The following is a 115,343-nucleotide window of genomic DNA, read 5'->3' as shown; positions in this document are numbered from 1 at the left end:
ATCATATTTCTTTTCGCGATCTGCACGAATCCCAACTTCGTTCGCAATCATGTCAAAACGTTTTGCATCAAGTCCAGCAAATAAGCTGTCCCATTGTGTTTCTTTAAATACTGGTTTCACGCCAAGGCGCTTTGCTACTTCTTCTGCAATCTCAACATCAAACCCTGTTAACTTTCCACTTTCATCATGGAATGTGAACGGCGGATATGTACCTTCTGTTCCAATAACAAGCTCTCCGCTCTTTTTAATTTGATCTAACGCATCTTTGCTAGGTCCTTGAGCTGTATCTTTTGTTTGTTTTCCGCAACCTGCTACAACTCCCACAACCAATAATGCAAGTACGAAAAATGAAAGTAATTTTTTCACGATGACAATCCTCCAAGTATTCTGATAGGAATTTAAGAACTATAATGATTGTATTCAATCTTACAACATTTTTCAATCAAAATGTTCTACATTAGTGTATCCTTTTCATACAAAATCAAACAAACCCATGAATTATATACACATAAAACTTTATTCAGGAAAGATTTTCAAACAAAACAACTGCTTCTACTTTTCGATACGATCTAATTTCAGTGGCCCGGCTCCTCTTGTGTCGAACGTCATCGAAAGGTCTTTATATCCTGTCAAAGCGCCGATAAACGTATCACTTCCGCCGATATCTTTGCGGACACGTAAAAAAGAACTTGCCACCCTGGCAAGTTCCTCAAGAATCTAATACACAATATCCAATCATTCCGCATAATAACAAAAAGAAAGCAATGTTAAAGGTAACCGATAATTCCTCCATTTGTATTCCCCCTTTATCCCGCTATTCGCGGGCAATAATCCCCACAACCTATATTCAAAGAAAAACAAAGGCGATGGAGATAACTGCCCGTAAACGCCCGATTGGTGAGAGCTTTCCATCAGTGGGGAAACCCTCCCACTGATGGAAGTTTCACTTTACTTCAAAATATCATATAGACAAAGGAAGAATACGGCCTACTTGTAAACATTGTTTTAAAATTTTCTGAACATTCTATGAACGTTACGCACTTTGACTACCTGCTATTTGCGTTTTATACATTTCATAATAACGGCCTTTCTTTGCCATCAACTCTTCATGTGAACCTTTCTCAAGGATCGTTCCGCGGTCCAATACAATAATTTGATCGGCACTTTTAATCGTTGATAACCGGTGCGCAATAATAAATGTGGTTCGCCCTTTTTTCACGACTTCGAGCGCCTGTTGAATCATTGCTTCTGTTTCTGTATCAATACTGGATGTTGCTTCATCCAAAATTAAAATCGCTGGATCAAATGCAAGTGCGCGTGCGAAGGAAATAAGTTGCCGCTCACCTGTTGAAAGCGTACTTCCTTTTTCAGTTACTTCTTCCCCGATGTTGTTTGCAAAACGTTCCGCTCCAACATCACGCAGCGCCTTCACAATCTGTTCCTTCGAAATTCGTTCTTGCTCTAAACTCACATTTGAAGCAACAGTTCCTGTAAATAGGAATGGATCTTGCAGTACAATTCCCATGTGCTCACGAAGTGCTTGTTTTGAGATGTCCTTTATATCATATCCATCAATCGTGATGTTCCCTTTTTGAAATTCGTAAAACTGAAAGAGTACATTCATAATCGAGCTTTTTCCTGATCCGGTATGACCAACTAACGCAATCGTTTCTCCTTGCTTCGCTTCAAAGGAAATGTTTCGCAGAACTTCATCTTTCCCGTTATAGGAAAACGAAACGTTATTAAAACGAACATTTCCTCGTAAACGCGGAACATGCTCTTCCTGCACTGCTTCTCCCTTTTCATCTAACAATTCAAACACACGCTCTGCCGCCACGCGCGCTTGCTCTAAATTTGCTAACTGATTCACCATGTTTGTAATTGGTGAAAATAATCGTGTTAAATAATCAACAAACGCGTATAGCACACCTAATGAAATCATCCCTGCTGCACTTAATGATGCGCCGCCAAAATGCCAAATCACACCTGTAAACGCAATATTGCGGAGCACCCCTACTAAGTTATGAGAAGTCGCTGCATTTAAACTTAAAATTTTATTTTGATACATATAATACTCTTCATTTAGCTGTTCAAATTCCTGTTTTACAGCACGTTCTTGACGAAACGCTTGAATAACAGGCATTCCTTGAATGGATTCATTGACCGTTCCATTAATATCCGATAACCGTGAGCGCATTTTATGATTGTACACAGATGCATACTTTCGGTAAAAAATAGCCCACACACATAAAATTGGAATAAGGATTAAACACATGAGCGCAAGCTTTACATCTAATAAGAACAAAGCAATAAATATACCAATGATGTAAATAAAACTAGAAAAGAATGTCGATAGTACTGTTACATATAGCTCTCGAATCGCCTCCGTATCATTTGTCACACGAGAAACGATTTTCCCGGCCGGCAAATGATCAAAGTAACGAATCGGCAATGTTTGAATGTGAGAAAACACATCTTCTCGCATAATTTGAATAATTTTATTCGCTGCTTTTTGTAAATAAAATTGTTTTCCGTATGCAAAGAGGGATACAACAAGTAAAAGAGCTAAATATCCGCTGCCAAGTAAGAATAGCCGTTTTATTTCTGGTTGATAAAACGAGAAAATTTCCTCCCCTGTAAGCTTAGTCCCCTTATATACTTGCACCGCTTTCCCTTTCTGAATTGTAATCATATTCCCCTTGACAGAACGCGTTCCTTCAAGGGAAACTTTGTTAGGAATAAAATAGTAGTCGCGGCCAATTTGAACAATGCGAACCTCTTTTCCTTTCTGTTCTCCTGCTTTAAACCGATCGCTTCGCTTATACCAAGCACCGTTATAAAAAACAGTATCGTCTCCTTTTATCGTTTCGTGCCAAGGCTTTTCAATCCCTACGATATGTTCATCAATCATCGTTTTCGCAACAAACGGACCAGCTAATTCAGCAATAACAAAAATAAATAACATCGCTAAAGCTATCCCAATCGTTGCTTTTACTTTCATTGCATATTGAAATAATCGTTTTCCAACGCTCATATTTTCACCTCACCTTCAACGATTTCCCCTTGTTGCCTTTCAAATTGCTCTGTATACCAACCACCCTTTTGAATCAGCATGTTATGCGTTCCTTCTTCAATGATTTCACCATCATCCAACACGAGAATCCAGTCAGCATGCTCCGTAGCAGACAGACGATGCGTCGTAATAATCGTCGTTTTCCCACTGCGTTCTTTCCGGATATTTTCAATAATCGCCGCTTCCGTTCTTGCATCAACAGCTGATAACGAATCGTCTAAAATTAAAATTCCTGGATTTTGGATCACTGCTCGTGCAATCGAAATACGTTGTTTTTGCCCGCCAGATAGTGATACACCTTTTTCTCCAACAAGTGTTTCTAATCCATCCGGCAAAAATTCCAAATCCTTCTTGAAAGCAGCGATTTCAATGGCCTTTTGCAACTCTGCTTCACTTGCTTTCGGGTTTCCAAATAAAATATTTTCCCGTGCTGTTTTCGAAAAAAGAATGTGTTCTTGCGGAACATATCCAATCCAACTTAATACATTATCAATGTGTATATTTTGCAGCGATACACCGGATACTGTAATTTCACCTGTTCCTAGTGGATACTGGCGAAGAAGCTGCCGAACGAGCGTTGTTTTGCCACTTCCCGTTTTCCCAACAATCCCAAGTGTTTCCCCTCTATTTAACGAGAACGAAACGTTTTTCAAATTTAATTTAGAGGATGTTGGATACGAAAAGGATACATCTTCAAAATCAATGCAGTCTGGCTGATGTACACGTGATGGTTTCTTTACATTTTTTACGTCTTGCTTATATGCTAACGTTTCATTTACACGATCAAGTGAAGCATTCCCGCGCTGCATAACGTTTATCAGCTCACCAATCGCAAACATCGGCCAAATCATCATACCAAGGTACACGTTAAACGATACAAGTTCCCCAATCGTTACCTCATTTTTAAATACTAAAAACGCTCCGTACACAAGGCCAATTAAATAACTCATCCCAACAAGCATCTTTATTGTTGGTTGAAACAGTGAATCAATTTTTGCGACTTTCATATTCTTTGCATACACATCTGTTGTTAACGTATTAAATCGCTTCTCATCTTCTCTTTCCTGTACATAAGCGCGAATGACACGTACACCTGCAATCGACTCCAGCACTTTATCGTTCATATCTCCAAATGCATCTTGTGCAACTGTAAAGCGCTCGTGTAATCTCTTTCCATAAGCACTCACTGCATACGCCATAATCGGAAGCGGCAATAAAGCAGCGAATGTTAACTTCCAACTAATCGAAAAACCCATCATAAGCACAATTGTGAGCATATATAAACTCGAATCAACGAGCGTTAAAATACCAAATCCAGCTGTCATGGCAATTGCTTTTAAATCATTCGTTGCCCTTGCCATTAAATCACCTGTACGATTTCTTTGATAGAAAGTTGGCGTCATCTTCAGCAAATGCCCCATAAATTTGGAACGCATCGTTTTTTCAAGCACAAATGCACCGCCGAATAATTGGTATTGCCATACATAAGAAAGCACGTAGCCAACAGCTGTTGCTCCAAGCAACATCCACACATAATTCATAATTCCCGCGTTTGTTAAACTCCCGGCTTTTATATCATCAATCGCCAATCCAAGAAGTTTTGGCGGAATAATCTCGACCACATTGACAATAAGTAAACAACCAATGGCAATGCTATACCTTTTCCAATGCGTTTTAAAAAACCATGTTAATTTTTGTAATACAGAAAACAATATAACCTCTCCCTTCCTGTTGTTGTTTAAACATTGACTCATTATCCACTATCCAGCGTCTCCGTTTTTACCATTCGCACCTCATACTTTTCCATCGTCATTCCTTCCTTTCTCCATTTCATTTATTATTGAAACTATACAAATGTATAGGAACAATCTAAAAAAGAGACAAAAAAAGGCATACCGTCGCTTTGACGATATGCGAAAAACGCATAAAAGCGCACGTCACGACACACGCAACGTACGCTTCCCTTTTCAACTAAAAAGAAGCGTTATTTGTCCGTAGAGGTTGCGTGATGATATTTATTGTTTTCATTGCGTAAAACACCTAAGCCAGTCATATATACGATTACAATCATCACGCACACCTCCTTTTTCTTTTATTTTCCATTTTTAATTGTATAATTTTAAAGACTTTTCTGTCAATTGTTTTTTTATTTTTATGGAAACATAATTATTAAGCAAAAAACGTCCCAGGAATCGCTTTTAAAACTATTTTATTTAGATTTTTTTCAAACCTCATACAATCACCATATACCTCACTCTCATAAAACTCTTGAATCTATGACATGTGAGAAAGTAACATTACTAAATTTAATATAAAGGTGAGTAAAAAATAGTTTCTAACACTATATTTCACACACACTTCCTCTCTACCTTTTTCATATATATATATTAACTTCTGATAGAGAGGTGGTGGTCACATGGCATTCACATTCTCATCAACATTAAACGGCTTAGTAGAAGGCGACAAAATCCGCGTTTTCTCAGCTGGGCGTCAAATTGATGGTGTAGGTGTTTTCATCCGCGTAGAAAATAACTTTTTAATCTGGGTTGACAATAATGCTAATATAAACATTACAAGTTTAGATACAATTAGCGTTGCTAAAGTTTCCTAATCACTCATAAAGTGTTCTAACTCCTGTCACCAAAAAGCAAAGTCTATTTCAAAAAGAGTTATTTAAACCTCTTTTTGAATAGACTCTTTTTTTATAATCTGTTTTACACTTTTTATATGACTAATGGTTAGATCATAATCAACGTTAATCCAATATAACCATTCGTTAGTACACTCAATAAAAATCCCCTCTGTACGTGTCTCCCCATCAAATATTTCTATCTTATCTCCTAATGAAAAAAGAGGAGGCAATGCACTCTTTTCTGTTTTTTTACTTAAACTCTTTTGTATATTATGGAGTAGTCTCATACATCGTTCTAAAGAAGCTGCAAGCTCTTCATTTTGCTTTTTTAACTCCTCTATTGGATCTGTCTTCTGGCATACAGGAATTTCCTTCCCACATATAAAGCAGTTTCTCTTAAACCAGCTCTCCATCCGCTATCCCTCTTTACCTCACTACTTATGGGCAGTAAAACTTCCACTAAATTTTTAAGGAAATAAAGCTACCCGTAGTTCAACTAGCCATTAGTGAGGGATGAAAAAACCTCAGTAATAGCAGCTTCGTTTTATCCCTCATTTTATATACATATTATATGATGTGAAGCCTTAAGTTGTTTCATTATCTTAAACATACCCTATTCTCATAATAATCTGATTATGTTTATTTGCATTGACGAATAAAAAACCATTTGTTACCCTTTATTATGTTAACTTTATACATAAATCCTCATTCGTATCTCGGTGAGGTAGAGGTTGCAATTATTAATAGTATGATTTGGAAGATGTGTGGCATCGCTGAACAAATCAGAAAGGAATAGTTGCCGAAGCAAGAAGCATCCACAGCGCTTTCTTGCTGGGCCTGCATTGAATAAGTGCAGGACTGTCACAGGCTTTTTGCTTGTGGAGAGCTATCGAGAGGTATGTCCGCGGGTTTCTTAATAAGATTGAAAAGCGCGTGAATATATACGCGTTTTTTTGTTTTGTTTGGAACTTCAAACACATACATATCTCCTCGCTTGACTTGGTTATACTAATTTTGGAGGTAGTTTCTATGCAGCAAAAAAAATGGGGCTTTTGGGTACTTACTGCATTTGTAGTTGGGAATATGGTTGGGGCAGGTATTTTTATGATTCCAAGTACATTAGCACAAACAGCCAGCCCTCTTGGTGTTACATTAGCTTGGTTAACAACAGGATTTGGCGTATTAATGCTAGCTCTTGTTTTCGGTAATTTAGCAATTCGTCGTCCTGATTTAACAACAGGTCCGCAAAGTCATGCTTACGCGCTCTTTTCTTCACAAAAAACAAAAAAAATGGCGGGTTTTAGCATCGTATGGGGCTACTGGGTTGCAAACTGGGCAAGCAACGTAGCCATCATTACATCATTTGCTGGCTATTTATCACTCTTTTTCCCAATTATGAAAGATACTCACGTATTGTTTTCAGTTGGAACTTTCAACATTGAAGTTGGAAAATTGATTACGTTCTCCATTTGCACCATTTTATTATGGGGTACCCATATGATTTTGGCAAATGGCGTAAATGGTGCCGGTAAATTAAACTTTTTAGCAACAACAGCGAAAGTAACAGGATTCCTTCTCTTCATCATTGTTACATTGTTTGCCTTCGAAGCTTCTAAACTTGGACAATGGTATACGCCAATCGTTGATAAAGAAGGTATTTCACACGGACTGCTATCGCAAATAAACTTAGCAGCCCTAACAACACTTTGGGCCTTCATTGGTGTTGAGTCGGCTGTGTTATTATCAAACCGTGCTGTTTCACCAAAAACAGTAAAACGTGCAACTGTTACCGGCTTACTACTAACAGTTGGTATCTATTTAGGAATTACCATCTTAACAATGGGTGTTCTTCATATAGATAAACTACAAGCATCTGAACGACCATTAGCGGATGCGTTAACTGCAGTAATGGGTCATAACGGCGGAAAATTAATGGCGCTGCTTGCACTTACTTCTTTATTTGGATCCATTCTTGGTTGGGTTTTATTAAGCTCAGAAGTACCGTATCAAGCAGCAAAAGAAGGATTCTTTCCATCCTTCTTCACAAAAACGAATAAAAAAGGAAGCCCGATTCATTCGCTTCGTTTAACAAATATTATGTCGCAAGTGTTCCTATTCTCAACACTATCCGGGTCAATTGCCCAGGCGTATACATTTGTTATTACCGTTTCAACACTTGCCTATTTAATCCCATACCTTGTTTCTCCAATCTTCCAGCTTAAGCTTGTTATCACAGGTGAAACATACGAAAATCAAAAGGGTTCTCGTATGGTGGATGGAATCATTGCTGCGATTGCTCTTATTTATGCATTATGGGTTATTAAAACTGGCTCTTCTGATATGAAAACATTCCTGCTTGGCATTGGATTATTTTTAGTTGGATTTGCTTTCTATCCATTAATGAAACGTGACGAGAAAAAAGATAAACAAAACGAGCAAGTTGCCTAGCTAAAGGTAACTTGCTTTTTTATCTTATTAACGGGTAGCAAGAGAAACACTACCCTGCTTATAATAAAACAAAGGAGTGATCTCAGTGACAATCGAAACACTTTGGAATGACCGTTTTCAGCAACATCTACAAAAAATCACGATGTACTTTGCGCGTATTGCAAGCGGGCTTATCTATAGCTTCCTTCTACTTCTTTGTGTAGGCGGCTATTATTATGCAAAATTTCTTCGTTCATTTCCATCTGAGTCTGTTGCATTAACCATTGTGACGGTTTTACTTACAATTGCACTCACTCGTTCTCCAATTCGTACATTTTTACAAAAACCAGATATCCTATATCTATTGCCAATAGAAGAAAAACTCGCATATTATTTTAAACGCTCTCTTTTGTACAGTTATATCATTCAGCTCTTTCCATTATTATGCGTAGTACTCATCATTACACCTCTCGCGCAGCAATCGTTACATACAACTCCTGCTTTTTTATGCGGAGCCTTTGTCATTCTTGCTTTTATAAAGTGGTGGAATATGTATTTGCATTGGACATATAGAGGAACCGAATCTATTTCACACTGGTTGCTTATCAGGATATTCTGTAATGCAGCCATTACATATACAATGTTTCAATTCACTTCCATTATGATTGTAGGAAGTATACTACTTTTCATAACGCTCTTATTTTTATATACGATTAATAAACGAAAACGGCACATTCATTGGGAATATTTAATAGAGCAAGAAGAAAAAATGGATATGCGCTTTTATCAGTTTATTCATTTCTTTACAGATGTGCCGCAAATAAAACAGCAAGTAAAACAAAGAAAATGGCTGACTGTTTGGATTGAAAGACTACTGTATCAAAAGCGATCTCCTTTTTTATATTTGTATAGTTTATCCTTTTTGCGCGCGAACGGTTACCTTGGCATCTACATACGATTGACTGTAGTAGGATGCATTGTTTTATACTACAGTCCTACGTTCATCGGAAAAGGAATCATTGCGTTATGTATCCTATACATAACCGCTTTACAACTTCGCGCCCTTTGGAATTATTTTTCGGGAAATAGTATTGTAGCATTATATCCAGTTTCACTTAAAGAACGAAAACGCGCTTTTATTACGCTTGTATTTCTAGTAACGATCGTGCAGCTAACGTTCTTTTCAATTATGGTTCTACTTAGTACTGGTTATCTCTTATTTACGTTATTACTACTAGTTGGAAGTATACTGTTTATTCATTTGATTGTTCTAAAAAAAGCAAAAACATATATTTCTACTTCATAAGTCAAATGATTTACGAAATTCCCCATTCTTATTTAAATCAGCTATATGGCTACTATCGCAAGACTGCGCATAGTAGTCTTTTTCTATTTTTCTAGGCACCAATTCCATAAAACCTTCATATAGATAAGAACAAATTGATCCCCCAAGGGAATGGGAAGAGAAAAGTTCAGTGGGAGATGGAGGCTCACTAACTGATAAAGTGAAACTACCATCAGTGGACAGTTTTTTCATCTCCCACTGATGGAAAGCTCTCACCAATCGGGCGCATGCCAGCAGTTATCCCTCACCTATCTTCCTCGCTTCTCCCTGAATCTTGAGGCGGGGGTCTTACTGCCCGCGAATAGCGAGATAAAATTTCCACTTTATTCTTTGGAGGTTTTCCTATGCATTGGTTATCCATTTTACTTATCGGAATCGGAGCAAACTTAGATAATTTAGGGATTGGTTTATCTCTTGGAATGAAAAAAGTGCACATTACAGCAATGGCTAATCTCTTTATTGCTATTATTTCTATGTTTGCGGTATATCTTTCCGTTGTAGCCGGTTCATTCATTTCGCAATATATATCTAAAGATGCCGCAAATATAAGCGGTAGCATTCTTCTTATTAGTCTAGGTGCATGGACTATCTTATCAGAATATCTATCACGTCCTTCTCCTGTGCTTCAAAATCCAGAGCAAGCAGACAAAGATGAGAATAATACAATTTCTTGGAAAGAATCTTTTTACTTAGGAATTATTTTATCTCTCAATTGCATTACGATGGGTTTTGGTGGTGGAATGAGTGGACTTTCCCCAATTTGGACTGCAGTATCTGTTGGATTCTTTTCATTTATTTCCATCATGATTGGTTCGCATTCTGGATATAAGCTGTCACAAACATTCATTGGCAAATACTCAAATGTTTTATCCGGCCTTTTACTCATTGTAATTGGTGCATATGAATTTTTTACATGACCAGAAATTCTATATTGGACTTATCATAAAAAGAATCCATTTTGGTCAAAATGGATTCTTTTTATGATAAACATTACCGAAGGGGCTTTATTTTCTGTCGAAGCGCCGATATATTGGATTAAACTTACTTAGTAGCAGTAGTTGGTGTGGATTTGAAATAAAGTCACGATGTTTATAAGAAAGACGCGAATTTTTGAATAAAGTTGCGGCGTTTTAAAAAAAGATGCGATGCTTTATCTCTTCAATTAAAGAATTCTAAATGTGTTTTAATCAAACTTTTTTCAAACTGGATTTGTTTTATTTTCTGTAGAATAAAGATCTGTAAGCTGTTTTTAATTAAACTTTATTTCAAAGCAACAGCAATACAAGTAAGGGGGCCACCAGCAAATCAGAAAAACCCCACGCTAAGCAAAAAAATATAATAAGCCGTCCATATGGACAGCTCATTTACATAATTCTCGATATCGGAAGTAAATCAATATGGTTTATTTAACATAAGCGTGTTAGCTTAAATTGTTTACGGATGGTCTCTTGTCTGTCTATACAAATCAAGAATATAATCCCTCTCATTTTCTGCCCCATCTTCTGCCTCTTCATCATCAAGTTCGAGATTATCAATCCATTGGTAATAGTGTCCCAATTCGTGGGCAAATGTACCAAGGATAGCAGCAAGTGCATTATCTTGCCCATTTTCCTCTAATAATTCTAAATAGTCACCAGTAGCTATTCTTATATATGGTTCTTCACTTTTGTTAAAAGGACCAAAAAATGTACCCGATACCAATTCTTTATCAACCTGACTTTTAATTTGATAATCTTTTTTTAGATAAACAACAACTCGAATAGGAAATTCGAATTCTTCCCGTAGCCACTTTCCAAACTCTAAACAGGCTCGTCTTACTTCAGGATGGACTCCTTGTTCACATCGGATCCGTAATCCACTTCTAGGGGACTTATCAGACATACACTTTTCCCACCTTTGTTAACCATAAGTTCATGATTTAATTTATTAATAATGATTAAATTCGTACTCCAAATAGAGAAATCCTATTGTATATGATATTCATAGAGAGTTAACATAACGCATCATTATCAGAAGTTCTTTCATTCCTAAAATCCCTTTCTATCAAGGTTTTTTCCTATTTTCCGACAATATGAAATATGCAGGATTTTATGCGTACTTGATATGATAAGGTTTATTTGTCATTTCTCTTCAAACGATACATTACGTCTGCATAGAATTCTGCATACTTTTAGCGTTGTTAAAACTATTTATTTTTATGTCAAAAGTTACTTAGCGTATTTTTTTCGAAATGCTGGCGGAACCCCATATCCATTAACTTAAGAAAAATAAATGCCCCCAAAACGAAAAATGAGCTGACTTCTCAGAGTAAATACCTGTAGAGAAAGAAAATTTTCATTTAGGGGGATATTAAAACCTTAGGTTGATGGGCATGTGGCGGAACCCCAAGTAGAAAACGATTAAATTTTTTCATAAAATCCAAACTTAAATTTACTAGATAAGAATCCATTTTGATTAATTTTTTTCAAAATAGATTCTTATTATTTATCATAAAATACGGGTTTGTGAGGTATTTTTGAACAAACTTTATTTAAAAGCAACAGTTGGAAGCAAGGAGTAAACGTTCGTATCATATGCAATATTATTTTGATACATATAATTTCGAAGAACACCTTCTTTTTGAAAACCTAATTTTCCCAATAATATATTAGATGCTTTATTTTCTGTAAAAACAACTGCCCCAATACGAGTTAAATCCAGCTCATGAAATCCATATGATATAACTTTTGAAACTGCTTCAGTGGCATACCCTTTCCCCCAGTGTTCAGGTAAAAGTGCATAAGCGATTTCAGCTCTCTTATGTTCAGAAGACCAGTCATGAAATCCAATCGTTCCAATAATCCCTTCTGTTTCTTTTCTTTCAATTCCCCATTTAATTCCTCGTTTTTCTTTGTAGTTATCTGAAAAATCCCTAATTATATTTTTCACCTGTTCTAGATCTGTTAATGGATTTTGCCCATAGTAACGTAATACATCCTCATTCGAAAAGCAATTCAATACCCCTTGTGCATCATCTTCTATTAGCTCTCTCAAGATTAGTTTTTCTGTTTCTAAAATAGGAAACATTCTCCCACTCCCCTTTTATCCATTAAGTCTTCCCATTAAAATAGTATTATAGTAATTCCCATCCGATAAAACTTTGTCATTTTTCAATATCCCTTCTACTTCAAAACCATATCTTTCATAAAGACTTTTCGCTTTATCATTCGTTTCAAGAACATTCAAAGTGATTTTCTTAATTCCATGTAAGTCGGCCCAATTAACAGATTCTTTTAAGAGGTTCTTTCCAATGCCATATCCCCAGTATTCTTGTAATACGCAGACGCCAAACTCTACTTTATGAGATGTTCTTTTCAATTTGTTCCCTTCACACCTTGAAAAACCTACAATTCTTCCATTCACTTCGGCTACTAAAAATAGATTACTAACACTGTCTGTATCCTCTTTAATGATCTTTTTAAAACCAGCTTCATCTATGTACGCTTCGCCTTTCTCTCTATCTAAGTTTTCTGTTTCGCCATCTATTTGTAATCGTACTTCAGATAAATTTTTTGCATCTTCTTCCATTGCAGACCTAATCATATAACGTATATTACGACTATAAAATTCTTTTGGACTAATCTTCATTACAATTACCTCCTATCCTAACTATTTAACTCTTTTTAAGAAAGCTACTTGTCTCCAAAGCAAGCAGCTTTCTCACTATACTTACCCTATCTTCTCTACCTTCTTCTCTTGACGATGATACATATCGACTGCTTTCTTAAATAAGAGAATGCTGCTTATCCCTATTAAACAGAACAATATACTCATTCCCCAAGAGGCAACGATTGAACCAATCATAATGCCCAGCGTTCCGACCATCTTCGCAATTTGAAACACCATCCCGTTAATGGCCATATACGAACTTCTCGCATCATCACGAGCCATATCTGCCCGAATGGATTGGCTCACTGGAACATACATCATCTCTCCAATTGTTTGGAACAAACCTGCTAGTAATAGAATCCATAAACTATTACTTGCTCCAAATAGCGTAAATCCAATTGTATATATAAATAAACCTGTATAAAGTACTTTCCGGTCCTGAAAGTGATTCATGATTTTCACAACAAGAGCTGAAAATAAAACAACTAATACTGTATTCTCAGTAGAGATCCAGCTTAGCATCCGAATCCCAGTTAAATCAAAGTGATTCCCATTCCATAGTGAAAATGTTATCGTTTCAAATTCTTTCTGCAGACGAACTCCAATATAGTTATTAATTTGAAACTCTAGTGATAATGCGCATATGCTTGCCAAACACAATACGATAAATGCTCGATCTTTCACGACAACTCGATAGTTATTTACCATATCTTTTAATACGTTTTTCTTTTCTGCTTTCTTTTGAACTACATATACTTCTTCCATATAAACTGTAATTAAATACAGTGTTAATAATGCAATGCCTGTTAGCAGCATAAATAATTGGAATCGGTAGTGTTCAAAAAGAAGTCCTCCGAAAATTGCACCAATGGCGATAGATAAATTAATTGCCCAGTAATTAATGCTGTACATCATTTTTCGGTTTTCCGGTGTACTTACATCAATTAACATTGCTTCTGTCGCTGGGTTCATCACCCCAGAACCGATGCTGTTTATAAGTAAAAAGACAAACGTGAGCCAAGCTGAATCTATATAATCTGAGTTCACAACACCCATGCAAGCAATAGAGACTACTTGAATCACCTGTCCAATAATCATGACCTTTTTCCGTCCTAATGTATCGGCAATATAGCCTCCATATAAGCCAACGATAAGTGATGCAATTACATTTAATAACAATAAGAACCCTGCTAATACTGCTCCTAATTTTACGGAAAAATAAATCGCCATAAACGGAAAAATCATCGTTCCTACCGTACGAGTTAAAAAGGATGTAATAATTCTAATTTTAATGTTGCGATGCATAGACCAAAACCCCATCTGTTTCCCCCTCCTTCTGTTTCTTCATTTTACTTTGAAAAAGTGGAAGAAAAAGGTTAAAATATTCTGAAGAGTTTCCCCTTTTAGAAAAAGGAGATGTATAACATGAAAATTATGGACCACTATATTCGGCTAAGACTTTCCTTTCCAAATGAACAACATATTCAAAATAGTCTCCAAGAATTGGCTGCCATTCTATTTTGCAGTACAAAAAATGTGAAGATTTTACTAAAAAAAATGAGTGAAGAAAAACTGATTGAATGGATACCAGGAAGAGGCCGTGGAAATAAAACGGAAATTCACTTTCTTCATACATTTGTAGAAGCGATTTTACCGCATGTTGAAGAACTTTTAAAAAATGAGAAGTTAACAGAAGTATTTCTTTTACTCAAAGAACCGCTGCCTTTCTTACTTAAAGAAAAAATAGAAGAACGATTAAATACTTATTTTGGATATACAACTTCAGATGATCTGTATGATGTGCTAAAAATTCCATATAACCGAAAATTACTCCCTATTGATCCAGCTTTTGCTGCTGTGACAACAGAAAGTCATCTTATTAGCCAAGTCGTTGATACATTAGTGAGATATAACGAAAAAACAGACGAAATCGAGCCACACTTGGCACATACTTGGGAAGTAAGCGATGATCAACTTATGTGGACATTCTACCTACGTAAAGGTGTTCGCTTTCATCACGGAAAAACATTATCAGGAAAAGATGTAATCTTCTCCTTCGAAAGATTGCAAGCCGTTCGCTCTCCTTTTGACTGGTTAACAGAGGAAATTGCAAAAATAGAAAATCCATCTCCCTTGCAAGTTATCTTTCATTTACGAAAACCAAATCACTTTTTTCTACATTACGTAAGCTCTGTGCAATTATCCATTTTACCGCATGATGTAATGATCCAAAATCACCAGTATATTGGCACAGGTCCCTTTAAAATAAAAAGCCTTACCGAAGACAATATTATTTTAGAAGCATTTCCAGATTATTTTAAAGAGCGGGCACTCCTTGATCAGATTGAATTTTGGTTTATTCCAGAGCGGTCAAAAATACGAACAAATTACGAATTACCGAACATGGGATGTGAAGAAGAAAAAGCGGTGGAAACAGAAGAAATCGGCTGTATATACGCAGCGTTTAATTTTCAAAAAGACGGTCCGCAGCATGATATTTACTTCCGAAAAGCATGGGCAGAAATAATGGACCCTACATCATTAATTCAATACCTCGGCGGGAAACGTACGATGCCAGCTTATAGCTTCTTTCCTGATAAGAGCCGAACAATGTATAAAGAAACCTCTTTGCATAAAGCGAAAGAATACTTACAACAAAGTACGTACAACGGAGAAAGCGTACACATTTACTTCTTTGCATTTAAAGATAGCGAGCAAGATGCAATTTGGTTACAAAAACGTTGCGAACCACTTGGCATACGTTTACAGCTGCACCCATTTCCAATTACCGATTACTTTAACGAAGATATTACAAAACAAGCTGATATCATTTTAACAGGAGAAGTTCTCGACGCCAATCTTGAAATGGCCTTCTTACATATCTTTAAAAATAAAAGCTGCTTTGTTCATCGCTTTAGACACCCGCATCTTCAAAAACAAATTGATGAACTGCTTGATCTATTTGTAGCAGAGCCAAATAAAGAAAAACGATATGACTCAATATCTAAAATCGAAAAACTTCTTAGCGACCAGTACCTCCTTGTCTTTTACTACCATGTCTTAAAAAGAAGAAGTTTCCCATCTGCACTACAAAATGTCACCATTGATTCTTTCGGATGGACAGACTTTGCAAAACTGTGGATTCGTCCTCATACACAATAGGCGGAGCTAAACAGCTCCGCCATCTTTTTCGCTCTGCAGAGGCAATACAGTAGAATACTTAATTTCTCGCAGTGCTAAACTCGTTTGAATTCTCGTAATACCGAGCATATTTAATTTACGAATAAAACGTTCCAGCTCACTTCGATCTCGGTGCACAACTTTTAAAATATAATCATACTCCCCCGTTAAACAATGACATTCTAATACTTCTGGCATTTCGTGCATAGCCTTCTCTAACACTTCTAACTTCTCCGCTTGATGAATATTTGTACTCACAAAAATAAAGCATAATAAACCAAATCCCAATTTCTCCTGATTTAAAATTGCTACTTGCTGATTAATAAACCCTTCACTTTCTAATCGTTTCACCCGTGCATGTGTAGCTGGCGGTGAAAGATTAACGCGGCGTGCAACCTCAGCGTTACTCAGCTGTCCTTCTTGTTGCAGCACATCTAAAATTTGTATATCCAGATCATCTAAACCCTTACGAACTGCATGTTCCATTTCTAATCTCCCTTTTCATCACAAACGATTCTTCACCAAAATACATTACAACCGCACCTAAAATGAATAAAATTCTGCAAATTATCACAATAACTTTACATTATTTCGAATTTTATTAATTATACAAAACAACATATATGACAAACAAGAAAAATGCTACAATTTACATAGTTTAAAGTATATATATTCAACCACCGTGCACAGTGGCTGTCTTTCATCAAACGGGCAATGCGCAAGCCCTACTTTCTTGTAAAGGAGCTAACTCATATTATGCCTTATGTTATTTTATTACTCATCACAAGCTTATTGTGGGGCGGAAATTTTGTAGTGGGAAAATCTCTTGTCGGGCACGCTTCTCCTATGACACTGACTACTCTTCGATGGATTATTGCAGTCATTTGTCTTTTCCCAATTGTATGGTGGAAAGAAAAGAAAATTTTCCCGCCGAAAGATGCACTTCTCCCTTTATTTCTTATGGGGGTTACTGGCGTTGTTTTCTTTAACATTTTTCAGTTTTGGGCATTAGAGCATACATCAGCAACAAATGTTGGTCTTATTTCTACATTAAATACGATTTCTATTGCTGTCTGTTCAGCTCTATTTTTAAAAGAAAAAATTAATATATTTCAAATTGCATCTATGATTGTCTCATTTTTTGGCGTTACGCTTGTTCTTTCAAAAGGAAAAATAGATACCTTGTTTTCCTTACATTTTAATATAGGTGATTTATGGATGATGGCCGCGGTATGTGTATGGGGAATCTATTCAGTTTGCAGTAGATGGGCAACGAAAAAGACGACACCAATGATGTCCACTTTATATTCTGGTATCTTTGGTATCATCATACTAGTTCCCTTTAACATCTCTCATTTTACCATTTCAAATATGAACGCTTCTTTCTTAGGATCGATTATGTATACAGGCGTTATCTCAACTGTTTTATGTATGGTTTTTTGGAATATCGGTGTCCAAAAATTAGGTGCGACTACTTCCGGTATTTTCTTAAATTTCAATCCTATTTTCACTGCCATTTTAGCGTTTCTATTATTAGGTGAACAAATGACGTGGATTCAGGTGGTAGGAAGTATGATTGTTATTGCAGGATGTTATTTATTCTCACACTTTAAATCTCATGCGATTTCTAAACAAGAATATACAACTCCGCAACATACAAGCACTCCTCTAGCACGGAGTAACTAAATATCGAGTTTGATAAATCAATCCCGCCGCTTCCTTTTAGAATGAAGCTACGGGATTTCTAATTATATAGAACCCGCATCTAATCTCGTTTACTTATGAAATCTTTGTAAGCGGCAATTTTATGTTCAAGCATCTCATCCGCAGCTTTTAACGTTCTGATTTGTTCCTTAATAGAGCGTTTATGTTCTTCTAAAAGGTTTAATCGCTCTGTTGTTGTATGATCTCCTTCTAAAACTAATGAAGCATACTTCTTTATTTTCGCGATGGGCATTTGTGTTTCTTTTAACTTGATCACAAATTGCAGCCATTTCATATGTGAGTCGTTATATCGTCTGTCTCCACTGGCATCACGAACGGGAATTATAATTTTTTCCTTTTCATAATACCGTAATGTATGTGTGCTTATCCCTAACATTTTAGCCACTTCACCAATAGTGTGCATAAGAAACCTCCACATTAATTTCCTCTTGACTTAGAGTTCACTCTAATCAGTATAATCAGCTCATAGTTCTTTCAAAATAAAATTAATTAAATAAAATTCAGGAGGAATTTATATGAAATATACAGTTATTACAGGTGCCAGTTCAGGAATTGGATATGAAACGGCTCTTGCTTTTGCGGCTCGCGGAAAAAACTTAATCCTAGCAGCACGCAGAACAGAGGAATTGGAAAAATTAAAATCAAAAGTGGCTGACATTAACGCAAATCTGGATGTTGTCATTCGAACTGTTGATCTATCTGTTACTGCAAATGTTTATGAATTCTACGAAAGTCTTCAGGATTATCAGATTGAGACCTGGATCAACAATGCTGGGTTTGGAAACTTTGCTTCCGTTGGGGAACAAAATTTAAATAAAATTGAAAAAATGCTTCACTTGAATATTGAAGCCTTAACTATTCTGTCCTCTCTTTATGTACGTGACTATGCAGATGTTGAAGGAACGCAACTCATCAATATTTCTTCTGGAGGAGGATACGTGATTGTTGCCGATGCTGTGACCTATTGTGCGACAAAGTTCTATGTAAGTGCCTTTACAGAAGGGCTAGCTCAAGAATTGAAAGAAAAAAGAGCAGCCATGCAAGCAAAAGTCTTGGCTCCTGCTGCAACTGAAACGGAATTTGCTAAACGTTCTTTGGATGCAGATGAATTCCAATATGAAGGTGTAATTCCTAAATTTCATACTGCAAAAGAAATGGCTGGATTTATGTTAGATCTTTATGATAGCGAGAAGGTAGTTGGAATTGTGGATGGAGAAACGTATGACTTCGAATTAAGAGATCCAATTTATCCGTATGTGACACGGACAAGAAAATAGTTTTTAAAAATCACCGATTTCCGGTACGTTAAGATGTAGCTTTAAAATAAAGTTTGATTAATTTGATGCTAATAACCTTAATAAAAGAGAAAATATAAAGAGCATGTTATTGAAAAAAGATTGTTCAAAGCATGCTCTTATTTAATGTAATTAGGAATTTTCTTTATAAAAAAGTTTGATCATTTTCAGTTTTAATTGTTCCACAATGGCGCCCATTTACTGAAGAATAACGACCTTATATTGGCCGTTGGTATTGTTGAAGAACAAAAAAGATAAAGATAGAGCTACCTAAAAGGAACAACTACTCTTCAACCTTCACACTGTTTAATAACAACGCCTCAATAAATGATAATTTATTATTAATATCCTCTATAATTTTTGGATCTGCTCATTAATATTTACCTTACTTAATCCTCCGTGGTAACAAACCACGGATTCAATATCTAGGTCTAAATATTTCTTCAAAGACTGTCGAGCAGCCTTTATATCCAAAGTGGTTGGAACATGAATCCCCTCCAGTGTTCCGTTTACACTATACATCGAATCCCCAGCAACAAGCGTTTTACTTTGCTTCAAATATAAACTGATATGGCCAGGAGTATGCCCTGGAGTATGGATAATAAGAATCCCGCCACAATACGGCAGTTCTTGACCATCAATCAAGGTATCATCCACTTTTCCCTTCGGTGGATTCTCTATATGTCCATCTTTCAAAAGAGGTAAATCCCCCTGGATATAAGGCTTATCTAGTTCGTGAGCATAAACTTTAATATTACTTCCACAATTCTGCAATATTTCAGGAAGACTGCCTATATGATCTATATCCTGATGCGTCAAAATCACGACTTTTAGTTTATCAAACGACACTCCTAACTTATCCATTGCTACATGTAAATCTTCAATTTGTCCAGGGAATCCAGTGTCTATTAAAACAGCCATTTCCTGATCCCATAAAAGGATTGGATGAATAATATTCCCATGAAATTCAAGGTGCAGCATCTCTACTCCGTTAGAAATTTCCATAACTTTAGTCTCCTTTATAATTAGATTTTATTGCTGTCAAAGAATGGGTTTGATTACACAAGAAGATTGGAAAAATAAAGCTAACCTTGTACTTAAAGTACTATTTTTACTTAGTTCATTAATTATGCATTATTGTACTAACCATCTTCGTTATTTGAATAGCTTAAAGCTTCGATTTATTTTTAATAAACCCTTTTTCTATTCAAAAAATAGCCTGACTGCTGAACAAGAAAAATCCTGTATTAAAATACAGGATTTTTGATCAATCTTTTTTTAAAATTATCAAACTTTCTTATAAACGATCAGGCTTTTTTATAAATGACCGAACTTTAATTCAAATCCACATAAGAAGCTGGTGATTCTTAATAGGAGTAATGACAGGGTGCTGTCATTACCCCTATTACACTCTCACACAAAATACTTCTTCAACATAGGCGGCGTAATAATTGTCGTCAAAATAACAACAATTACAATCGACGTAAAATTTTCTTTCGCTAACAAATTCGAAGCCAATCCGTTAGAAGCAATAATAAGCGCCACTTCTCCTCTTGACACCATTCCCGCTCCAATACTAATAGAAGACCTTAAATCAAATCCTGTTAATCTCGCCCCGAGTCCTGAACCGACTAATTTTGTTAATATAGCAATAATGGTCATAATGATAATGAACCATATTTGGTTTCCTAATCCTTGAAAGGTAATTTCCATACCAATACTAACGAAAAAGACCGGGACGAAAATCGCATACGCAATTGGCTCAATTTTATGTTCTACTTCATGCTTATACGAAGTTTGTGAAATTGCGATTCCAGCTGCGAATGCCCCAATAATTCCGGCAATCCCCATGATTTCACTGTAATAAGCAAATGAAAAACAAATAATGAGTGCTGCACTAATTAACGACTCTGAAACACGAAGTGGTGACAATATTTTCATAATGAAAGGAACACCTTTCCAGCCAATAAAAAAAATAGTAACAAAAAAGATGACTTTCTTCGCGATTACAAGCGTTACACTCACATCTTGTGAACCGAGAAAACTCATCACAAATGCTAACAATATAACAACAATAACATCATCAAATACAGCTGCTCCTAAAATCGTTGTACTTTCCCTCGTATTCATTTTCCCAAGATCTCGCAATGTTTGAACGGAAATACTAACAGACGTAGCGCAAAGAAGTAATCCTAAAAAAATCGCATGTGCCTGCGTCATTCCAAATAAAAGGCCTGCAACATATCCTCCAATAAACGGAAAGATAATTCCTCCCATTGCCACCGCAAAAGACGATGTAAGATTGCGGTTTAATTCCTCTAAATCTGTTTCAAGCCCCGCCATAAACATAAGAAGCAATACACCAATTGCACTTAATTCATCAATAAGCTCAGAACTATTAATAATGCCAAACATAGCTGGGCCAATAACAATTCCGATAATTAATTTTCCTAATACAGCTGGTTGTCCAAGACGAACACTAATATCACCAGCTAGTTTCGTGCAAAGTAAAATAACGGCAAGTTCAAAATAAAATAACATAATATCTGCTCCTACATAAAAATGCATTAATTTCTTACAATAGTGTTTACTTAAATATGTCGTTTTATTTGTTATACTTTCCGTTGACGAAATATTCTGAATTATGATAAATTTATTAGTAAAATTACATATTTATCCTAAAAATACCGTGCAACTGCACCATTCTCCATTTTATTTATACATAATACTATTTCTACTCTCTACTTAGTGCTCGAAGGGGCTACGTTCAAACTTAGCGGTTGTATCCACTTATCCCATTCTAACGGGAGTAAGACCCCCACTGATGGTTAGTTGAACTTTATGGAGAGGAGATTCAAATTTGAAAACACTTTTACGAAAGAAACCCCTTACGACTGAAGCACCACGTCAACTCAATCGAACATTAAGTGCCCTTGATTTAACTTTTTTAGGAATTGGAGCTGTTATCGGAACAGGTATTTTTGTTTTAACCGGTATTGTTGCTGCAAAGCACGCTGGTCCTGGTATTATGCTATCCTTTCTACTCGCTGCCTTTACGTGTGCATGCGTCGCTTTTTGCTATGCTGAGTTTTCATCTTCTATCCCAATTTCAGGAAGCGTTTATACATATGCTTATATGACGGTTGGGGAAATTGTTGCTTTCATCGTCGGCTGGTGTTTAATGCTTGAATATTTGCTCGCAGTTGCTGCCGTTGCCGTCGGTTGGTCTGGTTATTTACAATCCCTACTGCTCGGATTTGGGATCAAACTCCCAGCTATAATCGCCTCTGCCCCCGGTCTAGGAAAAGGAGGCATCATTGATTTACCAGCTGTCCTCATTATACTTTTTATTACCGCATTATTAAGTAGAGGGGTGCGTGAAAGTGCCCGCATGAATAACATCATGGTATTAATTAAATTGGCTGTCATCATTGCTTTTATTGTTGCTGGCGCAAAATATGTAAAACCGGAAAACTGGACACCATTTCTGCCATTTGGTTATGACGGGATTATTACAGGGGCTGCAACTGTATTCTTCGCTTTTTTAGGCTTCGATGCTATTGCAACTGCTGCCGAAGAAACAAAGAAACCACAGCGCGACTTACCAATTGGGATTATTGGTTCTCTTCTTATTTGTACCGTACTATATATAATTGTTTCCTTTGTATTAACAGGTATGGTTCCTTACACACAATTAGACGTATCAGATCCAGTTGCTTATGCCTTGAGGTTTGTCGGTGAAGATACGATCGCTAGTTTACTAGCAGTAGGAGCAATGACCGGAATGACAACTGTTATTCTCGTCGTTATGTATGGACAAGTACGTGTCTCATATGCAATGAGCCGCGATGGATTATTGCCAAAAGCTTTATCTCGCGTAAATGAAAAATTCAAAATCCCTTTAGTAAACACATGGATTATGGGTAGCGCCGCTGCTGCACTTGCTGGCTTATTAGATTTACATTTGCTTGCAAATCTTGTAAGCATCGGTACATTAACAGCATTCACGTTCGTTTGCATTGCGGTACTTATTTTACGAAAAACACATCCAAACTTACCTAGAGCATTCCGAGTGCCATTCGTTCCTGTTTTACCAATCGTTGCAATTTGCTGTTGTCTATACTTAATGTTTAGTCTTTCAAAAGAAACATGGATTGGCTTTGGTATATGGTTAACAATTGGTTTATGTGTATACTTTTTCTATTCGAAACGAAATAGTAATCTACTTATTGCCAAAACACATGATGAAAAAAAAGAAGCGTAAAAAAAGAAAGCTCGCTGTTTCTAGCGAGCTTTCTTTTATGTTCTAAGACTGTTCAATTTACGTAATCAATCACCGGTTAGAAGGTGTACTTTATTTTTGTTTTTCCTTCCTCTTTTTCCAAGTTTCAATACTATCAAAGAAAAAGTTAATAAACAATGTTCCTAGTCCCGCTAATAAAAAAGTGATTAAAAAAAGAACCCACAGACTTTTCTCTTGCAAATATTTATATCCGACTAGGAGCACAACAATAATCCATGTATATTCAAGAATTCTTTTTATGGTTTTTTTTGACATATAATCTGCTCCTTACATACATTATCTATTCTATTGTAACATACTCTCTTCTTCTTTAAAGACCGGTCATGCACGCAGTTATATCCCCAGTCCCTTTTCCTATCAATATTCTGTTCTACTTTTTTTCTTAACCATTTTGGAAATAACTATTCCAATAATAAAAACAAAAACAACTCCTAATATAGGCAACATATACTGATCTACCATAGCACCAGCCTTATGCCAATGCGGGCCAAGCTTCATTCCAACATAAATATAAAGAGTAGTTACCGGTACCATCGCAACAAATGTGTAGATTGCAAACTGCCAAATATTCATTTTCGCCATCCCGCATGGAACCGAAATAAGCGTACGTACACCTGGGATAAACCGCCCAGTAAATGCTACCACAGGGCCATATTTTGCAAAGAAATCATCCGCTTTTTGAATTTGTTCTTCTTTAATGAAAAAATACTTCCCATATTTGAGTAATAGCGGGCGGCCTCCGTAATATCCTATGGCATACAATGTTAATGGTCCTGTTGTTCCTCCAATCGTTCCCGCTAAAACCGCAATCCAAAAATTCATATCACCTTCATATACCCAATATCCAACGAGTGGTAATACAATCTCAGCAGGAACAAATTCAAACGTTAAAGCAAAAATAACTCCAAAATATGAGAATTGCTTTAAGTAATTAATAAAATCTAAAATAAGCTGTTCCATCTATCTTTCTCCTACTCTACTAATCCATATTTATCCTGCAAATGAACAGGCGCCATCTTGACAATGCGCTGTAAAATAAACAGAATCACCGCTACATCATCTAGCACACCAAAAAACAATAAAAAGTCTGGAATGATATCGAATGGAAACATAACATATCCACATAAGAATAAGATAGAAAGTACCTTTTTCTTAAATTCCACATCCTTTGATGTAAAGAATTCACATAAAAACGGAATAAATTTACGAACTTGGAAGATTAGACGTATTCTTTTCCACAACTTTCTCATATTCCTTCTCCTCTCTCGGTCTCCTATTACGGCATACAAAAAGGACCCTTACCAAAATGGTAAAGGTCCTAAAAAAGACAATAAGGGGCCCTTACCACGTCTGGTAAAGGTCTCACTAACAACATATTGTTGCTAATAAAGCCGAGGGTTTCTCCCTGTAATGACGACTTTATTATTGAAGTTACTCCCCTTTATATACGTAATTTTATATGGTCATCTTAAAAGTTTTAATAGAAAATGTCAATACTTTCTATCACTGTATTAGTTGATTAACCTAAAACTTTGATGAAAGCCTTTATGTATAAGAAGCCCTCATGGCTAGCATAATATATATATTCATTTTCTTTACATGACAATAATCGTATATAAAGGAGGATATTCTTGTGCATACAATTTGGAAAGGCTCTCTCTCACTTGGGTTATTAAAAATCGGGATTAAATTGTATAGTGCAGTAGAAGAAAAAGATGTTAAGTTACTACACCTTCACAAAGAGTGTCTTACCCCTATTAAATACAAAAAGATTGCTCCCGATTGTTCAGATGAAGAAGTAGAAGAAGCAGAAATTGTGAAAGCTTACGAATACGAACCTCATAAATATATTATTTTAGAAGAACAAGAATTAAATGATTTGAAAAAAGCACATGAATTACGAGCAATCAACATTCTTTCATTTGTTCAAAAGGATGAAGTAGATTCTATTTTTTTCGATCGTTCTTATTTTATTGGTCCTACTCCAGGTTCAGAAAAGGCATATTTATTATTAAAAGAAGCTCTTGAACGAACAAATAAGTTAGGGCTTGTCCATATTTCCCTTCGTCAAAAACAACATTTAGCAATCATCCGTAATTTTCATCAAGGTTTAATGCTGCAAACCATTCACTATTCGGATGAAATACGAAAAGTGGAAAGTATTCCAAATTTGCCGAAACATGAAGAAACACCTTTGCAAAAGCAAGAGCTCATTGCTGCAATGAATCTCATTCATCACCTTACAACTCCCTTTACACCAGAAGAATATACAGATGAATATAGAGAAGCCCTCCTTGACCTCATTGAAGAAAAAGTAGAACATCACGAAAAAACCGAAACCATTTTCCAATCTAAAAATATTGTAGATATCATGGCAACATTAAATGCTAGTATTGAACAAACAAAACAACTATCTAAGCAAAAAAGTAAAACTAACAAACGAAAAGCAAAATAAGGTGAAACTTCCATCAATGGAGGACTTCATTTTACACTGATGGAAATTTCACTATCCAGAAGTAGCGCAATAAATCAGCTTTTCGTACTTCTAAAAAGGAGTACAATTAGGAATCTCTATCCCTGAAGATTGTGCAAGTTTTAACAGGTAATAACACTCTTCCCTTGCCATATGATCTGCCATTCTCGCCGAAAACGAACTTAACACTTGTTCCGATAACTCTAGTTCTTCTAATTCATGAAGAAAACGTGAAAATAAAGTAATCTCTAACGAGACATCTTTTGTAAATTTCTTTAAGGCTGGAAAAGATGTTAATTCTGACCGTAAATAACCAGTCATTTCAACCGCTTTTATATAAAATTGCTCAAAATGCTTTTCGTACGCTTGGCTTTTTTCTTTTAAACGCTTCTCAACAAGGTCTAGTTCACCAGAAATGGACCCTGCATGACCAGCTGCATCTATTAACCATACGAGATGATAATGTAATTCGTGAAAAAGAGGAGGCACTTTACCTTCCATCAAGTTTTTAAGTACTGTTATGTATTCTTCTACTTCATTCACCATATGATTAAGAAATGTAGGAGTAAGATGAATGACGATTTTCCCTTCCAATTGCTTACGTAAAATATGCAATTTAAAATTTCTAATTGCATTCGCAGCTTCATCCGCCTCTTTTGCAAATGAAATGAGGTTGGCAGTCTGAAGTTTTGTTAACAACTCACCAAATTTTTGCTCAAAATACATTGCCTTTTGAATTTCTTCCTTTTCCTTTGGGGCTAAACCATCTACCAAAAAGTGTGCGTGATCTTCCAAAACTCTTAACCAAAATTTATGCTCGAATAAGGCACTTTCTTCATAAGCTCGATCCACCATATTCTCCCCCCCTCACAGCAAACATTCCCTATTATATATATTCATAAAGCTTTTTCGTATGTGTACTCGAGGCAGAAAAAAGCCCTAGAAGATGTTAAGCTAAATTTTCACTCTTTAATTGTGATTGCAGCTGAATCATATGTTGGTCTGGATCATAAACAGATAGTACTTTTTTCCCCTCTACGTAATCTTCCATTTCTGTATACGTTACATGGTAGTAATCTAACTTTTTAAGTAGATTTTCCACCTCACACAATTGCATATTCACTTCTATTTTTGGAAAAATCCCTTCCTTATTCACCGATTGTTTTCTTTTATTTACAATACAACAAATTCGCACAGATCCAACATCATACCATACCCCTGGCAAGTCTAATTGAGGACGCTGTCTACTCGGCTTAAAACCTAATATCCCTTCATAAAAATATAATGTTTTCTTCAAATCTCTTACCTCTAATAAAACAGAATGTACAACCTTGTCCACAATCCAGCCCCCTTTCTTACCTATTAGTTGTTGTATATGAGTCATAAATAGTAATTATGTTCGAATACAATACATAATATCAGTGTTTCATATAGGAGGTGTGCATATTGGATAAATCTGTGAAATCGTATGTACCATTTCACGGTCCTAATGACCCATGTCCACCAATAGGAAAAAAATACTACTTTACTCCGCCGCATTTGTATATGGGATTCCAACCACCAAATTTACCGCAATTCCCGCCAAATGAAGCATTAAAAAAAGGAACTTTGTGGCCTGCCTTATATGATTATTATGAAAATCCGTATAAGAAAGGACGGTGAAATAAATCGTGGCTCAGCAAATGCCAGATGAATTTTATAAATGGATGGAAGAACTGCAGGAACTCGATTTTGTATTAGTAGAGCTCACTTTGTATTTAGATACCCATCCTGATGATGTTGCATCAATTAATCAATTTAATGATTTTTCCTATAAACGTAGATTGCAAAAACAACAAATTGAAGAAAAATATGGTCCTCTTCAACAATATGGAAATAGTTATTCAAAAGCACCTTGGGAATGGAATAAAGGACCTTGGCCATGGCAAATGTAAAGGAGCAAACATATGTGGATATATGAAAAAAAATTGCAATATCCCGTAAAAGTAAGTACCTGTAATCCAAAACTTGCGAAATTTTTAATTGAACAATACGGCGGTGCCGATGGCGAATTAGCTGCCGCATTACGCTACTTAAATCAACGCTACACCATTCCGGACAAAGTCGTTGGTTTATTAACAGACATTGGAACAGAAGAATTTGCACACCTCGAAATGATTGCGACAATGGTATATAAATTAACAAAAGATGCAACACCTGAGCAAATGAAAGAAGCCGGCCTTGACGCTCACTATGCCGATCATGATAGTGCCATTTTCTATCACAATGCCGCAGGCGCTCCTTTTACAGCAACATACATACAAGCAAAGGGCGATCCAATTGCAGATTTATACGAAGATATAGCTGCGGAAGAAAAAGCCCGGGCAACATATCAATGGCTCATTAATATGTCTGACGATCCTGATATAAATGATGGATTACGTTTTCTACGAGAACGTGAGATTGTTCACTCCCTACGCTTTCGAGAAGCAGTCGAAATTTTAAAAGAGGAACGAGATCGACAAATTTATTTTTAAAATGTATTAAAAAACAAAGTGACCTCAATTATTAGGTCACTTTGTTTCATTATAAACTCTACCAAGAACACTAAATAAATTTTTTGCGATTTCTTGCGATTAAAACAAAAACTTGTTCGTGGCTAATTCCACAAAAATCGAAAGAACATCCACGTTTACGACCTCAAATATTTCTTTTCCCCTTTCAGAATATAGAGAATATATTTCATCCATTTCTACAATCCCCCATCATGTCTGCTAATTTTCGGAGAGAATAACCTTTCAACAAATAGGGCCTTAAATCCCCTTCTTTCCTCAGAATGATTATTCAACTTAGTGAGTCAATTATTAATTTTTTAAAAATTAACTGTTGCTTTCTAGTCATCAGACCATTAAAATAAAAACATCAATTCGACAAATTATTTGAATTTTCGACAAAAACCATCTAGGAGGATTTTTATAGAATGCGTACAACTTTAAAACCATCCCAAATTCTCTCCATTAGCTTATTGCTATTTGCGATTTTCTTTGGTGCTGGTAATATGATTTTTCCGCCCCTGCTCGGTCTTTCGTCTGGAAAGAATATGTGGGTGTCTATTTCAGGATTTGTGATTACCGACGTTGGTTTATCACTATTAGCAATTGTCGCTGTTGCATTAGCAGGCGGTAGCTTTGGAAAACTTGCAAGCCGTGTTCATCCAAAATTCGCAACGATTTTTTCCATCATTATTTACCTTTCTATCGGTCCGCTTTTCGTTATCCCGCGTACAGGCTCTGTTTCATACGAAATCGGAATTGCACCGCTTTTTCAAACTCACTGGTATTCAATGTTGCTCTTTACGGGGATTTTCTTTACGATTGTATACTTCTTATCATTAAATCCTTCCAAGTTAGTGGATCACATTGGAAAAATTTTAACACCTATTTTACTTATTATTATTGCCGTAATGGCAACAAAAGCGATTCTTTCACCAGCAGGTTCTTTTGCTGCTCCTATTGGTGACTACAAAGAGATGCCATTTTTCAAAGGATTCTTAGAAGGATTTTTAACATTAGATGCGATTGGAGCCCTTGTATTATCTACCATTGTAGTGAATGCGATTCGTCAAAATGGGGTAAATGATAAAAAAGCAATTACTAAATATACGATTATATGCGGAAGTATTGCAGCTTTGTTCTTAACGATCGTTTATTTCTTATTAGGTTATATAGGAGCATCAAACGCACAGCTCGGCCAATTCGAAAACGGTGGGCAATTATTAGCAGCTGTTATGTACCATTTATTTGGGACAAGCGGTAACATATTATTAAGCTTAGCAATTATTTTCGCTTGCTTAACAACAGCAATTGGTGTTGTTAGTGCATTTGCCAACTATTTTTCGAACGTTTTAACAAATGTATCATACAAAAAACTTGTATTGTGGGTTTGTGTATTTAGCTTTGTTGTTTCTAACTTAGGATTAAGCTTATTAATTAAAATTACATTGCCGGTATTACTTATTCTTTATCCAATTACCATTATCTTAATTTTCGTATCGTTTATTGACAAATATACGAAGAGAAAACCTAGTGTATATATTGGAGCAATGATTGCAGCTTTTATTATAAGTTGTATTCAGGCACTTGATAACATCGGGATGATGCCAGCTGCTATTACATCTATTGCAAATACAATTCCATTTTATGAATTAGGAGTTGGCTGGATTGTTCCAGCGATTATCGGTGGTATTATCGGCTATTTTGTACCACAAACAACAACGCAAGTTTCAACAAATGAATAAGCATCCTTTGAGGGACTTCCTCCCTCACGGATGCTTATTTTTTTATCCAGCTATTTGCGGGCAGTACCCCATCGCTATCAAGTTAATATTTTGGAGTATCCCCAAAACGGAAATTTAATCTCTTCATATTTGGCCATGAAGATTCAGTTTATTTTTTTCGTCTTGGGGAACAATGAATGTCTTAAGTTGATGGGAATGTGGCTGTACCTCTATATAAAAAATCCCGCACATCAAACTGTAAAGATTAAGCAATTTTAAATATAAATAGAAACTCAAATCAAAAATAAATACTAAAAACAATTTCAATCCATAAATTTCTATTACTATATCTTTCTGCTTTCCTTTTCTTGTTTATGTTTATCAGCTAAATATCTAGCATAGTGAATTAAGTTTCTAGCTACATCTAATTCAAGATTAAATATATTAGGTACACCTGGTCTCCAGTTCACCTCAAACAACCACAATTTGTGGTCCTTATCAATTCCAACATCAATTCCTAATTCATCAAATAATACATCCTCATACAAAGAATTAAAATGGTTAGAAAAGCTTATCGCAAATCGCTCTAAATACCTTTGAATATTGTACCAATCGTTATCAAACTCTGTTTTTAAAAAAACATCTAAATAAGTACTATAACCACCGCTAGCCATATTTGATACAATACTTCCTAATCGGCCTATTCTCGGGTATATCGAAGTAATAACCCAATCGCCTTCTCCATTTCTTTGAACATGCAATCGAAAATCATAAACATGACCAGATTTAATTTGACTTGAAATGAACCGTTGAACTATATAACCTTGTTCTTGAACTTTATGAGATACAAAACTTAGTAATTGTTTTTCATTAATAGATAAAACTTGCTCTGACTCATTAATATTGTAATACTTACCATGTTTTTCAATAAAAACAATCCCCTTACCTTGATGTCCTGAAGTTGGTTTAATAAGAACTTTTTCATAGCGATTAATCATGTCAAAAAACTTATTAGTATCAGTTAATTCATAAAAAGGAATAAGGTATTGCTCAAATTTTTCTGCTTTTTTTATTCTGTCATATACACTTAATTTATCTCCAATTGAATGACTTGTGAACGGAATCCTATCGTATAGATAATCATAAATTTGCTGATTTTTATCACTAACGTAAACACTTGCATTATAAATAACATCAGGAAAAGAGAATTCTTGTTCAATCCACTTACCATTTTCATAAATTTTACCTAAAATCTTTTCAGTTATTATATTTACTTTCCCTAAAGTAAAATAAAAAAAATTTACACCTTCGGCTTTTGCTACAGCAGCATAAGCATATGTTTTCTTTACCATATTCGGATCTTTCCGATGATGAAGCATACCAATTGTAGTCATATTAGTTCCTCTTCCCCTCTTTGCAAAGATCTTTTTCAAAACAAGTATCAAATTCATTATATATATATTCATGTTATTCCTTATTTAACCATTTTTAGAAAAATCAAGAACAAGCTTGACCTCATTTTAATATTCTACCTATATAAATAATAAATCTGCGATTTTATAAAATGATTAAGGTTAAGGTGATATGAGATGGATACTATTGTTTTTATTGAAACAAATAAATCTGGATCAAGTAGGGAAGCAATCAAAGCAGCGGAAAAACTTAATTTCTTTACTGTTTTATTAACCAACAAAAAAAAATTTATTGAGGAACGCAGTACATTCCCTGATGTACATCAGATGACTTTTACTGATATAAACGATTATGATAATATAATTACAACAATCGAAAAATTGGAAATAACAGGAAAAGACATAAAAGGAATCTTTAGTTTTATTGATCCTTTTGTTTCTGTAGCTGCACGCTTATCAGAAAAATTCTGCTCAAATATTGTATCTACTCAAGCAATCTATCAAATGGAAGATAAAGTATTAACTCGTAATGTACTTAAAAATTTACCAATCTCACTCAACTATTTAATTTACAAACCAACAGAATCATTATCATCTTTTATTGAAAAAACTAAAAAGATGGAATTTCCTCTTATTGTAAAGTCTCCTAAATCAACGGGATCAAAAGATGTATTATTAGTAAAAGATAAAGATCAATTAATTTCATCTATGCAAAGTCTTTTAAAAAAACTACCTAATGAAGAAATTTTACTTGAAGAATATGTAGATGGGCCTCAATACTTAGTCGAAGTTTTAGTTCGAAATGAAAAAGTTCATATTATAGCAATAATTGAACAAGAAATTACACTTTTTGAACGCTTTATTGTTACTGGTTATTCTTTACTAGGACAGGTAAACAAGAAACTATATAATAGTCTTTTCAATGCCATTAATTCTATTATTCAGGCTTTTAATATGAAAAATGGAGCTTGTCATCTAGAACTCCGGAGAATAAATGATATTTGGAAATTAATTGAGATAAATCCCAGAATATCAGGTGGAGCAATGAATGACATGATTGAAATTGGACATGGAATCAACTTAGTACAAGAAACTATTCAGTTAATGTTAGGAAATAAACCTTTGCTAAATAAAAAACATTATAAATATGTGTACACTCATTACCTAACAGTTAAATCTAAAGGAAAACTAATTCAAGTTACAGGGAAAGATCGTAGTTCTAAATATCCTGGTGTAGAGAAGGTTTATATAAAACCTAAAAAAGGAACTGTCCTAAAACCACCTAGATCAATGGGACATCGATATGCATACGTTTTAGCAGCATCCAATATTAAAACAGAAGCTAAAAAAATAGCTTTAGAAGCTGCTAAAGAAATTTCTTTTCAGATTGAAATAATAGATACAATTGACTAAAAATCAGGGATCATAACACATCAAAAATCATTCTATATCTACTCTTTTTATATTACTATTTTAATATGTTCAAATAGTAATAATATCACCAGTCAATCTATCTAGAAATCCCAAAAGATCCCTTCAATTTTTCTAAAGAGACTTTTCGTTCACATAATCAGTAAATTAATTTTTAAACAAACCAAAAAAACCTTTCCGTTTTTGTTTCTGTATATCTCTAATATTTTCAAGCAATAACTGATTTCGTTTCTCTAACTTTTTCTCTATAAGGGGGACCACCACACATTCATCAACTTAAGGATTTAGACTATTTTTGAAGTTAAAAGCACGTTACTATTCTCTTATGTTAATGAGAAAGGGTGACGTGCTTTTTATGAATATACACCAAAAACAAGAGTTATCTTTATTTACCGAAGAGTTATATCGACATATGTCTTCCGCTACACTTAATCAATTAGCTATAGAAGCAGGCGGAATGAAACGAAAACACAAGTGCCACGGGCAGTAATCCCCACTGATGGAAGTTTCACTTTACCTTAAAATCTTTTATACTATATGTGCTTTGTTATTTTACGAAAGTATTTCGTTGTACCAGAACGAGATACTTTCTTTTTATTTTCCATTTTTATTTGCTAATTCAAAAACTTGATGAACATCTTTATCGCCACGACCAGATAAGTTTACAATAATCGTTTGCTCTTTAGATAAAGTAGGCGCAAGTTTCATCGCATACGCTACAGCATGTGAACTTTCAAGTGCAGGAATGATGCCCTCTACTTTTGATAACGTATGAAATGCTGCTAATGCCTCATCATCTGTAATGGATACATATTGTGCGCGGCCTGTGTCTTTATAATAACTATGTTCAGGACCAACTCCTTGGTAGTCTAAACCAGCTGCAATTGAATGCGCCTCAGCAATGTCACCATTCTCATCTTTCATCATATAACATTTAAAACCGTGAATAATTCCTGGTTCTCCTGCTGTTAATGGTGCAGCATGCAAGCCTGTTTCAATTCCTTTTCCTCCTGGTTCAACACCAACCATTTTCACTTCTGTATCATTATAAAATGGTGCAAATAAACCGATGGCATTACTACCTCCGCCTACACAAGCAACGATATACTCCGGAAGACGATTTTCTTTTTCAAGATGCTGTTGTTTCGCCTCGTATCCAATTACAGATTGAAAATGACGAACAATTGTTGGATACGGATGTGGACCTAATGCAGAACCTAATAAATAAAATGTATTTTCATAATGAGTTGCATAATCTACTAAAGCAGCATCTACAGCTTCTTTTAACGTACGTCCTCCTTCTTGTACAGCAACCACTTTAGCGCCCAGTAATTCCATGCGAAATACATTTAATGCTTGGCGCTCTGTATCTAAACCACCCATATAAACCGTACAATCTATTCCAAACATCGCGCATGCTGTTGCTGTTGCAACTCCATGTTGCCCTGCTCCTGTTTCAGCAATAACTCTCTTCGCTCCCATGCGTTTTGCCAATAATATTTGGCCAATTACGTTATTAATTTTATGTGCACCTGTATGATTTAAATCTTCACGTTTCAAATAAATTTTGGCACCATTTAATTGCTCACTTAAGCGCTTCGCATAATATAACGGATTCGGACGACCTACATACTCTTTTAAATAATATTGAAATTCCTTCATAAACTCTGGGTCATCTTTGTACATATCAAATGTCTCTTCTAAATGCTTTAATGCTTGCTGTAATGATTCTGGTACAAAACTTCCTCCATATTCTCCAAAGAAACCTTCTTTCGCCTGTAATAATTCCATCTTTTATCCTTCCTTTCAAAGTAAAAACGATGAGAATTTGAGCAATTTCGAGCAAATAAAAAAGCCCTCTACATACCTAATTGGTATGTAGAGGGCGATATATTACGATACCGTGGTGCCACCTCTATTGATCTTCTATCCTACTAGAATAAAAGAATCCACTTTTATTGGATACGGAATGTCACATTCGATATCCTCATCCTTGTAACGGCGGAACCCGGGTCGCATACTCCAAATGTTTCAACGTACCTCTCGTAAGTCCATTCCCTATGATCTGTCGTACTGGTTCACACCAATCCCAGCTCTCTGCAACGCTTCAATTATAGGTACTCCTCTTACTCATCGATTTTTACTATTTAGATTTGATTTTGATTATATATAGCTTGTAATGCATTGTCAACTAAAACAGAATGACAAGAATCTACATTATTTTAAAATAACAATAGTGCTCGCAATTCGAATACAGCTGGTAAGATAATTTATTATTTTATAACGCTGTTTTCTTAAAGATTGTTGTTTTTAGCAAATGTTTTATAACAATAGTACAATTGAAATAAATGGTAATCATTGTAGCACCCAACCATTTGTGACTACTAATGAAATAGGAGGCAGATTATGAAAGAGAACGAATTGTATGCTTATCATATTGTTACTAGAAAAAAAATGAGTCTTGGACAGATAATTAACTTTGGCAAGAGCCAAAACAATACCTTATATCGTTTCTTCTTTGAGAGAGAACAATTGAATTCAAAAGGCGAAGACTTTATTCAAATTTTTCAAGGTCATTATACAAATGAAGGCTTGAACTTGAATAAAGAGGATTCCGAGGTAGCTATTAAGTATATAGACCAAACAATCAGAGCTATTAGAGAAGTGATAGTAGAAATGATTAGACTGCAAGAATATCCTGAATATCCTTCAAGATTGTCTTGCTTATACGCTGCGAAAAGCTATGAAGACGCATTGAAATGGAAAGAGTTATTTGACTCTTACAATCGTAAAGTTTTGCAGATTGTTAAACTACGAGTTATCGGGAATTCTTTTGAGGGAGATGGAAACCTTTTACCAAAGGAAGATGGAATTCCTTTCTCTCAAAAAATTGAACAAGCTAGAGAATATTGGAAGGGTAATGTAAAAAACGAGCTTCCTGAGCTATTGATTAACGGAAAAATTGAAGTGGTAGAAATTATTAATGATTTCTCATAAGCCACTTCTAAAGATAAGCCAGTAAATTATCTTGAAGACAAATTAAAATATAAAAGCCTTAAATCCTTCCCACAATGTGAGAGTTCCTTTATTTACCTTTAATTCCGAAGTATATAAAATTTCATAAAATTCTTGACAACTGAATTTTCTTTCTATATATTAATCCATAATATTAACAAAACATCTTATAAGACAGATAGAATAAACACAATGATTAGGAGTAGTAGAAGAATTCTCATGATGTGCAGAGAGCTGTGGGGTGGTGGAACACAGTCACATGAAACTTCGAACTCGCCTAGGAGTGGAAAGGCTGAACAAAGTAAGATATGTTAGGCTTTTACGGTTGATTTACGTTATAAAATTTAGCATGAATAATGTGCAAAAAGCTGGATTTCCCTGTATGTGAGGAAGTCAATAAGAGTGGTACCGCGGTAGGTTTTAGGCCCATCGTCTCTTCAAGGAGATGATGGGCCTTTTTATATATTTACAACATAGAAAGGAAGGGAAAATCATATGACAAATAAACAAGAAAGTTTAACACGCACGATAACAGCACGCCATATTATGATGATGGCCCTAGGCGGAACTATAGGAGCCGGACTGTTTAAAGGAAGTAGTACAGCTATCGATATGGCAGGGCCATCGGTAATTATTGCCTATTTATTTGGAGGAATAATCCTAATGTTTGTCATGAAGGGCATGGCTCACATGGCATTAGAAAATCGACAAGCTAGAACATTTCGAGATCTAATTCAACCCGTTCTAGGTAAATATGCAGGATATTTTTTAGATTGGATTTATTGGAAAATGTGGGTGCTAAATATAGCTGCAGAATCATTAGTAGCAGCTACATTCCTTCAATATTGGTTTCCAAATATACAAATTTGGGTTTTAGCTTTCATCGTTTCTATCGCTGTTACTATGGTGAATTTATTTTCAGTAAAACTATTCGCAGAAACAGAATATTGGCTTGCCTTATTAAAAATTACTGTAATTGTATTATTTATCATATTTGGTTTTATCGTACTATTCGTTCCATTTCAAACTCATACTGCAATAGGATTTTCTAATCTATCATCACACGGTGGATTTTTTCCAAACGGTATGCATGGATTAATTTCAGCTATGCTAGTCGTAATATATTCATATGGTGGTGCCGAAATGATAGGTGTCACTTTAGCGGAAACCAAAAATCCAGAAAAAGCTATACCAAAAGCTGTAAGAGGAACATTAATTCGAATTATTTCTTTTTACATTTTACCTTTTTTTATCATAGTCAGTTTGATTCCATGGAATCAAGTAAATGGGGTTCCAGAGAGTCCGTTTGTAATGGTATTTAAAGCTATAGGAATTCCATATGCGGATCACGTTATGAATGCAATTATACTATTAGCCATTATCTCTTCCATGAATGCTGGATTATACGCGTCTTCACGTATCGTATATACACAAGCACAAGATGGACAACTTCCAAAAATATTTACAAAGTTGTCTCCAAAAAAAGTCCCTATTTATGCAATCCTAGCTTGTACATCTTCTTTATATGTAGGAGTGCTTATCTCTTTATTTGCCGGAAGCAAAACGTTTAACTATTTAATGGGGTCTCTTGCGTATACAGTATTATGCATTTGGATTATTATTACGCTAGCGTATTTGAAAATTCGCGTGCAACAATGGAAGCAAAATACCTATTCAGCTCGCTATTTTCCTTATACAACATTCGTATCTCTTTTGATTTTAATTTCCATATTAGTAAGTGTAGTTGCTACTACTTCTATAATGGTGACAATTATTACATTTGGTATTTATTTATTGATTACCTTGATTTATTTCAAAGCTTCTTCTCGTTTCACCATGAAACAAGCTGCTTAATGGAGTGGATGTTCCCCGTCAAGGAGCAAAATTCTATTTCATGTTCAAATTAGAATTTTAATTGAGCTCATAGAAACTGAGAAAAAGAAATTTAGAAGGAGATTCATGCATCCGAAAACAGAACATACGTTTCATTTTATTTCAATCATATTAGTTATCAGCAATTTGTTCAAATTTCAAATGGCTCCTGTGGTATCGAATCCAGAGGTGGGAGTCTTACTTCCCTAAAGTAGCTGGATAAACTCACGAATAGAGAGAAAACATGCAAAAGCAGCTGGATTCATCCAGCTGCTTTTTTCACTTTCTACAAATAGCCTTCCTCATCAACAACACAGTACTGCATTTACATCGTATGTTTAAACGCAAACAATTCTTCTGTTGCTATAGGCTGTTTCTCCTCTCTCTTCTCCTGTTTTGTACTCTCTCCTAGCTTTGCCTTCGCTACTGCATCCTGTATACATTTTACGATTATATTTCCTGAAAAAATGGTTAATCCCAAAAATGTAATAGGTACAAGTGGAATCCACGGATGAACTGTTAAAGACCGAAAATAGACTCCAATTAACCCCGACCATTCATGAGTATATGAATCCACTCCCTCATAAAAAATAACAGTTCCTCCAAAGAATAAACCTAATAAACCGAGATGCAGCAAAATAATAAGCGTTTGCACGAATTGCTGCATAAATACAATCACAAAAGTTGAATACAAGTGTGGAAAAACATGTTTCATGATAATGTGTCGTTTACTGCCTCCTAAAATTCTAGCAGCATCAATAAATTCTTCTGTTAATAACTTACGAATTTCATTTGCAAAATATAAAGAAATTGTCGGAACCGCCAGCGCCGTTAATAAAATAATTTCAAACGAAGCTCGTTCAAAAAAGGTAGAAGTTGCTTCACCATTGTGAAATGGAATTGCATAACGTAGTAAAAAATCCGCAATCATAATCATTGGAATGATTGTAAAACTATCAAAAAAAGCTTCTAATTTTGTAAATCCCCGCTTTATGTATGTTCCAAGAAAAACACCGAAACAAATGCCAAATGCTATGCGTAATAACGCAATAAATACAGATACACCGATTGTCCACTTTGCACCTTCAATGACTAAATTTAATAAGTCAAATCCTTTGTCATCTGTTCCAAGCCAAAACTGAAATGAAGGCGGGAATGGAGGTACTTCAGGTGTTCCGTCTTTATCGAACTGAATGGACACTTTTCGAATATTCCCATCATTAAAAAGGGTGTTTCCAACGCTTAATAGAACAAGTATAACAATAAATGATACACTCACCCAAAACCGTTTATCACGCTTCATATATTGCCACATCTTATAGCCTCTCTTTCATTGCATTAGGCACGAAATAATGAAACAACTTAAAAATAATAAAAATAGGTATATAAAGAAGCAACAAGCTCACCGTAAAAACAGGAATACCTGCTGCAAAATTAACACCTGTGGCTTCCCTTACAAATACAAACATGCCATACGTATTAAACATCCATTCAATAATGTACAAATTCGATAGCATAAACCAAATGTTCGTTTTTGCAAAAAAGAGCGTACTTAATAACACATTGCGTAATACGTGATGATTTAAAATGTAGAGCTTATCTAATCCTTTTGCCTTTGCAAACAGTACATAATCTTTTTCAAGTTCTGTTTCAAAACGCAGTAATAATAATTTTACAAACATAATTGTTGTCGGCACACTTAAACAAGTGATTGGTAATCCTCGAATAGATTGCTCTCCAATCCCCGAAATACTTACAGCTAAAATACCTGTTTGTTTAAAAATCCAAATGACAAAAACTTGCGAACCAATGATGAGAAGAATATCTGGAATAGATTCAAGAAAGAGTAAAAATGATTTGATTTTTTCTTGAACACTCGTGCTGCTGCGTAAAATAACATAAACAATTAAAAAAGCAATCAAAAGTGAAATAAAAAAAGAAGCTAAAAAGATAACCATCGTTTCTTTATAATGAACAAATAATTGAGGAAATAGCGGTCTTGGTTGCGGATCTTTACTAATTGGTAAATACGTCATCGATGACATATGTAACAAATTATTACACACCATTTTTACCGTCTCTATATATTTATGAAAATCTATTTTTAAACCTTGAAATAAACCAGGCAACGCCCCTAAACAAATAATCCCGATAACTGATAAGAAGAACTGCACAAGCACTTCTGAACTATGTATGAAAACCTTCTTTACCATACCCCTGCTCCCATCCGTTTTCTTCCATTTTATATACAGATTTTGTAATTGTAAATATTATCTGTAAATTACAGATAATAGAATCACTAAACTAATGTATTTTATTTTCATTCTTTTTCTCTATGAAAAGCCACCTATTATGTTCCACACTTAACCTTACATTATTTAATCTAAACCTTACAAAAATGTAATTTTGCTGTAAGATAAAACGATTTGTCAGATTTAATCCCTCTCTTATACTGGGAATTACAGAGACAAAAATGACACGAAAAGGTGAAAATAAAATGGTATAACAGTAAAAATTGCTCCTGGTCAAGATAAGCAAGCTGTACAAGATGCAGTTGTAAAATCATTAAATGATGCTAAAAAACCAGAGCACACAGGGAAATTCAAAGTACCAGATCCACAAGAAGCATTAAAAGAGATTGATAACTTCACAAGTATCTTAAAAAGCGTATTCGGTGGTATTGCAGCCATTTCACTATTAGTTGGTGGTATCGGTGTTATGAACATCATGCTTGTATCTGTCACAGAGCGTACACGTGAAATCGGAATTCATAAATCACTGGGTGCAACGCGCGGAAAAGTATTAATGCAATTTCTCATTGAATCTTGTATTCTAACAGCATTAGGCGGCTTTATCGGATTTATACTCGGCATCTTCTTTGCATGGGTTGTATCATTATTTGCAGCGTGGCCACTCGTTGTCTCAGTAAAATTAGGCTTAATCTCGGTCAGACTATCTATGTTAATCGGTATTTTATTCGGCTTACTTCCAGCCAACAAAGCTGCGAAGTTAGATCCGATTGAATGCTTGCGATATGAATGATAAAAAAGGTTGCTATATATGGCAGCCTTTTTTATAGATTTGTGTAGTCTTTGCATATTTTTTTCGTTTTTCCTCTCTCTACAGATCATCAAAGAAAAGAATCTATTACACTAAATTACTACCGAAATAGATAGAAAATTTTAAAAATGTAAATAACTTTTAATGTTCTTTCTTACAACAAAGAATTATAATTAGTTGATGTAAGCGTTGCACTAGCTTCAATTAGCGATGAAGGAGTATATAAAATGGATCAACAACCAAATTTACGTGAACATAAGCAAAAAAAAAGCAATAAAAAATTAAAAATTGTCGGGTTTGTTATTGTATTATTTTTAATTATCGGGGGAGGTTACACTTGGTTCTTAGTGAGTAAAGCATCTTCAGCTGTTCGAAATGCCGCTCATGATTTAGCGCGTGGTGATAAATCCAAATTACGTGAACAAGCTGTCAAACCCATTTCTAATAACGTATCTGTTTTAATTATGGGGATTGATGAAAACCAAGGACGTGAAAAAGAGTACGCGGGCTCATTTCATACAGATGCGCTGCTACTCGCAACTTTTAATAAGGATAGTAAAACAGTAAAACTAGTAAGTATTCCACGTGATACATACACGTCCATTCCAATAGAGAAGAAAAAAGATAAAATTGCACATGCATATGCATTTGGTGCTGTGAAAAACGGAAAAGATGGTGGCCCTCAAGCTACTATTGACGCAGTAGAAAAACTATTTAACGTTCCTGTCGATTATTTTGTAAAATTTAACTTTAAATCTTTCATTAAAGTTGTCGATGATTTAGGGGGAATCGACGTAGATGTACCCGTTACGTTTACAGAACAAGATAGTAACGATACAGCTGGTGCAATTCATCTCGAGAAAGGGTACCAGCATCTAAATGGAGAACAAGCTCTTGCTTTAGCAAGAACACGCAAAATCGATAGCGATGCTATGCGTGGTCAACGCCAACAACTTGTCATTGAAGCTACTGTAAAAAAACTAGCGAGTGCTGGTTCCATAACAAAAGTAGGAAAAATCATTGATGATATTAATGGAGACTTTAAAACAAATTTCTCCTTTGATGATATGTTATCATTCTACAAATATGGTATAGGGTCTTCAATTGAAAAAGTACAACTAGCTGGCGAAGACTGCTATATGGCAGCGGATAAAGTCTGTAAACCTACTTATGCTCCAAAACATACGTATTACTACATGCCTGATCAAAAAAATATAAAAGACATAACAAAACAACTTCGTGATCACCTTGGACTTCCTGCTGATACAAAACCTGTAGCCCAAGATGAAGATAAAAATCAGAATCAAGACCAAGAGGATAAAGAACAACCTACATCAAAGAATCCAACAAGCCAATCAACAAATAATAATTAATGTAAAAATAAGTCCTATGAAAATAGGACTTATTTTATATGAAAAAGTGAAGTTAGCATACTACAACAACATATCCATCCAAATTTTAACCGATGTTGCAACAATTAATATCGCTAATATCCACTGCAATATTTTTTGGTTCATTTTTTTACCGACACTCGCTCCGATAGGCGATGCAAGTAAACTTGCAATGGCAATGATTATAGACGGAAATACAACTACTTGTCCTGTAGAAATTTTTCCAACCATAATACCTATAGAAGAAATAAAAGTAATCGCTAATGAAGTCGCGATTGTCACACGTGTAGGCAATTTGAGGATGACAAGCATAATAGGTACTAAAAGAAAAGCTCCTCCTGCTCCAACAATCCCTGAAGCAGAACCTACAATAAAAGCTAAAACACTAGCTAACCACTTATTATACGTAAGTTCCCCTAAAGGGAGATCATCACGATTCTTTTTCGGCACAAACATCATAATGGCTGCAATTGTAGCTAAAATCGCATACATAACATTTACTTGGTTCTCATCTAATACCTTTGAACCAAGACTCCCTATAAAACCTCCTATTAAAATACTCGTTCCCATATATAGCACTAATGTTTTATTTATATAACCACTTTTACGATACGCCCATACACCTGCAAAAGTCGCAAAAAACACTTGTACAGCTGTAATGCCACTTACTTCATGAGCTGTATACCCCGTAAACCCTAATAACGCTGGAATATACAAAATCATGGGATAATTAATAATGGCACCACCAATGCCGACCATTCCTGAAATAAATGAACCAATAAAACCAATGATAAAGAGCACAACGATAAAGCCAAGGCTCATGTTCATTCTTCCCCCTTTTGAAAAGAAGGTATCCTACTCATAGAATACCCTCATCAATTTCTTTATTTCGATACGTATAACTACCCATTAGAGATTTAAAAGGGGGTGAATTTAAATAAACAAGTTCACATTTCCTTCAGACGCATCCGCTAAATATGCTGCAACTCCTGCAAATTCGACATCTTCCATAATTTCTTCTTCTTTTAGTCCTAATAAATCCACTGTCATTTGACAAGCGACTAGCTTTATTCCTTGTTCTTTCGCCATATCAATTAAATCTGGCAGTGGCATTGCATTATGTTTTTTCATGACATGCTTAATCATTTTCGGTCCCATACCTGCAAAATTCATTTTCGATAACCCCATCTTATCTGCACCGCGGGGCATCATCTTTCCAAACATTTTCTCTAAGAAATTTTTCTTTGCTTTTACCGGCTCATCTTTACGCAGCGCATTCAACCCCCAAAATGTATGGAAAATGGTTACTTCTTGATCATACGCTGCTGCACCATTTGCGATAATATACGCTGCCATCGCTTTATCGTAATCTCCGCTAAATAACACAATTGTTGTTTTTTTCTTTTGTTCCATATTGAATCTCCCCTCATTACATATACCCGTATAGGTAATTAAAAAATCCGTACAAAGTCCTTTCACAACTGAAAGGACTTTCTGTCTTCTGTTCATCTATTTCATAACTACTCTGTTTTCCCTTCCCAAGCTAACATTCCACCATTCATATTGATAGCTTGGAAACCCTGACTTTCTAAAAATTGAACTGCTCGTGAACTTCTACCACCAGAATGACATACAATCACATACTCTTTATTTTTATCTAACTCATGCATGCGAAACTCTAATAAGCCAAGTGGAATATGAAGTACTCCCGGAATTTTCCCTTCAGCAACTTCTTCTACCTCACGCACATCAATCATGTTTACCGTTTCATTACTCATAAGTTTATGTTCTAATTCTTTCGCAGTAATTTCTTTCATTCTTCATACATCCTCCTTAACTCCAAGCGTTCATACCACCTGAGACATTTATAATATGTTTAAACCCTAGCTTCTTTAAAATTTTTGTTGCTTGTTTACTTCTCATTCCACTTTGACAAATTACAATTACTTCTTTGTTTTTATCTAAGCTATTTGCTTTTTGTACTAATTCATTTAATGGCATATTCCGAAAACCTTGAATATGATTGCCTCTAAATTCCCCTGGTGTACGAACATCAATCAATTGCTTATTCTTTTTCTTGATCTCATCTTTTAGTGCTTTTCCGCTTATATTTTTTACTCCCTTAACAGGTAAAAAACGAGAGATAACAAACCAAGAAATAAGCGCAATAAAAACGATGTTCAATGCTACATTCGTACTCATACAACATCCCCTCCGTTCACTTTAAATCGCAAATCCATACTCGTCATGCAATCTCTTATTATTTACACGGACATTTTGTTAAGCTATAGCTTTGTATATGAAAGCCTTTCTTTCTCAAAAAACGTATACTCAAATTTCGATCTAACGTATTATTGACAATAAGATGAATCGGGCTATCTGGAATCTCATGATAATATCTCGCTAAATATGCGTATGGTATTTGAATAGACTCGGGAATGCTTTCCTGACTGCTTTCATTATAATCACGTGAATCTAAAATAACTTCATTACCATATTTTACAGTTCTAGGATGTGAAATGCATGGAACACCTAAGATAGGAAAGTAACGTCTAAAAAGTATACGGGCAAAAACAATCATTAACGCAATACCTATATAAAACATGTTTATCATTATCCCCCTATTTTTAAATTCATTTAGCTCCATACATTTCTCAATATACACATTGAATTCCGCAATAAGACTCTTATTTTTACGCTTTCTTAATCCAGAATTTTAGAACACCGTCTTCTTCAACATGTTGTAATACTTCATGTCCACCTGTTTGTGCCCATGCTGGAATATCTTTTATAGAACCTTTATCTGTTAAATGAACCTCTAGCACCTCTCCAGATTGCAGGGCATCCATCGCTTTTTTTGTTCTTACGATTGGCATTGGGCACGCTAATCCTTTTGCATCTAATACTTGTTTTACATTCATTTTATATACCTCCAGTAGTATGTTTTATTTTAAATTTGTTTCCTAATAGAAGATAACTAGAATCTCATGTTATTCATGTACTGCACAGCGATTTGGCCCTATTTCCATTTCACGCTGTTCTTCTTCATTTGGATTGATTTTCCCCATATTCGTTTGACGAATTTCTTGATATGCATTCGGCTGTGGTGGTAAGTTTTCTGTAACTGTTTTACGAAACTCTGCCTCATCCTCAATATTTAATCCTGCATTCTGTACAAATAAATCTTTCAATTTTGCGCTAACTACGCCTTGTTCATCCAGTTCACTCACTTTAGAATAATGAGCTGGTAAAACAATTAACTCTTGAGATAGTTCTTTGTAACGTTTATATAAAGTAATACGTAAATCACTTACCCAGTCTTCTGCCTTACCCGCAAGATCTGGGCGACCGATGGAATCTACAAATAAAATATCACCTGATAGAAGATAAGAATTATCTACGATAAATGACGTACTCCCAATTGTATGACCTGGTGAATAAATTGCTTGAATGTCAATTTTTGTTGTTCCAACTGTAATGACAGTTCCTTCTACAAGCGGCTCATAAGAAAATACGACCTCTTCTGCATCTTTTGGTGGTAACCAATACGTAGCGTTTACCTTCTCAGCTAACTTACGACCGCCAGAAATATGATCGGCATGTAAATGTGTATCCATAACATTCGTAATCACAACACCTTGTTCTTTCGCAAAACTTTCATAAGCTTCGATTGTGCGTACAGAATCAATCACTGCCACTTCACCATTCGAAACAACCATATACGATAAACAACCTTTTCCGACGCGATTGAATTGATAAATGCTACCGCCATCTTTTAAATTACCTACTTTAATTGGTTTAACATACTCACTCCAGGCTTTCATACCACCAACTAAATAATAGACATTCTCTATGCCAGCTTCTACGAGTTGTTCAGCAACAAACATAGAAGACCCTTCTTTCGCACATACAACAAGAAGATCTTGATTTTTTGGCAATTCAGCCAAAATACCGTCTACACCTTCTAATAGATCAAAGTATGGCTTATTAATAGATGCTACTTGCTTTCCTTCAATTTTCCAATCCACATAATCTGCTTCATTACGAACATCTAAAATAAACAGTTCTTCAAACAACACCTTCTCAGCAACATCTTTCGCTTGTAATCCTACAACACCCATTACCTTACCCCCTACGGTATATTTTTATTTAAAAAAATAAAAAACTCTTTATTCCTGCTCCAAATTACCTTGCCACTGCGACATACCAGGGACTACATTTTTCACATTCAAGAAACCTTGTTTTCTAATAACTGACATGCTAGATCACTACGGTTACCTGTGCGGCAAATGACATAAATCGGTTTTGTTTGATCAAGCTCACTCCATCTTTCTTCTAAATCACCTAACGTAATTAATACAGCTAATGGAATGTGACCAAAAGCAAATTCAGCTGGTTCCCGTACATCTAACACAATGCATTCTTCTTGAGATGTTAACTTATTTTGTAGTTCTTCATTTGTCATTGTATGAGGATACTTAGCCTCTTCCTTCATTTCCTCTTGACGTGCTTTTCGTAAATAATGCTTCAAAACACTGTTCTCGTCTTTCGTACCGAGATATTGATGTCCTACATTTTTCGCCCAAGCTTGAATATCAGCTATCGATCCTTTATCTGTCGCTTCCACTTCAATGACTTGCCCTGCTTCTAATGTATCCATTGCTTTCTTCGTCCGAACAATTGGCATCGGGCATGCTAAACCTCTACAATCCAAAGTAGTATTAACTTTTATACTCATGTTTCATTCCTCCTGAAACTATCATTATACACATACCTGTACGGGTATAATAAAATCATTTTTAAAATCTGTCAATAAATTGACAGATTATCTACTTTTTACAAGTAGTTGTACAGCCTCTTTTATTACATCTTCATTAGACGTATCACCTTTTTCAAACTGCTCGCGAAGACATTTTTCTAAGTTCGTTCCGACAATTAATCCAATGGTACGATCCATCGCAGAACGTGATGCAGTCAATTGTGTAATCACTTCTTTACAATCTTTTCCTTCTTCCATCATGCGAAGTACACCACGAATTTGTCCTTCAATTCGCTTCAAACGATTCTTCATGTCTTGACCATATTCCAATGTATGAGCACCTCCATGCTTTTATTTGTTTTATGTTAAAGTAAAGTGTTTATTTAACCTTATACACGTATATTATACCCTAGAGGGTATTTTGTAAACCCCTCTTTTTTATTTTTTTGTGATAAAGTGAAACTTCTATCAGTGGGGCGTTCTTCATCCCCACTGATAGTTAGTTGAACCAATCGGGTCTTTACGGGCAGTTATCCCCCACCTATCCTCTTAAGAAAAGCGGAAGCGGCTCGCTCAGAATCGCAGGACGTTGGAGCACCCGACAGAGAGGAGCTTTTTGCCTCGTCCGAGGGGGCGAAACGACCGGAGATTCTAGCCGCTAGAGCTGGACAATGCTTCTCTCTTAATCTTGAGGTGGGGGTCTTACTGCCCGTTAATGCGGGCTAACGCCCTATCAAAACTGACAGGACGTTATCACTTATAGTGAACAAACTTAAAATATTAATGCTCAACACGACTTGGCAAAGCAGTCGCATACAATTTAAAACCACCGTCTACATTCTTTGCTGCATACCCATTTTCCATTAAAATACGTGCTGCTACGTAACCTCTCATGCCAAGTTGACATGTAATATAAATTTCTTGATTTGTTGGAATTTCATGCAGTCGATCACGCAATTCATCCAATGGGATATTCACAGATCCTTTTATGATTCCTTGTTTTAATTCATGCGGTTCACGAACATCAATTAAATATCCGCCTTTTTCAACGATGTCATCAATTTCATGCCATTGCACTATATGAACAAGCCCTTCAATCATATTGCTTGCTGCATACCCCACCATGTTTACAGGATCTTTAGCAGAAGAATACGGCGGAGCGTATGCTAATTCTAAATCAGGTAAATCCATAACCTTCAATTTTGCTTTCATTGCTGTTGCGATGACATCGATACGTTTATCTACGCCATCGCGGCCTACAGCTTGCGCTCCGTAAATTTCTCCAGTTTCCTTGTTAAAGATGAGCTTTAGTAAGATCGGATACGCATTTGGATAATACCCCGCATGAGAGTGTGCTTGTACGTGAACTACCTCATAGGGTATCTCTAAACGTTGTAATACTTTTTCATTCACTCCTGTTGAAGCTACTGTCATTTCAAACACTTTTGCAATGGATGTACCCATCGTTCCTTTATATATAGACTCTGCACGGCCATGAACAATATCCGCTAATAGACGCCCTTGACGATTTGCCGGCCAGGCAAGTGGAATCATTGTTTCCGTTTCCGTCACAAAATCTTTTACTTCAATCGCATCTCCAATCGCATAGATAGACGGATCAGAAGTTTGCAGTGTTTCATTTACTTTAATTGTATTTCGAACGCCTAGTTCCAGTCCTGCATCTTTTGCCAAGCTACTTTCAGGTTGAACACCGATAGAAAGAATAATCATATCCGTATGAATTTTTGTACCGCTTTTCAGACGAATAACTGCTCCATCTTCTTCGAATGCTTCTACCCCATCTTCTAAAATGAGCTGAACGCCATGCTTTGTCATATGTTCATGCACGTATGCTGCCATTTCATAATCAATCGGCGGCATTACTTGATTGTTCATTTCAACAAGTGTTACATCAATGCCTCTTTCTCTCAAGTTTTCAGCCATCTCAACGCCGATAAATCCCCCGCCAATTACAGTCGCATGACGCGGTTTATTTTCATCGATATATCCTTTCATACGATCTGTATCAGGTACATTTCGTAATGTAAATAACGCTTTCGCTGTTTCAATGCCTGGAATTGACGGAACCATCGGCTTAGAACCCGGTGAAAGAATTAAAACATCATAAGATTCTTCGTAAGTTTCATTTGTAACTACATTTTTCACAACAATTGTTTTTTCTTCTTTATTAATTTTTATTACTTCGCTTAAAATGCGAATATCTAAATTAAAACGCTTTGACATTTTTTCAACTGTTTGCACTAACAACTTTTGTCTTTCTTGAATGACTCCGCCAATATAATATGGTAGTCCGCAGTTTGCAAATGAAATATACTCTCCGCGCTCAAACATAATAATCTTATCATCTTCACTTAAACGACGCAGACGTGCTGCCACTGATGCCCCGCCAGCAACTCCGCCAACTACAAGAATTTTTTTACTCATCCTTCTTTTCCTCCTTCATATATGGTTCAATCATTCCCACTTTTTAATTACATATACCCGTATAGGTATATAATAAACATAAAAAAACATTAATGCAATATTTCCAGCTCGATATTTCCATTTGTTCACAAAATAGAAACAAAGTTAAGAACTAATTATCGACATAATTTTTGTAATATTCTGTTCATATTCCGTTCATATTTCTATTCTAAAATTTTCCTGAAATTAAAAAAGGGAGGTTATACATGTGATTAATCGTCCTTTACACAAACTTGCTCGCTTCATAAGTAGTCCGAGGGGTGCCAAAATCGTTTTAATTGCTTGGATTCTTGCTATTGGCGTTTTAAGTTTCATCGCACCAGCAGCCAAAAAATACGCAACAAGCAGTGGTGAAGGAAGCATACATGAAGATACTCCATCTGCTGTAGCTCAAAAAATATTTGATGAACAATTCCCATCCAAAGATGGAGCAGTCGCCCTACTTGTTTTTCATGGAAAAGATGCAATCACTGAGGCCGAGCGTGCAAAAATCTCAGAAATTAGTAAGTGGCTTTCTTCAGATGATAAACCCAAAAATGTAGCAAGTGCCTTACCATTCCACCAACTCCCCAAAGCCACACAAGATAAAATGTTTTCCAAAGATAACACGACTATTCTTTTAAATATTGCGCTAACGAAAGATTTAGAATCGGATCAAATTTATGACACACTAGAGCAAATTCGAAACCATGTGAAACAAACAGATATAGGAGATTTACAGTTTGAAATTACGGGCCCAGCTGGAATTGCAGCGGATACGATTACGCTTTTCAAAAATGCTGACTTCGTATTAATGTTTGCAACAATCGGATTGATTCTCATTATATTAATCATCATTTATCGCTCTCCCCTACTCGCCGTCATTCCATTAATCATTGCGAGTATTGTATATCAAGTAGTCGATCGCATTTTAGGATTAGCAGGCCAAAATGGATGGTTCGTCGTTGAAAAACAAGCTCTTTCCATTATGATGATTCTGCTCTTTGCTGTTTTGACAGATTATTGTTTATTCATCTTAGCTCGTTATAAAGAAGAGCTAAAAAAGACGAGTTCGAAATACGATGCGATGCAAGCTGCATTAACGCAAGTAATGGAACCTATTTTATTCAGCGGCGGAACGGTGCTGGTTGCGATGCTTACATTGTTCTTTGCTGTTTTTAATGCATATCATAACTTTGCCCCAGTATTTTCAGTTGCCATGGTGTTCATTCTTCTTGGAGGCATCACACTCATTCCCGCTCTATTTGCACTAGTAGGTCGAAAAGCATTTTGGCCTTTCATTCCAAAAGTAGCCGAAAAAGAAGAAAAGTTAAGCGGCTTCTGGACAAATGTAGGCACTTTTGTAAAGAAAAAGCCTTCCATCACAGCAAGTATACTGTTAATTATGCTCATTCTTGCTTCACTGAACGTTGGATCTATGAAATATTCATTTAATTTAATGAAGTCATTTCCAAATGACATTTCATCGCGGCAAGGTTTTGACATTTTAGAAGCCAACTTTCCACCAGGACAATTAGCACCAGTGACTGTCATTTTGAAATCAGACAAAGAAATTGTATTAGACCAACCATTTGTTGAAAAATTAGCTTCACTATCAAACTCAATCAAAGAACTAGATGGGATAAATGCGTTCACACCTGAAATCACTTCAGGATTATCCGCACCCAATTCGAGCTTGCCAAAAAATTTCTTATCAGAAGAAAAGCATGCCATCAGACTACAATTGACTTTGCAAGACAACCCATACGATAAAGCAGCTTTAAATACAATAAGTACGCTCCGAGACAATAGTAAGGACTTGTTAACGAAAAGTGGCTTCGATTCAGAGCAGTATTCCTTGCATTATAGCGGGCAAACGGCACAGCAACTAGATGTGCAATCTTTAAATGAAAAAGATACGATCGTGACGTTCTCACTCATTTCAATTTTCATTTTCATTATGCTTGCATTCCAATCAAGATCTATCATTATAGCGCTAACAATGATGATAACAATGTTACTTTCCTATGCGGCAACCCTAGGGCTGGGGTGGATGATCTTTCATCATATTTTAGGTTACGATGCGATTAGCTATCGTCTACCTGTCTACACCTTTGTTTTTCTTATTGCATTAGGGGTTGATTATAATATTATGCTTGTATCTCGCATCAAGGAAGAGGCACAAAAGTATGAATGGAAAGAAGCTGTGGCACGTGGAGTTGCTTTAACAGGGGGCGTCATTTCATCAGCAGGTATTATACTCGCAGCTACATTCGGCGTACTCATTACGCAACCACTTCAGGAACTCTTTCTGTTCGGTTTGACGATGACAATGGGGATTTTAATTGATACATTCCTTGTTCGTGGTATGCTGCTCCCTTCGATTCTAATTTTTTTCAAGCCAAACCGTTCCAAGCAAATTTCTTCAATTCCAACAGATTTGAAATAACCTAATGGTTCATCGTTTAAATAAAGTGAAAAGTGTGCTATCAAATTTGCTGACAGCACACTTTTCGTTTTATTCGCAATTGTAATAACGTGTTCATCTTCTGTTCATAAACATTTCTTATTCTACAAACGTAGAACTCCGTCAGTTTTTTCTTCCTCCCCACTTCTCTTCTTTATTTTTTCAAAATTTCAAGGTGGAAGTCTTACTGTCCAAAGATAAAGTGAAACTTCCGTCAGTGGGGGTTTTCTTCATCCCCCACTGACGGTTAGTTGAACCAATCGGGCTTTTACGGGCAGTTATCCCCCACCTATCTTCTTTGCTTCTCTCTCAATCTTGAGGTGGGGGTCTTACTGCCCGTTAATGCGGGATAGAAAAATGAATTAGAGGTGAAATACTATGCGATCATTATATTCAAGATTTGTCATTATATCGATTTTTATTATGTTAATTAGTAGTGTTGTAGCATTTTTACTTACAAATGTATATTATCATGTGTATTTAAAACCATATAACAGTGAGAAAATTTTAAAGTATGCAGAAGAAGTAAAGCATTTATATGAAAAAAATACAGAACTTAATAAAGATGATTATTTACAATCTATTTCTAGCCTTGGCTTTGAAATTTACTTAGTAGACGATAAAAAACAAGGTAAGCGATACGGTGATGATTTCAAGAAAATGAATGTTAGCGAAGAGACGATTGAACATGTATTAAACGGAAATATATACAATGGGATTTTAACATATCCAAATCATTTATTTGCTACCGGGTTTTTTGACAATACACTTTCGAATAGTATAGGAATTCCTGTTGAAAATAACGGTAAAGTGTATGCGCTATTTATTCGCCCAGATATTCAACAGCAATTTGGAGAATTACGTATTTTCTATGCTGTTTTATTAGGATTAACTATTATAATCAGCCTGATTTGTATCGCGATAGCTACCCGCTTTGTCGTTCGCCCTATTCAAAGATTTACACGTGCGACAAAAGAAATCGCAAGTGGGAACTATGATTTAGCACTTCCAGAAAATCGTCGCGATGAGATTGGAACACTTGCAACTAGCTTTCGGAAAATGTCCAAAAGATTACGAAATTCAGAGCAGATGCGACAAGAATTTGTTTCGAATGTTTCTCATGAATTTCAGTCACCATTATCATCTATCCAAGGATTTTCCAAAACATTACAAACAAATGATTTAACGAAATCTGAGCAGACACATTACCTAGAAATCATTGAATCAGAAAGTCGTCGCATGTCCAGTTTATGTAAACAATTATTAATGTTAGCATCGCTTGATAAAGAAGATCTTACTTTACTTAAGCAGCCTTTTGATTTAGGGAAACAAATAAAAGATATTATTTTTATGCTTGAGTGGGAATGGAGAACAAAAGAACTTGCAGTTGAAATGGATGTTCCTAGCATACAAATTTACGGAGATGAAAACTTGCTTCATCAAGTATGGACCAACTTGTTTACCAACAGCATCAAATTTACAGAAAGCGGCGGAACAATTTCATTTGAAGCAGAAGAACTGGAAACAGAGTGGCGTATTTCGATTACTGATATGGGTATTGGTATACCGGAGAATGAAATAAAAAAAATATTTGATCGTTTTCATAAAGCCGATACTGCGCGAAACAGAAATGTAAATGGAAGCGGATTAGGTCTTTCTATTGTAAAAAAAGTCGTTGACCTTCATGGCGGAGCAATAACTGTTGATAGTGAACTTGGAAAAGGAACGACCTTTTCCATTTACCTTCCGAAACCAAAAGAAGAATCTATATGAAAACTCCCATCAGTGGGAGTTTTTTTCATCCCCCACTGATAGTTAGTTGAACCAATCGGGCTTTTACAGGCAGTTATTCCCCACCTATCTTCTTCGTTTTCTCTTAATCTTGAGGTGGAGGTCTTACTGCCCGCGAATAGCGGGATAAACGGTAGACTCTGCTTTTGTAATATTTTGTTCATATTCCGTTCATATTTCCTCTTTATGATAAGAGCATAGAACGAAACAAGGAGGAATGAACGTAATGTTTTTAGCACTTAAAGAATTAAAACAATCAAAATTACGATACGGATTAATCGGTACAATTATGATACTTTTATCATTTCTTGTACTTATCATATCAGGTTTAGCAAATGGTTTATCTCATGATAACGCCTCTTCCATTATCGAAATGAAAGCAGACAAGTTTGTAGTATCAAGTGATGCCGAGGGTAAATTATTACGCTCTCAAATTAAGCAAGACGACGTAGATAAAGTATTAGCACAAGTTGATGAAAAAGATGCGGTTCCAATGCATCTTAAAATGACGACATTTGAAAAAGAAGGAAGTTCAAAAAAAGTTGATGCTGCTATTTTTGCAAGTAAACAAGATTCATTCATTGCCCCAAAAGTGATTGAAGGGAAAAACAGTGCTTTAGCAGACAATGAAATCGTTGCTGATGAATCCATCAAAGAAAAAGGTATAAAGCTTGGAGATGAGCTAGTAGATCCTATTTCTAAGAAAACTTTCAAAGTTGTTGGATTTACAGAAAATCAAATGTTTAGCCATACACCTGTTGTTCATATGAATGAAAATGTATGGAGCAGCATTGCAATGCCAAATGAAAAAGATTACAGTATAATCGCTCTAAATACTGATAAAAAAATCGATAATACAGATAATGTGAAAATCGTTGATAAAAAAGAAGTACTACAAGGTATTCCAGGTTATAAAGAAGAACAAGGAACATTAACGATGATTATTGCGTTTTTACTTGTAATTTCAGCATTATTAATCGGCGTTTTCTTCTATGTTATTACTTTACAAAAAACACACCAATTAGGCGTATTAAAAGCAATCGGAACAAAAAACTCATATTTAGCAGGTAATTTAGTTGTACAATCTATCTTCTTATCTGGTGTCGCTCTTGTAATCGGCATTGGCTTAATCTTGGCAATAGAGACTGTTTTACCAGCTGGCATGCCATTCTTATTAACAACAACAACAATCTTACAATATTCAGGTATCTTTATCGTAATTAGTATATTCGGTACACTAATTTCTCTATATCAAGTATTGAAAGTAGATGCACTAGAAGCAATCGGAGGTGGAATGTAATGGTAACAGAAGTGAAATGGGATAACCCAGCGTCATTATTAAAGCTTGAACAAGTAAGTAAAGTATATGGCGAAGGAGATACAGAAGTAACTGCCTTACATCCAATTACATTAGATGTAAAAGAGGGCGAATTCATCGGTATTGTTGGTCCATCAGGTTCAGGGAAAAGTACATTGCTTTCCATTGCTGGTGCACTTCTCTCTCCTTCAAAAGGAAACATTTATATTTCTGAGCAAAACGTAACAAATTTATCAGAAAAAGAGATGACAAGTATTCGTCTAGAAAAAATTGGTTTTATATTCCAATTCGCGAATCTCGTACCTTTCTTATCGGTTAAAGAACAACTTTTATATATCGCTAAGTTAAAGGGAGAAAATAAAAAAGAAGCGGACAAGCTTGCAACTGAATTACTGAAAACATTTGGATTATCACATCGAATGAATCATTATCCAAATCAACTTTCAGGCGGTGAAAAACAACGTGTAGCCATCGCTCGTGCTTTTATGAATAATCCAGACTTAATTTTAGCCGATGAACCTACTGCTAGTCTTGATTCAAAACGTGCTAGAGAAGTAGTTGAATTAATGAAGCATGAAGTTAAGAAAAACAAAAAAGCAGCAATTATGATTACACACGATGAAAAAATGCTTGATGTATGTGATCGAATTTTAACACTTCGAGATGGAAAATTACTACGCGAAAACGAAATTTAAGAGCAAAAGTCCAATAAAAGTAATCTTAAAAAAACTTTCTTATTCCCTATCTGACTTGGGAATAAGAAAGTTTTCTTTCATTTAAAGCATACTTTCATTTTCATTTACAACATAACGTAATTTTAATATAATAATTAGACAAATTTCATATGTAATATTGCGTTCATATTCTATTCATAATTCTCATGTAACATGCTTTATATAAAGCAAATGACTGTTAGAAAGGAATGATGAACGTGTTAGCATCTGCTATTACATGTATTACAGCTGCACTCATTTTTTATACAATTGGAGTATGGAGTGAAAAATTTCAAAAAACATTAAAACCTTGGCATGTCATTATTTTTTGGCTTGGATTAGTATGTGATACGCTCGGAACTACATTAATGGAGAAAATGGCTTCAGCAGGATCTCTCCTCAGCTTTCACGGAATAACAGGCTTATCAGCAATTTTACTTATGCTATTTCATGCTGTTTGGGCAACGATTGTGTTAATAAGAAAAGATAAAAAAATGATGACAACATTCCACACACTAAGCGTTATCGTATGGTTCATTTGGTTAATCCCATATATTTCTGGCCTCATATACGGAATGACAAGATAGCTTCTAAATACAGCTCTATTCCCAGAAATAAACATTGCTATTACTACCTTAGGGGGTTATTATGAAAAAGTTATATAATGCATCTTTTGTCTACTTAGTTATCGGTTTATTTTCCGGTGTATTTGCAAGAGAATATGCAAAAGCGCAGGGAATTCAAGGCACTACTCTGCTGAACCTTTTGCACACGCATATGTTAGTTCTTGGATTTTTGTTCTTTTTAATTGCCTTTGCATTATCAAAATCATTTGCATTTCATGAAGCAAAAAGTTTTAATGCGTGGTTCATCGTTTATAATATAGGACTGATTGCAACAGTTGGTTCATTGGCGGCACGCGGACTTCTTCAAATAAATGGAACTGATTTTAAAGGGTTAAGCCATATAGCAGGAACGTCTCATACTATCATTGGCATTGCTCTAGTTTGGTTTATGATTTTATTAAAAAAATCATACAAGGGATAACAGGAGGTACAATATGAACTTAAATATAAACTTAGCTGTTGTAATGAGTATTGTTGCTCTTTGCATGGCTATTGGAATGATGATTATTCGCTTAAAATCAGCAAAGAAACCTGTATCGTTAAAGAAAATTGTACTCCCACCGATTTTTATGAGTACGGGAGCATGCATGTATATCTTACCAGAATTCCGATTAACAACATCAGAAATTTGGGAAGCAGTGATCGTTGGTTTATTTTTCTCTATTTTTCTTATTAAAACATCAAAATTTGAAATACGCGGAAAAGACATCTATTTAATACCTTCTAAAGCATTTATAGTTATTTTAGTCGGTTTACTTGCTGTCCGCATCGGTATGAAAGAATATTTAAGTCAATCAATTGACTTAGGACAATTAAGCGGTATGTTCTTCTTACTTGCTTTTGCGATGATCGCATCTTGGAGAGTTGGAATGTATCGTTCATTTATGAAATTGCAAAAGGAAATGGATTTTGTAAGTAAGAGTGTTTAATTAAAAAAGCGCATCTATAAATAACGTGAGTCCGGTATTATACCGGGCTCACGTTATTTATTTTCTATAGTGTTTGGCTTCCCTAGCGACCTTTACACACACTTCCGATGTGAAAAACCAAGAGTAATACTACTTACGAGTTGTAGTATTGCTCTTTAAAGTTGCTTAAATATTGATAAATACAATAGTAAATGCCCCCAAATAAAGTTTTTCAAGTCTAAGAGATTATTCAATAATCCCGTTTGACTAGGCAAAAAGAAAAAGCCGTAGCTATACAAATGCTTACGACTTTTTCTGTGATAATAAAGATGAATTTAACTGTGTGACACAGCATCCTTGATGTAGTCAGAAAGCTGTTTATCAATCTTATCTATTCCTAATTTCTCTCCCACTTCAGGATTTTCTTTATAATAACGTTCAGCTGCTTTGGAGATTTCAGGATCCTTAAAAGTCAACCTATTGAGGAGCTCACTCCATTGTTTTGCTAATTGTGCTACGTCTAGGTTTTCGGGTGGTGTTCCTTTCTCATATTCCATTCGTATCTTTGCAGTTATTTCAGCCCATTCACTTACACATTGTTTTCTTTCCTCTAGTCCCATTTGTTTGAACATCTTATCTTGTTGCTCTTGGGTAAAATAGTTTTCTTTACTCATATTTATCACCTCAATTAAATTTATAAATTGTTCTGCGCTCACTTTTTGTTGACTGTTAAGCAACTCGTATATTCTTTCCAACCGACTGCACAACTGTTCTTGTATTCGAATGTACTCTTTTACACTATCTAGCTGTACTTTTATAACTTCGACTGGATTTAAATTTGGATCTTCAATCATTTCTTTAATCTGACCCAAAGCAAAACCTAACTGCTTAAGTGACATAATTTGTTGTAACTTGGCAATATCTGTTTCAGTGTAAATCCTATGTCCCTTATCAGAGGATTCCGAGGGAGAAAACAATCCCATCTTGTCATAATGATGAAGCATCCGTACCGTAAGTCCAGTTTGTTTAGCTAATTCTCCAACTTTCCAAGTATTTTTATTCAGAATCAACCCCTCATTTCGTACGAAATAATTTCACCGGTAAAATTACTATACAACCTGACATCGTGTTAGGTTCAAGTCTCTTTTTAAAACTTTTTTGTTGTTTATATTAATAACAGTTTTCATAAAAAAGATGCCTTCCTATTTAAGAATCACATCCAAAATTAGGACTATTGGCGACTGAAAAAAACCATTACATTATTAGTTTTTAAATAACAAGAACAACCGAAAACTATGGACTTAGATTAGCAGTTGTTAAAAGAATAATCGATTTGCACTTCGTGGATCGTATAGAAAAGAAAGAAACAACGTTTAAAGTAAAAAAATGAAGTCATTAGTTATGAAAAATTTATTTTCTAACATATGTTAGGTCACATAGAGGACACACAACTATCGTATTCTGATACTTGTAATTGAGTTGAACAATGATGTAGGACAGTGATCCGTACTATTACACAATTTAGAGAACATTTTACCTAAGGAGTGATTATAATGGCACGTGTTTTATTTATTAATGGTGGATCAGAAGGGCATTTCAATCCAACCATTGGTGTTGTACAAGAGCTTATTGCACGCGGAGAAGAGGTAGTGTACTTCACAATAGAAGCTTTTCGGGAGCGTGTCGAGAAAACGGGAGCTACTGTACGAACATTTGATGACCAAAAATTTATAAAAGCCTTTATCTCAGGTGGAAGAAATTATTTATCCGAAAGAATCAATGGTCTTTTACATACGGCGGATATCATTATACCTAGCGTTCTTGAACAGATTCAGGGAGAACATTTTGATTACATCATTCACGATTCTATGTTTGGTTGCGGACGTTTACTTTCCCAAATTCTAAAGCTCCCTGCAATTAATTCGTGTACATCTTTTGCTCAGACTGAAATGTCATTTAAAAAAATGTTAGAACATCTTTCGCAAAATATCCCAACAGAAATTGCGAAAAGGATAAATAATGATTTTCAAAACCTAACAACAAAAATCAAAGAAAAATATGGTGTTGAAATCACTTCTCCTTATGAAGTTTTTTGTAACCCTGCACCACTTGCAATCGTTTATACAACTAGAGAATTTCAACCTTTTGGAGAAACATTTGACGAAACATACAAATTTGTAGGTCCATCCATCTCTTCACGATTAACGCAAGAAAACTTCGACCTTACTACAATCAAGGGAAAAAGCCCAATTTATATTTCACTGGGTACTGTCTTTAATCAAGCAATTGATTTCTATAAGCTTTGTTTTAAGGCATTTGGGAACACTGATCATACCGTTGTCATGTCTATTGGGAAAAAAGTTCAAATATCTGATTTAGGGGATACTCCTAAAAACTTCATTGTAAAAAATTATGTTCCACAAACCGAAGTACTAAAACACTCTAAATTATTTATCACACATGGTGGAATGAACAGTACTCATGAAGGTCTCTATTACGAGGTTCCGCTAATTGTAATCCCACAAAGCGCGGATCAGCCTTTTGTTGCTCAAAGAGTTGCTAATATCGGAGCAGGTATCAATTTAAGTATGCACAGTCTGAGCGCTGACCAACTCCGTGAAACTGCGGACCAAGTATTACACAATCCGTCTTTCCTAAAGGCTGTTGGCAACATTAGTGAATCCTTTCAAAAATCGGGCGGGTATCACCAAGCTGTTGATGAGATTTTTGAATTTAAAAGTAAATATGATATCTAAATATAAATATTTTTCTCCTACACTGCCAATAATAAAAAGCCGCTGGTTCCCCAGCGGTTCTCACACATACTTCCGATGCACCATCTTCCCATCATAAGAAAACACAACACTCTTATTCTCCACAGTCGACTCCATATGCACCGTTCTTCCCCATAACTGATAAATGTACGGCAATACTTTCTCTAAATATTTCAAATCAAGTTCAATTCCTTCATAACAATGCTTAATGTACAATTCGCCGTTCTTTAAATGGTCTCCATCTTCAACAACTAAATACGGAAATCCACCATTTGTTCTCATATTGACGAGCTGATCGCGGACATTTTCCCAATCTTTATCAATGACTTTATAATCTTTCCCTTGGCGCTGGAATAAGTACATATCTTCCCGCATAACAAGTTCTTTGTTTAAGTAATTTCGCAGGAATGATACGTCCCATTCAATTTCGCGCACTTCAAAGATTTTTTCTCTTCCTGAGTTTGGTTTTGCGCCTCGGCGTATCATTTCTTCTGTCGGATTATCGTAGCGCTCTTCAATATCTTCGAAAATTTTGATGCCGAGATAGTACGGGTTAATACTTGTTTTCGATGGCTGTACAACCCCTGCGTTTAGTTTTGCAAATTCAATTGCTTCATCTGAACCTAAATCCATTTCGCGAAGAATACGTTGATGCCAGTACGAAGCCCAGCCTTCGTTCATGATTTTCGTTTCAAGCTGCGGCCAAAAATACAGCATTTCCTCACGCATCATCGTTAAAATATCACGCTGCCACTCTTCTAATTCGCGGCTATATTGCTCAATAAACAGAAGTAAATCTTTTTCTGGTTGCGGCGGAATTTTTCTTTTCTTCCGCACATTAGATAATTCTCGTTTCTTATTTCGATTCTCTAAATTCCATAAATCATCGTACGGCGTGACAGCCTTCTTTATTTCTTCCTCTTCTTGATCATCCGCACTCCACGCAAGCTTCGGTCTCATAAGAGAAGGATCAATGTGCTCTTGAATGGCTAGCACTGCATCTAAAAAAGTTTCTACTTCTTTTTTTCCGTATTTATGCTCATAATTTTTAACTCGATCTGCAGTTGCTGCCATACTTTCAACCATATCGCGTTTCGTGTTAGAAAATCGAATATTATTTTTAAAGAAATCACAATGCGCCAATACATGAGCGACAATAAGCTTATTTTGAATCAATGAATTTGTATCGAGCAAAAAAGCATAACATGGATCGGAGTTAATAACGAGCTCATATATTTTACTAAGTCCTAAATCATAGTGAAGTTTCATCTTATAAAATTGCTTTCCAAAGCTCCAATGTGAAAAGCGCGTTGGCATGCCATATGCACCAAATGTATAAATAATATCAGCTGGACAAATTTCATAGCGCATCGGATAAAAATCTAACCCAAATCCTGTCGCAATTTCCGTAATTTCTGCAATTGCATATTGTAATGCTTTGTCCTCACTACTTCTCATCTCTGTCCCCTCCTTACACATTCCCTTATAAAAGTGTATGATGAGGAACAAGCTTTCATGAAAAAGAAAATCTTTCTACAGGGTTGGCTGCACTATATACAAAAAAATAAATATAAATAACCTAATTAAATTCAAATAATGATGAAAAAAACTGTATTAACAACATTAGGATTTGTAATGACTTTAGCGATCGTTTTAAATCATAATGCTAGTACACAACACGCCTTAAAACTCAAAGAAAGGAAACAATATACACATGGAAATCATTTTTAATTCACATAAAGAAAGGAGGAACTCGTTACGAATTTCCCCTTTCTTTAAAGACAATCCACATTGACTTAAAATTTAAATAACGATATCTTGATAACCAACTTCTACAACCTCTTCATTTTCAAACTTTATTCCGATACCATCCTCTTCCCAGGTACAGTTAAATATTAATCCAACTCTTCTAATTCCATCTTCAAAGTCTGGTAGAATAATTAATCCGACAGGTTCCACTAATTTTCCTAACTCTTGCGTAGTAGTTATAATCGGTGCTATTTGATCCGCAGTTTCATCTCCTACCATCGCTCTATATTCTGGGCATTCTTCTTGATAATATTCAAATATAGCTTGTTCAGCTTCTTGTGTAAGTCTATTTATATCAGTAATAAAATTTCGATATGCCTCTTCTTGAATTTGAGGAAATAAATCGTCTTCTTCTCCATCAATAGTTAGAGATACTATTTTTTCCTGACCAAAAATATTTATTTTCTGTTGTCCACTCCAATATAAATCATGCACAATTTCACCAAATAATGGATGGTTTATTTTTTTCATAACTTTATTCTCCTAACTTATTTTTTATATTGATTTCTCCAACTCCACCTAAATGCTTGAAAATATTATTTATGTCCGTAGGTACTAGCTGTATTGTTTTACAATCATTAAGTTCATGCCAAGTGTAACGATTCTTCATCCGCCATTTTTTTATATCTGTTTTCGTTATAGTCATTTCAGCTGTTGATAATTGTTTGGCTAATTCTTCATCCGCTTTCCCAAAATTCCCTAATTTACCATCTCGAATATTAGTCATGTCAATTTCCACTTCTGCTTTGACAAAAGGAGAAAAATCTGGCATAGAACTTTTATAAAATACACCGTCAGTGTTAGCTTCATCTAAATATTTATTTACTTTATCTTTCTCAGAAACAAATTTTGATTCCCCTACTTTATCTTCCCAAGTACCATGATTCTTAGGAACTATCTTAATTCTCTCTTCTAGAGTGCTGTATTTAGGTTTAACACTAGAGCCATCTGTTATATCTTTTGGATTCGTTTTTAATAAATCTTCAATTTTATGCTCAATATCCCCTAGATTTACTGAACCATTTTTATCTCTAGCAAATTGATAACTTAATATTTTTTCATCAGCCTGTCTAAAGAAATTATTATCAAACCTAGGTTGTACAATACTTTCGCCAGCAAAAGCAAGACGGTCTGTTATTTGCAAATTACTTGTAGTATATGAAATGCGTTGTGTGATTTTTGAGATATTTGGATTTTTTGCTAGTGTAGTTACTTTCCCTAATTTACTTACTCCTTTTGCACCGCTCAATACTCCTCCACCAGCAACTTGCATAAAAGCGTACGTTCCCCATCTTGCAATACTTTCAGCATCACCATTGATAACATCCCTAATGAATGAATCTGATAAGGTGTTCCACATAGCAGGAATTGTTTCATCATAATTTACAATGGCATCCCTTGCATTTAACCATGTTTCTGCTTCAAATAGAGTTGGAAATCCTTCTATTACATCCCCTACAGCTTGTCCTGAACCAATATAGATACCATTCCAAATTTTTGGAACACCCTCTATTACATATCCTACAGCTTGTCCTGAACCATAATAAATAGTGTCCCAAGCTTTTTCCAACAGAGATTTTTCGCTTTCTTCCTCTTCAAACAGATTCTCATCTTCAAGTTTCTCAGCTTGTCTAGCTTTATCTTCTGTAGTTTTGTGAATAGATTTCGCCCACTCCATATTCAATTCTTTCGTACTAAATGTGCCACTTGCTGGACTAAATCCTTTTCCACTTTGGACTTCCACAAGCCCTTTTGCAATATTAGCTGCTAACGTCATTGCAGTCGCGTAATTATCGCTAGACGACACATTAAATCGGTACAAACGTTCTAACTTATCTTCTAGTTTCCGTTTCATTGCATAATAGACTTGAAGTAACGCATCCATTCCTGACATATGCGCACTCATCGATTGAACTTCTGCTATCATGCGCTTAAGTTCTCGAATTTGTTCGAGTATTTCTTGTTCAATCACATCTACGGTAGCAACCTCTGCTTGAAAATCAGCTGGAAATGCATTGTTTTGATGGATTAATTCTTCACACAAGTATATAATCCCCTGTGCTAAAGGACGAAAGGTTTGTAAGAAGAACATTTTCGCACTGTCATACGTTTTCCCTTGTAAAACTGCATCGCCTACAAAAGTATCAATTGATTGGATAACCTGTTCCATGCTTTCAATGATAGCAGTACATGAAGCATTCATACTCTCTGTTTGAGCTTGTACTTCTCCTAAATACATATTCAAGCTCATAAATTGACCTCCCATACTAACCTTTGCCGCCTATAGGAACGATCATTTTCTAGGTTACTATCATATTTCATCTCTTCGAGTGACATTTCTTTTTGTTCTACTGTTTGAAAATTACTTCGGAATTCTCCCATCGCTTAAATCCTTTCCTCAGTCTTTTCATGTCAATTTTTCTTAATGGATGTTCTAATTATGTATCGGTTCTAAGAAGTACCTTACAGTATTCATAACTGCACTGTTCATTCTAAACTTCCGAAATTATACCAAATCTACTTACAGGAAAATTATAACACAATGATACTTTTTGTAGATTTGAAAAAAGTTGTACCATTTGCAAAAAAGCCGTACCGTTTAAAACAAAGTTTAATCGTTTTGAAAAAAATTTGATTAAAATACAACCTTTATTTCAAAGCTACAACTGAAAAAGTCTATTGCACAATAAAAAGAAGCTGATTACCTACTATATGTAGATGATCAGCTCCTCTTTGTTTTCTATATATTTACATATTCTACTAGTTTTTAATCCTCTAAACGAGGTCTTTTCATTTCTACCGTGACGAAGTAAGAAAAGAAAAACAATACTTTCAAAAGTGTTAATCCTCTAAACGAGGTCTTTTCATTTCTACGCATGAAATGCAAGATATTATACCACCAAATAGTTTGTTGTGTTAATCCTCTAAACGGGGTCTTTTCATTTCTACCTCACTAGCTGAATATTCCACCGATCTTCCACCACTTATGTGTTAATCCTCTAAACGAGGTCTTTTCATTTCTACGTCAGTTGCTCGAGGCACTGGAAAAGAAGGAGAAAAATCTGTGTTAATCCTCTAAACGAGGTCTTTTCATTTCTACTGCACCTTAATTCTATCCTACTCTCTCAAGGGTTTCAAGAACCAAATTACATACCTTACTTTTTGTTGCATCAGGACAAAAAACATTATGTAAACTACGGCTGGTTTGAAAATAATTTCATTATTCTGATATATACAACAGCTGCGTACATAAAGATTTTCATAATCAATTATAATATATTATAAAAATGACATGCTATTATAGCTTTTGGACACCTTTTATGAGCGTGTCATTAACTTCACTCAAATATGCTTCTGGCACATTTTTGATCAAACTTTTTTATAAATCAACACTTTTGGTTATGATTTGAATTGACATTAAATTCATTTTTTCAAAACTAAAGTAATACTTTTTACAGGAACTATTCCACTTGTAAAATCTAAGAAGGATTTTATAACTTATCATTTTTAGATTATTATAAAACATTAAAATAACTAAATAAGACAAATGTACATTCTCATAAATAAGTAATACAAAGCATTCATCATATTAAAAAGCACCTTAGCAATACGAAGCCCAGCCTTCATTCATGATTTTCGTTTCAAGCTGCGGCCAAAAATACAGCATTTCCTCACGCATCATCGTTAAAATATCACGCTGCCACTCTTCTAATTCGCGGCTATATTGCTCAATAAACAGAAGTAAATCTTTTTCTGGTTGCGGCGGAATTTTTCTTTTCTTCCGCACATTAGATAATTCTCGTTTCTTATTTCGATTCTCTAAATTCCATAAATCATCGTACGGCGTGACAGCCTTCTTTACTTCTTCCTCTTCTTGATCATCCGCACTCCACGCAAGCTTCGGTCTCATAAGAGAAGGATCAATGTGCTCTTGAATGGCTAGCACTGCATCTAAAAAAGTTTCTACTTCTTTTTTTCCGTATTTATGCTCATAATTTTTAACTCGATCTGCAGTTGCTGCCATACTTTCAACCATATCGCGTTTCGTGTTAGAAAATCGAATATTATTTTTAAAGAAATCACAATGCGCCAATACATGAGCGACAATAAGCTTATTTTGAATCAATGAATTTGTATCGAGCAAAAAAGCATAACATGGATCGGAGTTAATAACGAGCTCATATATTTTACTAAGTCCTAAATCATAGTGAAGTTTCATCTTATAAAATTGCTTTCCAAAGCTCCAATGTGAAAAGCGCGTTGGCATGCCATATGCACCAAATGTATAAATAATATCAGCTGGACAAATTTCATAGCGCATCGGATAAAAATCTAACCCAAATCCTGTCGCAATTTCCGTAATTTCTGCAATTGCATATTGTAATGCTTTGTCCTCACTACTTCTCATCTCTGTCCCCTCCTTACACATTCCCTTATAAAAGTGTATGAAGGAAAACAAGCTTTCATGAAAATTAAAGAAATTACCTTAATTTATTTTGTCTTTTAAATGCGATTATCTTGCAAAACATGTAAAATTTCCTTTAGAGAACATTCATTACAAAGGGGATAATCTTATGAATACAATCATAAAAGTGATGACACTGCAAGCATGGGAAATTGCGAAAGAAAAAGGAGTAATTATCGAAACTTCTTTACAGAAAGAGGGGTTCATTCACTGCTCATTTCTCAATCAATCATTACAAGTTGCTCACAAACATTTTGCAACAGAACCTTCTATTGTATTTTTAACAATTGATCTAGAGCGTGTACAAGCAGAAATGAAATACGAATTAGCTGCAAATGGTGAACGTTATCCACATGTTTACGGTGTTATACATACGAGTGCAATCACAAACATTCATATATTAAATCAACATAAAGATGGAACGTTCACCCTTCCAGCAGAACTTGCATAATAAAAAAAGGATGCTTATATGTTAATAAGCATCCTTCTTTCTTTATCCTTCAATAATCTCTAACTTCTCCGTAATTGGTGTACGCTCTTTGCCTTCTGGCGCCTTATCAAAATACCCAACATGTAAAATACCAACAATTCGTTGTCCTTTCGTTAAACCAATTGCTTTCATGAAAGCAGGATTGTAAATAAGTCCGCCTGTTTTCCAAACAACACCCAATTGCTGTTCCCAAGCTAGGAGCTGGAAGTTTTGCATAAATGCACATACAGCAGCGTAATCTTCATCACGCTGCGCTTGGCGTGGGTCTTCATCCATATAGACAACAATTTGAGCTGGTGTACTCATAAAACGTTCCGTTAACATTTTTCCGCGTTTTTCTCTTTCTTCTAGCGAAAAAGAGTTTAAAACAGCGTCTACAAACTTTTTACGACCATCCCCAAAAAATAATTTACATTTCCACGGCTCGCGGTGCTGATGATTCGGTGCCCATGTTGCATTATTTAATAGTTCAATTAATAATGCTTTTTCTACTACTTTATTTGTAAAGGTACGAATAGATCTTCTTTCTTTTATTACATTTGCAATAGACGTATAAGTTGTCATCTGTTCCTCTCCTTCATCATCTTATATCTATATGTATACGTTAATAAATGATAAAGATTATCAATTTCAATTATAATCTAGTTTCCTCATATAAATCAATATTTAATATCAAAAAACACAATGTGACCATTGCAGTAAAACAAAAAATCGCCTTACTTTATGTAAGACGATTTTCATGACCTAGGAAAACGTATGATAAACGTTGTTCCTTTACCTTGTTCACTCTTTACTTCAATCGTTCCATTATGCATTTTCACAAGTTCTTTTACAATCGATAAACCTAATCCAAATTCACCATAACTATTTGTTCTAGATGTATCAGCTTTATAAAAACGCGACCACATTGCCGATACCTCTTCTCGTCCCATTCCAATACCAGTATCTTCAATTTCAATAATTGTCATTTGCCCTTCTTCTTTTCCTCGCAACATAATTGTTCCATTTTCGGTAAATTGCAGGCTATTTTTTGTGATGTTCAGCAAAATTTGCAGCAGCCGATCATAGTCAACATAAACAAATAAACTAGCGGGGACATCAATTCCAATTGTATTTTCTTTTTCCTCTGCTTGCAGTTCTAATTGTTCACTGATTACTTCAAAAACTTCTTTTACTTCAATCTCTTCTTTTTGAAGTATGATTTCATTAGAAAGGATCTTTTCGTAGTCTAATGTTTCATTGACAAGGCGAATGAGTCGCTTCGTTTCTTGTTCCATCATCTCAAAGCAGCGCTGCTTTTTCTCCTCCGGAATGAGGTCATTTTTCATTCCTTCTACTAAACCATTGATTGTCGTAAGTGGTGTTTTTAATTCATGTGAAACATCAGCAATAAATTGACGCTTTCGCTTTTCTAAACGATTGATTTCCTTCTGTGCTTTATGAAGCTGCTGCGCCATATTATTAAAATCATTTCCAAGCAAACCGATTTCATCGTATTGTCCAATAGGAATATGCACATCATACTGACCTTTTGAAATCATTGCGGTCGCCTGGCGAAGACGCTGCACCCGTTTTACTAAAGAGCGCGAGAAAAAGATACTGACCACTAGTACAATTAGAAATGTAACACCTGCTGCCATTAACAAATATCGATTTAATTCCGTCACAATTTGAAGTGTGCTGTGAATGGGAGCTGTTAACATTACCCCGCCTTGCAGTTCACCATTTCTCATATACGGAATCGCAACAATTGATACAGGTTGTTCAAACCTTTTCACGTCTCGTTTTATTTGCAATGTTTCGCCATGTTGAATTTTCTTCCATTCTGCCTCGCTTAACAATGGATTTTTCTTTACATGAACTGGTGATTGCGTAATTTCTCCCTTTTCATTAAAGATGAAAAACTTCGTGTCACGTGCATGTAATAGACTAGAAAAATGTTTCAATTTCACAGCATGAACATTCATTTCCTTTTTCTCAAGCTCATCAATAATTTTAGTTCCGTAAGAAGTAAGCTCGTCTACCTTTGTCTCGTAAGCAAGATTTTCAGCTAAACTTAAAAACATGACACTTAATAGAATAAATGCAACAAGTAAAATAAAAATGTAACTAAATAATAGCTTATAAAAATACTTAACCCTTTTCACAGCCAGCTACCACTTCATCAAATTTATAACCAACGCCCCAAACCGTATGAATCCATATATGCGAGTCAGTGCTAATTTTTTTACGAAGCCGCTTAATATGTACATCCACTGTTCGTTCGTCTCCGTAAAATTGATATCCCCAAATGCGTTCTAAGAGCTGTTCACGACGAAATACTTGGCGCGGGTGCTTCGTGAAAAAAACGAGCAATTCAAATTCTTTTGGCGTTAAATTTCCCACTTTCTCACCGTCTAAAAATACTTCTCTTGTTTCTTCATTAATATGAAAATGATTTATTTCATTTTTCATCTGTTTTTTTGATAAACGGCGTACAACCGCCTTCATCCTTGCGATTAACGTAAGCGGACTAAACGGCTTCGTAACATAATCGTCTGCCCCAATTTCTAATCCTAGTACTTGATCGGCTTCGCTATCTTTTGCCGTTAACATGATGATAGGAACATCACTGCTTTCTCTTATTTTTTGACACAGTTTTATACCATCCATGCCCGGAATCATCCAATCTACAATAAGCAAATCCCAATCTTTCTTTTGAAACAATGAATATGCTTCTAAACCATCTGCGACAAATGTTGCTTGAAATTCTTCTTTCATAAAAAACATTTCAAGCATTGAACACACGCTCTCATTATCCTCTACAATTAATACATGCATCGCAGCATCTTCTCCATTCATTGAACTCTTTTTCTCCATTTTAAAACTCTTATCATATGGAAACAACTTTCTATTTCTCTTTTCTTTCTTACATATAAAAACATAATTTGTTCATAGTTTTGTCATACTTTTTGGATAAGCTATATAACGCAAGCAGTTTACTACTTATAGGAGTGATAAAACATGAAGAAAAAGCTAGTAACAGGAATGTTAGCGTTATCATTATTATGCGGAGCAACATCACTAACGGCATACGCTTCTACCGATAGCTCGCAACCAGAAACAAAACAAGAAACGAAACAAGTAGCGAAACACCACAAGCTCATTTCTGAAGAACAATACAAATCATTAACTGAAAAAGGATATAAAAAACATGAGATTTGGAAAGCGGCACGCATTGCAAAGTTAAGTGGCAAAGATATTAATGCTGTATTAGAGTACTATAAGCAAAAGCATACATGGAAAGAAACTGCGCAGCACTTTGGCGTTGATCCAAAGAAGCTTCATAAATTTCATAAACATCATATGAGTAAAGAAATGGAAGAAAAACTGTTACAAAAAGTAGCAGAGATGCAAAAATCTACTCCAGATCAAGTGAAACAAACAATGCGCGACTATGAAGTATCTTTATTCCACCTTGCTGTACTGAACATTATTTCACAAAAAAGCGGCACACCATTAAATGATGTATTAAAAATGAAAAAAGACGGTATGAATGTAAAACAAATTGCTGAAAAATTAAATGTAAAAAAAGAAGATATTAAAACAGAAATGAAAAAATTAAAAGCATCCTTGAAAGCGGAATAAGCAAAATAAACATAAATAAGGAAGAAGCAAATTTGCTTCTTCCTTATTTACATAAAACAACGATTTAATAGTCATTGTTCTCACATGCCAGGTGCATATCTTCGCCCCCCCAAAGCAAGACTTCCAGCAATAAAATTCCCTCTACTATTAATATAGAAACACCTCGAATATTCCAACCTACTTTTCATATATCTTCTCGTATAATTTTTCATTTTTCCCCCAAAATAACAAAAGCACTTTAAACACCGAAAAGAGGTGAACCATATGTTTCGTTTACAGTTCGGACAAAAAGAAGCGAAACAACAAGTGAACGAAAAAAATAATTGTTCCATACCAGAATTTCTCGAAAAGATGAAACAATCTATGGATTTTCTGCATTTCAACATAACAGATGATGGTAATTTATGTATATTTTATATCAAATCAGTATCAGAAGAAGTTGTACTAAAACATTATATTCTTTCTCCTATAAAAAGACGGCTAGCAAACATTGAAAAAATAGAAGATTTACCTAACATTATCCCAATTGAAGAAATTATCTTATCTCCTTCTATAGAGGAGATTCGTGAAAAATTATTAGGTGGATTTATATTAATACAGCTTCAAAATTCCTCACAAAAGGATAATTATGCTCTAATTCGTGCCGAAAGTACAGTTCCAGGCAGCCGTATATATAATGATACTGAAAATGAATATAGTGTTATTGGACCGAAAGTTGGATTTGTTGAAAGTCTCGATGTCAATCTTCATTTATTGAGAAAAGGAGTTGTAACAGAAAATCTTATCTTTAAAGAAGTTACAGTTGGGTCTATATCAAAAACACAGCTTGCTGTTGGTTACCTCGACGGGATTACAAATAAACAACATGTCAACACTGTAATGCAACGGTTACAAGATATTGATTTTGATGTTCCATTTGACGCAACATTAGTTGAACAACTCATTAGTGATAATAGTAATTCACTCTTTCCGCTTCTGTTATCCACAGAGCGCTTAGATCGCGCTATGTACGCATTAATAGCTGGGCAAGTAATCATTGTAACAAATGGTTCTCCTTATATTTTGGCTGGCCCAACAAATTTATTTGACTTCTTTGTTTCACCAGAAGATTATTATTTACCGTGGATTATTGGATCATTTTTTCGTTTTATTCGATTTTTCGGAGCTCTATTCTCTATTTTTTCTTCAGCGATTTATACAGCTGTTTTAACATATCATTATCAAATGATTCCAACAGATCTAGTAGGCCCTATTATTTTCTCTAGAGCAAATGTCCCTTTTCCGCCTGTATTAGAAGTTCTTTTTTTAGAAATTACGATTGAATTATTACGAGAAGCGGGAGCACGCTTACCGACAAAGGTTGGACAAACGCTTGGTATTGTCGGTGGTATTGTCATCGGGCAAGCAACAGTGCAGGCTGCTTTGACAAGTACAATTTTACTCATTGCCGTTTCTCTATCAGCACTCGCTGCTTTTACAACACCAACAATTAAAATGTCTAACACGATTCGTATCCTACGATTTCCACTTATTATATTAGCTGGTATGATGGGTGGTCTCGGTTTAATAATTGGCTTTACTCTTATTTTGGCGCACTTAATTCGTTTAAAATCACTTGGTTCACCTTACTTATTACCAATTTATCCATTTAGAGGTATCGGTTCATCGGAAGCATTTGTCCGCTATCCGTTTAGTATGTCAGCAAAGCGCCCTTCTCACCTCCGACCAATTTCAAACTGGCGCTTTAGTCCGAAGAAAGCGAAAACAAAACATAATGGTGACAAAACATGAGATACTTTTTCTTTCCATTCCTTATATGCTTACTATTTTTTCTTTCTAGTTGTGCACAATCACAAATTGTAGATGAAATGCGAATTGTTCATACTGCTGGATTTGATCTCACTGCAGATAAAAAAATTAAAGGAACTATTATATACCCGGTTTACAATCTTGGGAAAGATAAAACCCCAAAAACATTATCATCAATCGGACGCTCAGGAGAAGTAGTAGCAGCTAATTTAGCTGCCAAATCTCCTCACAAGATAGTAGTAGGTCAAACACGAATGATTGTATTTGGATCAAGTTTAAGTAAACAGGGAATTTCAAATATAATTGGAAATTTGCAACGCGATCCGAATATTGGACGAGATGTACAAATTGCAATTGTAGATGGCACAGCAGAACGATTACTAAAACATACAGTAAAAAACGGATCTCTATATTTATCAGAACTAATTGATCAAAATGTTGCAAACGAAAGTATACCGACAACAAATTTACACGTTTTTCTATATAATTATTTCTCATTTGGATGTGATCCGTTTCTTCCCTATATCCGAATAGATGGTGAAGATTCTGCTTCTCTTCAAGGCCTTGCATTTTTAAAAAAAGATAAAATTATGATGTATGCGAATAATGAAGACTCATTTTTAATCAAATTAATTATGAATTCAATTAAAAATGGACGATACGAGGTGGATATACAAAGAGGAAAAAACAAAGGTGTTGCTGTCATTCACAGCTTATCGGGAAATAACACCTATCATATTACAGATAACAATTCTTCACCTAAAGTAGAAATTAAAGTGAAACTAAATGGTTTAATTAAAGATTCCCCTAACTGGATTAATTTGGAGAATCCTAAAAATATTTCTTATATTGAAGCACAATTACAAGAACATATTGAGAAGCATTTAACGGTACTCATTAGTCAATTTCAAAATAAAAACATAGATCCACTTGGAGTTCGCGATCAAATTAGAAGTCACTCTAGAAAGTGGAATATGAAACAACTTTCCAAAATGTATCCATCTATAGATGTTTCTGTAAAAGCAAAAGTCAACATTGTACAATCTGGAATCGGAGAATGAGGAGGAGAAAAAAATGAATCTACATAGCAAAGAATTTACAGTTTCTCCTTATTTTACATTTTTTTTAATTCACTCTCTTCAAATAGGAGTAGGAATTTTAGGCTTTCAGCGTATTCTTATTAAACATGCTGGCTATGATGCTTGGATTTCTATTATCATCATGGGAGTCATTACACATTTCGTTTTATTTTGTATGCTTAAAATGCTTGAAAAAGATAATGATTTAATTAACATTCATACTACATGCTTCGGAAAATGGCTAGGTAAAGTCTTTACAATATTCTTTATGCTATATTACGGCCTATCTTGTCTTACTATTTTTCGAACATATATTGAAGTTGTTCAAGTATGGGTATTTCCTACTATAAAATTATGGCAAGTCGGGCTTATTATTTTATTCGTCGTGTACTACATTTTAAGTGGAGGATTTCGCTCTATAACAGGGATATGCTTTTTGGGCGTTATCCTGCCTCTTTTAATACTTGCTTTTTTCGTTTTCCCACTTAAATACGCTCATTTCCGCAATATTTTACCTGTTTTCACTCACTCTTTTTCCGATATTATGCTGTCAGCAAAGCAGGCTTCGTTAGAATTTCTAGGATTTGAAGCATTACTCATGTTTTATCCACTTATTGAAAAAGGAAAAGGCGTAAAACGATGGGCACATTTTAGTATTTTTTTTACAACCTTGCTATATGTGCTTGTAGCCTTGCTATCATTTGTTTATTTCAGTGAAGGCCTGCTGCAACATACAGTATGGGGGACATTAACGATGTTCAAAATCATTAAAATCCCTTTTATTCAGCGATTTGAATACGTGATTATCTTCCTTTGGTTTCTCATCATTTTACCGAATCTTTGCTTAACAATATGGGCTTCTTGCCAAGCTGCACACCGTTCTTTTCAGCTACCATTAAAGGTTGCTTTTCCAATATTTATTGGAATCATTTATATTAGCTCCTTATTTTTTATGAATCGTGAATCCATCAACACATTAAATACTTATACTTCTAAAATTGGACTGTATTTAATATATGTTTATATACCTGTCCTTTTTGTTTGGCACTATTTTTGTTATCGGTGGAAAAATAAAGCTACCTCGTAGGAAATAATTAGGGAATCTGTTACAATTTTAGTAAAATTAAAATAAAGGAGAAATGTTGATGAAAAAGCCGCTTTTATTATGCAGCATGACAGGAATACTTGCCTTTACAATGATAGGCTGCACGAATACTGAAGATAAACAGTCAGCAAAAGAAACAAGTTCTTCCACTTCATCACATGAACATAAACAACCAGCAAAAGAAACAAGTTCCTCCACTTCATCACATGAACATCATCCAGAACAAAGGGATATCGCTGAAACAACAAAAGGAATCGATACGCTCCCTTCTTTTTTATCTGAACATGATGCGCAAATAAAACAGGTTTACGCTGTGGCAGCACAACACGCCGAGTTACTACAATGGATTCCATGTTACTGCGGGTGTGGTGAGAGTGCCGGACATAAAAGTAATAAAAACTGTTTCATTCGTGAAATCAAAAAGGATGGTCAAGTTGTTTGGGATTCTCATGCAACAACTTGTGTAAATTGTCTACAGATTGCATTAGACGCGGCAAGGTTACAAGAAAAAGGTAAATCACCACTTGAAATTCGAAACTATATAGATAACAAGTATAAAGAAGGATATGCAAAACCAACACCTACTCCAATGCCAAAATCATAAAGGCGCTATCCGCCAATCAGGCTTTTATGATTTACTTTATAATGTATTAAATTTGAACGAAATAAAAAAGCGAGGGAGATAATCCCTCGTTTTTTTATCCCGCATTAACGGGCAGTAAGACCCCCACCTCAAGATGCAGAGAGAAACGAGGAAGATAGGCGGGGGATAACTGCCCGTAGAAGCCCGATTAGTTCAACTAACCATCAGTGGGGGATGAAGATGGAAGTTTCACTTTATGCGAAATCACTCTCTTTTTCATAAGAGTACCACCTCCGAAGCGAAGTTCCAACTGTATCGTCTGCATCCTTTATACGAAATGTTATGTTTCTCGCACCCGATTTCACACATATTTTCACATTACATAACGATGCTGATTCTTGAAGTACTGTTTTAGAAACCGTTAACGCCTGTATATGACTTTTTTTTGTATACACCGTTATTCGTCCAATTCGGCGATATATGACAGTAAGCTGCTCTCCCGTAATACACCAACGCGCATCATAGTATCTCCGATAACCTAGAACTGCGCCAACGATGAGAAAAATAGGTGCTACATATTTTACCATTGAAGTTTGAGATAATGTAATCGCTATGAATAAAAGAACAGGCACAATAACTCTTATCATATAGCGCTCAAATGATCGTTTTGGTAAATGTTGAAACGAAGACGGAGCTCGATAATCAGGAAAATAACGCTGCAATAAATATGGAATATGGCTTCGCTTTACGAGCGGAAAACAGACAAGGCGAAAACCTGCGTATTCTTCTTCTTTCGAACTCGAACTCGCACTCACAAAACGAATTGTAGCATAACCAAGCCATTGCCGAATTATATTTTCTTCTACTTTAATTGCTTGAATACGATCAAGCGGAACGATAAGTTTTTTCTTCTCAAATAATCCCCTCGTAATAACAAGTTCATCCTTTTGTTTCACAACTGTAAATCCATGATACTTCTGATATACAAGCAACGTACCTAGTAACCATCCCACTGTAAGAACAGCAATTGCAACTTCTCCGTAAAAAGAAGGTGTTTGTGATTGAAAATTTTCTAGCTTAAAATGAATCGAAACGTACTCATCTATCTCTGTATAAATACCAAGTAACACCGAAAATACAAATCCAATACTGCCTGATGTAGCCGCATACAGAAACGTCTTTTTATTCGATAATGTGAATATCGGTAGCACGGCAATATCCTCTTGTATCATTCTCCTCCTTTCAGAAAGCTGCCCTTGAATATGACTCGCTTCTTCTTTTGTAATTATTTGTAATACTATTTCTGCCCCTTCCCTACTTCCCGCCGTATCAATTTGCAGTTCCGTTAATCCAAACAAACGATGAATTATATTTTGTGATTCATGAATTGCCTGAATTCGTTCTTTCGGAATGTACTTTCGTTTTTTGTTTAACCATCCTTGCTCAAGGATCACTTGTTCTTCAGTAATTGTATATGTAAATCGATACCAACGCATCCAAGCAATAAAGGTGAGAATAAACAAAGGTACAAGGCTAAAAATAATCGTATTCATCAGAATTGAAAACGGTAAGCTATCGCGAAACTTAAATAAGAAAATAAGGTAAAGAGGAAATAATGTCGATGCATGTTTCACAACTGACAATAGGATTGACAACGAATGGATTCTATTTCTTCTATACATCGGCAACCGCCACCTGCGTTAAAGTAGAAAGTTGCTCCCGTAAATATTCTGCATCTTCATATGCAATCGCCGGAATTGTATGAATTGTCGCTGCTGTCGTAATATCCACTGATGCTAATTGATAATAACGTAAAAATGGGCCTTGCCTTACATCTACATGTTGCACACGAATCATTGGAATTAATGTTTTCTCTGTAATAAATACACCTCGCTGTAAGTCAATCTCTTGTCCACGTATCATATAACGCCATCTCTTCCATCTAAGCTTTGGATATATACCAATTGTAAAGATAGCATGTCCACAAAAAAAACAAAGAAATAAGAGTTGCAAGTTTGTCATACCTCGAAATGCGTCAAGCCAATATATCACTCCGCCATAAGCAATCCAAACAATAATATTGATTGAAAATGCCGTTAATCTCCATACTTGAATTGCTCGTTCATCAACCGATTTTAGTAACCTTGGACTCATTGACTCACCCTCCCCACCTCTTCGTTTTCTTAATTTTCTTTCTATTAATTATAAACATATTTCCTTTTCTTTCCCATAACATTCTGTTAACAAATTCTTTCAAGTGTATTTCTTCTTTTCCGTCACACACTATATATAACTCCTCATTAAGGAGGCACACAATGCAAACATACACCGACTACGATAAAGCTCTCTATTACACATATTGCTGTAATTGGGAAAAGCTGCTTGTACTTATGGTACAAACAGAAGATGAGTTGTTTTCAAAACGAATTGAACACTTTCTACATGCTTATCAATACGGTAAAGATTTATCAGAAGTTGATCAAAAACTCCAACTTTTGTTTCAATATATTGATCATGCAACGCAAAAAACATATACAGAACAAGCGGAGCAAGTTCATATGTAAATAAAGTGAAACTTCCATTAGTAAGTAACTTTCTAATGACAACCATTAAACCAATTAGGCTTTTACTACCATAAAACGCTATCCCTATACACTGGGATAGCGTTTTTGTATATTTTTCCAAAGCTCTGTTCATAATACTTATTATGAATATTAAGTAGACGGACGTGATTATGTGAAAAAACACATTTACTTATTTTTAATTATTGCATTATTTATGATTAGCTGCCAAAAATCATCCAAACAAAATAATGCTGAACACTTCCAACCATTTCAAGGAGCTAAAGACACTCAAGGAATATTTAACGTACTACTTATCGGAAATGATTCTCGCGGAGAAAAACAAGCTAGGGCTGATACAATCATGATTGCACAATATAATAAAAAAGAAAAAACTGCAAAACTCGCTTCTATTATGCGTGATAGCTACGTAGAAATTCCTACCTATGATAAAAAATATAATAAAATTAATGCCGCCTACTATTATGGCGGTCCTGAATTATTACGAAAAACCATTCAACATAACTTCGGAATTGATGTATCTCATTACGTTACAATCGACTTTGCGGCATTCGAAAAAATTGTAGATACCGTCGCTCCAGAAGGAATTACTGTAAATGTAACGCAAACAATTATCGATGATATGGGATTACATTTACAACCCGGATCCCAACAATTACATGGAAAAGAATTACTAAAATATGCACGTTTCCGTCATGATGCTGAAAGTGACTTTGGACGTGTACAACGCCAACAAGAAGTACTACAAGCCCTGCAAAAAACCTTTACCGAAAAAATTCAATCCGTAGACGGTATATTCCAATTACCCACAGTAATACAAGACCTTCTCCCTTATATTCATACTAGTATGGATACTCAAACATTATTTTCACTCGGTAGCAACGTTTTATTCCATCCTATTGAAAAGATGGAAACGATGCGAATTCCAGTGGCAAATGGATATGAGCCAAAAACATACGAGCATGCCGGGGCAGTATTACAACTTCATCCACAAAAAAATAAAGAAGCAATTCAAAAATTTTTTATCGATTCAACGAAGGCTGTTAATCATTAATTTTGCTCGTTACAATCAAGTAAAAACAAGGTGTACATCACCTTGTTTTTTTTATTCCCAAGTTTTCAGCGCAAAAAACTTTTATTATGTTTAATATTTTCTCTTTCTTTTCCACTCCTCCTCGTACTATAATTTTGTATGTAACTATTATAAGAGAGGTATGGAGAATGGATCGCGAGAAAAAACAAGAAACTTTGTTATTTACGGCTTGGGGAACTTCGTTTATCGCTACACTCGGAAGTTTATATTTTTCCGAAATTATGAAATTTGAACCATGTACATTATGTTGGTACCAACGTATTTTTATGTATCCATTTGTGTTACTACTTGGCATTGCAATTGCACGCAAAGATTATCGCATTGCCACATATTCCTTACCAATCGCAAGCATTGGTGCCTGTATATCGCTATATCATTATGCCCTTCAAAAGATACCTGCTTTTTCAGAAGCTGGAGCAGTGTGTGGGCGAGTTCCTTGTACAGGAGAGTATATTAATTGGTTTGGCTTTATCACAATCCCATTTCTAGCACTAACTGCTTTTATAATTATTGCCATCTGCAGTTTTCTTTTACTAAAAACAAATAAGGAGATGAAATAATGAAGAAAATGTTTCTTTTTGGCGGCATTGTCGTCGTTTTATTAATCGCTATTTTTGCAGTAACAAAAGTTGAACAAAAACAAGAAAACAAAACAGATTACTACACAAATAAAATTTCTTTAGAAGATCTCCAAAAAAATGTAAAAGAAAAGAAAGATCAAACGATTTACTTCTATCAGACAAACTGTGTACACTGCCAAAAAGTATCACCAATTATCGTTCCAATGGCAAAAGATATGAACATTGATATGAAAGTCATTGACTTAGAAAAGTATCCAACTGGATGGGACGAATTTAAAATTACAGGTACGCCAACAATCATTCGCTTTAAAGAAGGAAAAGAAGTAAGCCGCATTGAGGGAGAACAACCGAAAGACAAATTCGAAGAGTGGTTTACAGCAAACAATAAGTAACAAGAAAAGGAAACTTCCTTTATACATGAAGTGAGTACAAAAATCTCACACTACTTGTATAAGGAGGGGATCCTATGCCAGAGGTACGATGTTCTGTCTCCAACTGCTCATTTTGGGGACAAGGTAACTTTTGTCAAGCAAATGCCATCCTCGTTCAACCTGACTCTCAAGAATCTATTCAATCAGAGGACGAGTCATTTACAGATACAATATTATCTGGACAAACGATAGAAAGCTCGGCAACAACAAGTGTAGAAACATGTTGCCATACCTTTCAACCAAGATATTAAACAACTGCCCATCTCGTACTGTATGAGATGGGCTTTCTTTTTTCTCTTTTTCCTTTCATACTATATATGAATAAAATCAGTTAGGAGCGAATGAGATGAAACAAGTTTTCTGTATTGGGGAATTATTAATTGATTTTGTTTGTCGTGATCCAAACGTATCGTTAATGAATGGAATAAGATTCGAAAAGAAAGCGGGCGGAGCTCCTGCAAATGTTGCTGCAGCAATTACAAAATTAGGCGGAAAAGCTGCTTTTATGGGACAAGTCGGAAATGATCCATTTGGAGAATTTCTAGAAAAAACTTTACAAGATGCAGACGTTGATACATCTATGCTTATAAAAGAAAAACAAACTACTCTTGCCTTCGTTTCTCTTGACTCACATGGCGAGCGTGATTTTACATTTATGCGCGGAGCAGATAGTGAATATAAGTTTGAACAAATTGATTTATCAAAAATAAAACGAAACGATATCATTCACTTCGGTTCAGCTACAGCATTGCTGCCAGGCCAATTGAAAGACACGTACATAAAGCTTTTGCAATATGCAAAAGCAAAACAATTATTTATTTCCTTTGATCCAAATTACCGAGCTTCATTAATTACAGACTTGCAGAAATTTCGTAAAGACTGTATCACTTTCATCGTTAACGCTCATTTCATAAAAGTAAGTGCTGAAGAAGCAAGCCTCCTTACTGGTGAAACAAATATGTATAAAGCTGCTGAAGTATTATTATCATACGGAGCAAAAACTATTGCCATTACACTTGGAGAACGAGGTACACTTCTTACAACAAATGAGAATCAAACTATTATTCCATCCATTACCGTACAGCAAATCGATACAACTGGTGCCGGTGATGCTTTCGTCGGTGCAATGCTGTATCAGTTTGCAAAAGAAGAACGCGTTCATATGGATTTTACAAAATTACAACAATATATATCATTTGCAAACAAAGTTGGTGCACTTACTTGCACAAATTACGGAGCAATATCTTCACTCCCAACACTTGAAGATATAAAGTGAAACTTCCATCAGTGGGTGTTTTCCTCATCCCCCATTGATGTCAATCGGGCTCTTATGAGCAAATGTCTCCCTGGTAGTAGTCAGATAAAAGCGTACGATTAATCGTACGCTTTTATCTTAAAATAACCCCTTTTTCCAGACAGCATGCATCATTGTAATATATACAATAACAATAAAAACCGTACCACATAATGTAATCCAGCGATATATACTATCTTCACTCTCTCTCGCTTCTACAAATGCCCATACAAATCCCACTAATAATAATAAGTCTACATACGGGATATACATAGAAAAAATAAATGAAACAAACAAATATATAACAAATAAACAAAGTGTAATTAAAAAAAGTTTAAATGCAAACGTACTGTCTCCATTTTGCATAGCATATGCCCTCCTCAGCTTTACAATATTATATTCAGAGAGGGATTTTGATGCGATAAAGTGAAACTTCCATCAGTGGTTTTTTTTCATCCCCCACTGATGGTTAGTTGAGCCAATCGGGGTCTTACTGCCCGCGAATGGCGAGATAAAAAAAGGATACCCTATCCCATCGGTATCCTTTACTTCACTTCATATTTTCGTTTGTATATATTACTCAGTACGGAGTTAGGAATTTGTTCATACCTTACCATTGTTTCTTTTTCATCCATAATATATAAATTATTTCCTATATAATAAAACCCTTTTTTTCTTTGTGAATACACAGGATATACCTCATTCGGTAGTACTGTTTTCATTTCTGTAAATTGTCCGTTCGGTTCTTGCCAATATATTTTCGTCTGATCTACCGTTGTAATCTTCCCAATCTGTTCTTCCTCTAACACACGTCCGTTCCAGCTAACAACCCGGTATCCAAATTGATGCGCCGCATATTCAGGAGATGTATGAAAATGAGCAATAATTACCTTCGTTTGTAATGGAACTCGATCATACAACCATTGAATATCTCGATCATGCATGCGAATACATCCATTTGACTGACGACTGCCAATCGACCATTCACGATTTGTTCCATGAATCCCATATTCATTTTTATTTAAGCCCATCCACCTAGTGCCGAGTGGATTATTAGGTGAACCGCCTGGAATATTTTTTCTGTGATATGCTTTATTTTTATATTTATTAATAATGCAAAATGTTCCTTCTGGCGTAGGAGTATTTGTCCTTCCTGTTGTTACAGGAAAAGTTCGCACATAATTTCCATCTTCGAAAAAAGATAATTGATTTGTCGTTAGATTTATAAGTAATAAATGATCTGTCTCCTCAGCAGAAATAATTGGTACATATAAAAAAAAGAAAAGAAATAACAATGCAAGTGAACATGCTTTTTTCATCAATGCCACCTCCACATTCTCCTCAAAATCTCACCATGAAATACTATGGTTCATTTAGCTTTTACTATAAATCCAATTCTTATGAACGGTACTGCAAAATAGCTGTTTCACATTCCATTAATGAGAGCTGACCTTAAAGGCACATAGGTGCCTTTAAGAGTCAGCCTCTTTTTTACGTGCCCTCAAAGATATCGGCGTTATTTGTAATATATCGACGCTTCGAAACAATCCGACATGCAAATAGTCGGTTCACTAGCTAGTCCAATACCACCTAACCATTCACAATAACGCCACCATTAACATGAAGCATTTGTCCAGAAACATAAGTAGAATCATCAGAAGCTAAATATACATATGCCGGTGCTAGCTCAGATGGTTGTCCCGGCCGTTTCATTGGTACATTGCTGCCAAATTCCGATACTTTTTTCTTATCAAAACTTGACGGGATTAGCGGTGTCCAAATTGGACCTGGTGCAACTCCGTTAACACGAATACCTTTTGGAGCTAGCGATTTTGCCAATGAACGTGTAAAGGAAACGATCGCTCCTTTTGTTGCTGAATAATCGATTAACTGTTCATTTCCTTCATAAGCCGTAATGGAAGCAGTATTCACAATTGTATCGCCTTGTTTTAAATGAGCAAGCGCAGCTTTTGTTATATAAAAATACGAGAAGATATTAACTCGAAATGTCTTTTCAAGTTGCTCTGCTGTAATTTGCTCTAAACCTTGCTGCGGGTATTGCTGAGCAACATTATTTACAACAATATTTAAACCTCCCAATTGCTTTGCAGCTTCCGCTACAACTTGCTGACAATGCTGTTCATCACTTACATCTCCCGGAAATAAAAAACATTGTGCACCTTGCCCTTCTATCCAACGCTTCGTTTCTTCTGCATCTTCATGTTCATCTAAATAAGCAATGGCTATATTCGCACCCTCTTTCGCAAAAGCAATAGCTACTGCTCGGCCAATTCCGCTATCTCCCCCTGTAATAAGTGCATATTTTCCTTGCAGCTTCCCGCTTCCTTTATACTTCTCATCTATACATTTTGGGCGTGGATTCATGATTTTCTCAATCCCCGGCTGTTTCTCTTGATGTTGCGGTGGCAATGTTTTCTTTGGTTGTTCTTGTTGCGTCATACAGAAAAAACCTCCTTATCATATATCTTTCTTATGATGTGCGAAATCGAAAAATATACTTATTCTTACAAAAAACGAAATATATACGCAAACAAGGTGTCTAACATTCGAAATTTCAACGTACAACAAAGAGAAAGGTGAAACTTTTTAAATAAATCTCTTGCAAAAAAATAAAATAACGAATATTATATATAACTGTTGTGACAATTATTCGTAAAAAGAAAGGATGTTTTTATGTTTAACCTTTCAAAACATCAAACTTCTATTAAAACTGAAATTATGGCTGGTATTATTACCTTCTTAACAATGGCATATATTATTGTCGTAAACCCAGTCATCCTTGGTGATGCAGGCGTTCCATTTGAACAAGCATTTACAGCAACAATCATTGCCGCTGTCGTTGGAACATTATGTATGGCGCTCTTTGCAAATTTACCAATTGCAATTGCACCAGGGATGGGATTAAATGCTTACTTTGCTTACTCTGTTGTAAAAACTCATGAAGGTATGACATTTGCAATTGCTTTCTCTGCTGTATTCGTGGCAGGTATGATTTTAATTTTGCTATCATTAACTTCTTTCCGTACAAAATTACTGGAAGCTATTCCTGAAAACTTAAGACATGCCATTACAGCTGGTATCGGTTTATTTATCGCATTTATCGGCTTACGCCTGACAGGCATTGTTACGAAACATCCCACAAATTTAGTTGGGCTTGGGGATCTTCACTCTCCTCCCGTTTTACTTGCATTAGCTGGACTTGGTATTACGTTAGTACTTATGTCTTTAAACGTGAATGGTGCATTATTTATCGGTATGTTATTAACAGGAGTTATCGCTTACTTTACTGGACAATTAACGTTCTCAAACGGAATTACATCTCTGCCTGGTTTACCTGAAGGCGTGATTGTTTCCAATCCAATTACAGCATTTTCTGATGTTATTAACTACGGATTATACGGCGTTGTCTTCTCGCTCCTCCTTGTAACATTATTCGATACAACAGGTACATTACTTGGGGTTGCACAGCAAGGCGGGTTTATGAAAGATGGTAAACTTCCAAACTCCGGTCGTGCCCTTCTTTCAGATTCTATCTCAGCAACGATTGGCTCAATGTTCGGTACAACACCAACAACTGCTTATATTGAATCTTCTGCTGGTGTTGCGGCTGGTGGTCGTACAGGTTTAACGACACTAACTGTTGCGATATTATTTGCAGTAGCTGCATTCTTCGGCCCGCTTGTCAGCGCAGTATCCGGTGTTGCCGCTATTACATCTCCATCACTAATTATTGTTGGTAGTTTAATGATGGGCGCAGTTCGTCATATTGATTGGGATACATTTGATGAAGCTTTCCCAGCATTTTTAGTCATTTTAACCATGCCGCTTACATCAAGCATTGCAACAGGTATTGCGCTCGGCTTCATTTCATACCCGCTTATGAAAATGGCAAAAGGGCAATTCCGTGCAGTTCATCCGCTTTTATACGTATTTGGTATTTTGTTCGCTTATCAGTTGGTATTCTTACCACATTAAAAATCACACAGAAAATTAAAATCCCGTATTCAATAAAGAATACGGGATTTTTATAAATCAGTTTATCTTGTTTCAAGTAACACCTAGTCGAAAGAAGTTTATTAGTTAAATATTACTTAGCTAATTAAGAAAAATTCAGTTTCCAGCCCAAACATCTTTTCCGTATCGTCCTTCACGTTGTAAATGATCTAACCAATTTCTTGCCTCTTGTTCACTGACTCCATGAATTTCTTGATATGCGTGACAAAGAGTATTTTCTACATCCGGAGCCATTCGACTTCCATCACCACAGATATAAAGGTAGGCACCGTTATCTAATAACGAAATTAAATTCGCTCCATCTTGTTTCATTAAATGCTGTACATATGTTTTTGGATGTCCTTCCCAGCGAGAAAAAGCTGTGTGTAAAGATAGTAAGCCATCTATTTCATCTTTTTCTAGTTCTGTACGATAGAGGTAATCTTTTTCAGGATGACGACAACCGAAATACAGATGCGCTTCTCCTAAGTTAACACCTTTTTGCTTTTGAACACAACGCGTTTGTAAAAATCCACGGAATGGTGCAACTCCAGTGCCTGGTCCAACCATGATAATTGGTATTTCTAGATCTTCAGGTAACTGAAATCTTGATTCTGGAGTTCGAACAAAACAAGTAATCTCCTCTTCATTCTGACACTGAGCTAAATAGTTAGAAGCGACACCTTTATATTCTCCTTGTCCACTCCATGCAGATCCACTCACTACACCAACCGTGATACTTAGACGATCCTGCGCAACAAGTGGAGAGCTTGAAATAGAATAGTAACGCGGTTTGAGCGCAGGGAGAAGTTCTAAAAAGCGATCAAATGGGATTTCGCACGCTTCATACTTTTCAAGAAGATCCAACATTGAAATGTGTTTCTTTAAGATTTGGTCCTGATAAACTCCATCTTCCAATAATGCTTCCAATTCGTATTTATGAGGAGGACAAACTGTAAATCTTGCCAATTCCCGTATTTGTGCTCGAGTTGCCGATTCCTGAATCTCAACACTATAGCTAAGAAGGTCAAATAAACTAACAGGACGGTCCAAAGGAAGATGAACTGTACTACGTCCACTTGCACTCAGTACGACTTGATCCTTCCCGTTTAATCCAAATCGTTTTAAAATTCGGTTGACATTTTTCCGGCTGTTACTTGGCAGCACTCCAAGATGGTCTCCTTCCTGATAAGTAACTCCTTCCGGCAAGGCTATCTCAATATGTCGAGTGCTCCGTTCACTTTCAGCTGACTGAAGCTCCTGGCCAGCAATCACCGTTGCATAGACAGCTTTGTTATTTTGAGCGATCGGATTAGCAGGAGGACCTGAAATCAACTGAACGGAAAGCGATGATTGATGAGACACTATTTCTGTTCCCTCTTTCATATTTAGGCCAAAAGCATTCGAGACATCCTTCCACATGTTCTTTTGCCATTGAGCGAAATCATTCTCAAAATCTCCTCCGGCGTCTGCCTCTCCTCTTGTGGTAAGCCTCATAGCACCTTTCTGTTCCAGCTCTTTATCAATGAATTTCGGAACACTCTGGTAAGTATTCGCCCAATTTCGATCTCCACAGCCAAAAACTGCATACCTGATCCCTGTACATTCCTCCGTATCTGCTTGTTCCAGCCATTTTACGAACTGAGCGGCATTCTCAGGAGGTTGACCATTGTATGAAGAAGTTACAATAAGCACTGCACCTTCTTTAGGTAACTTTCGGATATAATCGTTCAATATTCCCACATTGCTCTGAAAACCCAGTAACCGTGCATGGTCTGCGAGCTTCCTAGCAAACTCTTCCGCTCTGCCTAAGTTTGAACCATATAATACAAGCAGAGGTACGTTTTCGGCCCCTTCAAGTACTTCTTGTTTTGAATATTGCGAAGTCAGTTTCTTCTTTTCTTCATTTTTCTTCTCATCTGCCAACGAAGAATCCAGTAAAGATGAGACTTGCTTCCCTTCTCTTAATTTAATTCTAATTCTGAAATTTTCCGGTTTTATGGTCAATGTTTGCTTAATCTTCAACTGATAGTTTTCATAATCAATTAATTCAAACTTTTGAAGAATCATCCCAAGTACCAGAGTGGCTTCATAAAGTGCGAACTGCATACCAATACAAGCACGTTGACCATTCCCAAATGGTTTATATGCATGATTTGGTACTTTGGAAGGGTCTGCGAAACGTTCCGGACGGAATTCTTCTGCATCTTCTCCCCACACTTCTTTATCCCGATGAAGGGCGGGAAGAAGCACGGTCAAACCTTCACCTTTTTTCACATGATACTGTCCGCCGATTATAGTATCCTCCTTTGGATACACATCAAAAGATGGAGCGGTCGGCCATAACCGTATAGCCTCGTTTAGAATCATGCGAATGTATTTGAGGTTTAGCACTTGTTTATAAGATGGAGTGGAATCACCGAGAACCTGATCCACTTCTTCGTATGCTTTCTTCAGAACTTCCGGATGCTTCAGTAAAAAATAAGTCGTAAAGGATAATAAACCACTTGTTGTTTCATGCCCAGCAATTAAGAAGGTAATAATTTGGTATCGGATATTCTCATCATCCAACACTTCCCCGGTCTCAGGGTCTTTACTGTTTAGCATGCGGGCCAGCAGATCTATCTCTCCATTATTTCCATTAGCCTTCCGCTCTTTAATAATTTTATCTACCAACGAAAACATGCTTTGTATATCATCTTGGAATTGTCTGTTTTTTCTAATCATCAGAGTATCCATGCCCTTCGAGCGGGCAACTTTATGCATAGCTTCGTCAAGTGCACGTACCATGCTGTCGATAAATGGATCATGTTTTTCTTTATAAAAACTATTAAATCGGTAGTTAAAACCACAAAGACCGATCGTATCCAAAGTAAGGCGGGTCATGTCTCCCGGTACATCGATATGATCACTATCGTGATTCAACCGAGCCCATTTCTGAATCAGCTGCGAAGCGATGTCTAACATCATGGTATGATATCCCTTCATGGCTTGTTGGCTGAATGTTGGCAGCAATATATTATGGGCTTTTCGCCAGTTTGGCTCCGATGTTTTACTCGTAAACAGACCGTCCCCCGTAAATTCGCGTACATGCACCATATCATTTGCAACATGTTTATCAAAACGATTGATATCACAGACTTCAGTTACCAGTTTGTGTTCAGAGATACATATTGTTTTAAAACCTGGAGCAGTCAACCGAAATATTGGCCCATATTCTTTCGCTATCTCACAAAAAGAAATAGTAGGTTGACTCATGTCGAATAAAGGGTAGTTGCCGAGTGGTCCATATGTTTTGGGTTGTGGAATCCCGCCTGTCTGTTCTTCTCTCATTTTTATCCTCCTTCGAAGTTTGAGATATAAAGGAAATTATTTAATATTCAACTTTAATTTTTCACTCATATTCTTTAGTCCAACTTATTAATTGTTGAATTACTTTTTGTTTTAAGCCTTCATCAATCTTCCCTATCTTAAAAATTTCCGAATAGCATAATCCATCGATGGCTAATCTAATAATTGCAGCCTTTATTGGCTCGATCTCATCCTTTTCCATTTCTTCATATAATTCTTGAGAATCACTTTGGAACTTGGAAAGAAGAAGTGGGTTAGTAAACAAAGTTGCGACATATGCAGAAACAAGCCCGTTTGATAAACCAGTATCGTTTATTGCTGATTCCAAGTAAGCACGATGCCATTTTCCTATGGATTCCGAAGAATTGCTTACTTTATCCCGAACATCCATTAAAAATGCTGACGAATATTCATCAATCATACCTTTTATAATTGCGTCCTTATTAGGAAAATGATAGAGTAATCCTCCTTTACTGATACCAGCCTGTTTCGCGACAGCCTCTAATGTCAATTTTTCCATACCATAATTCTCAATAATAAAAGAAGCAGCAGCTAATATTTCTTTACGTCTTGAATTGCTCATCAAAATGACCTCCATTCTCAGTCAGAAATGAGTGATTCACTCATTTTAAATTTACTATACCGTCTGGACGGTAATTATGTAAAGTGACAATTGTTATATATAACATCGATTATTTTCATCCTAAATTATTCCTCCTAGCATTCGTCTAACAAAATGATAGATAACGAACAATGTGTAGTTTATAATGAAATCATGTTGTTTATATTAAAATTATATCGTTTTTGCTACATAATTCAATTTACATTTAAGACATAAATGTACGATAAGGAACAAAAGGATGAACTCTGTTGTTTATAATGACAATAACGAACAAGGAGATATAAGATGTTGAAAAAAATGGATCTGCGGATTATTCGGACAAAGAAATTTATATATGATGCTTTTATCAAACTGATAGCGGAAAAGGGATACGATGCTATTACCATTCAAGACATCACAGATGAGGCACTCATTAATCGGGCAACATTTTACTCGCATTACAGGGATAAACAAGATTTGTTAACAAAGCTTAGTGAGGAAGCACTAGGAGAGTTGACAAGTAAGATGGTCCTATATGCCCATGTGCAGGGACATCAAATAGATCTTTCGAAATTCGAGGAAATTTTACAATCCATATTTGAGTGTATAGTAAAACATGCAGACTTTTATAAAACCATGCTTGGGCCTAATGGCATTCATGATTTTAACCTACAAATGCAGCAGACTATTATGGATAACCTTGAACAAAATTTCATTGAGCTTAAAATTGAAGACCATGACTTAGATATTCCAAAGGATATGGTATTGCATTTCATCACTTCCTGTGTTGTTGGGATAGCAATTTGGTGGCTTCAAAATGACATGAAATATTCACCGAAATATACTGCACAACAATTAGTGAAGCTTATTACTAAAGGACCCTTGTGTACAGTTGGTTTTACTTTATTTAATGAGGGCTAGAGTTTTGTTTCATCATTTTTCTCCTTATTTTATTTAGTGTAAGGAAAAAATCAGTAATAAAAAAGCCTTCTTTTAGGCTTTAAATTTGATATTTCAAAAAGTTATTTTGCGGTCTATGACAGCAATCCTGTCACTCCCCCTCCCGATGTGGGCTACGTCCCCTAACCAAAATAAATATGCTTTCCTTAATCATATAATAACGTCTTGTTATGGAGTATATTATATATGAAAAAAGAGGATATATGTCCTATATTAGACATAGTATCCTCTTTAAATTATAGTCTGTTTAAAGTACCTTGAGTCACCTTTTTTATTTACTAAGAAATTGCAACAAGTCTTCATACGTTTTCTCAGCATCTTTAAATCCTTGTTCGTACAAGCGCTGTAATTTTTCTGGGTTCTTCTCCATACGATCCACTTCTAATTGCTCTGTCGGACGAATAACGAATATATTCCCAGCTGCTTCTTCCTTTTCGATATAATGAAGTGTCTCATTATATACTTCATAACGAGTTAGCATTGTGTTTACTAAATTAGGATATTTTTTATAAGCTTTCGCTGCAATCCATCCAAATTTTGATTTTTTCTTTGCATAACCTTTATTTCTTGTCAAAATAACAACTGATTTTTGATAACCATCTACCTGTGCCTTTCGAACAGGAATTGGATCTGAAATTCCACCATCCAATAACTTTTTCCCACTAAATTCTACAACAGGTGCCACAAATGGCAATGAACTTGATGCCTGTAACAATGTTAATGCTTCTTCTTGTGTACGACCTTTTTCAAAATAAACAGGCTGTCCAGTTTCACAATCTGTCGTTCCTACAAGAAAACATTGCTCATTATTGAAATATGTTTCAAAATCAAATGGAACATGCTGCATTGGGATTTCACGAAAAATAAAATCCATATCAAAGAGCTGCCGCTTTTTCCAAAAGTTTTTATACGATAAATATCTTGGATGTGTCACATAGTCAATGTTTACTGTTTTATTTCTTTCTTTTTGTCTTGAAAGATACGACGCTGCATTACATGCACCTGCCGATACACCAATCACATATGGAAAATATAAATCATTTTCCATAAAGTACTCCAGTACACCCGCTGTATATACGCCGCGCATACCGCCGCCTTCTAATACTAAACCTGTATTTTCAAGCATCGCTCTCCCTCTCCTCGTTCTATGTATACTTTTGAATAATTCACATTGTTAAATATCTATTTCTATTATATAAAAAACTGTTAGAAAACCATATTCAGACGACTTGCAAAATAAAAAAAATCGTATTCATACAAATGAATACGATTGATTCGGTATACTCTATCGCCGTTGATCCGCTACAATATGAATATCAATATTCTCCGTCTGCCTCATAATCTCATTCACAATCGAGCCTTTTCGAATCTCTTCCCACCTTGTTCTTGCCGATTGGCCGAGTAAAATTTGCGTTACCTGTAATTGCTTTGCAACTTGAATAATCGTATCAGCTGGCTTACTCCCTTTTGATCCCTCTAATAGAAATGTTGCATCAAATTGACTGGTTAAAGCTTTCCACTCTTCGATAACCTGCTTCTTTGCTTCTGATAAAGATTCAATATTTTCTCTTTCTACATTTAATACATATAACTCTGCATTTAAGCGGTTTGCCATGCGCCATCCACGCCGAATCAATTTTTCTGCCGTTGAGCTGTATTGAACACAAACAAGGATTTTTTCTTTCACTCCAATTGGTTCTTCAGTAAATTGACTGATTTTCTCATCCATATCATCTGCAACTTCTCGAAGTGATAATTCACGAAGTGCACCTAAATTATTTAGCGTAAAAAAATGATTTAAGCTACGTTGAATTTTTTCTTCCTTATATATCTTTCCATCTATCAATCGTTTTCTGAGTACTTCCGGTGTTACATCCACAAGCTGAATTTCATTTGCCTTTTGTAAAATAAAATCAGGAATGCGCTCCCTTACTTTCACACCTGTAATTTGCTCCACAATATCATGTACGCTTTCCAAATGCTGAATATTAAATGCAGATAAAACATCAATACCAGCATCCAATAATTCTTCCACATCCATATAACGTTTTTTATGTTTCGAACCAGGAATATTCGTATGAGCCAACTCATCAACAATAACAACTTGCGGTGCCCGGTTTATAATTGCCTCTACATTAAGCTCGTGAAACACTTTTCCTTTATAATCAATTTCTTTTAAAGGAACAGCCTCTAAATCAGCAATAGCATCGTCTGTTTCTTTTCGCCCATGTGTTTCAATTAAACCAACAACAACATCAATGCCTTCTTTTCGCATCTCTCTCGCATCAAAAAGCATTTTATAACTTTTTCCGACTCCAGGAGCTGCTCCGACATAAAGTTTTAATTTCCCGCGGTTCAGTTGACGAATATATTCTAAATACTCTTCTGGTGTACGCCTTTGGAACGTTGGCTTATAATCATCTGCATACATCACAAATACCCCCTATCCATACCAAACAATGCTACCTCAATCTAATTGATTGAGGTAGCATCGTTATTATTTCATCATTTTTTGCAATTCTAAATTTAACTTCAACACATTGACACGATCTTCACCAAATAATCCGAGTGCCGGCCCTTCTGTTTGAGATTCAATAAGTTTATTAATTTTTTCTTTCGGAATATTCGTTATCTTAGAGATACGATCTACTTGTGCGTAAGCCGCTTGTGGACTAATATCAGGATCTAATCCTGAACCTGAATTCGTTACTAAATCCATCGGAACCTCCGAAACAGGAACTGTTGGATTTTCCTTCTTCCAAGTTTCTACACTCTCTTCTACACGTTTTAATAAATCTGGATTAGATGGTGCATAGTTATTAGATCCAGATGCTTCTGCTTTATATTCTATACTAGACACACGTCCGTGGAAATAACGTGGATCTGTAAAATTTTGACCAATTAATTCTGAACCAATTACCTCATTTTTTTCATTATATATAAGACTTCCGTCTGCATTATCTTTCATAACCGCTTGTGCAATTCCGGTAACTAGCAATGGATATATGAGCCCGCACACAACAAGAAACGTAAAGGTTATACGAATGACAGGTGAAAGTATCTTTTGTTTTTCAAACATTTTCATTTCCCCTTTTCCTTAAATGAACAATCCTACAATCATGTCAATCAGCTTAATACCAACGAATGGTACAATCATTCCCCCAAGTCCATAAATAAGTAAATTACGTCCTAACAATGCATTAGAGCTCATCGGTTTATAAGCAATCCCCTTCATTGCTAGCGGAATAAGCAGCGGGATAATAATCGCGTTAAAAATAAGCGCTGATAAAATCGCTGATAACGGTGAATGTAATTTCATAACATTCAAAGCTTCCATTTGTGGAATTGCCAAAGTAAACATCGCTGGAATAATGGCAAAGTATTTGGCAATATCATTGGCGATACTAAATGTTGTTAAGGCACCGCGTGTCATTAATAGCTGCTTACCGATTCCTACAACTTCAATAATTTTCGTTGGGTTTGAATCTAAGTCAATCATATTTGCTGCTTCTTTTGCTGCTGCGGTACCGCTATTCATCGCAAGTCCAACATCCGCTTGCGCTAAAGCCGGTGCATCATTTGTACCATCACCTGTCATCGCAACAAGTTTCCCTTTTTCTTGCTCTGCTTTAATGACCGCAATTTTATCTTCTGGTTTACATTCCGCTACAAACTCATCCACACCTGCTTCTTTCGCAATTGTTGCGGCAGTGAGCGGATTATCACCTGTACACATCACTGTTTTAATTCCCATTTGACGAAGCTGTTCAAATCGTTCACGCATACCTGGTTTTACAGTATCTTTTAAATAAATTAATCCGTAAATACGATTATCAGCTGCAACTGCAAGTGGTGTACCACCTTCTTTTGCAATTAAATCGGCTTTTTGATTTAAGTCTTTCGGAACTGTACCGCCTTGCGATTGTACCCATTCAAGTACAGCACCAACTGCACCTTTTCTTACCTTTGTACCATCTACTAGGTCAACACCGCTCATTCGTGTCTCAGCTCTAAATGGAACAAACTCACCTTGCTCTGCAAGTGTACCGTTATAAGAGAATGCTTTTGATTGTACGTATTCAATAACAGAACGTCCTTCTGGCGTCTCATCTAACACAGAGCTAAGCGCTGCCCATTTTGCAACTTGTTCAATTGTTTCATTTCCTACTGGTAAAAGCGTATGTGCCATACGATTACCGAATGTAATTGTACCTGTTTTATCTAAAATAATTGTGTTAATATCACCAGCTGCTTCAACTGCTTTACCACTCATTGCTAAAACGTTAAACTTCGTTACACGGTCCATACCTGCAATCCCAATTGCGGATAACAAACCACCAATTGTTGTTGGAATTAAACAAACAAGAAGCGCAACAAGGATGGACATATCAATTTGAAAACCAAGATAATTTGTAAAGATTGGTAATGTAACAACAACGATTAAGAAAATAAGTGTTAAACTCGTTAATACAGTGTTTAGAGCAATTTCATTTGGTGTTTTTTGACGAGATGCTCCTTCTACTAAAGAAATCATTTTATCTAAGAAAGATTCACCAGGATTACTCGTAATTTGAATTGTAATTTCATCACTAACAACAATCGTACCGCCTGTAACCGAGCAAAAATCACCACCAGCCTCTTTCATAACTGGTGCAGATTCCCCTGTAATAGCTGATTCGTCAACAGACGCTAAGCCGCGAATAACTTCCCCATCACTTGGAATCATTTCCCCTTGCTTTACAATAACAATATCGCCTTTTCTCAGTTCAGTTGCTGAGACTTGAACAACATCTCCATTTTCTTTTATTACATTTGCAAATACATCTTTTTTAGATTGTTTTAATGAATCAGCTTGCGCTTTTCCACGCCCTTCTGCCAATGCTTCTGCAAAGTTAGCAAACAAGACAGTGAATAATAGAATAAGAGAAACCGTTATATTGAACCATCCTGGGATATTACTAGATACATTAGGTAGAAATGATAAAATTAACGTTAGGAAAAAACCAATTTCCACCACGAACATAATAGGATTTTTCACCATAACTCGCGGGTTCAATTTTGCAAACGCTTCTTTTATAGCATGTGTAATAATGTCACGATCCATTGTTTTTTCTTGGCTTACTTCATTTTCTGCGCCCGTTTTTGAAGATGCAATTGATTGATTAGGTTGTTTATCTTTTACCACTACAGGTTCCATCATTTACCCTCCATTACTTCAATGTAAGAAATTCTGCGATTGGTCCTAACACTAACATTGGGAAGAACGTCAATGCCCCGACAATCACGATTGTTCCAATGAAAATGCCACCAAATAAACTATTATCTGTACGGAATGTTCCGATTGTTTCTGGTACTACTGTTTTCTCTTTTAATGAAGCTGCTACAGCCAACATTGTAATTAAGCTGAAATAACGTCCCAAGAACATCACTACACCAGTTGTAATATTCCAAAACGCTGTGTTGTCTCCTAAACCTTCAAAACCTGAGCCATTATTCGCAGCCGAGGAAGTATATTCATATACAACTTGTGTCAACCCATGGAACCCAGAATTTGAAATCGCATCTGTTCCTAAATGAGTTGAAAAAGCCAACGCTGAAAATCCTAAAATAAGTAAAGGTTGAAATAGTATTGTTACCGCAATCAATTTCATTTCCTTACCTTCAATCTTTTTCCCTAAAAATTCTGGTGTACGTCCCACCATTAGTCCCGATATAAAGACTGCGATCATTGCGTACATAATGATATTGACAAAACCCGCGCCAACTCCGCCAAACACTGTATTTAACATCATATTTACAAGTGGTACTACTCCACCAATTGGTGTTAACGTATCGTGCATTGTATCAACAGCACCTGTTTCCGCTGCAGTTGTTACAGTAGCATACAGTGAAGAAAAGACTGTTCCAAATCGAACTTCTTTCCCTTCCATACTGCCTTGATCATGCTGCATACCTATTTGGTTTAACGCTGGATTTCCATGTAATTCTGCCGTCACGATTGTTGCAAATCCCATTAAAAATACGATGAATAAAGAAGCGAAAAGAACACGTCCTTGTTTTTTATTCCCAACCATTCTTCCATACGTAAATGGTAAAGCTGTTGGCAACAGCATCATCAGCATCATTTGTAAAATGTTACTTATTTGACTCGGATTTTCAAATGGATGCGTCGAATTTGCTCCGAAAAATCCTCCGCCATTGTTCCCTAATTCCTTAATAGAAACGAAAGAAGCAACTGGACCGCGTGATATGGTTTGTTTTGCCCCTTCAATTGTATGAGCTGTAACCGCTCCGTCCAACGTTTGTGGTACACCGAGAGCAACGAAGACCAACGCTGTCACAAACGCAATCGGAAGAAAAACCCTTGTTAAAGCACGTATAAAATCTACGAAGAAGTTCCCAAGTTCCTTACCTGCTAATCCTCTTATAAAAGCCATTACAAGCGCTAATGTTGTTGCTGGTGCTGTAAACATTAAAAACGTAATTGCAATTAATTGTGATAAGTACGATAAACCATTTTCACCGCTATAATGCTGTAAATTTGTATCTGTCATAAAACTAATAGCTGTATTAAAAGCAAGGGTAGGCTCCATCCCTTTAACATGAGTTGGATTTAATGGCAGCACTCCCTGTAATCGAAATATGAAATATACAACAACAATCATGAAAGCATTGAGAGCAACTAATGATAGTGCATATTGCTTCCAACTCTGGTTATAAGGCTTAATACCTGAAATTTTGAAAATGATTTTTTCAACAGGGCCAAATACTTTATCCAATTTACGATTGCCTTGGAACGCCTTCTCTAAATAAATCCCCATTGGTTTTGCAACAAGAACAAATAATATCATTGTGATCAAAACTGCAATCCAAACCATAATAAATACTTCCCCCTAATTAAAACTTTTCTGGATTTAATAACGCATAAACTAAGTACACAGTAAGTGCGGCAACAATAATAGATACTGCAATAATCATTCCTTTTTCCCTTCCTTCACAACATTATCCGACCATCTTGCAAGACCAACCATTGATCCAACTAACACGATTAAAATCCCTATCATAGCGATATCTAACATTCTTTATCCCTCACTAAATGTAAAATTTTACCATCAAGAGCATAAAAAAGAACACTGAGGATCTACTCAGTGTTCAAAAATGAACAACACAAAAGTAAACCTCCTCTCCAAACGCTTACGAGGTTAGCTGTCGGATTCGGGCCTAAAGAGTAGCCCTACTTTCGTCATGAAAGATTCACCCCAAGTGACAATGCACAAAATTGGTTCCCCCGCTCCATTTCTGGACTCAGCGATATCAGGTTGTTTTTTGGAAATTTTATGAACAATTTATGAAAGTAAATATACTCCTCTAAATTTCACTTGTAAAGAGGTGAAATAGCTAAAATATGAAAATATAACACCTGTTAAACGCTTACATTAATGGGAAATACTCTTTTATCATCTTTTTTCTTTTGTTTTCTTCTTTTTTCGTAAAATAGACGTTCTTTTGCAAATTTAAAACAAAAAGGTTATCTCAATACATGAGATAACCTTCTAAACACTTAATCTAAATCATGAAAAAAAGAACGTAAATTACGACCTCTAACATATACTTGCACTAATTCCGTATGTTGTTTCTCATATTCGATAATGTCTTGCTCTAAATATAAACAAATATCTTCTGGTGGAATAATTACAGATGGCTTCGGAAAGAGTGGATCATACTCAACTAACTCATATACTCGTTCTAACGATAGAGCCCAGCGCGTTGCTAAATCACGACAAAGGAATATTTTCATATTCGTTTCCTCCGCTCCTACTCTAAAATCAAAAACGAAATGTTATCACAAGTTGTAAACACCACTAATTTAACTCCTATCGTTTCATAGAGGCGCTTTGGATATTGTTTATTTCGCGTGACAACCGTAATAGGTGCATGAAAAGAAAAGCGAATACGCTCCGCAAAAAAACTAATTGTGGATAATTCATCTCCTAGTAAAATTACTTTTTTTATTCCTCTGCATATTTTTACAATCATCTTTGATTCATTTGGACAACAATATGCTTGCTGAAATCCACATGCTTTCACTTCATTAACCATATGCTCATTCTCTGTGAAAATGATTATTTTACTTTGTAAAAGCGCTAAATTTTGTAAACTCTTAATTTTTTCCGCTTCTCCTACACAAATGAGTGTGTACTCTTTGTCCTCATCCATGTATTTCATCCTCCCCCGCATAAAAGAATTTTAAATTATATTATTAAAATTCTTTTATACTAGTCGGACCGATGAATTAATGTATTCATTTGCATCATCCTCTCTCAATACGCTTACGGAGTTAGCTGTCGGATTCGGGCTTTGAGAGTAGCCCTACTTTCCCTAAGAAAGATTCACCCCTAGTGACAATGCACAATACACAATTGGTTCCTCCGCTCCAGACTCTGGATTTAGCGTTCTAGAAAAATAGATTCTGGCTGATATAGTACTCCTAATTTTGGAAAAAGTAAACAAGAAAAAAGCCAGTTTTTTCAACTGGCTTTTTTAAAAAATACATATTTATACATTTATACTTCTACGTCTATAAGCAAAATGATTCGTTGGTCCATGCCCGCTACCAATATTCAGCTCGTCTTCAATTGCTATACTAATAAAACACTTTGCTTCACGAACTGCTTCTTCAATCTCATAACCTTTTGCTAATCCTGCCGTTACAGCTGCGGCAAATGTACATCCGCTTCCGTGCGTTTGCGTGGAATCGATACGTTCGCTTCTGTACTCAACAAATGCCTTGCCATCAAACAATAAATCTATTACTTCATTTCCTTGATACGCCGCATGCCCGCCTTTCATGACAACAAACTTCGCACCTAAATTATGCAGTACTTTCGCAGCTTCTTTACTATCTTCAATCGTATGAATCTTCATTCCTGTTAACACTTCTGCTTCAGGAACATTTGGAGTAATTACCGTTGCAAGCGGCAATAAATATTCTTTTAATGCTGCAACAGCTTCTTGTTGTAATAAAGATGCTCCGCCTTTTGCAATCATAACAGGATCTAATACAATATTATTCCATGAAAATGATTTGATTTTTTCAGCTACGATTTTAATAATTTCACTACTAAATAACATGCCAAGTTTCACTGCATCTGGTGTTAAATCAGCGCCGATAGAATTTAACTGTTCTTGAATACCTTCCACTGGAACAGGATATACTCCTTGTACACCAAGTGTATTTTGTGCAGTAATCGCTGTAATTGCTGTCATTCCGTACACACCGAGCTCTTGAAACGTTTTTAAATCAGCTTGAATACCTGCACCGCCGCCGCTATCAGAACCAGCAATCGTTAATGCTTTATTCACTTTCATTTTACTCACCCTTTTTAACCAAAGTAACGATGATAAATTGTTTTTGCTTCCGCAATATCTTTTGTACCATGTACGAGCACACGGCCATCCTGAAATGCTACTAGCCGTTTATCATCAACAGAAAACGATAATAAATACGGATTAACGGTTAAATCCATTACACGATCTTGTAACAGATTTTTATACATAGAAAGATCGAACTGTTCTTTATATGGCGGACGAATTTGCACTGTATTTCTGCCGCATAAAACAGCTGTCTTAGAAGTATTTTCCTTACTTAAATACGGATAAACTGCTTCCTCTCCGCATGATAGACATTGTTTTTTTCTCAATTTCTGTACATTCATACATGAATATTCATTTTTCCATACATCAAATGAAATGAGTCCATCGCGAAGGGCTTCATAATCCTCTACTAAAATCTTTAATGCCTCTGCAATTTGATGTGATACAACGATGGATACAGCAGGTGAAATAATCCCTGCAGTATCACATGTCGCTCCGCCAAGCGGGATAGATTGTAATAAACAAGATAAACACGGTGTCTTTCCTGGTAAAATTGTATAAGAAAGACCGTAACTACCGACGCAGGCTCCATAAATCCATGGCACCGAATGTTTTTGTGATATATCATTTACAATAAAACGGGTCTCAAAATTATCTGTTGCATCGATAATAAGATCTACCCTTGTAACAAACTCTTCTAGTTCTTCTGCTGTTACGTCTTGTACGTAGGCTTCTACAACTACACCGCTATTAATAGCTTGTAAGCGGCGCTTTGCTGCCACCGCTTTTGGTAAATTATTTCGTACATCTTCTTCACAATATAACTGTTGACGCTGCAAATTACTCCAATCAATGTAATCGCGATCAACGATCGTTACTTTGCCAATTCCAGCACGAACGAGCATCTCTGCATTCGCACTTCCAAGTGCTCCTGCACCGATAATTAATACATGCTTTTCTCTTATTTTTTGCTGTCCCTCTTCTCCAATTGGAGAAAACAATACTTGACGGGAATATCGACTATTCAAGAATGCTCATTCCTTCTAACGGGCTACTTGCAGTTGCACAGCGCTTACGTGCAATACGTCCCGCTTCAAAACCTAACCGACCTGCATGAATACTCAGCTTCATTGCTTCTGCCATTTTCACAGGATCTTTCGCTCCAGAAACAGCTGTATTCAGTAAAACACCATCTGCACCTAATTCCATCGCAAACGCTGCGTCAGCTGGACTACCGATACCAGCATCAACAATAACTGGAACAGTTGCTTGCTCAATAATAAAGCTTAAATTCAATGGATTTACAATACCAAGACCAGAACCAATTGGTGATGCTCCTGGCATAACTGCATGGACACCTAATTCTTGTAATTTACGCGCTAGCACAACATCATCAGACGTATACGGCAGAACAATAAACCCTTCTTTTAATAGCATTTCGGATGCTTTTAACGTTTCAACTGGATCTGGCAATAACGTTTTATCATCACCGATTACTTCTACTTTAATCATGTCACATAATCCTGATGCTTTTGCTAGTTTCGCAATGCGCACTGCTTCTTCTGCTGTTTTTGCTCCTGCTGTATTTGGAAGAAGTGTATACTTTGTTACGTCAATTTTTTCTAGTAAGTTTGGTTGCTCTGCATCAAAAATATCCATACGACGCACCGCAAACGTTAAAATTTCTGCTTCTGATACTTCAATTGCTTTCTTTTGTACATCAAAATCGGAAAATTTCCCTGTTCCTAATAACAGTCTAGAATTAAAAGTAAATGGTCCAATATTTAACATAATCAACCGCCTCCTACGAATGTTACAATTTCAATTTGATCTCCATCAAAAACAGATGTATCTCGATGATCATCTTTTTGTAAAATGTCTTGATTGCGTTCTACAACAACAATTTTCGTCTCTAATCCTAAATGAGCAAGCAAATCAGCTACCGTCTTAACCTCACTTGGTACCTCTACTTGTCTACCATTAATTTTTAAGTTCAAGCTTTCATCTCCTTACTAAATAGATTGTGAAAGCAATGAATCTAATAAACGATTATCTTGCTTTCCTTCTATAAGATCAGCCATATATTGGCCTGAAATTGGACTTAATAAAATTCCATTTCGATAATGGCCAGTACAAGCGTATAACCCGTTAATTTCTTCATGCATACCAATATACGGCATACTATGATTCGATTGCGGACGTAATCCTGCCCATGCACTTTCCCATTCTGCTTCTTTTAATGCTGGAAGGATACTATAAGCACGCTCTAATATAGAAGTAATACTTTCTGGACGCACAGCTTTGTTATATGTATGAGGTTTCATTGTCGCCCCAATGACATAACGTCCACCGCGTTTTGGTGCAATATAAAATCGCTCCTGAAAAATAGGGGTTTGTAGCAGTGGCTTACGACTGCGCACCGCAACAACTTCACCTTTAACAGGGTATGTGCCCCACTCACTATGAAAATATTCTAGTAGTTTTGTACTCCATGAACCTCCGGCAATTACTACTTTTTCACATGAGATTGTTCCTTCTGTTGTAAATAATCCTGTTACTTGATTATCCTTAATTTGAATATCAAACACTTCAGTTTCTTCATATATATCCGTTCCAGATATTGCAGCAGAGTGAGCAAATGCTTTTGTCAACTCAGGTGCAATCACATGGCCATCTTTTGGATGATATACGGCTCCAATAATAGAAGAGGATAAACATGGTTCCTTTTCACGCAGTTCTTCACCTGAGATAAAATGTGATTCTTCTCCTGTTTGTTGCTGCCATTTCATGATATGGAGAAGCCGTACGCTCTCTTCTTCACTTTGAGCAATACGGTAAATTCCTTTTTCTTCATATCCTATATCAATTCCGGTTTTATCACGCAATACACTTGCAAGCTTTGGAAACATCGCGCGGCTTTGCCTACCTAATTCAAACAGCGGATCATATTCATCCCATTCCGCCTGTACACCTAGTAATCCGGCCGCTGCTTTAGAAGCTTCAGAAGCAATCTTTTGTTTTTCAATGATGGCAACTTTATAGCCTCTTTCAGCAAGAAAATGTGCAACTGAACTTCCGATTACACCGCCGCCAACGATGGCAACATCATATATTTTTTTCATGATTTCTCGCCCACTTTCGTATCGTTTCCTTATATAATTTCGCTTGCTCATTCGGTTTTACTGCACTTAAAATTCCGGACATAATTGCAATACCAGTAGCCCCGGTACCAAGTACTTCTGCTGTATTATCAGGAGTAATCCCTCCAATAGCAGTAATTGGGGTTGTTAACTGTTTTGCCATTTCTGTAATTTCTTCTAATCCTCTTGGCGGAACTCCTTTTTTGGAGTTTGTTTGAAACAAATGTCCATACATAAGAGAATCCGCACCTCTTTTAAAAGCAACAATCGCTTCTTCAAGTGAATGAACAGAATAACCAACATGTAAATAAGAAAATTTTTCTTTGACAGATCTCATATCAGCGCTGCGATAGCCAAGCTGTACACGTCTAATATTTAATAAAATTGCAATATCAATCCGATCATTGATTACAAGCTTAGAAGAGGGAAAGCCCTTATTTAAGAGCTTTTCCACACCTTCATATAACTCTTTCGTACTTTTCTCCCGCTCACGAATGTGCAAATAATCTATTTCACTTTCAATCTCAGTTGCTATATTTGCTAACTCTTCAAACGGCATACGACCATTTGATATGACGTGAAGCTCATCTTTCATATAAATTCGCCTACTTTAAAATGTTCTCAAACAACTCATTTGCAGGAACAATTTCTTTTGCCATCCCTTTTTCTTTCAACCACTTATTTTGTTTTTCCCATGAATCTGCTGTATCTGATAAAAATGGTTCATCTTTCGTTTCCATTTTATCTAATAAAATGTTCATACTTTCTTTTTCAACTTCTGGAATAAGAGGGAAATTTTCTTTTTCTTGATGGTCTAATAAAATGTTTAATGCTTCATCTGGATTTTGCTTCATAAATTCGTAACCTTTTTTCGCCCCGCGTAAAAAAGCTTGCAATGTTTCTTTATCTTTCTTCAATGTTTTATCGCCTGTTACAAATACAAGTTCATGATAATTCGGTACACCGTAATCTGCTGGGTTAAAATATGCTGGGTCAAAACCTTCGTGGCGCAGTACTGGTACTTCATGGTTAATATATGCGCCTGTTACAGCATCTACTTTTTTCGTAGTAAGAGCCGGTACTAAATCAAAGCCAACATCAACTACTTTTACGTTATCTGGATTTCCACCATCTTCTTTAACCATCGTTTTTAAATACTCTTCACTTAACGGTGTTCCTGAATATCCAACTGTTTTTCCTTCCAAATCTTTTGGAGAAGAAATGCCAGCTGATTTTAACGATACGACATGGTTTAAAGGTGAGCGAACAACTGCTCCGATAGACTTCACTGGAATATTTTCATTCGCTCTAGCAATAACAACATCAGGCTGATAATATAATCCGACCGTTACCTTTCCTGCCGCTGCTAACGTTAATGGATCAGTTGGATTTGAAGGGAATTTAATATTTACCTTGATACCTTCTTCTTTAAAATATCCTTTTTCAATTGCTGCATAAATAAAGCTATGCACTGCATTTGGATACCAATCGAGCATTACAGTTACTTCTTTTTCACCTTTTTTCTTTTTTTCACTTTTTTCCTTTTCTGATGCCGAATTGCTAGAACACCCAGCAACCATCGCAATTAATAATGTAAACACAAAAATGCGTTTTAATAATTTCATGCATGCTTCCTCCAACTAATAAACTTCTTCTCTAATATAGAAACAAGTAATACAAAGAAAATAGCAAGTAATGACAATAAAACAATTGGTGCAAACACCCCCGCACCATCCATTTGTGTCATCATTCGTTTACTAAAATACCCTAGTCCCGCTTGCGCTCCAAGCCATTCTCCAATTGCTGCCCCGATAACACTGAACGGCAGGGCCACCTTCAAAGCAGAGAAAAAGTATGGAAGTGCGGATGGTAATTTCAATTTTAAGAAAACATCCTTTTTTGTTGCACCATATGTAATCAAAAGCTCTTCCCATTCCTTTTTCGTACCGCGAAGGCCATCATACGTATTCACTGCAATTGGAAAGAACGTAATGAGTACTGTGACAACAACTTTACTCCAAATAGAATAGCCAAACCATAAAACAAATAATGGTGCCAAAGCTGTAATTGGAATCGTTTGTGAAGCAACTAGTAGTGGATAAAATGCTTTCTCAGCAAATGAGCTCATACTCATCACCATTGCTAAACCAACACCTAATACAATGGAAATGATAATACCGATAACTGTAACAGAAAGCGTTGCTGGTAAATGCACCGTAAGCAATATATCCCGTAACTCCCACATTTTTTGAACAATGGCACTTGGGGATGGTAAAATGTACATTTCATCGAGAATCCGTGCTCCTACTTCCCAAACAATAAGAAAAATAGCAGTAACAATAAAAGCTGGAACATAATCTACAATTCTTTTCATACAAGTACCTGCCTTTGTAACAGCCCCATAAGTTCATCTTTTAATGCTAGCATTTCTGGACGATGTAAATCCTTTCGAGATCGTTCTTGTCCAAGAGGTACGACCCGTTCCGTCAATGATGTAATGGGCTGCTCTGTTACGATAAAAATGCGATTGGAAAGATAAAGCGCTTCATCAACATCATGTGTAATAAATAAAATTGTTTTTCGCCAATGTTTCCATTGTTCAAATAGCCATTCTTGCAGAGATGCTTTCGTCAATGCATCAAGCGCACTAAATGGTTCATCTAATAGTAAAAGATCTCCGCCAGTTAACAACGTACGAATAAAAGAGACACGTTGCCGCATTCCGCCTGATAAATCTTTTGGTTGTTTATTTTCATAACCTTGCAGTCCAAACTGCTCCAACAATTCTTGTGCTTTCATTTGTGCTTCTTTTTTCTTCACACCTTGACATTCAAGAGGCAAAGCTGCGTTTTCAATAATTGTTCGCCACGGGAGTAACATATCTTTTTGTGGCATATAACCGACAGGGTGATCGGTTGCTCCTATCACATCAATAGTGCCCTCACTTGCTTTTTCGAGTCCTGTAATGAGCCGAAACAATGTGCTTTTTCCGCAGCCACTTGGCCCAATAATACTAACGAATTCCCCTTCCTGTACTGCAGCATCAAGATTCGTTATAATCTGCTTCTCATCATAATGAAAGGAAACGTTATGAAACTGTAGTATGTTCTTGCTCCTCAAAACCCCACATCTCCTTACGATATGCCATATCCCAGAATAAATATTCAAAACGACTGGAATATAAGAAGATTTCTTCTAAACGATCTAGTTCTTCTTCTGTTTTTCCAATTGCAATTTCATTAAATAACTCAATTAACCATACACAAAGATTTCCGTATTCTTCAGAGCTATACCCTTGAATCCACTCGCCAAAAAATTCATGGTCGCGTGCTCCTGGAATATCATTTAAACGCTTTCCAATCTCCCAATAACTCCACATACACGGAAGCAACGCTGCAATTAATTCAGCAAGTGTACCGTTTTGTGATACAGACATCATATAGTTTGTATATGCTAGATTCATTGCAGACGGCTTTGCTAACTCCATTTCTTCAACAGAAATTCCTAAACGCTTTGCATATTGTTTATGAATCGTCATTTCTCCATTTAAAATCCCATCGATTTGTTCAGCAAACTTCGCCATTACTTTTGGATTTGTTGCTTTTACAACACCGATTGCATATAATTTTGCGTAATCTAACAAATACAAATAATCTTGAACAATATAATATTGAAATCTATCTTTCTCTAACGTTCCATCTCCCATACCTGTTACAAATGGATGATTATGACTCTTTTCCCAAACAGGCTGCACCTTTTCAAATAATCTTTCACAAAATGTCATCTATATTTCCCCTTCCTATATATATGTATCCAAATAAAAAACCACTTCTATATAAGAAGTGGTTACAGCAAACAAAAGAAAACTTCATTTGTTGTTTCCACTTCCCTACGCTAGTATCACCTAGATCAGGTTATAAGGGTTAAGGTTTCTACCTCTCTCAGCTTACAAGCACCCCTAGTGGTGTTCTATGAAATTTTCAATAAAAAATCCCCGTTTCTATACGCAAAGAAACGGGGACGTTATGTATATCGTCCAAATTGCTTCCCTACGCTAGCATCATCTAGATCAGGTTCAAGGGTCAAAGACTATATGTCTTACTCTCAGCTAGCAACACTAGCCCCCCTAGCATTATATTCATTTAACATAGTCAGTATACCATCGCCATATCTCATCGGCAACTCTTTTGAGTTATAAAGTCAAATTTCCATTGACGGTAATTTTAACCAAAAAATGGTTAGTTAAGTCACTCTATGTCTTACGGGAGTTTTTCATCTTAAAGCCTCTCCCTAAAATATCAACGCTTTGAGCGAGATAAAATATCATTCTATGTATTTTGTAAGTTCAAAAAACGCAAACTTCTTCTATCTATTTCCATAATAGTGATAAATCTGCTATCCTTTTATTATGGGACTTTATAGTATAGGAAAATGTTCATTTATTTTTAATACTACATTTCTATGCGCACAAATCAAGTTAAATATTGTTATATTATAATTTCGAATATAACAATTTATTACATAAGGAGGCCTATAATTATATGAATATGAAAGCCGCAGCAATGACAGCAGCTACTGTAGCAGCTGCTTCTTTACTCCCGTCTATGACAGATTCCACTGTACAAACTGTAGAAGCGCAGCAAAAACCAAAAACGAAAATTGGTTATGTAAAAACGAATACATTACAAGTATATAATAGTCCTAAAACAACAGATTCCGTTATTGAAAACATTGTACGTGACACTCCCGTTACAATTCTTGAAACAACAGACGAATGGTATAAAATTCAAACTCAAAATAAAACTGGTTATGTAAAAAAAGAAGCAATTTCTTTAACAAAACCAAGCAATAGTAAGCAGCAATATATCGTTAATTCAGACGCATTAAACGTTCGCTCTGAACCAAATACGCAATCTGAAATTATTGATGTATTACCAAATGGGAAATTTGTTACTGTCCAAGAAGAAGAAAATGGATGGTATAAAATTATACATAACGGAACAAATGGCTATGTAAAGAAAGAGTTTTTATCTAACGGAACTCAGCCGTTAGTAAAAGGAGTTACGGTACAAGGCGGAAGCTCTTATTATGTTGCTACTCCAGCATTAAAAGTACGCAGCGGTGCAGGAACAAATACGGCTGTTATTGGTTCTTTAAAGAATGGAACACAAGTACAAGTCGTTGGAAAGGTTGGCACATGGTATAAAATTCGCTACGGATCAGGATATGGCTATGTTGGACAACAATATATATTGCAAGGACAACAACAGCAACAGCAGCAACAAGCTAAACCATCTATTCCAGCTGTATTTAAATATCCAGTTCAAGGGAACGTGAGCTCAACATTTGATGTACGTTGGGGACAGATGCACTATGGCGTAGACTTTGCGGCAACAGGGGATATTCCAATTCAAGCTTCTGCACCTGGCACTGTTGTTAAGTCGTACTATTCTACAAGCTATGGAAATGTTGTATTTGTTGCCCATCATATAAATGGGAATTTATATACAACTGTATATGCTCACATGAAAAATCGTGCAGTTAAAGTGGGCGATAACGTAGCAACGGGCCAATTGCTCGGTTATATGGGAAATACAGGACATTCCACTGGTCAACACTTACATTTTGAATTACATAACGGGGAATGGAATTTTGAAAAAACAAATGCAGTAAATCCGCTTCCTTTCCTAGTTAGGTGATGTAAGATGACACGCAATATCCCATTAATTATTGAGTATTTAGCATTTTTCGGTCTCATTTGTTGCTTATTAATTTACAACACAAACATTGTATTTTTAAGCATCGCTATTACGTTCGTTGCTTGTGAAGTGCTGATGGAAGTATTCAAAATTCGTTTAAAACGCCATATTTCACACATATATACTGCACTGTTCATTATAAGTTCTTTACTAACAAACATTATTTATAATGGCCTAAATGCCGCCGCAATTTTCCCTGTATTCTTTATGACTATTCTTCTTATAGTATCTCAATATATATATGTCCCAGAACATCGTAAACATCAATATCAAGAAACATAGAAAGAGGGAACATGGTGCAACGCTTATCCAAAGCTAGTCTAACAAAATCGTTTTTAGACCTATATGAAAGAATGAATGAATTTTTTGGTATTAAAGAAAATAAAAATGGCCAATTCCTTTTATATGGCATGATTTCTCTCATAATAATTTCTTTTTTTATTTACTATTAAATAAGGATTCCACATAAAGTGGAATCCTTATTTGTATTCTACGCTATTTCTTTTTATTTACTAGACAAATTATGCTTTCTCAAAGAAATGAACTTTATGTAACCATTAGTTGAAAAAGCATCAAATTAGTGGAAAACTCACTTTATCCGCACGCATATTTTTCATAAATAAAACTTAAGTTATATTTATTTTCTAAGTTCATACGCTGTTCATCGCTACACCAGTAAAATAAAATATCATGTATTGAAGCATAGCGCTTATTCTTTAAAAATTGCTTAATAAAGGAAGGAAAACAATTTGGTAATTGTATAAATATATAATCACGTAGTAGTTCCTCTTTATACCCTATTCCTTTACATATATACATGAGTTCTTCACAATAATATGCATGTTGTGGAACTTGAATCATCTCGAAAAATGGAACATATGATAATAATTTCCCAATAAAATGCTCATATTTTTTCATAAATTCAAATGACATATATTCCATTATTTCTTTTATAACAAATAAATAATCATCAACATGAGTTGTCTTTAATGGATTAAGATGATCTGATATTTGTGCAATCACCGCATGTTGGCATGCTACAACAGCTCGGCTTGGTTCATAATATGTTAAGAAATCAGTGCATTTTCTATATTTTTTCAATAAATCTAGTGTGTATAAATCATAAATATATGTATTACAATATACTGCTAAACCCATTAGGTTTTCATCTAATTTCTCTCTTGATAATGTCTTTGCTTGTTTACAAAGATATAGAAACATAAATTCCAACATTTCTTTATGCGACAAAAGTGCCTTATACTTTTCAATACACTCTACATTAAATTTAATTCTTTCCCAAATAAAGTAATCATTGCTGTCTAACTCAGCAACTTTTTGTTTTATAATTAAATAATTCCAAGCAACTACTTGTGTAAACACATCCCATGATTCATAATCTAGAGATGTTTGTACGAACTCCTCTAATCCTTCATCAACCATAAAACGATAAGCTTGTTGATACCATCCCACTTCTTGACATAAACGAACAATTCGAACTAAAGTTGGCATTTCATCTTTATGAAACTTTGGTAAATTATGTATTTTTTTCATTCCATATAAAATAAAAGGAATTAAATTTTCTTTCTTATAAAATTCTTTTTCTTTCCAAGCCAGAATAGTTCGTTCTTTTCCTTCTCCTTTTGGACGCTTTGGTATAAGCAAAGAGAGTAAATCCGCAAAATTTTCCGGCTTTTCATACGCATCCGTAACCAAATTCCAATTAGGTTCAGTTTGCATAATCGTCATATAATTCCCCCCCGTTTTCTATATGTATGATCAAATACTTTCATGTTAATAAACCCATTATTATATTAATAATAATATTATTATATTCAAAATAATATATAAGACTTTGTATTTATTAGTATACCATTTTTTTCATATGATACTAGTTGTTAACAATAATTTCAAAAGTAATTTACATAAAGCGAAACTTCCATCAGTGGAGGTTTTCTTCATCTCCTACCTATCTTCTTCGCTTTTTCTAAATCTTGAGGTAGGGGTCTTACTGCCCGCGAATAGCGGGATAAAGTATAACTTTAATCCGTGAGGGCTTTATCCCCCACGGATTATTAGTGAAACCAATCGGGGACATGCTAGCAGTTTACCCCTTACATAATTTGCTTTCTGCTAAATTTTGAGATGGGAGTATTACTGCCCGCGAATAGCGAGATAAAGACTAGCATAAAATATTCTATTCTTTACTTTGTATCCTCTGATATTTCACTTAAGGCAACACCCGCCTGATCATCTGCATATTTAGTTGTTGCTAAATCACCAAGTGATAACATTCCCACAATTTGTCCATGTTCAATTACCGGCAATCTTCTGATTTGGTAACGTGCCATTAACTCTGTCGCTTTTTCAACAGAGTCATCAGGAGACACTGAAACAATTTGTGTTGTCATAACATTTGTAATTTGATTAGAACCTGGATGCTTTTCTGCAATCCCTCTCACAACTAAATCACGATCTGTTACAAGACCAATAACTTGGTCATTCTCTACAACAGGAATCATTCCTATATCTTCTTCTTTCATTTTCACAGCCGCTTCATATACATTATCTAGCGGCGTACAATGTACAATATTCGTGCTCATCAATTCTCGAACAGTTGTCATAAATACCCTCCTTTACACACTTTAGCCTTTCCAATTCTCCTCATTTAAATTCGCGCTTCCTAGAAAGATAAATACAACAAGATACGCTCATTTCTATAAAAACAAAGGAAATTGCACTTTGCCAACCTCGGAGAATTTTCTAAACAGCACCGGCTAAGGTCACAATTAGACTTTTAGTCACTAGCTATAGAACAAACTAAATGGGGTATTCTTAAATATGACGATCCATCTAAGATCATTAGGATTGAGGAGAGAAAATAATAATTTTATTCATCAGCTTAGCTAAAATAGTCAATTGATAAAATATAATGCACTATATTCTTTCCTAATTATATAAAATAATACAAAATCCTTCATTATTTACAATAAAAAATGAAATATTTCATAACATATTAAAAATAAACTTACTATCAAAATGAGCTATGGGTATTTATATCATCTAGCTACCTTCTTTGACTCCTTTGAGCCTTAAGGTAAATCCGGGAGTAGTAGGATAAACATATTTATATATTTATAAGGAGATTATTAATCAAAGATGTAGAAGGCATAATATATAATATCATTTTTTTCAAATAAAAAAGAGTCAGCATGGTGCTGACTCTTTTTAAAGTGACCCGTACGGGATTCGAACCCGTGTTACCGCCGTGAAAGGGCGGTGTCTTAACCACTTGACCAACGGGCCATGGCTCCGCAGGTAGGACTCGAACCTACGACCGATCGGTTAACAGCCGATAGCTCTACCACTGAGCTACTGCGGAATATGGTGGGCCTAAATGGACTCGAACCATCGACCTCACGCTTATCAGGCGTGCGCTCTAACCAGCTGAGCTATAGGCCCTTAATCTTTTCTACAGGGGCAGTAGGAATCGAACCCACGCCGGAGGTTTTGGAGACCTCTGTTCTACCGTTAAACTATGCCCCTAAGTGGTGCCGGCTAGAGGACTTGAACCCCCAACCTACTGATTACAAGTCAGTTGCTCTACCAATTGAGCTAAGCCGGCTAGTCTACAAAAAAAATGGTGGCTCGGGACGGAATCGAACCGCCGACACGAGGATTTTCAGTCCTCTGCTCTACCGACTGAGCTACCGAGCCTTTATGTAAATGGCGGTCCCGACCGGGGTCGAACCGGCGATCTCCTGCGTGACAGGCAGGCATGTTAACCACTACACCACGGGACCATTGGTTGCGGGGACAGGATTTGAACCTGCGACCTTCGGGTTATGAGCCCGACGAGCTACCAGACTGCTCCACCCCGCGATGATATAATATTCTTTTAAATAAAAAATGGAGGAGGTAGAGGGATTCGAACCCCCGCGCGACTCTCGCCGCCTGTCGGTTTTCAAGACCGATCCCTTCAGCCGAACTTGGGTATACCTCCGTATATATGAAGCTTTAATGGTGGAGCCTAGCGGGATCGAACCGCTGACCTCCTGCGTGCAAGGCAGGCGCTCTCCCAGCTGAGCTAAGGCCCCATTTTTTAAAACTATCGGGAAGACAGGATTCGAACCTGCGACCCCCTGGTCCCAAACCAGGTGCTCTACCAAGCTGAGCCACTTCCCGTTAATAAAGCGCGCCCGAGAGGACTCGAACCCCTAACCTTTTGATCCGTAGTCAAACGCTCTATCCAATTGAGCTACGGGCGCATATGGTGCCGAGGGCGGGGGTCGAACCCGCACGGTGGTCACCCACCGCAGGATTTTAAGTCCTGTGCGTCTGCCTGTTCCGCCACCCCGGCATGTCATATTGAAAATTGGAGCGGAAGACGGGATTCGAACCCGCGACCCCAACCTTGGCAAGGTTGTATTCTACCACTGAACTACTTCCGCAAAACATATATGACTGATTACTTATTTAATTAAAAGTGCGGGTGAAGGGAGTCGAACCCCCACGCCAAAGGCGCCAGATCCTAAGTCTGGTGCGTCTGCCAATTCCGCCACACCCGCATACTACATTTTTAAAATGGTGAGCCATGAAGGACTCGAACCTTCGACCCTCTGATTAAAAGTCAGATGCTCTACCAACTGAGCTAATGGCTCTTAAATGGCTGGGCTAGCTGGATTCGAACCAGCGCATGACGGAGTCAAAGTCCGTTGCCTTACCGCTTGGCTATAGCCCATCAAAATGGTGGAGGGGGGCAGATTCGAACTGCCGAACCCGAAGGAGCGGATTTACAGTCCGCCGCGTTTAGCCACTTCGCTACCCCTCCGACATTTAAATATATATGGTGGAGGATGACGGGATCGAACCGCCGACCCCCTGCTTGTAAGGCAGGTGCTCTCCCAGCTGAGCTAATCCTCCATTTGCCTGGCAACGTCCTACTCTCACAGGGACAAAGTCCCAACTACCATCGGCGCTAGAGAGCTTAACTTCCGTGTTCGGTATGGGAACGGGTGTGACCTCTCTGCCATCATTACCAGACTATATTCATTTGAGACAATCATTATTATACTTGATTCACTGAAAAAGTCAACAAGTTTTTTATGTTCTCTCAAAACTAGATAACATTTGCTTCATATTATATGGTTAAGTCCTCGATCTATTAGTATTCGTCAGCTCCACATGTCACCATGCTTCCACCTCGAACCTATCAACCTGATCATCTTTCAGGGATCTTACTAGCTTAACGCTATGGGAAATCTCATCTTGAGGGGGGCTTCATGCTTAGATGCTTTCAGCACTTATCCCTTCCGCACATAGCTACCCAGCTATGCCCTTGGCAGAACAACTGGTACACCAGCGGTGCGTCCATCCCGGTCCTCTCGTACTAAGGACAGCTCCTCTCAAATTTCCTACGCCCACGACGGATAGGGACCGAACTGTCTCACGACGTTCTGAACCCAGCTCGCGTACCGCTTTAATGGGCGAACAGCCCAACCCTTGGGACCGACTACAGCCCCAGGATGCGATGAGCCGACATCGAGGTGCCAAACCTCCCCGTCGATGTGGACTCTTGGGGGAGATAAGCCTGTTATCCCCGGGGTAGCTTTTATCCGTTGAGCGATGGCCCTTCCATGCGGAACCACCGGATCACTAAGCCCGACTTTCGTCCCTGCTCGACTTGTAGGTCTCGCAGTCAAGCTCCCTTATGCCTTTGCACTCTACGAATGATTTCCAACCATTCTGAGGGAACCTTTGGGCGCCTCCGTTACTTTTTAGGAGGCGACCGCCCCAGTCAAACTGCCCACCTGACACTGTCTCCCGGGTCGATAAGACCCGTAGGTTAGAATTTCAATACAGCCAGGGCGGTATCCCACCAGCGCCTCCACCGAAGCTAGCGCTCCGGCTTCAAAGGCTCCCGCCTATCCTGTACAAGCTGTACCAAAATTCAATATCAGGCTACAGTAAAGCTCCACGGGGTCTTTCCGTCCTGTCGCGGGTAACCTGCATCTTCACAGGTACTATAATTTCACCGAGTCTCTGGTTGAGACAGTGCCCAAATCGTTACACCTTTCGTGCGGGTCGGAACTTACCCGACAAGGAATTTCGCTACCTTAGGACCGTTATAGTTACGGCCGCCGTTTACTGGGGCTTCAGTTCAGAGCTTCGCTTGCGCTAACCCCTCTCCTTAACCTTCCAGCACCGGGCAGGTGTCAGCCCCTATACTTCGCCTTACGGCTTCGCAGAGACCTGTGTTTTTGCTAAACAGTCGCTTGGGCCTATTCACTGCGGCTTTCCGTTAAGAAAGCACCCCTTCTCCCGAAGTTACGGGGTCATTTTGCCGAGTTCCTTAACCAGAGTTCTCTCGCACACCTTAGGATTCTCTCCTCGCCTACCTGTGTCGGTTTGCGGTACAGGCACCTTTTATCTCGCTAGAAGCTTTTCTTGGCAGCGGGGAATCAAAGACTTCGCTCCATAAGGAGCTTCCCCATCACAGCTCAGCCTTTGCGGTAAGCGGATTTGCCTACTTACCAGCCTAACTGCTTGGACGTGCACAACCAATCGCACGCTTCTTCTATCCTTCTGCGTCCCTCCATTGCTCAAACGATAAAGAGGTGGTACAGGAATATCAACCTGTTGTCCATCGCCTACGCCTGTCGGCCTCGGCTTAGGTCCTGACTAACCCTGAGCGGACGAGCCTTCCTCAGGAAACCTTAGGCATTCGGTGGACGGGATTCTCACCCGTCTTTCGCTACTCATACCGGCATTCTCACTTCTAAGCGCTCCACCAGTCCTTACGATCTGACTTCACAGCACTTAGAACGCTCCCCTACCACTGA

General features: G+C 36.1%; 107 protein-coding genes, 19 tRNA genes, 2 rRNA genes, 5 pseudogenes, 1 CRISPR repeat array, 5 riboswitches and 2 other annotated features (2 of these 141 running past the window's edge). Of the genes and pseudogenes, 43 read left to right on the top strand and 90 right to left on the bottom strand.

Translation table 11 applies throughout. The features are described 5' to 3' along the window. From NKR74_RS04085 to NKR74_RS04075, 3 genes are all read right to left on the bottom strand, one after another. Nucleotides 1-366, bottom strand: the 5' portion of a protein-coding gene (locus tag NKR74_RS04085; RefSeq protein ID WP_253628701.1) for an amino acid ABC transporter substrate-binding protein. Its footprint begins 438 nt before the window's first position; 366 of the gene's 804 nt are visible here — the first part of the coding sequence; the start codon lies at nt 364-366; the stop codon falls past the left edge of the window. A 667-nt stretch (nt 367-1,033) separates the two neighbouring features. Next, entirely contained in the window at nt 1,034-3,034 is a 2,001-nt protein-coding gene (locus tag NKR74_RS04080) for an ABC transporter ATP-binding protein (RefSeq protein WP_253628700.1), read from the bottom strand. Continuing rightward, a complete protein-coding gene (locus NKR74_RS04075; protein WP_253628699.1) occupies nt 3,031-4,785 on the bottom strand; it encodes an ABC transporter ATP-binding protein in 1,755 nt (584 codons plus the stop codon). Before NKR74_RS04075 ends, NKR74_RS04080 begins: the two co-directional genes overlap by 4 nt. 704 nt (nt 4,786-5,489) lie before the next feature. Between NKR74_RS04075 and NKR74_RS04070 the strand changes: the two genes are divergently transcribed. Continuing rightward, a complete protein-coding gene (locus NKR74_RS04070; protein WP_098308240.1) occupies nt 5,490-5,684 on the top strand; it encodes a hypothetical protein in 195 nt (64 codons plus the stop codon). Between the two features lie 62 nt (nt 5,685-5,746). On the opposite strand, the gene NKR74_RS04065 is transcribed toward NKR74_RS04070, so the two are convergent. Continuing rightward, on the bottom strand, nt 5,747-6,118 hold the full coding sequence (locus tag NKR74_RS04065; protein WP_098308238.1) for a hypothetical protein: 372 nt from the start codon (nt 6,116-6,118) through the stop codon (nt 5,747-5,749). 304 nt (nt 6,119-6,422) lie between these two features. Beyond that, nucleotides 6,423-6,602: riboswitch (Lysine riboswitch) on the top strand. A 132-nt stretch (nt 6,603-6,734) separates the two neighbouring features. On the opposite strand from NKR74_RS04065, the gene NKR74_RS04060 reads away from it, so the two are divergent. From NKR74_RS04060 to NKR74_RS04050, 3 genes are all read left to right on the top strand, one after another. After that, nucleotides 6,735-8,153: an amino acid permease gene (locus NKR74_RS04060; protein ID WP_098308236.1), complete on the top strand. Its 1,419-nt coding sequence runs from the start codon at nt 6,735-6,737 to the stop codon at nt 8,151-8,153. An 85-nt stretch (nt 8,154-8,238) separates the two neighbouring features. Next, nucleotides 8,239-9,438 (top strand): ABC transporter permease, encoded by a 1,200-nt coding sequence (locus NKR74_RS04055; protein ID WP_253628698.1) that lies wholly within the window; start codon nt 8,239-8,241, stop codon nt 9,436-9,438. Nucleotides 9,439-9,821: 383 nt separating this feature from the next. Then, a complete protein-coding gene (locus NKR74_RS04050; RefSeq protein ID WP_253628697.1) occupies nt 9,822-10,394 on the top strand; it encodes a manganese efflux pump in 573 nt (190 codons plus the stop codon). Between the two features lie 517 nt (nt 10,395-10,911). Here NKR74_RS04050 and NKR74_RS04045 read toward each other — a convergent pair. The 4 genes from NKR74_RS04045 to NKR74_RS04030 all read right to left on the bottom strand — a co-directional run bounded on the left by NKR74_RS04045 (nt 10,912) and on the right by NKR74_RS04030 (nt 14,445). After that, nucleotides 10,912-11,358 (bottom strand): hypothetical protein, encoded by a 447-nt coding sequence (locus NKR74_RS04045; RefSeq protein WP_253628696.1) that lies wholly within the window; start codon nt 11,356-11,358, stop codon nt 10,912-10,914. A gap of 645 nt (nt 11,359-12,003) precedes the next feature. Continuing rightward, complete coding sequence (locus NKR74_RS04040; protein WP_253628695.1) at nt 12,004-12,543, bottom strand: GNAT family N-acetyltransferase; 540 nt, start codon at nt 12,541-12,543, stop codon at nt 12,004-12,006. Nucleotides 12,544-12,558: 15 nt separating this feature from the next. Further along, nucleotides 12,559-13,104, bottom strand: a complete 546-nt coding sequence (locus NKR74_RS04035) for a GNAT family N-acetyltransferase (RefSeq protein ID WP_098308230.1) — start codon at nt 13,102-13,104, stop codon at nt 12,559-12,561. A gap of 81 nt (nt 13,105-13,185) precedes the next feature. Beyond that, the gene (locus tag NKR74_RS04030; protein ID WP_253628694.1) at nt 13,186-14,445 is read right to left on the bottom strand and encodes an MDR family MFS transporter; all 1,260 of its coding nucleotides are present in this window, start codon (nt 14,443-14,445) and stop codon (nt 13,186-13,188) included. A gap of 105 nt (nt 14,446-14,550) precedes the next feature. Between NKR74_RS04030 and NKR74_RS04025 the strand changes: the two genes are divergently transcribed. After that, nucleotides 14,551-16,287, top strand: a complete 1,737-nt coding sequence (locus NKR74_RS04025; RefSeq protein WP_253628693.1) for an SgrR family transcriptional regulator — start codon at nt 14,551-14,553, stop codon at nt 16,285-16,287. Nucleotides 16,288-16,293: 6 nt separating this feature from the next. On the opposite strand, the gene NKR74_RS04020 is transcribed toward NKR74_RS04025, so the two are convergent. Next, nucleotides 16,294-16,791, bottom strand: a complete 498-nt coding sequence (locus NKR74_RS04020) for an Lrp/AsnC family transcriptional regulator (RefSeq protein ID WP_253628692.1) — start codon at nt 16,789-16,791, stop codon at nt 16,294-16,296. 270 nt (nt 16,792-17,061) lie between these two features. Here NKR74_RS04020 and NKR74_RS04015 point away from each other — a divergent pair, with 270 nt between their 5' ends. Further along, the gene (locus tag NKR74_RS04015) at nt 17,062-17,991 is read left to right on the top strand and encodes a DMT family transporter (protein ID WP_253628691.1); all 930 of its coding nucleotides are present in this window, start codon (nt 17,062-17,064) and stop codon (nt 17,989-17,991) included. Between the two features lie 79 nt (nt 17,992-18,070). On the opposite strand, the gene NKR74_RS04010 is transcribed toward NKR74_RS04015, so the two are convergent. Beyond that, nucleotides 18,071-18,433 (bottom strand): MerR family transcriptional regulator, encoded by a 363-nt coding sequence (locus NKR74_RS04010; protein ID WP_253628690.1) that lies wholly within the window; start codon nt 18,431-18,433, stop codon nt 18,071-18,073. A 112-nt stretch (nt 18,434-18,545) separates the two neighbouring features. On the opposite strand from NKR74_RS04010, the gene NKR74_RS04005 reads away from it, so the two are divergent. Beyond that, nucleotides 18,546-19,307, top strand: coding sequence for an SDR family NAD(P)-dependent oxidoreductase (locus NKR74_RS04005; RefSeq protein WP_253628689.1), 762 nt, complete (start codon nt 18,546-18,548; stop codon nt 19,305-19,307). A 369-nt stretch (nt 19,308-19,676) separates the two neighbouring features. Here NKR74_RS04005 and NKR74_RS04000 read toward each other — a convergent pair whose 3' ends face one another. Together NKR74_RS04000 and NKR74_RS03995 are read right to left on the bottom strand one after the other, a co-directional pair. After that, on the bottom strand, nt 19,677-20,330 hold the full coding sequence (locus tag NKR74_RS04000; protein ID WP_253628688.1) for an MBL fold metallo-hydrolase: 654 nt from the start codon (nt 20,328-20,330) through the stop codon (nt 19,677-19,679). 408 nt (nt 20,331-20,738) lie between these two features. Then, nucleotides 20,739-21,866 carry a cation:proton antiporter gene (locus NKR74_RS03995; protein ID WP_375337645.1) on the bottom strand — a complete coding sequence of 376 codons (1,128 nt, stop codon included), beginning with the start codon at nt 21,864-21,866 and terminating at the stop codon, nt 20,739-20,741. Between the two features lie 319 nt (nt 21,867-22,185). On the opposite strand from NKR74_RS03995, the gene bcaP reads away from it, so the two are divergent. Further along, entirely contained in the window at nt 22,186-23,589 is a 1,404-nt protein-coding gene (gene bcaP, locus NKR74_RS03990; protein ID WP_253628686.1) for a branched-chain amino acid transporter BcaP, read from the top strand. Between the two features lie 90 nt (nt 23,590-23,679). On the opposite strand, the gene NKR74_RS03985 is transcribed toward bcaP, so the two are convergent. From NKR74_RS03985 to NKR74_RS03975, 3 genes are all read right to left on the bottom strand, one after another. Beyond that, on the bottom strand, nt 23,680-23,883 hold the full coding sequence (locus tag NKR74_RS03985; protein WP_098308211.1) for a hypothetical protein: 204 nt from the start codon (nt 23,881-23,883) through the stop codon (nt 23,680-23,682). Between the two features lie 102 nt (nt 23,884-23,985). Further along, the gene (locus NKR74_RS03980) at nt 23,986-24,588 is read right to left on the bottom strand and encodes a DedA family protein (protein ID WP_253628685.1); all 603 of its coding nucleotides are present in this window, start codon (nt 24,586-24,588) and stop codon (nt 23,986-23,988) included. Nucleotides 24,589-24,599: 11 nt separating this feature from the next. Beyond that, nucleotides 24,600-24,878, bottom strand: coding sequence for a YkvA family protein (locus tag NKR74_RS03975; protein WP_253628684.1), 279 nt, complete (start codon nt 24,876-24,878; stop codon nt 24,600-24,602). A gap of 383 nt (nt 24,879-25,261) precedes the next feature. Between NKR74_RS03975 and ku the strand changes: the two genes are divergently transcribed. Then, complete coding sequence (gene ku / locus NKR74_RS03970; RefSeq protein ID WP_253628683.1) at nt 25,262-26,083, top strand: non-homologous end joining protein Ku; 822 nt, start codon at nt 25,262-25,264, stop codon at nt 26,081-26,083. Nucleotides 26,084-26,173: 90 nt separating this feature from the next. On the opposite strand, the gene NKR74_RS03965 is transcribed toward ku, so the two are convergent. Next, nucleotides 26,174-26,953 (bottom strand): DUF2935 domain-containing protein, encoded by a 780-nt coding sequence (locus NKR74_RS03965; protein WP_253631075.1) that lies wholly within the window; start codon nt 26,951-26,953, stop codon nt 26,174-26,176. A 97-nt stretch (nt 26,954-27,050) separates the two neighbouring features. Next, the gene (locus NKR74_RS03960) at nt 27,051-27,440 is read right to left on the bottom strand and encodes a VOC family protein (RefSeq protein ID WP_253628682.1); all 390 of its coding nucleotides are present in this window, start codon (nt 27,438-27,440) and stop codon (nt 27,051-27,053) included. A gap of 107 nt (nt 27,441-27,547) precedes the next feature. On the opposite strand from NKR74_RS03960, the gene NKR74_RS03955 reads away from it, so the two are divergent. From NKR74_RS03955 to cotJC, 3 genes are read left to right on the top strand one after another with little or no spacing between them, the layout of a single operon-like run. Further along, complete coding sequence (locus NKR74_RS03955; protein ID WP_098308201.1) at nt 27,548-27,763, top strand: spore coat associated protein CotJA; 216 nt, start codon at nt 27,548-27,550, stop codon at nt 27,761-27,763. 20 nt (nt 27,764-27,783) lie between these two features. Further along, complete coding sequence (locus NKR74_RS03950; RefSeq protein ID WP_098308290.1) at nt 27,784-28,035, top strand: spore coat protein CotJB; 252 nt, start codon at nt 27,784-27,786, stop codon at nt 28,033-28,035. A gap of 12 nt (nt 28,036-28,047) precedes the next feature. Beyond that, nucleotides 28,048-28,617, top strand: a complete 570-nt coding sequence (gene cotJC / locus NKR74_RS03945; RefSeq protein WP_098308199.1) for a spore coat protein CotJC — start codon at nt 28,048-28,050, stop codon at nt 28,615-28,617. A 79-nt stretch (nt 28,618-28,696) separates the two neighbouring features. On the opposite strand, the pseudogene NKR74_RS03940 reads toward cotJC, so the two are convergent. Then, nucleotides 28,697-28,842 (bottom strand): annotated as a pseudogene (locus NKR74_RS03940) (IS1595 family transposase); the annotation flags it as partial. Nucleotides 28,843-29,060: 218 nt separating this feature from the next. Here NKR74_RS03940 and brnQ2 point away from each other — a divergent pair. Next, nucleotides 29,061-30,377 (top strand): branched-chain amino acid transport system II carrier protein BrnQ2, encoded by a 1,317-nt coding sequence (gene brnQ2, locus NKR74_RS03935; RefSeq protein WP_253628681.1) that lies wholly within the window; start codon nt 29,061-29,063, stop codon nt 30,375-30,377. A 323-nt stretch (nt 30,378-30,700) separates the two neighbouring features. Here brnQ2 and NKR74_RS03930 read toward each other — a convergent pair whose 3' ends face one another. Beyond that, nucleotides 30,701-31,822 (bottom strand): YheC/YheD family endospore coat-associated protein, encoded by a 1,122-nt coding sequence (locus NKR74_RS03930; RefSeq protein ID WP_253628680.1) that lies wholly within the window; start codon nt 31,820-31,822, stop codon nt 30,701-30,703. A 123-nt stretch (nt 31,823-31,945) separates the two neighbouring features. Here NKR74_RS03930 and NKR74_RS03925 point away from each other — a divergent pair, with 123 nt between their 5' ends. Continuing rightward, nucleotides 31,946-33,181 carry an ATP-grasp domain-containing protein gene (locus NKR74_RS03925; RefSeq protein WP_253628679.1) on the top strand — a complete coding sequence of 412 codons (1,236 nt, stop codon included), beginning with the start codon at nt 31,946-31,948 and terminating at the stop codon, nt 33,179-33,181. Between the two features lie 165 nt (nt 33,182-33,346). Here the strand turns inward: NKR74_RS03925 and NKR74_RS03920 are convergent. Next, a pseudogene (locus NKR74_RS03920) lies at nt 33,347-33,448 on the bottom strand (MerR family transcriptional regulator); the annotation flags it as partial. 106 nt (nt 33,449-33,554) lie between these two features. Here NKR74_RS03920 and NKR74_RS03915 point away from each other — a divergent pair. Continuing rightward, nucleotides 33,555-33,689 carry a hypothetical protein gene (locus NKR74_RS03915; protein WP_375337711.1) on the top strand — a complete coding sequence of 45 codons (135 nt, stop codon included), beginning with the start codon at nt 33,555-33,557 and terminating at the stop codon, nt 33,687-33,689. A gap of 104 nt (nt 33,690-33,793) precedes the next feature. Here NKR74_RS03915 and trpB read toward each other — a convergent pair whose 3' ends face one another. Continuing rightward, on the bottom strand, nt 33,794-34,990 hold the full coding sequence (trpB, locus tag NKR74_RS03910; RefSeq protein WP_253628678.1) for a tryptophan synthase subunit beta: 1,197 nt from the start codon (nt 34,988-34,990) through the stop codon (nt 33,794-33,796). Nucleotides 34,991-35,077: 87 nt separating this feature from the next. Further along, nucleotides 35,078-35,342 (bottom strand) — a binding site (T-box leader). A 263-nt stretch (nt 35,343-35,605) separates the two neighbouring features. Here trpB and NKR74_RS03905 point away from each other — a divergent pair. Beyond that, a complete protein-coding gene (locus tag NKR74_RS03905) occupies nt 35,606-36,196 on the top strand; it encodes a DUF2441 domain-containing protein (protein WP_253628677.1) in 591 nt (196 codons plus the stop codon). Nucleotides 36,197-36,397: 201 nt separating this feature from the next. After that, nucleotides 36,398-36,654 (top strand) — a binding site (T-box leader). A 55-nt stretch (nt 36,655-36,709) separates the two neighbouring features. Continuing rightward, a complete protein-coding gene (locus NKR74_RS03900; RefSeq protein WP_253628676.1) occupies nt 36,710-38,068 on the top strand; it encodes an amino acid permease in 1,359 nt (452 codons plus the stop codon). A gap of 343 nt (nt 38,069-38,411) precedes the next feature. Here NKR74_RS03900 and NKR74_RS03895 read toward each other — a convergent pair whose 3' ends face one another. Both NKR74_RS03895 and NKR74_RS03890 read right to left on the bottom strand, forming a co-directional pair. Next, a complete protein-coding gene (locus tag NKR74_RS03895; RefSeq protein WP_253628675.1) occupies nt 38,412-39,401 on the bottom strand; it encodes an ABC transporter permease in 990 nt (329 codons plus the stop codon). Nucleotide 39,402: 1 nt separating this feature from the next. After that, nucleotides 39,403-40,299 carry an ABC transporter permease subunit gene (locus NKR74_RS03890; RefSeq protein ID WP_253628674.1) on the bottom strand — a complete coding sequence of 299 codons (897 nt, stop codon included), beginning with the start codon at nt 40,297-40,299 and terminating at the stop codon, nt 39,403-39,405. 448 nt (nt 40,300-40,747) lie between these two features. Here NKR74_RS03890 and NKR74_RS03885 point away from each other — a divergent pair. Both NKR74_RS03885 and NKR74_RS03880 read left to right on the top strand, forming a co-directional pair. Beyond that, a pseudogene (locus NKR74_RS03885) lies at nt 40,748-41,128 on the top strand (ABC transporter permease); the annotation flags it as partial. Nucleotides 41,129-41,373: 245 nt separating this feature from the next. Next, nucleotides 41,374-42,519, top strand: coding sequence for an LCP family protein (locus NKR74_RS03880; RefSeq protein WP_253628673.1), 1,146 nt, complete (start codon nt 41,374-41,376; stop codon nt 42,517-42,519). Nucleotides 42,520-42,579: 60 nt separating this feature from the next. Here the strand turns inward: NKR74_RS03880 and NKR74_RS03875 are convergent, their stop codons facing one another. The 10 genes and pseudogenes from NKR74_RS03875 to cdr form a co-directional block, all read right to left on the bottom strand. Further along, complete coding sequence (locus NKR74_RS03875) at nt 42,580-43,359, bottom strand: sulfite exporter TauE/SafE family protein (RefSeq protein WP_253628672.1); 780 nt, start codon at nt 43,357-43,359, stop codon at nt 42,580-42,582. 111 nt (nt 43,360-43,470) lie between these two features. Continuing rightward, the gene (locus tag NKR74_RS03870) at nt 43,471-43,950 is read right to left on the bottom strand and encodes a DsrE/DsrF/DrsH-like family protein (protein WP_253628671.1); all 480 of its coding nucleotides are present in this window, start codon (nt 43,948-43,950) and stop codon (nt 43,471-43,473) included. Nucleotides 43,951-44,057: 107 nt separating this feature from the next. Continuing rightward, entirely contained in the window at nt 44,058-44,354 is a 297-nt protein-coding gene (locus NKR74_RS03865; RefSeq protein ID WP_098308179.1) for a rhodanese-like domain-containing protein, read from the bottom strand. Between the two features lie 16 nt (nt 44,355-44,370). Continuing rightward, nucleotides 44,371-44,739, bottom strand: a complete 369-nt coding sequence (locus NKR74_RS03860; protein WP_098308177.1) for a rhodanese-like domain-containing protein — start codon at nt 44,737-44,739, stop codon at nt 44,371-44,373. Nucleotides 44,740-44,797: 58 nt separating this feature from the next. Then, entirely contained in the window at nt 44,798-45,142 is a 345-nt protein-coding gene (locus tag NKR74_RS03855; protein WP_253628670.1) for a rhodanese-like domain-containing protein, read from the bottom strand. Nucleotides 45,143-45,230: 88 nt separating this feature from the next. Next, a complete protein-coding gene (locus NKR74_RS03850; protein ID WP_098308173.1) occupies nt 45,231-45,458 on the bottom strand; it encodes a sulfurtransferase TusA family protein in 228 nt (75 codons plus the stop codon). A 69-nt stretch (nt 45,459-45,527) separates the two neighbouring features. Beyond that, nucleotides 45,528-46,658 (bottom strand): MBL fold metallo-hydrolase, encoded by a 1,131-nt coding sequence (locus tag NKR74_RS03845; protein ID WP_253628669.1) that lies wholly within the window; start codon nt 46,656-46,658, stop codon nt 45,528-45,530. A 48-nt stretch (nt 46,659-46,706) separates the two neighbouring features. Then, nucleotides 46,707-47,275: pseudogene (locus tag NKR74_RS03840) on the bottom strand (sulfurtransferase TusA family protein). 87 nt (nt 47,276-47,362) lie between these two features. Next, nucleotides 47,363-47,626, bottom strand: coding sequence for a metal-sensitive transcriptional regulator (locus NKR74_RS03835; RefSeq protein WP_035432943.1), 264 nt, complete (start codon nt 47,624-47,626; stop codon nt 47,363-47,365). Nucleotides 47,627-48,076: 450 nt separating this feature from the next. Continuing rightward, nucleotides 48,077-49,741 (bottom strand): CoA-disulfide reductase, encoded by a 1,665-nt coding sequence (gene cdr / locus NKR74_RS03830; protein WP_253628668.1) that lies wholly within the window; start codon nt 49,739-49,741, stop codon nt 48,077-48,079. Between the two features lie 247 nt (nt 49,742-49,988). Here cdr and NKR74_RS03825 point away from each other — a divergent pair, with 247 nt between their 5' ends. From NKR74_RS03825 to NKR74_RS03795, 7 genes are all read left to right on the top strand, one after another. Then, nucleotides 49,989-52,208 (top strand): MMPL family transporter, encoded by a 2,220-nt coding sequence (locus NKR74_RS03825; protein WP_309247625.1) that lies wholly within the window; start codon nt 49,989-49,991, stop codon nt 52,206-52,208. Between the two features lie 396 nt (nt 52,209-52,604). After that, on the top strand, nt 52,605-53,999 hold the full coding sequence (locus tag NKR74_RS03820; protein WP_253628667.1) for a sensor histidine kinase: 1,395 nt from the start codon (nt 52,605-52,607) through the stop codon (nt 53,997-53,999). Between the two features lie 244 nt (nt 54,000-54,243). Further along, entirely contained in the window at nt 54,244-55,317 is a 1,074-nt protein-coding gene (locus NKR74_RS03815) for an ABC transporter permease (protein WP_098308163.1), read from the top strand. Then, nucleotides 55,317-56,030 (top strand): ABC transporter ATP-binding protein, encoded by a 714-nt coding sequence (locus NKR74_RS03810; protein WP_098308161.1) that lies wholly within the window; start codon nt 55,317-55,319, stop codon nt 56,028-56,030. The genes NKR74_RS03815 and NKR74_RS03810 overlap by 1 nt, the downstream gene beginning before the upstream one ends. A 236-nt stretch (nt 56,031-56,266) precedes the next feature. Further along, the gene (locus NKR74_RS03805; RefSeq protein ID WP_098308159.1) at nt 56,267-56,635 is read left to right on the top strand and encodes an HsmA family protein; all 369 of its coding nucleotides are present in this window, start codon (nt 56,267-56,269) and stop codon (nt 56,633-56,635) included. A 61-nt stretch (nt 56,636-56,696) separates the two neighbouring features. Next, nucleotides 56,697-57,095: a DUF2871 domain-containing protein gene (locus NKR74_RS03800; RefSeq protein WP_253628666.1), complete on the top strand. Its 399-nt coding sequence runs from the start codon at nt 56,697-56,699 to the stop codon at nt 57,093-57,095. 13 nt (nt 57,096-57,108) lie between these two features. Next, complete coding sequence (locus NKR74_RS03795; RefSeq protein ID WP_301287646.1) at nt 57,109-57,603, top strand: CcdC family protein; 495 nt, start codon at nt 57,109-57,111, stop codon at nt 57,601-57,603. A 314-nt stretch (nt 57,604-57,917) separates the two neighbouring features. Here the strand turns inward: NKR74_RS03795 and NKR74_RS03790 are convergent, their stop codons facing one another. Then, nucleotides 57,918-58,652 carry a MerR family transcriptional regulator gene (locus tag NKR74_RS03790; protein WP_253628665.1) on the bottom strand — a complete coding sequence of 245 codons (735 nt, stop codon included), beginning with the start codon at nt 58,650-58,652 and terminating at the stop codon, nt 57,918-57,920. Between the two features lie 483 nt (nt 58,653-59,135). Between NKR74_RS03790 and NKR74_RS03785 the strand changes: the two genes are divergently transcribed. Next, nucleotides 59,136-60,338, top strand: coding sequence for a macrolide family glycosyltransferase (locus tag NKR74_RS03785; protein ID WP_253628664.1), 1,203 nt, complete (start codon nt 59,136-59,138; stop codon nt 60,336-60,338). A gap of 60 nt (nt 60,339-60,398) precedes the next feature. On the opposite strand, the gene NKR74_RS03780 is transcribed toward NKR74_RS03785, so the two are convergent. From NKR74_RS03780 to NKR74_RS03760, 4 genes and pseudogenes are all read right to left on the bottom strand, one after another. Beyond that, nucleotides 60,399-61,814: a SpoVR family protein gene (locus NKR74_RS03780; RefSeq protein WP_253628663.1), complete on the bottom strand. Its 1,416-nt coding sequence runs from the start codon at nt 61,812-61,814 to the stop codon at nt 60,399-60,401. A 345-nt stretch (nt 61,815-62,159) separates the two neighbouring features. After that, nucleotides 62,160-62,636 (bottom strand): DUF6985 domain-containing protein, encoded by a 477-nt coding sequence (locus tag NKR74_RS03775; RefSeq protein ID WP_253628662.1) that lies wholly within the window; start codon nt 62,634-62,636, stop codon nt 62,160-62,162. A gap of 4 nt (nt 62,637-62,640) precedes the next feature. Then, nucleotides 62,641-64,416 carry an HNH endonuclease gene (locus NKR74_RS03765; protein ID WP_301287645.1) on the bottom strand — a complete coding sequence of 592 codons (1,776 nt, stop codon included), beginning with the start codon at nt 64,414-64,416 and terminating at the stop codon, nt 62,641-62,643. 516 nt (nt 64,417-64,932) lie between these two features. Next, nucleotides 64,933-65,265: direct repeats of the CRISPR family, unit length 33 nt; unit sequence TTAATCCTCTAAACGAGGTCTTTTCATTTCTAC. A gap of 507 nt (nt 65,266-65,772) precedes the next feature. Next, a pseudogene (locus NKR74_RS03760) lies at nt 65,773-66,573 on the bottom strand (SpoVR family protein); the annotation flags it as partial. 166 nt (nt 66,574-66,739) lie between these two features. Here NKR74_RS03760 and NKR74_RS03755 point away from each other — a divergent pair. Next, on the top strand, nt 66,740-67,081 hold the full coding sequence (locus NKR74_RS03755; RefSeq protein ID WP_098308149.1) for a DUF952 domain-containing protein: 342 nt from the start codon (nt 66,740-66,742) through the stop codon (nt 67,079-67,081). A gap of 42 nt (nt 67,082-67,123) precedes the next feature. On the opposite strand, the gene NKR74_RS03750 is transcribed toward NKR74_RS03755, so the two are convergent. The 3 genes from NKR74_RS03750 to NKR74_RS03740 all read right to left on the bottom strand — a co-directional run bounded on the left by NKR74_RS03750 (nt 67,124) and on the right by NKR74_RS03740 (nt 69,940). After that, nucleotides 67,124-67,684 (bottom strand): nitroreductase family protein, encoded by a 561-nt coding sequence (locus NKR74_RS03750; protein WP_253628661.1) that lies wholly within the window; start codon nt 67,682-67,684, stop codon nt 67,124-67,126. 173 nt (nt 67,685-67,857) lie between these two features. Then, nucleotides 67,858-69,267 (bottom strand): sensor histidine kinase, encoded by a 1,410-nt coding sequence (locus NKR74_RS03745; protein WP_253628660.1) that lies wholly within the window; start codon nt 69,265-69,267, stop codon nt 67,858-67,860. Beyond that, entirely contained in the window at nt 69,254-69,940 is a 687-nt protein-coding gene (locus NKR74_RS03740) for a response regulator transcription factor (protein ID WP_253631072.1), read from the bottom strand. Before NKR74_RS03740 ends, NKR74_RS03745 begins: the two co-directional genes overlap by 14 nt. 183 nt (nt 69,941-70,123) lie before the next feature. Here NKR74_RS03740 and NKR74_RS03735 point away from each other — a divergent pair, with 183 nt between their 5' ends. From NKR74_RS03735 to NKR74_RS03715, 5 genes are all read left to right on the top strand, one after another. Next, nucleotides 70,124-70,747 carry a hypothetical protein gene (locus NKR74_RS03735; RefSeq protein WP_098308143.1) on the top strand — a complete coding sequence of 208 codons (624 nt, stop codon included), beginning with the start codon at nt 70,124-70,126 and terminating at the stop codon, nt 70,745-70,747. 264 nt (nt 70,748-71,011) lie between these two features. Further along, nucleotides 71,012-72,538, top strand: coding sequence for a spore germination protein (locus tag NKR74_RS03730; RefSeq protein WP_253628659.1), 1,527 nt, complete (start codon nt 71,012-71,014; stop codon nt 72,536-72,538). Beyond that, complete coding sequence (locus tag NKR74_RS03725; protein WP_301287644.1) at nt 72,535-73,617, top strand: Ger(x)C family spore germination protein; 1,083 nt, start codon at nt 72,535-72,537, stop codon at nt 73,615-73,617. The genes NKR74_RS03730 and NKR74_RS03725 overlap by 4 nt, the downstream gene beginning before the upstream one ends. Before the next feature lie 13 nt (nt 73,618-73,630). Beyond that, nucleotides 73,631-74,722 (top strand): GerAB/ArcD/ProY family transporter, encoded by a 1,092-nt coding sequence (locus tag NKR74_RS03720; RefSeq protein ID WP_253628658.1) that lies wholly within the window; start codon nt 73,631-73,633, stop codon nt 74,720-74,722. A 58-nt stretch (nt 74,723-74,780) separates the two neighbouring features. Next, nucleotides 74,781-75,344: a PCYCGC domain-containing protein gene (locus NKR74_RS03715; protein WP_253628657.1), complete on the top strand. Its 564-nt coding sequence runs from the start codon at nt 74,781-74,783 to the stop codon at nt 75,342-75,344. 233 nt (nt 75,345-75,577) lie between these two features. Here NKR74_RS03715 and NKR74_RS03710 read toward each other — a convergent pair whose 3' ends face one another. Next, nucleotides 75,578-77,005, bottom strand: coding sequence for a PH domain-containing protein (locus NKR74_RS03710; protein WP_098308135.1), 1,428 nt, complete (start codon nt 77,003-77,005; stop codon nt 75,578-75,580). Next, a complete protein-coding gene (locus tag NKR74_RS03705) occupies nt 76,998-77,477 on the bottom strand; it encodes a PH domain-containing protein (protein ID WP_098308133.1) in 480 nt (159 codons plus the stop codon). The genes NKR74_RS03710 and NKR74_RS03705 overlap by 8 nt, the downstream gene beginning before the upstream one ends. Before the next feature lie 161 nt (nt 77,478-77,638). Here NKR74_RS03705 and NKR74_RS03700 point away from each other — a divergent pair, with 161 nt between their 5' ends. The 6 genes from NKR74_RS03700 (at nt 77,639) to NKR74_RS03675 (ending at nt 81,286) form a co-directional block, all read left to right on the top strand. Then, nucleotides 77,639-77,887 (top strand): YhdB family protein, encoded by a 249-nt coding sequence (locus tag NKR74_RS03700; protein WP_098308131.1) that lies wholly within the window; start codon nt 77,639-77,641, stop codon nt 77,885-77,887. A gap of 172 nt (nt 77,888-78,059) precedes the next feature. After that, complete coding sequence (locus NKR74_RS03695; protein ID WP_098308129.1) at nt 78,060-78,959, top strand: LCP family protein; 900 nt, start codon at nt 78,060-78,062, stop codon at nt 78,957-78,959. Between the two features lie 167 nt (nt 78,960-79,126). After that, entirely contained in the window at nt 79,127-79,558 is a 432-nt protein-coding gene (locus tag NKR74_RS03690; RefSeq protein WP_253628656.1) for a disulfide formation protein C, read from the top strand. After that, a complete protein-coding gene (locus tag NKR74_RS03685; RefSeq protein ID WP_253628655.1) occupies nt 79,558-79,971 on the top strand; it encodes a thioredoxin family protein in 414 nt (137 codons plus the stop codon). The genes NKR74_RS03690 and NKR74_RS03685 overlap by 1 nt, the downstream gene beginning before the upstream one ends. A gap of 74 nt (nt 79,972-80,045) precedes the next feature. Next, nucleotides 80,046-80,261, top strand: a complete 216-nt coding sequence (locus tag NKR74_RS03680) for a DUF1540 domain-containing protein (protein WP_098308123.1) — start codon at nt 80,046-80,048, stop codon at nt 80,259-80,261. A 95-nt stretch (nt 80,262-80,356) separates the two neighbouring features. Further along, nucleotides 80,357-81,286, top strand: coding sequence for a carbohydrate kinase family protein (locus NKR74_RS03675; protein ID WP_253628654.1), 930 nt, complete (start codon nt 80,357-80,359; stop codon nt 81,284-81,286). 117 nt (nt 81,287-81,403) lie between these two features. On the opposite strand, the gene NKR74_RS03670 is transcribed toward NKR74_RS03675, so the two are convergent. From NKR74_RS03670 to NKR74_RS03660, 3 genes are all read right to left on the bottom strand, one after another. Next, entirely contained in the window at nt 81,404-81,670 is a 267-nt protein-coding gene (locus tag NKR74_RS03670) for a hypothetical protein (RefSeq protein WP_098308119.1), read from the bottom strand. 179 nt (nt 81,671-81,849) lie between these two features. Next, nucleotides 81,850-82,623: a L,D-transpeptidase gene (locus NKR74_RS03665; protein WP_253628653.1), complete on the bottom strand. Its 774-nt coding sequence runs from the start codon at nt 82,621-82,623 to the stop codon at nt 81,850-81,852. 271 nt (nt 82,624-82,894) lie between these two features. After that, the gene (locus tag NKR74_RS03660) at nt 82,895-83,764 is read right to left on the bottom strand and encodes an SDR family oxidoreductase (protein ID WP_253628652.1); all 870 of its coding nucleotides are present in this window, start codon (nt 83,762-83,764) and stop codon (nt 82,895-82,897) included. A 234-nt stretch (nt 83,765-83,998) separates the two neighbouring features. Between NKR74_RS03660 and NKR74_RS03655 the strand changes: the two genes are divergently transcribed. Then, nucleotides 83,999-85,300, top strand: coding sequence for an NCS2 family permease (locus NKR74_RS03655; protein ID WP_253628651.1), 1,302 nt, complete (start codon nt 83,999-84,001; stop codon nt 85,298-85,300). Nucleotides 85,301-85,435: 135 nt separating this feature from the next. Here the strand turns inward: NKR74_RS03655 and NKR74_RS03650 are convergent, their stop codons facing one another. Both NKR74_RS03650 and NKR74_RS03645 read right to left on the bottom strand, forming a co-directional pair. Beyond that, nucleotides 85,436-88,651 (bottom strand): bifunctional cytochrome P450/NADPH--P450 reductase, encoded by a 3,216-nt coding sequence (locus NKR74_RS03650; protein ID WP_253628650.1) that lies wholly within the window; start codon nt 88,649-88,651, stop codon nt 85,436-85,438. Between the two features lie 61 nt (nt 88,652-88,712). Then, nucleotides 88,713-89,252 carry a TetR/AcrR family transcriptional regulator gene (locus NKR74_RS03645; protein ID WP_253628649.1) on the bottom strand — a complete coding sequence of 180 codons (540 nt, stop codon included), beginning with the start codon at nt 89,250-89,252 and terminating at the stop codon, nt 88,713-88,715. Nucleotides 89,253-89,576: 324 nt separating this feature from the next. Between NKR74_RS03645 and NKR74_RS03640 the strand changes: the two genes are divergently transcribed. Continuing rightward, nucleotides 89,577-90,191, top strand: coding sequence for a TetR/AcrR family transcriptional regulator (locus tag NKR74_RS03640; RefSeq protein ID WP_253628648.1), 615 nt, complete (start codon nt 89,577-89,579; stop codon nt 90,189-90,191). Nucleotides 90,192-90,501: 310 nt separating this feature from the next. Here the strand turns inward: NKR74_RS03640 and NKR74_RS03635 are convergent, their stop codons facing one another. From NKR74_RS03635 to tenA, 19 genes are all read right to left on the bottom strand, one after another. Then, the gene (locus NKR74_RS03635; RefSeq protein ID WP_253628647.1) at nt 90,502-91,356 is read right to left on the bottom strand and encodes a patatin-like phospholipase family protein; all 855 of its coding nucleotides are present in this window, start codon (nt 91,354-91,356) and stop codon (nt 90,502-90,504) included. Between the two features lie 159 nt (nt 91,357-91,515). Then, nucleotides 91,516-92,661 (bottom strand): KdpD-like non-kinase potassium sensor, encoded by a 1,146-nt coding sequence (kdpDN, locus tag NKR74_RS03630; protein WP_253628646.1) that lies wholly within the window; start codon nt 92,659-92,661, stop codon nt 91,516-91,518. 66 nt (nt 92,662-92,727) lie between these two features. Next, nucleotides 92,728-93,309, bottom strand: a complete 582-nt coding sequence (gene kdpC, locus NKR74_RS03625; RefSeq protein WP_253628645.1) for a K(+)-transporting ATPase subunit C — start codon at nt 93,307-93,309, stop codon at nt 92,728-92,730. Nucleotides 93,310-93,327: 18 nt separating this feature from the next. Continuing rightward, nucleotides 93,328-95,427 (bottom strand): potassium-transporting ATPase subunit KdpB, encoded by a 2,100-nt coding sequence (gene kdpB / locus NKR74_RS03620; protein ID WP_141525003.1) that lies wholly within the window; start codon nt 95,425-95,427, stop codon nt 93,328-93,330. A gap of 13 nt (nt 95,428-95,440) precedes the next feature. After that, nucleotides 95,441-97,108 (bottom strand): potassium-transporting ATPase subunit KdpA, encoded by a 1,668-nt coding sequence (kdpA, locus tag NKR74_RS03615; RefSeq protein WP_253628644.1) that lies wholly within the window; start codon nt 97,106-97,108, stop codon nt 95,441-95,443. Nucleotides 97,109-97,127: 19 nt separating this feature from the next. Beyond that, nucleotides 97,128-97,208, bottom strand: coding sequence for a K(+)-transporting ATPase subunit F (gene kdpF, locus NKR74_RS03610; protein ID WP_098308095.1), 81 nt, complete (start codon nt 97,206-97,208; stop codon nt 97,128-97,130). Then, nucleotides 97,205-97,309, bottom strand: coding sequence for a hypothetical protein (locus tag NKR74_RS03605; protein ID WP_098308093.1), 105 nt, complete (start codon nt 97,307-97,309; stop codon nt 97,205-97,207). Before NKR74_RS03605 ends, kdpF begins: the two co-directional genes overlap by 4 nt. Before the next feature lie 98 nt (nt 97,310-97,407). Next, a riboswitch (cyclic di-AMP (ydaO/yuaA leader) is annotated at nt 97,408-97,551 on the bottom strand. A gap of 240 nt (nt 97,552-97,791) precedes the next feature. Then, nucleotides 97,792-98,028: a hypothetical protein gene (locus NKR74_RS03600; protein WP_253628643.1), complete on the bottom strand. Its 237-nt coding sequence runs from the start codon at nt 98,026-98,028 to the stop codon at nt 97,792-97,794. A gap of 17 nt (nt 98,029-98,045) precedes the next feature. After that, a complete protein-coding gene (locus tag NKR74_RS03595; RefSeq protein WP_253628642.1) occupies nt 98,046-98,447 on the bottom strand; it encodes a hypothetical protein in 402 nt (133 codons plus the stop codon). Nucleotides 98,448-98,541: 94 nt separating this feature from the next. Continuing rightward, nucleotides 98,542-98,693: riboswitch (cyclic di-AMP (ydaO/yuaA leader) on the bottom strand. A 93-nt stretch (nt 98,694-98,786) separates the two neighbouring features. Then, nucleotides 98,787-99,608 carry a bifunctional hydroxymethylpyrimidine kinase/phosphomethylpyrimidine kinase gene (gene thiD, locus NKR74_RS03590; RefSeq protein ID WP_253628641.1) on the bottom strand — a complete coding sequence of 274 codons (822 nt, stop codon included), beginning with the start codon at nt 99,606-99,608 and terminating at the stop codon, nt 98,787-98,789. A gap of 5 nt (nt 99,609-99,613) precedes the next feature. Then, a complete protein-coding gene (locus tag NKR74_RS03585; RefSeq protein ID WP_253628640.1) occupies nt 99,614-100,633 on the bottom strand; it encodes a thiazole biosynthesis adenylyltransferase ThiF in 1,020 nt (339 codons plus the stop codon). Beyond that, a complete protein-coding gene (locus tag NKR74_RS03580) occupies nt 100,626-101,396 on the bottom strand; it encodes a thiazole synthase (protein ID WP_253628639.1) in 771 nt (256 codons plus the stop codon). Before NKR74_RS03580 ends, NKR74_RS03585 begins: the two co-directional genes overlap by 8 nt. A 2-nt stretch (nt 101,397-101,398) precedes the next feature. Next, on the bottom strand, nt 101,399-101,602 hold the full coding sequence (gene thiS, locus NKR74_RS03575) for a sulfur carrier protein ThiS (protein WP_253628638.1): 204 nt from the start codon (nt 101,600-101,602) through the stop codon (nt 101,399-101,401). Between the two features lie 15 nt (nt 101,603-101,617). Beyond that, complete coding sequence (thiO, locus tag NKR74_RS03570; protein WP_253628637.1) at nt 101,618-102,727, bottom strand: glycine oxidase ThiO; 1,110 nt, start codon at nt 102,725-102,727, stop codon at nt 101,618-101,620. Beyond that, nucleotides 102,711-103,340, bottom strand: coding sequence for a thiazole tautomerase TenI (tenI, locus tag NKR74_RS03565; protein ID WP_253628636.1), 630 nt, complete (start codon nt 103,338-103,340; stop codon nt 102,711-102,713). Before tenI ends, thiO begins: the two co-directional genes overlap by 17 nt. Before the next feature lie 10 nt (nt 103,341-103,350). Further along, nucleotides 103,351-104,370, bottom strand: coding sequence for an ABC transporter substrate-binding protein (locus tag NKR74_RS03560; protein WP_253628635.1), 1,020 nt, complete (start codon nt 104,368-104,370; stop codon nt 103,351-103,353). After that, entirely contained in the window at nt 104,367-105,119 is a 753-nt protein-coding gene (locus NKR74_RS03555; RefSeq protein ID WP_253628634.1) for an ABC transporter permease, read from the bottom strand. The genes NKR74_RS03560 and NKR74_RS03555 overlap by 4 nt, the downstream gene beginning before the upstream one ends. Then, nucleotides 105,116-105,865, bottom strand: a complete 750-nt coding sequence (locus NKR74_RS03550; RefSeq protein ID WP_253628633.1) for an ABC transporter ATP-binding protein — start codon at nt 105,863-105,865, stop codon at nt 105,116-105,118. The genes NKR74_RS03555 and NKR74_RS03550 overlap by 4 nt, the downstream gene beginning before the upstream one ends. After that, a complete protein-coding gene (gene tenA, locus NKR74_RS03545; protein ID WP_098308069.1) occupies nt 105,834-106,529 on the bottom strand; it encodes a thiaminase II in 696 nt (231 codons plus the stop codon). The genes NKR74_RS03550 and tenA overlap by 32 nt, the downstream gene beginning before the upstream one ends. A gap of 85 nt (nt 106,530-106,614) precedes the next feature. Beyond that, a riboswitch (TPP riboswitch) is annotated at nt 106,615-106,715 on the bottom strand. A gap of 59 nt (nt 106,716-106,774) precedes the next feature. After that, a riboswitch (TPP riboswitch) is annotated at nt 106,775-106,883 on the bottom strand. Between the two features lie 403 nt (nt 106,884-107,286). Here tenA and NKR74_RS03540 point away from each other — a divergent pair. Both NKR74_RS03540 and NKR74_RS03535 read left to right on the top strand, forming a co-directional pair. Then, nucleotides 107,287-108,444 carry an SH3 domain-containing protein gene (locus NKR74_RS03540; protein WP_253628632.1) on the top strand — a complete coding sequence of 386 codons (1,158 nt, stop codon included), beginning with the start codon at nt 107,287-107,289 and terminating at the stop codon, nt 108,442-108,444. A gap of 6 nt (nt 108,445-108,450) precedes the next feature. After that, nucleotides 108,451-108,786: a hypothetical protein gene (locus tag NKR74_RS03535; protein ID WP_098308065.1), complete on the top strand. Its 336-nt coding sequence runs from the start codon at nt 108,451-108,453 to the stop codon at nt 108,784-108,786. 312 nt (nt 108,787-109,098) lie between these two features. On the opposite strand, the gene NKR74_RS03530 is transcribed toward NKR74_RS03535, so the two are convergent. The 23 genes from NKR74_RS03530 to NKR74_RS03420 form a co-directional block, all read right to left on the bottom strand. Beyond that, on the bottom strand, nt 109,099-110,250 hold the full coding sequence (locus NKR74_RS03530) for a DUF3965 domain-containing protein (protein WP_253628631.1): 1,152 nt from the start codon (nt 110,248-110,250) through the stop codon (nt 109,099-109,101). A gap of 455 nt (nt 110,251-110,705) precedes the next feature. Then, nucleotides 110,706-111,125 (bottom strand): CBS domain-containing protein, encoded by a 420-nt coding sequence (locus tag NKR74_RS03525; protein WP_098308059.1) that lies wholly within the window; start codon nt 111,123-111,125, stop codon nt 110,706-110,708. 610 nt (nt 111,126-111,735) lie between these two features. After that, nucleotides 111,736-111,807, bottom strand: a tRNA-Glu gene (locus NKR74_RS03520). A 1-nt stretch (nt 111,808) separates the two neighbouring features. Beyond that, nucleotides 111,809-111,883: transfer RNA gene (locus NKR74_RS03515), tRNA-Asn, on the bottom strand. A 3-nt stretch (nt 111,884-111,886) separates the two neighbouring features. Then, nucleotides 111,887-111,963: transfer RNA gene (locus NKR74_RS03510), tRNA-Ile, on the bottom strand. A gap of 13 nt (nt 111,964-111,976) precedes the next feature. After that, nucleotides 111,977-112,047, bottom strand: a tRNA-Trp gene (locus NKR74_RS03505). Between the two features lie 3 nt (nt 112,048-112,050). Further along, nucleotides 112,051-112,126, bottom strand: a tRNA-Thr gene (locus NKR74_RS03500). Nucleotides 112,127-112,142: 16 nt separating this feature from the next. Continuing rightward, nucleotides 112,143-112,218: transfer RNA gene (locus NKR74_RS03495), tRNA-Phe, on the bottom strand. A gap of 10 nt (nt 112,219-112,228) precedes the next feature. Beyond that, nucleotides 112,229-112,304: transfer RNA gene (locus NKR74_RS03490), tRNA-Asp, on the bottom strand. A 2-nt stretch (nt 112,305-112,306) separates the two neighbouring features. After that, nucleotides 112,307-112,383, bottom strand: a tRNA-Met gene (locus NKR74_RS03485). Between the two features lie 28 nt (nt 112,384-112,411). Continuing rightward, nucleotides 112,412-112,504, bottom strand: a tRNA-Ser gene (locus tag NKR74_RS03480). 18 nt (nt 112,505-112,522) lie between these two features. Continuing rightward, nucleotides 112,523-112,598: transfer RNA gene (locus tag NKR74_RS03475), tRNA-Ala, on the bottom strand. 14 nt (nt 112,599-112,612) lie between these two features. Next, a tRNA-Pro gene (locus NKR74_RS03470) sits at nt 112,613-112,686 on the bottom strand. A 9-nt stretch (nt 112,687-112,695) separates the two neighbouring features. Further along, nucleotides 112,696-112,769 (bottom strand) — tRNA-Arg (locus tag NKR74_RS03465). Between the two features lie 3 nt (nt 112,770-112,772). Further along, a tRNA-Leu gene (locus tag NKR74_RS03460) sits at nt 112,773-112,861 on the bottom strand. A 16-nt stretch (nt 112,862-112,877) separates the two neighbouring features. Then, nucleotides 112,878-112,952, bottom strand: a tRNA-Gly gene (locus tag NKR74_RS03455). A gap of 36 nt (nt 112,953-112,988) precedes the next feature. Further along, nucleotides 112,989-113,069 (bottom strand) — tRNA-Leu (locus NKR74_RS03450). 17 nt (nt 113,070-113,086) lie between these two features. Further along, nucleotides 113,087-113,162: transfer RNA gene (locus NKR74_RS03445), tRNA-Lys, on the bottom strand. Nucleotides 113,163-113,167: 5 nt separating this feature from the next. After that, nucleotides 113,168-113,242 (bottom strand) — tRNA-Gln (locus tag NKR74_RS03440). A gap of 6 nt (nt 113,243-113,248) precedes the next feature. Continuing rightward, nucleotides 113,249-113,332 (bottom strand) — tRNA-Tyr (locus tag NKR74_RS03435). 16 nt (nt 113,333-113,348) lie between these two features. Beyond that, nucleotides 113,349-113,424, bottom strand: a tRNA-Val gene (locus NKR74_RS03430). 4 nt (nt 113,425-113,428) lie between these two features. Further along, nucleotides 113,429-113,544, bottom strand: a 5S ribosomal RNA gene (rrf, locus tag NKR74_RS03425). Nucleotides 113,545-113,645: 101 nt separating this feature from the next. After that, a 23S ribosomal RNA gene (locus NKR74_RS03420) occupies nt 113,646-115,343 on the bottom strand; it runs 1,225 nt beyond the window's last position.

This window comes from Bacillus sp. 3103sda1, from assembly GCF_024159135.1.
GTDB lineage: Bacteria > Bacillota > Bacilli > Bacillales > Bacillaceae_G > Bacillus_A > Bacillus_A rhizoplanae.
The sequence above is the reverse complement of the archived record's forward strand: the minus strand, read 5'-3'. Positions and strand labels throughout refer to the sequence as shown.

Bases quoted from the DNA above. Each gene is read 5' to 3' on its own strand.
- NKR74_RS04080 (WP_253628700.1), bottom strand. From the start codon at position 3,034: ATGAGCGTTGGAAAACGATTATTTCAATATGCAATGAAAGTAAAAGCA.
- NKR74_RS04070 (WP_098308240.1), top strand. From the start codon at position 5,490: ATGGCATTCACATTCTCATCAACATTAAACGGCTTAGTAGAAGGCGAC.
- NKR74_RS04065 (WP_098308238.1), bottom strand. From the start codon at position 6,118: ATGGAGAGCTGGTTTAAGAGAAACTGCTTTATATGTGGGAAGGAAATT.
- NKR74_RS04060 (WP_098308236.1), top strand. From the start codon at position 6,735: ATGCAGCAAAAAAAATGGGGCTTTTGGGTACTTACTGCATTTGTAGTT.
- NKR74_RS04050 (WP_253628697.1), top strand. From the start codon at position 9,822: ATGCATTGGTTATCCATTTTACTTATCGGAATCGGAGCAAACTTAGAT.
- NKR74_RS04045 (WP_253628696.1), bottom strand. From the start codon at position 11,358: ATGTCTGATAAGTCCCCTAGAAGTGGATTACGGATCCGATGTGAACAA.
- NKR74_RS04040 (WP_253628695.1), bottom strand. From the start codon at position 12,543: ATGTTTCCTATTTTAGAAACAGAAAAACTAATCTTGAGAGAGCTAATA.
- NKR74_RS04035 (WP_098308230.1), bottom strand. From the start codon at position 13,104: ATGAAGATTAGTCCAAAAGAATTTTATAGTCGTAATATACGTTATATG.
- NKR74_RS04030 (WP_253628694.1), bottom strand. From the start codon at position 14,445: ATGGGGTTTTGGTCTATGCATCGCAACATTAAAATTAGAATTATTACA.
- NKR74_RS04025 (WP_253628693.1), top strand. From the start codon at position 14,551: ATGAAAATTATGGACCACTATATTCGGCTAAGACTTTCCTTTCCAAAT.
- NKR74_RS04020 (WP_253628692.1), bottom strand. From the start codon at position 16,791: ATGGAACATGCAGTTCGTAAGGGTTTAGATGATCTGGATATACAAATT.
- NKR74_RS04015 (WP_253628691.1), top strand. From the start codon at position 17,062: ATGCCTTATGTTATTTTATTACTCATCACAAGCTTATTGTGGGGCGGA.
- NKR74_RS04010 (WP_253628690.1), bottom strand. From the start codon at position 18,433: ATGCACACTATTGGTGAAGTGGCTAAAATGTTAGGGATAAGCACACAT.
- NKR74_RS04005 (WP_253628689.1), top strand. From the start codon at position 18,546: ATGAAATATACAGTTATTACAGGTGCCAGTTCAGGAATTGGATATGAA.
- NKR74_RS04000 (WP_253628688.1), bottom strand. From the start codon at position 20,330: ATGGAAATTTCTAACGGAGTAGAGATGCTGCACCTTGAATTTCATGGG.
- NKR74_RS03995 (WP_375337645.1), bottom strand. From the start codon at position 21,866: ATGTTATTTTATTTTGAACTTGCCGTTATTTTACTTTGCACGAAACTA.
- NKR74_RS03985 (WP_098308211.1), bottom strand. From the start codon at position 23,883: ATGTCAAAAAAAACCATAAAAAGAATTCTTGAATATACATGGATTATT.
- NKR74_RS03980 (WP_253628685.1), bottom strand. From the start codon at position 24,588: ATGGAACAGCTTATTTTAGATTTTATTAATTACTTAAAGCAATTCTCA.
- NKR74_RS03975 (WP_253628684.1), bottom strand. From the start codon at position 24,878: ATGAGAAAGTTGTGGAAAAGAATACGTCTAATCTTCCAAGTTCGTAAA.
- NKR74_RS03950 (WP_098308290.1), top strand. From the start codon at position 27,784: ATGCCAGATGAATTTTATAAATGGATGGAAGAACTGCAGGAACTCGAT.
- cotJC (WP_098308199.1), top strand. From the start codon at position 28,048: ATGTGGATATATGAAAAAAAATTGCAATATCCCGTAAAAGTAAGTACC.
- brnQ2 (WP_253628681.1), top strand. From the start codon at position 29,061: ATGCGTACAACTTTAAAACCATCCCAAATTCTCTCCATTAGCTTATTG.
- NKR74_RS03930 (WP_253628680.1), bottom strand. From the start codon at position 31,822: ATGAATATATATATAATGAATTTGATACTTGTTTTGAAAAAGATCTTT.
- NKR74_RS03925 (WP_253628679.1), top strand. From the start codon at position 31,946: ATGGATACTATTGTTTTTATTGAAACAAATAAATCTGGATCAAGTAGG.
- NKR74_RS03915 (WP_375337711.1), top strand. From the start codon at position 33,555: ATGAATATACACCAAAAACAAGAGTTATCTTTATTTACCGAAGAGTTA.
- trpB (WP_253628678.1), bottom strand. From the start codon at position 34,990: ATGGAATTATTACAGGCGAAAGAAGGTTTCTTTGGAGAATATGGAGGA.
- NKR74_RS03905 (WP_253628677.1), top strand. From the start codon at position 35,606: ATGAAAGAGAACGAATTGTATGCTTATCATATTGTTACTAGAAAAAAA.
- NKR74_RS03900 (WP_253628676.1), top strand. From the start codon at position 36,710: ATGACAAATAAACAAGAAAGTTTAACACGCACGATAACAGCACGCCAT.
- NKR74_RS03895 (WP_253628675.1), bottom strand. From the start codon at position 39,401: ATGTGGCAATATATGAAGCGTGATAAACGGTTTTGGGTGAGTGTATCA.
- NKR74_RS03890 (WP_253628674.1), bottom strand. From the start codon at position 40,299: ATGGTAAAGAAGGTTTTCATACATAGTTCAGAAGTGCTTGTGCAGTTC.
- NKR74_RS03880 (WP_253628673.1), top strand. From the start codon at position 41,374: ATGGATCAACAACCAAATTTACGTGAACATAAGCAAAAAAAAAGCAAT.
- NKR74_RS03875 (WP_253628672.1), bottom strand. From the start codon at position 43,359: ATGAGCCTTGGCTTTATCGTTGTGCTCTTTATCATTGGTTTTATTGGT.
- NKR74_RS03870 (WP_253628671.1), bottom strand. From the start codon at position 43,950: ATGGAACAAAAGAAAAAAACAACAATTGTGTTATTTAGCGGAGATTAC.
- NKR74_RS03865 (WP_098308179.1), bottom strand. From the start codon at position 44,354: ATGAAAGAAATTACTGCGAAAGAATTAGAACATAAACTTATGAGTAAT.
- NKR74_RS03860 (WP_098308177.1), bottom strand. From the start codon at position 44,739: ATGAGTACGAATGTAGCATTGAACATCGTTTTTATTGCGCTTATTTCT.
- NKR74_RS03855 (WP_253628670.1), bottom strand. From the start codon at position 45,142: ATGTTTTATATAGGTATTGCGTTAATGATTGTTTTTGCCCGTATACTT.
- NKR74_RS03850 (WP_098308173.1), bottom strand. From the start codon at position 45,458: ATGAATGTAAAACAAGTATTAGATGCAAAAGGATTAGCGTGCCCAATG.
- NKR74_RS03845 (WP_253628669.1), bottom strand. From the start codon at position 46,658: ATGGGTGTTGTAGGATTACAAGCGAAAGATGTTGCTGAGAAGGTGTTG.
- cdr (WP_253628668.1), bottom strand. From the start codon at position 49,741: ATGAGTAAAAAAATTCTTGTAGTTGGCGGAGTTGCTGGCGGGGCATCA.
- NKR74_RS03820 (WP_253628667.1), top strand. From the start codon at position 52,605: ATGCGATCATTATATTCAAGATTTGTCATTATATCGATTTTTATTATG.
- NKR74_RS03815 (WP_098308163.1), top strand. From the start codon at position 54,244: ATGTTTTTAGCACTTAAAGAATTAAAACAATCAAAATTACGATACGGA.
- NKR74_RS03810 (WP_098308161.1), top strand. From the start codon at position 55,317: ATGGTAACAGAAGTGAAATGGGATAACCCAGCGTCATTATTAAAGCTT.
- NKR74_RS03800 (WP_253628666.1), top strand. From the start codon at position 56,697: ATGAAAAAGTTATATAATGCATCTTTTGTCTACTTAGTTATCGGTTTA.
- NKR74_RS03795 (WP_301287646.1), top strand. From the start codon at position 57,109: ATGAACTTAAATATAAACTTAGCTGTTGTAATGAGTATTGTTGCTCTT.
- NKR74_RS03785 (WP_253628664.1), top strand. From the start codon at position 59,136: ATGGCACGTGTTTTATTTATTAATGGTGGATCAGAAGGGCATTTCAAT.
- NKR74_RS03780 (WP_253628663.1), bottom strand. From the start codon at position 61,814: ATGAGAAGTAGTGAGGACAAAGCATTACAATATGCAATTGCAGAAATT.
- NKR74_RS03775 (WP_253628662.1), bottom strand. From the start codon at position 62,636: ATGAAAAAAATAAACCATCCATTATTTGGTGAAATTGTGCATGATTTA.
- NKR74_RS03765 (WP_301287645.1), bottom strand. From the start codon at position 64,416: ATGAGCTTGAATATGTATTTAGGAGAAGTACAAGCTCAAACAGAGAGT.
- NKR74_RS03755 (WP_098308149.1), top strand. From the start codon at position 66,740: ATGAATACAATCATAAAAGTGATGACACTGCAAGCATGGGAAATTGCG.
- NKR74_RS03750 (WP_253628661.1), bottom strand. From the start codon at position 67,684: ATGACAACTTATACGTCTATTGCAAATGTAATAAAAGAAAGAAGATCT.
- NKR74_RS03740 (WP_253631072.1), bottom strand. From the start codon at position 69,940: ATGCATGTATTAATTGTAGAGGATAATGAGAGCGTGTGTTCAATGCTT.
- NKR74_RS03735 (WP_098308143.1), top strand. From the start codon at position 70,124: ATGAAGAAAAAGCTAGTAACAGGAATGTTAGCGTTATCATTATTATGC.
- NKR74_RS03730 (WP_253628659.1), top strand. From the start codon at position 71,012: ATGTTTCGTTTACAGTTCGGACAAAAAGAAGCGAAACAACAAGTGAAC.
- NKR74_RS03725 (WP_301287644.1), top strand. From the start codon at position 72,535: ATGAGATACTTTTTCTTTCCATTCCTTATATGCTTACTATTTTTTCTT.
- NKR74_RS03720 (WP_253628658.1), top strand. From the start codon at position 73,631: ATGAATCTACATAGCAAAGAATTTACAGTTTCTCCTTATTTTACATTT.
- NKR74_RS03715 (WP_253628657.1), top strand. From the start codon at position 74,781: ATGAAAAAGCCGCTTTTATTATGCAGCATGACAGGAATACTTGCCTTT.
- NKR74_RS03710 (WP_098308135.1), bottom strand. From the start codon at position 77,005: ATGTATAGAAGAAATAGAATCCATTCGTTGTCAATCCTATTGTCAGTT.
- NKR74_RS03705 (WP_098308133.1), bottom strand. From the start codon at position 77,477: ATGAGTCCAAGGTTACTAAAATCGGTTGATGAACGAGCAATTCAAGTA.
- NKR74_RS03700 (WP_098308131.1), top strand. From the start codon at position 77,639: ATGCAAACATACACCGACTACGATAAAGCTCTCTATTACACATATTGC.
- NKR74_RS03690 (WP_253628656.1), top strand. From the start codon at position 79,127: ATGGATCGCGAGAAAAAACAAGAAACTTTGTTATTTACGGCTTGGGGA.
- NKR74_RS03685 (WP_253628655.1), top strand. From the start codon at position 79,558: ATGAAGAAAATGTTTCTTTTTGGCGGCATTGTCGTCGTTTTATTAATC.
- NKR74_RS03680 (WP_098308123.1), top strand. From the start codon at position 80,046: ATGCCAGAGGTACGATGTTCTGTCTCCAACTGCTCATTTTGGGGACAA.
- NKR74_RS03675 (WP_253628654.1), top strand. From the start codon at position 80,357: ATGAAACAAGTTTTCTGTATTGGGGAATTATTAATTGATTTTGTTTGT.
- NKR74_RS03670 (WP_098308119.1), bottom strand. From the start codon at position 81,670: ATGCAAAATGGAGACAGTACGTTTGCATTTAAACTTTTTTTAATTACA.
- NKR74_RS03665 (WP_253628653.1), bottom strand. From the start codon at position 82,623: ATGAAAAAAGCATGTTCACTTGCATTGTTATTTCTTTTCTTTTTTTTA.
- NKR74_RS03660 (WP_253628652.1), bottom strand. From the start codon at position 83,764: ATGACGCAACAAGAACAACCAAAGAAAACATTGCCACCGCAACATCAA.
- NKR74_RS03655 (WP_253628651.1), top strand. From the start codon at position 83,999: ATGTTTAACCTTTCAAAACATCAAACTTCTATTAAAACTGAAATTATG.
- NKR74_RS03650 (WP_253628650.1), bottom strand. From the start codon at position 88,651: ATGAGAGAAGAACAGACAGGCGGGATTCCACAACCCAAAACATATGGA.
- NKR74_RS03645 (WP_253628649.1), bottom strand. From the start codon at position 89,252: ATGAGCAATTCAAGACGTAAAGAAATATTAGCTGCTGCTTCTTTTATT.
- NKR74_RS03640 (WP_253628648.1), top strand. From the start codon at position 89,577: ATGTTGAAAAAAATGGATCTGCGGATTATTCGGACAAAGAAATTTATA.
- NKR74_RS03635 (WP_253628647.1), bottom strand. From the start codon at position 91,356: ATGCTTGAAAATACAGGTTTAGTATTAGAAGGCGGCGGTATGCGCGGC.
- kdpDN (WP_253628646.1), bottom strand. From the start codon at position 92,661: ATGTATGCAGATGATTATAAGCCAACGTTCCAAAGGCGTACACCAGAA.
- kdpC (WP_253628645.1), bottom strand. From the start codon at position 93,309: ATGTTTGAAAAACAAAAGATACTTTCACCTGTCATTCGTATAACCTTT.
- kdpB (WP_141525003.1), bottom strand. From the start codon at position 95,427: ATGGAACCTGTAGTGGTAAAAGATAAACAACCTAATCAATCAATTGCA.
- kdpA (WP_253628644.1), bottom strand. From the start codon at position 97,108: ATGGTTTGGATTGCAGTTTTGATCACAATGATATTATTTGTTCTTGTT.
- kdpF (WP_098308095.1), bottom strand. From the start codon at position 97,208: ATGATTATTGCAGTATCTATTATTGTTGCCGCACTTACTGTGTACTTA.
- NKR74_RS03605 (WP_098308093.1), bottom strand. From the start codon at position 97,309: ATGTTAGATATCGCTATGATAGGGATTTTAATCGTGTTAGTTGGATCA.
- NKR74_RS03600 (WP_253628643.1), bottom strand. From the start codon at position 98,028: ATGAAAATATTCCTTTGTCGTGATTTAGCAACGCGCTGGGCTCTATCG.
- NKR74_RS03595 (WP_253628642.1), bottom strand. From the start codon at position 98,447: ATGGATGAGGACAAAGAGTACACACTCATTTGTGTAGGAGAAGCGGAA.
- NKR74_RS03580 (WP_253628639.1), bottom strand. From the start codon at position 101,396: ATGTTAAATATTGGACCATTTACTTTTAATTCTAGACTGTTATTAGGA.
- thiO (WP_253628637.1), bottom strand. From the start codon at position 102,727: ATGAAAAAAATATATGATGTTGCCATCGTTGGCGGCGGTGTAATCGGA.
- tenI (WP_253628636.1), bottom strand. From the start codon at position 103,340: ATGAAAGATGAGCTTCACGTCATATCAAATGGTCGTATGCCGTTTGAA.
- NKR74_RS03560 (WP_253628635.1), bottom strand. From the start codon at position 104,370: ATGAAATTATTAAAACGCATTTTTGTGTTTACATTATTAATTGCGATG.
- NKR74_RS03555 (WP_253628634.1), bottom strand. From the start codon at position 105,119: ATGAAAAGAATTGTAGATTATGTTCCAGCTTTTATTGTTACTGCTATT.
- tenA (WP_098308069.1), bottom strand. From the start codon at position 106,529: ATGACATTTTGTGAAAGATTATTTGAAAAGGTGCAGCCTGTTTGGGAA.
- NKR74_RS03540 (WP_253628632.1), top strand. From the start codon at position 107,287: ATGAATATGAAAGCCGCAGCAATGACAGCAGCTACTGTAGCAGCTGCT.
- NKR74_RS03535 (WP_098308065.1), top strand. From the start codon at position 108,451: ATGACACGCAATATCCCATTAATTATTGAGTATTTAGCATTTTTCGGT.
- NKR74_RS03530 (WP_253628631.1), bottom strand. From the start codon at position 110,250: ATGACGATTATGCAAACTGAACCTAATTGGAATTTGGTTACGGATGCG.
- NKR74_RS03525 (WP_098308059.1), bottom strand. From the start codon at position 111,125: ATGACAACTGTTCGAGAATTGATGAGCACGAATATTGTACATTGTACG.